The following is a 109,576-nucleotide window of genomic DNA, read 5'->3' as shown; positions in this document are numbered from 1 at the left end:
GCAACTGGTCCGGACCAATTCGCCGCTGGAAACGCTGTCACAGCTGTGCCATATGACTGTCACGCGCAATTCCGGGAGCGATCGATCCGCTGGACGGATCGATCGGCAGACAAACGGAACTTCTCGCTCGCATGGACAGCCGCACGCCCGACCTTCGCGATTTGCTCGGCAAGCGGGTGCGCGTCCTGCACACCAAGCGGCGCCTCAGCATCCAGAAACGCATCGTAGAGTTCGAGCAGCAAACCTATGTGCTGCATTTCTTCCTGCGCAAATCGACGAAGGACCGCTTCGAGGCGGCGGTGCGCAAGCTTCAGCAGTCGGGCATTTCCGCCCAGCATGTCTGTGCCGGCACCGGCTCGCGGCGCGAGGCCCTGCGGGCCGGCGGCCACTGGCTGGCGCTCTCCTTCCTGCCGGGCACGCCGCTGTCGCGGAAAGCCCATCCGAAGGCCCTCGCCGCGCTCGGTGGAACGCTGGCGAAGCTGAACGCGATCGAAGGCGCCGCTTCGGGCGCGCTCTTCGAACGGCGGCAGCCCGTCCTGCCGCACGAGGCCTATCTTTCCTTCGCCGGCGCGGCGCATACACCCGAGGAGCGGCGCTGGATCGAGGAAAGCCTTGCCCGCATGCGCCGCCTGCCCGCAAACCAGCTGACCCACGGCGATCTCTACGGCAGCAACATCATCGAGCAGGACGACCACGCGATCGGCCTCATCGATTACGAGCTGATGACCTATGACGTGTCGGGCATCGAGCTTGCCGCCACGCTAATGCGCCCCTTCTGTCGCCAGGGCGCGCAGCGGCGGAGCCTGCTTGAGGGTTACCTCGCGGCCTGCCCCGCGGCCCTTGCCGATATCTGGCGGCGCCATGGGCCCGATTTCGTCTTTGCCGCAGCGACGCGACTGCTTGCCGCGCGACAGAGGCGCATTCGACACCTCACCATCCGTGATCGCCTGCTGGCGGTAGGCGAACGCGTGCTGCCGTCGTTGATGCGCAAGCGGGTGAAGGATCGGCGGACAGCAATCGCCAAGAACATCGCCTCTGCCCGGGAGAACGAGGCCTATTATCTGCATATCGCCCGGACCATGGTCGGCCTCTGCCTCGCCGAGCCGGCGATCGACCCCGTGCATCTCCTGGAACATTGCGACAAACTCTTCCGCAAACCGGGCTGAGCCGCAGGAAACGGGTGTCGCGATCGCGGCAAAAACGGGAGGCTACCGGCACGTCAACCGGAGCCCTGTGCCATGTCCATCCGCTTCCTGCCCATGCAGACCGAAACCGCCGCCGCCTATTGGACCGGCGGCAAGGATGCCTACGGCCTTGAGCCGGAACGGCATGTTTCCGACGGTACCGGCGTGCCCTGCCGCCATTGCCTGCGGCTGGTCGGCGCCGGGGAGCCCTATCTCATCCTGGCGCACCGCCCCTTCCCGGCCATGCAGCCCTATGCGGAAACCGGACCGATCTTCCTCCACGCCGAGCCCTGTCCGGCCCATCAACCCTCACAAAGCCCGCCGCCAATGCTGACCAGCCGCGACTACATCGTGCGCGGCTATTCGGCGGAAGACCGCATCCTCTATGGCACCGGCGCCGTGGTGCCGACATCCGACATCCCGGCCTATGCCGCAGTGCTGCTCGCCCGGCAGGACGTCGCCTATCTGCATATCCGCTCGGCCCGCAACAACTGCTACCAGTGCCGCGTCGAGCGGGCATGAAAAAGGCCCGGATCGCTCCGGGCCTCCTTTATCCGTGCCGTGACCCCGATCAGGCGACGTTGAGCACCGCTTCGGGCGCATAGGCCTCGTAGCCGAGCGCATCGGCGACCGGGCGGTTCGTCACGCGGCCCTTGTGCACGTTGAGACCGGCGCGGAGGTGCCGATCCTCGGCAATCGCCTTCAGGCCCTTGTCGGCAAGCTGCAGGCCGTAGTGCAGCGTTGCGTTGTTCAGGGCATGGGCGGAGGTGACCGGCACGGCGCCCGGCATGTTGGCGACGCAGTAGTGCACCACGCCGTCGACCTCGTAGGTCGGGTCGGAATGGGTCGTCGCGTGCGAGGTCTCGAAGCAGCCGCCCTGATCGATGGCGACATCGACGATGACCGCTCCCTTCTTCATGCCCGAGAGCATTTCGCGGGTGACGAGTTTCGGGGCCGCGGCACCAGGAATCAAGACCGCGCCGATGACGAGATCGGCGGAGAAGACCTCCTCCTCCAGCGCGTCGATGGTCGAATAGCGGGTGTGAATGCGCCCGCCGAAGAGATCGTCGAGCTGGCGCAGGCGCGGGATCGAGCGGTCAAGGATCGAAACATCCGCGCCGAGGCCCGCGGCCATCTTCGCCGCGTGCAGGCCGACGACGCCGCCGCCGATGATCGTGACCTTGGCCGGCAGCACGCCGGGCACGCCGCCGAGCAGGATACCGCGGCCGCCATTGGCCTTCTGCAGCGCCGTGGCACCCGCCTGGATGGACAGGCGGCCGGCGACCTCGGACATCGGCGCAAGGAGGGGCAGACCACCGCGCTCGTCCGTCACCGTCTCATAGGCGATGGCGGTGACGCCGGAGGCGAGAAGGCCCTTGGTCTGGTCCGGATCGGGCGCAAGATGCAGGTAGGTATAGAGAATCTGTCCGTCGCGGAGCTGCGCCCATTCGGCGGGCTGCGGTTCCTTGACCTTCACCACCATGTCGCACTTCTGGAAGATATCGGCGGCGGTGGCGGCAATCTTCGCGCCGGCGGCGCGATAGGCGTCATCGTCTGCGCCGATGCCGGCGCCGGCCTTGGTCTCGACGAGAACCTCGTGGCCGTGGGCCACATATTCGCGCACAGCACCGGGCGTCAGACCCACCCGATATTCATGATTCTTGATTTCCTTCGGACAACCGACACGCATGCGCGTTCCTTTCCCAGTGTGTTCCCGTTTTCATTGCCGCCGCTCCCGGCGGGGATCACCATGGAAGCAGAGGACGCACGCAATGTCCTTGCAAAGCCGGTTTGCGAAACGGCTACACGTCGAATATTCTCCTGATATTAGCAGAATTTTCGAAGGAAATTCGAATGGCGCACTTGGATGCAATCGATGCTGCGATCCTCAAGGCTCTCCAGCAGAACGGGCGAATCTCCAATGCCGAGCTTGCCGAGCGTGTCGGCCTGTCGCCCTCGGCCTGTTCACGCCGCCTCGACATCCTCGAAAAATCCGGCACCGTCACCGGCTACCACGCCCGCATTTCGCCAAAGGCGCTGGACTACAAGATGATCGCCATCGTGCACATCTCGCTGTCCGGCCAGTTCGCCAAGACGCTCGCGGAATTCGAGGCGGCGGTCAAACTCTGTCCCAACGTGCTGGTCTGCTACCTGATGTCGGGTGAATACGACTATATCCTGCGCGTCGCCGCAAAGGACCTAGAGGACTACGAGCGCATCCACCGCGACTGGCTGTCGGCCTTTCCCCATGTGGTGAAGATCAATTCGAGCTTCGCCCTGCGCGAGATCATCGATCGGCCGAATGTCGGGGTCTAGGTCGTTCCGGTTTCACGCGGTTCCGGATGCAAAACCGCTAGACGCTTTCGCTGGAGATGACGCGGTTGCGCCCGCCGTTCTTGGCGGCATAGAGCCGGGCATCGGCAGCAGAGAGCAGCGCATTCAGCGTCGTGCCGTCGCTGTAGCTGTTGGCGATGCCGATGCTGACCGTCACCGGCACGCCGTCCGGCCGGCGGATTTCGGCCTCGACGGCCTGGCGCAACATCTGCGCCCGCTCGGTGCCGACCGCCGGGGAAATGTCCTCGCAGATGACCACGAATTCCTCGCCGCCGAAACGAAACAGCCGGTCGCTGGTGCGCAGGGCCCGCTGCAGGCTGGCGGCGATATCCTTCAAAACGCCGTCGCCGGCAAGGTGCCCGAAGCGATCGTTGACGTCCTTGAAATGGTCGGCGTCGATGATCATCAGTGCCATCGGCTTTCCCTCGGCCAACATGGCCGACAGCATGCGCGGCGCCTCGAACTCCAGGCGGCTGCGGTCGTAGACGCCGGTCAGCGCGTCGCGGCCGGAACGGTCGAGCAGGTCCTCGTAGCGCTCTCGGAAGGTGAGATCGGCAAAGATGTCCGAGATCGGACGCGGTGAAACGGGAATGGCGGAAATGCGCGAATAGTGCAGGTACACGGTGATCAGCACCGCATAGGCGCTCGCCGCCAGCATCTTGGCAATCCAGCCGCCCCAGAACACCTCGGTTGGCGCGCCGTTGAGGAAATGCAGCGCGGCGAAGAAGCCGATCTGGTCGAAGGTGAGCACCACGATGCCGGAGACGAAGAAGCGCAGGGCCGTGTTCTTCTTGAAGACCCGCCCGAGCCGCTCGTAGAGCAGGATGATCGCCAAAGAATCGAGATAGAGCAGCGTCGTGCCCCACAGCATCAGCCAGCCCATCTCGTCGATGAAGGCAAGGTCGGCGATGCGGCCCGGCACCACGCCGATAGTCTGGTGATGGCGCAGGAAGAAACTGAGGCCGACCGTCAGGAAATTGCCGGCGAGCAGGCCGTAGATCGGCGCGCGCACCACCGCCGCATCCTCCTTCACATAAAGAAGGAGAATCATCATCAGCTTGCCGGAAAACAGCACCGAGGAGCCCGGCGAAATGACGCCGAAGGGCAATTCGATGTAGAAGACCGCGGCCAGATAGGTTTCCAGGAAGTGCATGACGCCGAGCGCGGCGATGAACACGCCGATGCCCAACTGATGGCGCAGGTGCAGAAGGCCCACCATGAAGACGAAATAGAACCCGGCCTCGATGAGAAGCAGAATCAGGTTTTCAATACCCATGGGCTGTCCGCAGCATCTTCGACTGCCCGGCAGCTAACCGCACCGAGAGAGTCGCAACAAGTTGTTTTCCCGCGGATACAGGCAATCGCGCCGGTTCTCCAGCGCCTTCGTGCAATTGTGTACGACTTTTCACAGGGGCGGACGAAAAATCCGCCTGGGTCCTCAGACCTGCCGGCTGTCGATGCCGTCGCCGAAGAGCGAGGCGCCATGCTGGTCGGCGATCTGCTTCGCCTTGCGGAAGGTCGAGGCGACCGTATCGTCCCGCGAGGAGAAGAGATCGGCGCGGATGAAGCTGCGGGTCAGGACCCGGTCGCCGTCCCGCTTCTCGATCCGGCCGGCCAGCCGATACTGCCCGCCTTCCGGAATGGGAGCCGCAATGAGGGTGAGGTCGTTGTAAGCCTCGGTTTCCTCCGCGATTTTCGCGGGAGTTGCCGAGTCGCCGCCGCGACCGAAGAGTTTTGAAAAGAACGATGCCATGGCCGATTGCTAACACAGGCCGCGGCGCGCTCCAAGGGGAGAGCTGTGGATAGCATCACCCGCCGCCGCGACGTCCTCTTGATGGAAGACGGGCGCGGGCAGCAGGCAACGCGACCTAGATAACGAGATTGGCCAGGATCTCGTTTTCCGTGATGTCCTGGTAGCGCAGGCCCGCCCCGTCGAAGGCCTTTTTCAAGGCAGCGAAATTCTCCGGCGCCTTGGTCTCGATGCCGATGAGGATCGAGCCGAAGTTGCGGGCGGATTTCTTGAGATATTCGAAGCGGGCGATGTCGTCGTCCGGGCCGAGCAGGTTGAGGACGTCGCGCAGCGCGCCGGGACGCTGGGCAAGGCGCAGGATGAAATACTTCTTCAGTCCCGCATGCCGCATCGCGCGCTCCTTGACATCGGGCAGGCGCTCGAAATCGAAATTGCCGCCGGAAACCACGGCAACGACCGTCTTGCCTTCCAGCGCCTCGCGGCCGAGCGCATCGAGCGCCGTCAGCGACAGCGCACCGGCCGGCTCCAGCACCACGCCCTCGACATTCAGCATGTCGATCATCGTCACGCAGATCGCATTTTCCGACAGCAGCATCACCTGGTCGGCAGAGAAGCAGCTCAGCGCAGCGAAATTCAGCGCCCCGATCTGGCCGACCGCGGCACCGTCGACAAAGTTGTCGACCTGGTCGAGCGTCACCACCGCGCCGCTTTCAAGGCTGCGCCGGAGGCTCGGCGCACCCGCCGGCTCGCAGAAGATGAAACTCGACGGGCCAATCCGGCCGTCAAGGTAACCCGTTATGCCGGAGGCGAGACCGCCGCCGCCGACCGGCAACACGACGAGGTCCGGAAGCTTGCCGTCCGGCAGCTGGGCGACGAATTCCGCCGCGACCGTCGCCTGTCCCTCGATGATGTCGGCATGGTCGAACGGCGGCACCATCAGCGCGCCGGTCGCCTCGGCATGCGCGCGGGCCGCCGTGTAGCACTGGTCGAAGAAGTCGCCGACGAGCTTGATCGTGACGAAGTCGCCGCCAAACATGCGCGTCTTGTCGATCTTCTGCTGCGGCGTCGTCACCGGCATGAAAACCACGCCCGGCACGCCGAAATGGCGGCAGACGAAGGCAAAGCCCTGCGCGTGGTTGCCGGCCGAGGCGCAGACGAAGCTGCGCGCACCGGAAGCATCGGCGAGCACCTTGCGGAAGAAGTTGAAGGCCCCGCGGATCTTGTAGGAGCGCACCGGCGAAAGGTCTTCGCGCTTGAGATAGATGTCCGCACCGTAGCGGGCGGAGAGATGTTCGTTCAGTTGAAGCGGCGTTTCGGGAAAGAGGCCGCGCAGGGCCTCCATGGCCGTGTCGACGTCGGGTGTCATGCTCTGGTCCGTGTTCGATAGATTGGGTTCAAAAAACTGCGTTTCTTGCCTTCGGAAAAGGACAGAGGCAGGCAAAGCCGATCATTCTTCAAACCTTTCCGATGCCCCGCGGCCGCGAGAGCCGCGCGACAGAACCTGTCCGAACCGGAATGGCGCCGCGCCGGGGCGCCATCCTTGAGTTTGGACGATGCAAAGGCTATGGCATATCGACGCGACGGTTACCACCCGCCCTGGCCAGCATGGCCTCTTCGAGACCAGAACTTGAACGCCACCATCTTCCGATCAGCCATCAATATCGCAGCAATCAGCGGGATCTATCTTTCCGTCGCGATGCTGATCCCGGCCTTCATCGACGTCTATTACGGCCATCCCGATTCGGAGGTGTTCTTCCTCTCCGCCTTCATGACCGGCGGCCTGTCGCTGGCAACGGCCGCGGCCACCCGGTCCGGCCCGCCGCCCTTCAACAAGCGCATGGGCTTTCTCGTCGTCAACATGCTCTGGCTGTCCGGCAGCATCATCGGCGCCATTCCGCTCTGGCTCTCCTCGCTGAACCTCACCTTCGCGCAGGCCTTCTTCGAATCGGTCTCGGCGATCAGCACGACCGGCTCCACCGTCATTACCGGCCTCGACAACGCGCCGCCGGGCGTTCTGATGTGGCGCTCGCTGCTGCACTGGCTCGGCGGCGTCGGCATCCTGGCGCTCGGCCTCTTCATCATGCCCTATCTGCGCGTCGGCGGCATGTCCTTCTTCAAGCTGGAATCCTCGGATACGGCGGACAAGCCCTTCGCCCGAATCGCAAGCTACACCCGCGCCTTCCTCGCCCTCTATGTCGGCATCACCCTGCTCTGTGCCGTCGTCTATGCCGCACTCGGCATGAACCGGTTCGATGCACTGAACCATGCCATGTCGACGGTGGCGACCGGCGGGCTTTCGACGCATGACGCCTCCTTCGGTTACTACAAGAGCCTGCCACTGCTGTGGGCCGCCACCTTCTTCATGACGCTGTCCAGCCTGCCCTTCTCCGTTTTGATCCTCTTCGTCGTGCGCGGGCGGCTCGATGCATGGCGCGACCCGCAGATCCGCGTCTTCCTTGGCTATCTCGTGCTCTTCTCCATTGCGGCGAGCGTGTTCCAGCGGCTCGAAAACGGTGTCAGTTTCCACGAGGCGCTCGCCCATTCCTTCTTCACCGTTGCCTCCATCCTGTCGACGACAGGCTTTTCGAGCGACGACTATACGCAATGGGGCCATTTCATCGTGGCGCTCGCCTTCGTCGCCACCTTCATGGGCGGCTGTTCGGGCTCGACCTCCGGGGGGCTGAAGGCCTACCGTCTGATCATCCTCTTCAACTTCATCCGCACCGGCCTCTACCGCCTGATCTATCCGAATGGCATCCACGCCGTGCGCTACGGATCGATGACCGTCGATGCCGATTTCCAGCGCAGCGTCTTCCTGTTCTTCATCACCTATGTCGCGATCTCGGCCGTCGGCGCGATCCTGCTCGCCCTGATGGGCTACGACGTGCTGACGGCGATCTCGGCGGCCGCGACCTCGCTGTCGAATGTCGGTCCGGGGGTGACGCAGGCGATCGGGCCGGCCGGCACCTTCGCCGGGTTCCATGATGCGGCGCTCTACGTGCTCTCCCTGCTGATGCTGCTCGGCCGCCTCGAAATCCTGACCGTGCTGGTCATCCTCACCCCGCTCTTCTGGAAGAGCTGATTGCGGACGAGCCGCGCGGCGTTCTTGACTGTTGCCATGCTTCTTCGCATCCTGCCGCCAACCGCCCGGAGGAAGACGGAATGTTCGTGTCGAAGTCCCTGTTGCGCATGACCTTTGTCGCCGCGCTCGCGCCCACGCTCGCCCTTGCCGGCCCCCTTGCGGATGCGGCCAGGAAGGCCGAGGAGCAGGCGGCTGCCGGCGACACGGTCGGTGCGCACAATACGATCCGCGATGCCTTCGGCGCCTTTGCCGCCACGCTGCCCTTCTCGATCGGCAAAGCCGTCTTCGTTTCGGCCGCCCCGGAAGGCTACGGCATGTATGCTGTTCGGCCGGAGACGAGCTTCAAGGTCGGCGAGGCGCTGATCTCCTATGTCGAGCCGGTCGGCCTCACCTGGCGGCCGGCCGACGGGGGCCTGCTCGAATCGCACTTCACCGTCGACCTGGAGCTGCTCGACCCGAAGGGTACGGTGCTTGCCGAGCAGAAGGCCTTCGGCTCCTTCGACTTCAAGGGCAGCGTGCGCAACCAGGAGGTCTTCGCCAAGCTGACGCTCAATCTCAGCGGCCCGCCGGTGGGCGACTATGTGCTGCGCTATCGCTTCCGCGATGCTGCAAGCGGTGCCGTGGCGATCAGCGAGCAGCCGTTCAAGATCGTTCCCTGACCGACTTTTCCACAGGCACGCAGAGAATTGTGACAAGCCGGAATCCGCGCTTTCCAGCGGGTTGGCGGTCAATTATGACAGCGGCATGACAACCCCAGCCACGTAAGGGGCACCCATGCTTTCGCTGTTTCGCAAACTCATGCCGCGCGAGGACCGTTTCTTCGACCTCTTCGAGCAGCATTCCCGCACCGTCGTCGGCGCTGCCGAAGCCCTCCAGTTGCTCCTTGCCGGCGGGCCGGACATGGAAAAACACTGCAACCGCATCGTCGAACTGGAAGACAAGGCCGACGACATCACGCGCGAAGTGCTTCTTGCCGTGCGCCGCAGCTTCATCACGCCGTTCGACCGCGGCGACATCAAGGACCTGATCCAGTCGATGGACGATGCCATCGACATGATGCACAAGACGGTCAAGACCATCCGCCTCTACGAGCAGACGAGCTTCCAGCCCGGCATGCAGGAAATGGGCGAAGCCGTCGTCAAGGCTGCCCATCTCGTCGCCGAGGCCATTCCGCTGCTCGACAAGGTGGGCGTGCATGCCGGCCGCCTCAGCGCGATCGCCGAGGAAGTCACCCGCGTCGAGGGCCGCTCGGACGAGTTGCACGACCAGGGGCTGAAAGACCTCTTCAAGCAATACGGCAAGACCGATCCGATGGCCTATATCATCGGCAGCGAGATCTACGGCGAGCTCGAAAAGGTCGTCGACCGCTTCGAGGACGTCGCCAATGAAATCAGCGGTATCGTGATCGAGAACGTCTGATGGACGCCACCCTCGCCTTCCCGCTGCTCGTCGGCCTCGTCGGCATCGCGCTGCTGTTCGACTTCCTGAACGGCCTGCACGATGCGGCGAATTCCATCGCCACGATCGTCTCGACGCGCGTGCTGCGTCCGCAATATGCCGTCATGTGGGCGGCCTTCTTCAACTTCATCGCCTTCCTGTTCTTCGGCTTGCATGTCGCCGAAACGCTGGGCAAGGGCATCATCGATCCCGGCATCGTCAGCCCGCTCGTCATCTTCGCGGCGCTGATGGGCGCGATCATCTGGAACGTCGTCACCTGGATCTTCGGCATCCCCTCCTCCTCCTCGCACGCCCTCATCGGGGGCCTGGTGGGCGCGGGTCTTGCCAAGACCGGCTTCGACGCCGTCGTGTGGAGCGGCCTCATCAAGACGGCGAGCGCCATCTTCCTGTCGCCCGCCATCGGCTTCCTCCTCGCCCTCATCCTCGTGCTCGCGGTCTCCTGGCTCTTCGTGCGCCAGACGCCGTTCGCCGTCGACCGTACCTTCCGCGTCATGCAGTTCATCTCGGCCTCGCTCTATTCGCTCGGCCACGGCGGCAACGACGCGCAGAAGACCATGGGCATCATCGCCGTGCTGCTCTTCTCGCAGGGGTATCTCGGCAGCGAGTTCCATGTGCCTTTCTGGGTGGTCATCACCTGCCAGGCCGCCATGGCGCTCGGCACGCTGATGGGCGGCTGGCGCATCGTGCACACGATGGGCTCCAAGATCACCCGCCTCAACCCGATGCAGGGTTTCTGCGCGGAAACCGGTGGCGCGATCACCCTTTTCGCCGCCACCTGGCTCGGCATCCCGGTCTCGACGACACACACGATCACCGGCGCGATCATCGGTGTCGGCGCCGCCCGCCGCGTCACCGCGGTGCGCTGGGGCATTGCCGGCAACATCGTCATCGCCTGGATCGTCACACTGCCTTCGGCCGCCGCGATCTCCGCCCTCTTCTACCTCACGATCAACGCGATCACCGGCTGAGGCAGCTCCAAACGAAAACGGCGGAAGCGTTGCCGCTTCCGCCGTTCCTGTTCCTGCCTTTTCAAATCCGGATCAGAAGAGATCCGGCGCGTGCTTGAGCGCATGGACCGGCTGCCCGAAGTCGGACGCCGTAAAATCGAAATCGTCGGAACCCGACGTCGCCGAAGCGTCATCGATGGCAAAAGGCCGGGCGGCAAAACCCGCATCGGCGTGATCGTTGCCGGCTGCCGCCGCCTTCTTGAACACGAAGGCATCGCCGCCCCCGTGATCCTCGTCCGCCGGCTCGCCAGCCTTCTTCACGCCGGTGAACTTGAGCTGGAGCTTGGCGAAGAGCTCGGCGGTCTTGGCCGATTCGAAGAAGTACTTGTCGCTCTTGTCGTAGTACTCGCCATAGGACTTGAGGTTCAGCTTGGCCGTGCCGATCACGTCGCCGTCGCCGTCCACCGCCTTGAACGTCACCACGTCACCGGAAATCTTCGTCGAGGTGATGGTCATCTTCTCGGTGCCGAGTGCATAGACCAGCTTGAACTTGCTGAAATCCCCATCCTTCTCGAGGTTGAGGCTGTAGTTCATCTTGGTGTTGAAGCTGTCGGTATAGGTGCCCTTGATGGTGAAGCCGGCCTTCGTCTGCGCAGTGGAATAGGCCAGCGTGCTGCTGTAGCCTTCGCCCTGCACCTTCACCGAAAGGCTCGTCGTCGTCTTGCCGATCTTCATCAGGATATCGGTCGTGCTGTCGCCGAAGCTGCTGTCGATCTCGACGGTCGCCTTCAGCGTCGTGGACGTCAGGCTGTACTTGGTCAGCTTGACGGTGAAATCACCGACACCGTTCAGCGAACCGTAGGTCTTCTGCAGATAGGCCTTCGTCAGATATTTTGGAAATTTCATTTACGCCCCCAATGTGCCCCGCGTTGAAACATTGGACGCTAAAAAAGCGAAAGTTTTTCTACAAGGCAAGAGATCGCCCCTAGATTGCGTCTCGCGGGCGTGACCGGAAACGACGATGTGTTGCAGGGCCGGCACATTCCCGAGAACGCTTGCCGGAAAAGGCGCAGCAGGCGACCGAAACGGGAATCGGCATTGTCTTTCCCTCCCTGGCAAGGTGCGAATCATTTTGGCTAAGACTCTCCACTTCACCCTATTGACGAAGCGGCCCGACTTTCCGAAAAGCGAGCTACGCGGGCGTGGCGAAACTGGTAGACGCAAGGGACTTAAAATCCCTCGGCCTTGGCTGTGCGGGTTCGATCCCCGCCGCCCGCACCAAATGGCTCCGGCTTCTCAATTGGCCTCCATCTCGGATAGATAGTGGCGCAGCCGGACCTTCAGGTGTCCGACGACATGGGGATGGTCGAGAAAACGGGCTATCGACATGATCTCCCAGCGCTGACCCTCGTCACCGAAAGCGACCGTACCGAAACCACCGTCGAGATGGGCGACATGAAAGTAGCTGCCGGGCGCGTCAGGTCGCTCGGCCGGATAATAGCGCTCCCATACGACCGACGAACGATCGACCCTGATGCCGAACTCCTCCCAGGTTTCGCGAAGGGCGCAGTCCATCGGCGTCTCATCCATTTCCCGGCCGCCGCCGGGCAGGTCCCACATGTCGGGAAACGGGATGTCGGCCTTGTCGTCGCGCTGATAGGCGATAAGGTGACCGTCGCAAATAAGGGCGATCTTCGCACCCTTGAAATCAGCCGGCTCCATTCTGACCAAGCCCCCCTCGTCCTGCCGCAAATCGGTACCGCCGATTCGCGTGGTTTCTGAGGCGAGCATATCGCGGCGCGCAAAAAAGGGCGCGGACCTGATGTGGCCGCACCCTTCTTCATCGGCGATGTTTCAGGAGAACATCAGGCCGAGAGTTTTGCCGCGATCTTGGCGACATGGGCGCCCTGGAAGCGGGCGGCGTCCAGTTCGATTTCCGAAGGCTGGCGCGAGCCGTCGCCGTCGGTGATCGTCGAGGAACCGTAAGGCGAGCCGCCCTTGACGGCTTCCACACCCATCTGGCCCTGGAAAGCGTAAGGCAGGCCGGCGACGACAAGGCCGTGATGCAGCAGTGTCGGGATGAAGCCGAGGATGGTCGATTCCTGGCCGCCGTGCTGCGTGGCCGAGGAGGTGAAGACCGAGCCGACCTTGCCGACGAGCTTGCCCTGCGCCCAGAGGCCGCCGGTCTGATCCCAGAAATTGCGCATCTGCGAGGCGACCGTGCCGAAGCGCGTGCCGGCTCCGACGATGATCGCGTCATAGTCGGCAAGTTCCGCCACCGTGGCGATCTCGGCCTTCTGGTCGAGCTTGAAATGCGAAGCCTTCGCCACGTCTTCCGGCACCAGTTCCGGAACGCGCTTGACGGTCACCTCGGCACCGGCCGATTTCGCACCTTCCGCGACCGCATAGGCCATGGCTTCGATATGGCCGTAGGCCGAGTAGTAGAGAACCAGTACTTTTGCCATCGTCGTCTCCTGTTTCGATGATGCCTTTCCGCTTGATCGCGGCGTCGCGTTGGATGTAGCACTTCGGAGTGGCAATGCCCCAGCGGTTGCCCGGTCGACAGACTGTTCACCCACCATTGACAATGCCGCGCCTTCGGTCGGCATTTCTGTCCGAACTACAGAGAGCGCCCATGAGTTCCCGTCCCATCGCCACCGCCGCCATGCTCGCCATCGGCGACGAACTGCTCTCCGGGCGCACCAAGGACAAGAATATCGGCCAGCTCGCCGACATGCTCTTCCTCGCCGGCATCGACCTGAAGGAGGTGCGCATCGTCGGCGACGACGAGGACGCGATCGTCGAGGCGCTGAATGCGCTGCGCGCCCGCTATACCTATGTCTTCACGTCCGGCGGCATCGGCCCGACCCATGACGACATCACGGCGGACGCCATTTCCAAGGCCTTCGGCGTGCCCTGCCTGCACGACCCGCTCGCCATGCAGCTGCTCGGCGCCATGTACGAGCGCCGCGGCGTCGAGTTCAACGCGGCGCGCCGGCGCATGGCGCGCATGCCGGAAGGCGCTGTCCATATCGAGAATGCCGTCTCGACGGCGCCGGGCTTCCACATCGGCAATGTCTATGTCATGGCCGGCGTGCCGCAGGTCTTCACCGCCATGCTCGGCACCGTGGTGCCGACCCTTGAGGGCGGCGTTCCGATGCTCTCGCGCTCGGTCGCCTCGCCCTTCGGCGAAGGCGACATCGGCAGCGCGCTGGCCGGTATCCAGAAGAAGCATCCCGAAACCAGCATCGGCTCCTATCCGCGCTTCAGCGAAAACCGCTTCTCGACCGAAATCGTCATCCGCAGCCGCGAAGAAGCCCCGGCGGAAGCCGCCGAACGTGATATACTTCAGATGATTGCCGAAATCGCCGCGGCCAAGGCCGCGTCTTGATCCCGATCAAGGTTTGACGAAAGCGGCAGGCGCATGCTTCCATCGACCCAGAACAGGAGGCCGAAATGACCTACAAGACCATCGTGGCGGTGCTGAGCGCCGCCGAGGACGCCGGCAAGGTGACGGATAATGCGCTTGCCCTTGCGCGCAAGACCGGCGCTCACGTCATCGGCATCCATGCGGAAACGCCGGTCGTGGTCACGCTGATCGCGCCGATGGAATATCCCGACCCGAACGCCGTTCTCGACCTGCAGGAGCGGGCGCAGCAACAGTCCCGGGAGGTCGAGCAGGCCTTCAAGTCGCGCTGCGAGCGCGACGACATCTCCTATGAGTGGCGTCTCTTCACCGGCACCGCCGGCTATGCCTCCGCCGGGATCATCGACAGCGCGCGCGGCGCCGACATCGTCATTGCCGGCCAGTTCGACCCCGATCTAGACGGCCCGGCGCGCGAGGACATCGAGGACCTGCTCTACGAGAGCGGCCGCCCGGTCTACCTCGTCTCCAATGCCCCGGCCGGCCCGGCGCCCATCGACCGCGTGCTGCTTGCCTGGAACGGCTCGCGCGAATCGGCACGCGCCGCCTTCGACGCCCTGCCCTTCCTGACAGGCGCGAAGGAGGTCGAGATTTTTACCGTCGATCCGCCGGAGAACGTCATGCAGTCGCGCGACTTCTGCGGCGCCGAGCTTGCGGCAACGCTTGCCCGTCACGGCATCAAGACCACGGTCACGTCGGGTGCTTCCGATGGCCACTCGGTGGCCGAGGCGCTGAACCGGCGCGCGACGGAAATCGATGCCGGCCTCATCGTCATGGGGGCTTACAGCCATTCGAGGCTGCGCCAGCGCCTTTTCGGCGGCGTCACCAGCGCCATGATGCGCTATGCCCGCGTGCCGACGCTGATGTCACGCTGAGACGAAGGAGGCGGGCCTGCCTTCCTTGCCGCCTCTCAAACGACCGGTTTGACCATCGTCGTCGCCGCTCCGAATCCGAAGACCGGTTTCAGGAATCCGAGCGAGACGGTCGAGACGGCCTCGAACCCGCGCCGGGCGTAAAGCGCCCGGGCCCGCGGGTTCTCGTCGATGACATCGAGCCGCACCCGTTTCAATCCCGCCTCTGCCGCGCGATGCTCCAGCGCATCCAGCAGGGCCGAGCCGACACCGAGGCTGCGCGCCTCCGGCCGCACGAAGATGCCGTCCATGAGAAGCGTATCCGGCTCGCAGGGCCGCTCCAGCAGGCTGATCAGCAGCGCCCGGGCAGATCCCCCGAGCCAGCCGTAGACCTTCGCCATATCCGACAGGCCGCCGCCGACAAAGGCGCCGTCCGGCGTCTTGAACCCGGCAACGCCCAGAAAACCGCCATCCACCGAAACGGCGCTCAGCGCATGGCTGGGATTGAGCATCCGCTCGATGAAGGCTACCGCTTTTTGCCGTGGGCCGAGGGGATAACGCAGCTTGCGGGAAAAGGCCTCCCAATATCCTGAAGCGGCGATCCCGCGATGCTCCGGCCTGAGCCCCGGCTCGATGCGGAATTGGCGGCCATCCTCACTGTCGCGCTCCATGTCGTTCTCCTGTGTCATGCAGCAAACAGATGGGAGTGGCATAGTGACAGTGCAATTCCAGAGCGCCCCTTTTGGCGGCCACCCTGCCCGACTTCCTTGTGGATGCCCCGGTCCCGTTGCCGCCATGGCGATTTTCTTGGGCAGCGAGTTGCAGTACAGAGGATGAATCTTCTTTTTCTGCCTATCAGGAGCCCGCCATGTCGCTGCCCGACAAAGCCTTCCCCGTATCCTGGGATCAGTTTCATCGTGACGCGCGCGCGCTTGCCTGGCGGCTGGCGGACGGCGGACGGGAATGGCGGGCGATCGTCTGCATCACCCGCGGCGGCCTCGTGCCGGCCGCCGTCATCTCGCGCGAACTCAATATTCGCCTCATCGAGACCGTTTGCGTCGCCTCCTATCACGACTATGTCTCGCAGGGCGACATGCATGTGCTGAAGGGCATCTCGCCGGAACTGACCAAGGAAGGCGGCGAAGGCATTCTCATCGTCGACGACCTGACGGATACCGGCAAGACCGCGGCGCAGGTGCGTGCCATGCTGCCGAAGGCGCATTTTGCCGCCGTCTATGCCAAGCCGAAGGGCCGCCCGCTGGTCGATACCTTCGTCACCGAGGTCAGCCAGGACACCTGGATCTATTTCCCCTGGGACATGGGCTTCACCTACCAGGAGCCGATCGCCAAGGGCACGCGCGGCTGAGCCCTCTATCCGCGGCAGCGTGAAACGTCCTTCAGGTTGCGACACAACATACTGATTTGGCATTTTTTTCGTCGATGGCCGGTGGATGCGCAAGCGTACCCGCCGGCTTAATCTTTCCGCAATTCCTGCCAAAGATAGTGCTTATGTTCACCGCATCGGCGCGGTGACGGGAGGCATGGCACGGATGCGCTACGCAAGGCCGGCATTCGCGGCAGTTCTCACCGGCGCGCTCGTCTTCGGCGCAAAGGCCGTCGCGCAGCAGGACGTGCGGACCACCGCGGTCGCCGAATTCATCGACGAGAGCGTCCGCCCCTGGCTGGACGAGCCGGCGATCCTCAATGCCATCATCGCCCAGAATGCCGCCCATGCCGGGCTCAGCCAGGCGGAGATCGACGATCTCGACGCCCGCTGGCGCCGCGAGCTCTCGCGTGCCGACCGCCCGATGATCGAGGCGCAGCTCTCCAATCCCCTCTCGCTCTATCTCAAGGGCCGCCAGCGCGCGGCGGAAGGCCTCATCACCGAAATCTTCGTGATGGACAACCGCGGCCTGAATGTCGGCCAGAGCGACATCACCTCCGACTACTGGCAGGGCGACGAGGCGAAGTGGCAGAAGAGCTTCCGCGCCGGCCATCTTCACATCGATGAGCCGGACCGGGACGACTCCACCCAGCTCATGCAGTCCCAGGCGAGCCTGCCGATCCGCGATCCGGCGACCGGCGCCGTCATCGGCGCCATCACCGTCGGGGTCAATCTCGACGCGCTTTGACGTTACGGAAGGGAATCACTTTATCCACGGATCACAACTCCGCCCGGATGGCTATTCCCTGAAGTCGTGGGATGGAAAAGACCCTCTAAATTTACCTGTAATTTTTCTCGCTTTTCCACAGTCGCGTGCAGCGCCGCCTGTGCTTTTGCCCCGAACCCGCTGATTTTTCAGGCATCCGGCATCGTCCCCGTTTTCCACAGCCGGCAGGCACAAGATGTAGCGTTCAAACTTCCTTCATAAACCAGCCCTTGACGGGAATCGGCCAGATGAGGTTAATGAAATCCAAGTTGCGGCGGCGACTGGACCGTAGTGTTACGAGGTCGGTTCTCATCATGAAATCGCGTATCATGCGCATGTGGCCGGGTGGATGATCCGCTCGCTGCACGGGTTTTTTCGCGCTCGTTTTCCTGAGACGCCAACGCAGCCGACTGGGCTGGAAAAAAGAACCTGTTGATACTATATTTAGTATTTGCAGCCATACTCAGCACAAGATACAGGAGGCCGAGATCGATCGGCTTTCCCGCACGGACTGGACGATTTGGGCTGGCTGCAAGCAGTTGCGGCCGGACGGGGATAATTTGCGCCCTGTTTTGAGGCAGGATGCGGCAGCGAAGGACAACGGACAATGCGCATAGAACGTCGTTTCACCAAACCTGGCCAGTCGGCCTATGCGGAGATCGAATTCCGCAAGGCCACCAGCGAAATCAAGAACCCGGATGGTTCCATCGTCTTCCGCCTCGCGGATATCGACGTGCCGGCCCAGTTCTCCCAGGTCGCCGCCGACATCCTCGCGCAGAAATACTTCCGCAAGGCGGGCGTGCCTGCGCGCCTGAAGAAGGTCGAGGAAAACGACGTTCCCTCGTTCCTGTGGCGCTCCGTGCCGGATACCGAAGCCTTGAAGGCGCTCCCCGAAGGTGAGCGCTTCGGCTCGGAAACCGACGCGCGCCAGGTTTTTGACCGTCTCGCCGGCACCTGGACCTACTGGGGCTGGAAGGGCAAGTATTTCGCTTCCGAAGAAGACGCTGCCGCCTTCAAGGACGAACTCGCCTATATGCTCGCCACGCAGCGCGTCGCCCCGAACTCGCCGCAGTGGTTCAACACCGGCCTGCACTGGGCCTATGGCATCGACGGACCCGGCCAGGGCCATTTCTATGTCGACCCCTTCACGGGCAAGCTCGTCAAGTCCAAGTCCGCCTACGAGCATCCCCAGCCGCATGCCTGCTTCATCCAGTCGGTCGAGGACGACCTCGTCAACGAAAACGGCATCATGGACCTGTGGGTGCGTGAAGCCCGCCTGTTCAAGTACGGCTCGGGCACCGGCTCCAACTTCTCCCATCTGCGCGGCGAAGGCGAAAAGCTGTCGGGCGGCGGCCGCTCCTCCGGCCTGATGAGCTTCCTGAAGATCGGCGACCGTGCGGCGGGCGCCATCAAGTCCGGCGGCACGACGCGCCGTGCGGCCAAGATGGTCGTGGTCGATATCGATCACCCGGATATCGAGGCCTACATCAACTGGAAGGTCAAGGAAGAGCAGAAGGTTGCGGCCCTCGTCACCGGCTCGAAGATCGTCGCCGGCCACCTCAAGGCCATCATGAAGGCCTGCGTCAACTGCTCGGCCGAGGGCGACCGTTGCTACGACCCGGCGGAAAACCCGGCCCTCAAGCGCGAAATCCGCGCTGCCAAGAAGAGCCAGGTTCCGGAAAACTACATCAAGCGCGTCATCCAGTTCGCCAAGCAGGGCTACAAGGACCTCGAGTTCAAGACCTACGATACGGACTGGGATTCGGAAGCCTACCTCACCGTCTCCGGCCAGAACTCCAACAACTCGGTTTCGCTGAAGGACGACTTCCTGCGCGCCGTGGAGAATGACGGCGACTGGAACCTCACCGCCCGCAAGGACGGCAAGGTCATGAAGACGCTGAAGGCCCGCGACCTCTGGGAGCAGATCTCCTACGCCGCCTGGGCGTCGGCCGATCCGGGCCTGCACTTCAACACGACGATGAACGACTGGCACACATCGCCGGCCGCGGGCCCGATCCGCGCCTCGAACCCGTGCTCGGAATACATGTTCCTCGACGACACCGCCTGCAACCTCGCCTCACTGAACCTGCTTCAGTTCAAGGATGCGGCCACCAAGAACATCAACATCGCCGACTACGAACACGCCGTCCGCCTCTGGACCATCGTGCTCGAAGTCTCGGTCATGATGGCGCAGTTTCCCTCGCGCCAGATCGCCGAGCGCTCCTACGAGTACCGCACGCTCGGCCTCGGCTACGCCAATATCGGCGGCCTCCTGATGTCCTCGGGCATTCCGTACGATTCGACGGAAGGCCGCGCCATTGCCGGTGCGCTGACCGCCATCATGACGGGCGTCTCCTATGCGACCTCCGCCGAAATGGCGAGCGAGCTCGGCCCGTTCCCGAACTTCGAGCCGAACCGCGACAACATGCTGCGCGTCATGCGCAACCACCGTCGTGCCGCCTATGGCGAAACCACCGGCTATGAGGCCCTCTCGGTCAACCCGGTCGCCCTCATTCATGGCGAGTGCCCGGACCAGACCCTGATCGTCCACGCCAAGGCTGCCTGGGACAAGGCCGTCGACCTCGGCGAAAAGCACGGCTACCGCAACGCCCAGACGACCGTCATCGCGCCGACCGGCACGATCGGCCTCGTCATGGACTGCGACACGACCGGCATCGAGCCCGACTTCGCGCTGGTGAAATTCAAGAAGCTCGCCGGCGGCGGTTACTTCAAGATCATCAACCGCGCCGTTCCGGAAGCGCTGCGCACGCTCGGCTATTCGGAAAGCCAGATCGCCGAGATCGAGGCCTATGCGGTCGGCCATGGCAACTTCAATCAGGCGCCCGCCGTCAACCCCGGCTCTCTGAAGGCCAAGGGTTTTCCGGATGACAAGATCGAAGCCGTCAATGCCGGCCTGAAGTCCGCCTTCGACATCAAGTTCGCCTTCAACCAGTGGACGCTCGGCGCCGACTTCCTGAAGGACGTGCTGAAGGTCTCGGACGAGCAGCTTTCCGACATGTCCTTCAACCTCCTGGAGCATATCGGCTTCTCGAAGAAGGACATCGAAGCCGCCAACATCCACGTTTGCGGTGCGATGACCCTCGAAGGCGCGCCCTTCCTCAAGAAGGAGCACCTGCCGGTCTTCGATTGCGCCAATCCCTGCGGTAAGATCGGCAAGCGCTACCTCTCGGTCGAAAGCCACATCCGCATGATGGCGGCCGCCCAGCCGTTCATCTCGGGCGCCATTTCCAAGACGATCAACATGCCGAACGAGGCGACCGTCGAGGATTGCAAGAACGCCTACATGCTCTCCTGGAAGCTCGCGCTGAAGGCCAACGCCCTCTACCGCGACGGTTCCAAGCTGTCCCAGCCGCTCAACGCCTCGCTGATCGAGGACGAGAACGACGAGGACGATGCAGTGGAAGCCCTGGTCGCCGCTCCGGCGGCTGCCCAGGCCGTCACGGTCACCGAAAAGATCGTCGAGCGCATCATCGAGCGCGTCGTGCGCGACCGGGAAAAACTGCCGAACCGCCGCCAGGGTTACACCCAGAAGGCCGTCGTCGGCGGTCACAAGGTCTATCTGCGCACCGGCGAATTCGGCGACGGCCGCCTCGGCGAGATCTTCATCGACATGCACAAGGAAGGCGCCGCCTTCCGTGCGATGATGAACAATTTCGCCATCGCCATCTCGCTGGGTCTCCAGTACGGCGTGCCGCTTGAGGAGTACGTGGAGGCCTTCACCTTCACCAAGTTCGAGCCGGCCGGCATGGTCCAGGGCAACGACGCGATCAAGAACGCGACGTCGATCCTCGACTACGTCTTCCGCGAACTCGCCGTTTCCTATCTCGGCCGTCACGACCTCGCGCATGTCGACCAGTCGGACTTCTCGAACACGGCGCTCGGCAAGGGCATCCAGGAAGGCAAGACCAACCCGTTCTCGACCGGCTGGACGCGCGGCCACAAGCCGACGCTGATCCAGGGCGGCCAGGGCGGCGAGCGCCAGCTCTCCGAGCCGAAGGGCGCGGCCACCGCCGCCCCCGCCAAGGCGTCTTCCGGCAGCAACGTCACCTCGTTCGCCGGCAATGCCGCCCGCAAGATCGAGCCGACGACGGCGATCTCCACCCACGAAATCGTCGCCTTCAAGCGCGATTACGAGGAGCGCGCGACTGAGCTTGCGGAAGAAATCGCCGAAGAGGTCGCGGATGAAGGCGCCCAGAGCGTCACCGCCCTCTTCTCCGACAAGGCCGCCGCCGAAGCCGCCAGCGCCAAGGCCGATGCCAAGAAGCTGGAAAACGAACGCCGCATGCGCTCCATCGCGCAGGGCTACACCGGCAACATGTGCTCGGAGTGCCAGAACTTCACGATGGTGCGCAACGGCACCTGCGAGAAGTGCGACACCTGCGGCGCGACAAGCGGCTGCAGCTAAGGCTGCCGGCACAGGCCAATAACGAAACACGGTACCCCGGCAGTTTGCCGGGGTATTTTTTTGCCCGACCTTCGCAGAAAACCCGCCCCCGCATTTTCCCCGCCTCCTTCATTCGTGCCTACAATCCCCCATCCCGCCACGGATACACCGCGAGGCGTCGTGGCGAGGCGGGGTCGGCGCTTTTGGCGAGGGACGGACGTAGGCCGTCGCCCAAGGGGCCTGCGGAAAATGGTCTCCCTCCGGCGACACGGGGGAAGCGGCGGGCGTCGGACCGAGCCTTCCGCTTCATGCCCCGAACGGCGCGCCGGGCGTGCCTGTGCGGCACACAAGGGGGCCGGTCTGGCGGATGCGTCGGCATCGTCCGCCGGGATGAGACCGTCCGGAAGGCAAAACCTTCCGTCCGTGATTGCCATGGCGAGCGATGGCGGATGACAGAACGGAAACGGCCTCCTTCCGGAAACCGGCGAACACCATCCATCGCCCCGGCCTTTGCAGAGAGACCGGAGTTGCGGGCAAAAACCGCTGAACGGGGCGCTGAAGGCGCCATACACATACTTTCAGATGCGGCACCTTCCAGCGCCCCGTCCGAAACACCAGGCAAAATCCGGCTCCCATGCGCGGGAATGCCGACGTGCGTTTTCGCGCGAGCGCTGGCCGCCGACGCAAACTTTTCCGCGCCTGCACGCGCCGCCTTCCACGATATCATTGCCGTCACGGGATGCGCAGGGTACATGCAATCCTCCCGTTACGGGAATCGACCTGACCCGAATCCCGTGATGCAGAAGGAACAGTCGATGCCGATAGCACCGCGCCGTGGGCCGATTGCCCTGACGTACCGCGTGCTCGTCCTGCCGGGCGTCATTGCCTATCTCTTCGCCGTCAGCATCGTCGTGCTGGCCGCCGACCGGTTCTGGCTCGTCGATCTCCTCACCTTCGCCTGGCCCTATATCATCGCCGCCGGCAGCCTGCTTGTCGTTGCGGCGCTGGTGACGCGCCGCATGAAGGCGATCGTGATCGCGGGGGTCGGCCTTGCGGTGGCGCTGATCCCCGCCGCCGACGTGCCGACCGCCCGCACCTCTGTCGCCACCGGCGGCCTGAAGGTGCTGACCGCCAATCTCTTCGTGGAGAACGAAGAGGATCCGGCCGTCTTCATCGCACTGCTGCGCGCGGAAAAGCCCGATATCGTCGTTCTGGAAGAGACGACCGCGCGCTGGGAGCAGGCCCTGTCCGCGGCCGGCCTCTATCCCTACGAAAGCAGCTCGGATGCGCGCGAGCGCGATGCCATCAAGGTCTTCTCCAGCCTGCCGATCCGCGCGGAGACCGAGCTGAAACGTGCCTTTACCGAGGAGCGCGCCTACAAGCAGCCGCTGCGAATGGAACTGGACATGCGCGGCAAGCCGCTCTTCCTCTATGCCTTCCATCCCGAAACACCGCGCCGGCTCTGGCAGTGGCGCGATCGCAATGCCTATCTTTCGGCCGCTGCCGATGCGGTGCGCGGCGATCTCGAAAGAGCGCCGGTCATCGTCGCGGGCGACTGGAACACGCCGACCTGGTCGCCCTTCTTCCGCACCTTCCTCAAGCAGGCCGGCCTTGCCTCCACCGCGGGCGGCTGGCTGCAGCCCGCCACGCGGTTCAGCCAGAGAATCGAGACGGTCGCCTATATCGGGGCGTCGATCGACCATATCGCCGTCTCCCCGGATATCTCGGTGCGGGCGCGCCGCGTCGGCCCGAACTTCGGGTCCAACCACCTGCCCGTCATCGCCGAACTGGCGCTACCGGAAAACTGACCCCTCGCCCGGGTGGAAAAACACCCTATCTTAGGCGCAGGCCACTTTGAGGGAGACCAACCATGCCGACGGAAAAGGACAGTCCCAGAGCATCGCTCGAGGAAGAGCGCGCCCGGCAGAAGCGGAAGACGGCCGAAGCCGAGCAGGACGACTATCTGGAAGAGGCGCTGGAAGAAACCTTTCCCGCCAGCGATCCCATCGCTCCGGGCGACGCAAGGGACCACGCCAAGTGAACGGCGGGGCGTCCATGCCCCGCCCCGACCAGGAAGAACCCGACCAGCAATGAGCACACCCTTTCTCTTCACGGGCCCGGAAGACGCTGCCGTTACCCTGCTTCTTGCCCATGGCAGCGGCGCGCCGATGGATTCGGCGGCAATGAATGCGGCAGCCGATGCCCTCGCCGCCGAGGGCCTGCGCGTCGCGCGCTTCGAATTTTCCTACATGGCGGCGCGCCGCAGCCAGGGCAGCCGCCGGCCGCCACCGAAGGCAGAAACGCTGAACCCGGAATTTCGCGCCGCCGTCGCCGATCTGGCGGCAAAGGGACGGCTGGTCATCGGCGGCAAATCGATGGGCGGACGCATCGCCAGCATGGTGGCGGATGATCTTTTCGCCGGGGGCCGAATCGCCGGCCTCGTTTGCCTCGGTTATCCGTTCCACCCGCCGGAAAAACCTGCGCAACTGCGCACGGCGCATCTGATGACGCTGGCAACGCCGGCGCTGATCTGCCAGGGCACGCGCGATCCCTTCGGCACCCGGGACGAGGTTGCCGCCTACAATCTTCCGGAGCGCATCCGCCTTCTCTGGCTGGAGGACGGCGACCACGACCTGAAGCCGCGCAAGAGCGTTTCCGGCTTTTCCGCCGCCGACCACCTCGCCACCATGGCGAAGACCGTGAAGGCCTTCACGGAGACGCTGGCATAGGTCCTGTTCCGCATGGAACAGCGCGCAGAACCGTCCCATGCGAAGGTTCGGTCACTGGATGGAACGAACCATCCCAACCGAACCAGAAGGGACACCGATATGCGCAACCTCCTCCTTGCCGCCGCCATCGCCTTTACCGCCGTCGCAAGCTTCGCAGCTCCGTCGCAGGCCGGTTACTACGGCTATGACTACCAGCCGGCCTGCTTCATCAAGAAGATCAAGACCTACGACTACTACGGCAACCTGATCATCAAACGCGTCCGCGTCTGCCACTAGCCGGCGCCCCCGATCTGGGGTCGATCGATGTGCGGCCGCCGCTGGCAGACGGCCTCACGGACGCGAAGAAGCCCGGATGCGTTCCCATGCATCCGGGCTTCTCGTCTTCGATTATTCGCCGTTCACCTGCCCGGCCCAGCTTTGCGTGATACTCTGACCGTCGAGGAAAGGCAGGGCCGTGCTGACGAGTGCGGGTGCTGCAAAGATCTCGTAATGCGTCAGCCCCGGCAGGATGGCGAGACGGTTCTTTGACATGTGCTCCCGCATCCAGCCCGCATCCTTCAGCCCGCCGCCGAGTTTCTGGTAGAATTCGACGATGTGTTCCGGGCGGATCATGTCGCTGTCGCCGAAGACCAGCATGACGGGCATGGCGAGCTTGGCCACCGCATCCGATGCGTCGTAGTCCACCCGCATCGCCGCCCCCATGGCATCGAGCAGTTTCGGGAACGCGGAAACATCGGGCGCAACGGCGGCATAGGACTTGTACATCGGCGTCTCCTTCATCATCTCGGCCATGGCCCCGGACACCGCCGCCTGCTGCGGCAGCATTTCCGGGAAGAAGCCGTTCCTGGCGAAGGGTGCGGAGGCGATGACGAGACGGCGCACTCTGTCCGGCGCGACGGCGGCCATGTGCAGCGCGACGCCGCCGCCGAAGGAATAGCCGAGCACATCGACCTTGTCGTAGCCGAGCTTTTCGACAAGCTCGGCCATGTCGGCGCCGATGGCAGGAAGGTCGATCGGCCGCGTGCCGAGCGGCGTGCGGCCATGGCCCTGCAGATCGACGCCGATCACCTGGCGCTTCTCCTGCAGCGTCTTGAGGTTGGCGCCGAACATCTCGATCTGACCGAGGCCGCCATGCAGCAGGAGCAGCGGCTCGCCCTCGCCGCGGATCTCGTAATAGTAATCGATGCCGTTCACGGTCAGGTGGCCGGCCTTGTCCGGTTTGCCGGCTTCGCCCTGCAGCGGGTTTTCGGATACCGTCTCCGCCTGCGCCGCAAGGGGGGCGAAGGCGGCAAGGGCGGCGGTCAGAAGGGTTATGATGGTCATCTTCGGCATGTCTGTCTCCTCGGGTTCCCGCCGGCGGCCCCGCCGGCGTCATGCACCAAGGACGCGGCGGGATGCTTCACCCCGACAGCACGAAAAAAATTTCAGAAGATGCCTGAGAGGATGATTCAAGTGCCTGCCGGATTGAATCCGCTTTCGGCGTCAACGATTTGAAAAGGCTTCTTTATTTTCGGAAGAGGTACCGGGTCGCCGCGGAAGGGAACGTTAACCCGGGCATGCGAACATTAGCGCCAAACCAGATACACCCGGGCAGACCATGGCACACAGCTTCTCCTACACGCACTACGATCTCGACATGCAGCGTGCCGGGACGGTGATCGAGATCACGCTTTCGGCCATCGCCAATGTGCGACTGATGAGCCACGGCAATTTCGACCTGTTCAAGAATGCCCGCCAGCACAAGTTCCTGGGTGGCGTCGCCAAGCAGTCCCCGGTCCGGCTGAAAATTCCGGACAACGGCCACTGGCATGTGGTGGTCGACATGGAGGGGCATCCCGGCAAGGCCGAATCGTCGATCAAGGTCGTGCCGGCCGCACCGCAAAAGCCCGTGCAGCGCTTCAGCGCCGCCTCCTGACGGGCGCTGCGGTCGTCAGCCCCGCTCCCGGCGCAACTTCGCCCACCATTCCAGCCGCTTCTTCAGCTCGCGTTCGAAGCCGCGCTCGGGCGGGTCGTAGAAGGTTTTCCGGCCCATCTTCTCCGGGAAATAGTCCTGCCCGGAAAAGGCATCCGGCTCATCGTGATCGTAGCGATATCCATCGCCATACCCTTCGCCCTTCATCAGCTTGGTCGGCGCGTTGAGGATGTGTTTGGGCGGTAGCAGCGAGCCGTTCTCCTTTGCCGCACGCATCGCCGATTTGTAGGCGACATAGACCGCATTCGATTTCGGCGCGGTGGCGAGGTAGATACAGGCCTGCGCCAGCGCCAGCTCTCCCTCCGGCGAGCCGAGGAAATCATAGGCATCCTTGGCGGCATTGCAGACGGCGAGTGCCTGCGGATCGGCAAGGCCGATATCCTCCACCGCCATGCGCACCATGCGGCGGCAAAGAAACAGCGGATCCTCGCCGGCATCCAGCATGCGGGTCAGATAATAGAGCGCCGCATCCGGATCGGAACCACGCACCGCCTTATGCAGCGCGGAGATGAGATTGTAGTGGCCGTCCTGCGACTTGTCATAGACCGGGGCGCGGCGCTGGACGATACGGAAGAGATCGTCCTGCCCGAAGGTCTCGCCGGAACGCGCGGCGCGCCATACCTCCTCGGCAAGCGTCAGCACCGCCCGCCCGTCGCCGTCGGCCATGCGCAGCAGCGAAGCACGCGCTTCCTCGTCGAGTGGCAGCGGCTTCTCCTCGACCACCTCGGCGCGCTTCAGCAGCTCTTCGAGGCTCTCCTCGTCATGCGGCTTGAAGGTGAGCACGCGGGCGCGGGAGAGAAGCGCGGCGTTGAGTTCGAAGGACGGATTCTCCGTCGTCGCGCCGACGAGCACGATGGTGCCGTCCTCCATGACCGGCAGGAAGCTGTCCTGCTGGGCACGGTTGAAGCGATGGATCTCGTCGACGAAGAGCAGGGTCTGGCGCCCGCCCATACGGCGTTGCCGGGCGGATTCGAAAACCTTCTTGAGATCGGCGACGCCGGAGAAGATGGCGGAGATCTGCTCGAAGGCGAGACCGGTCTCGCCGGAAAGCAGCCGCGCCACCGTCGTCTTGCCGGTGCCGGGCGGCCCCCAGAAGATCATCGAGCCGAGCGAGCCGGCCTCGATCATGCGCGACAGCACGCCGTCGGGCCCCGTCAGATGGTCCTGCCCGGAGACTTCGCCCAGCGTGCGGGGACGCAGCCGATCGGCCAGGGGCCGTTTTGCCGCCATCTCCTCGGGTTCACGCGGGGCGAAGAGGTCACTCATCGGAAGAACTGGCGAATGCGCTGGCCGTCACGCTCGATCTCGACGCGCCAGATGGACGGGTCCTCGGTGACGAGCGAGGCGAGGATTTCGGTGGAGGCGACTTCGGTGCCGTTGAGCGCAATGATGATGTCGCGCGGCTGGAGACCGATGCGCGCTGCCGGCGAGCCGCGATTGACCTCGGTAACGACGACGCCCGTCGTGGTCCGGTTGGTCGGCATGCGCAGGTCTTCGGCCACGCGCGGCGAAAGGTTGGCGACGATCGCGCCGGAGAAGGGGTTGCGCCCCTCGATCAGCCGCTCGTCGCGCGGCGTCGTCTCGGGCGCACGGTCGAGCGAGAGCGTCAGCTCCTCCTCCTTGCCATTGGCGACGACCGTGATGCGCGCCGTGCCGCCAATGCCGACCGTGGTGAGGCGATAGCCGAGGGCGTCGGGATGTTCGACGGGAACACCATTGACGGCGGTGACGACCTGCCCCGGCTTCATGCCCGCCTTCTCCGCCGGGCTGCCGGCCTGCACCTGCGAAACCAGCGCACCACGGGCACGATCGAGGCCAAGCGCCTCGGCAACCTCGGAGGTCACGGGATCGAAGGTGGCCCCGATGAAGGGGCGATCGAAGGTGGAGCTGCCGTTTTCGGCACTAGCGATGAAGGTCTTCACCAGATTGGCCGGAATGGCGAAACCGACGCCGTTCGAGCCGCCGCCGCGCGAGAAGATCGCGGTGTTGATGCCGATCAGCTCGCCGTTCATGTTGATGAGGCCGCCGCCGGAATTGCCGGGATTGATCGAAGCGTCCGTCTGGATGAAGAAGCCGAAATCGCCGGAACGGACCTGGTTGCGGGCGAGCGCCGAGACGATGCCGCTCGTCACCGTCTGGCCGACGCCGAACGGATTGCCGATGGCAAGCACCAGGTCGCCGACCTGCACCGCGTCGCTGTCGCCGAGCGGCAGCGCGGTGAAATCCACATCCGCCTTGATCTTCAGGACGGCAAGGTCGACGCGCTCGTCCTTCAGCACCACGGTGCTCTCATATTCACGGCCGTCCGCGAGCGCGATCTTGATATCGCTCGCCCCCTCGATGACATGGTTGTTCGTCACGACGATGCCCTTGGCCCCGACGATGACGCCCGACCCGAGCGAGGATTGCTTTTCGCTGCGATTCGGCATGCGCTGGCCGAAGAACTCCTCGAAGAAGGGATCGCCGTCGAAGATCGAGCGGCGCTCGACGACGCGCTCGGCGTAGACATTGACCACCGCGTTTTCGACCTGCTTGACCAGCGGCGCGAAGGAGAGCTGCATTTCCGTGCGCGATTGCGGCACGGTGCGCTCCTCGGCCCTTGCGGGCGCCGCAAGGGCGAGAGCAAAGGCAAGCGGGGCGGCAAGCAGGATGCGGACGTTCGGCATGGACGAGTCTCCTTCGTTTCTGCGTCACGATCAGATAGGATTTCGCGGGAAAAAAGGCAAACCGCGTGGCGGCGCGTCGATCGCGGCGATCTCACGCAGCGCGCACGAAAATGTGGTCACTGCAAATCTTTCGCCGCCGTTGAAACAACACGGACCGCGTTTACGTAGGTACCAGGGAAAACAACGCAACAGATCGAGCCCCGCCATGTCTCTCTACCGCCCGCCCCGCATCCCCGCGTCGCAGATCACGCCGGAACGCTGTTTCCTCGGGCGCCGCTCGTTTCTGGCGGCGGCGGGCGGAGCGCTCCTGGCATCCGGCGCCCCCGCCTTCGCGGAAGCGCTGAAGGCGTCGAAATCGCCCTATGCGGTGGACGAGGCACTGACGCCCGAAAAGGATGTGACCAGCTACAACAACTTCTATGAGTTCGGCTTGGGCAAGGGCGACCCGCTCGCCAACTCGGAAAAGTTCAAACCGACGCCCTGGACGGTGAAGGTCGACGGGCTCGTCGGCAAGCCGAAGGAATTCGGGTTGGAAGAGCTGCTTTCCCTGCCGCTGGAAGATCGGGTCTACCGCATGCGCTGCGTGGAGGCATGGTCGATGGTCATTCCCTGGGTCGGCTTTCCGCTCTCCGCGCTGCTCGACAAGGTGGAGCCGCTTGGCGACGCAAAATACGTCGCCTTCGAAACAATCGTCCGGCCTGAGGAAATGCCCGGCCAATCCGGCTATTTCCAGTCGCTGCCCTGGCCCTATGTCGAGGGGTTGAGACTGGACGAGGCACGCCACCCGCTGGCGATCCTCTCCGTCGGCGTCTACGGCAAGACGTTGCCGAATCAGAACGGCGCGCCGATCCGCCTCGTCGTGCCGTGGAAGTACGGCTTCAAGGGCATCAAGTCGATCGTCAAGATCACGCTCACCGACAAGCAGCCGCCCTCCACCTGGAACCTCGCCGCGCCGAGCGAATATGGCTTCTATGCCAATGTGAACCCGGAGGTCGATCATCCACGCTGGAGCCAGGCAAGCGAAAACCGCATCGGCGAAGGCGGCTTCTTCGGCGCCAACCGGCGGCCGACCCTGCCCTTCAACGGCTATGCCGAGGAGGTTTCCGGTCTTTACAGCGGTATGGATCTCAGGGCGAACTACTGATGGCGAGCCTGCCCACCCTGCCCCGCAAATACCACGCGGCCTCGATCTGGCTGCTGTATGCCGTCGGTCTCCTGCCGGCGGCCTGGGGCTTCTGGCTCGGCGCAACGGGGCGCCTGCCCGGCAATCCGGTCAAGGAATTCGAGCACCTGCTCGGCCTCTGGGCGCTGCGCTTCTTCATCGCCACGCTCGCCATCACGCCTATCCGCGATCTCTTCGCCATCAATTGGGTGCGCTACCGCCGGGCGCTCGGGCTCCTGGCGTTCTGGTACGTGCTGATGCACTTCCTCACCTACATGCTGCTCGACCAGTATCTGAATTTCCCGGCGATTCTCGTCGACATCGCCAAGCGGCCCTTCATCACCATCGGCATGGCCGCCTTCGCGCTGCTCATTCCACTGGCGTTGACGTCCAACAACTGGTCAATCCGTCGGCTCGGCATGCGCTGGGTGAAGCTGCACAGGCTGGTCTATGTCATCGCCGCCGCCGGTGCGCTGCATTTCGCCATGTCGGTGAAGGTCGTGGGGCTGGAGCCCTGGACCTATATCGGACTTGTGGCGCTGCTTCTCCTCTATCGGCTGGTGCGGCCGATGATCCGCGGCGGCAGAGGCGGAAAGGCACGCGCCTCCGCATTTCGCGGGCAGGAGCGCTCGGCTTGAGGCTTGCCGTGTGACATTGCCTTAGGACGCGCGCCCCGGGCCGCTCGCCTCGTCCCTGATCACGAAGAGCTTGGGTCCAGCCTGCTGCGGGACATCCGCCGGACTGCTGACGACGCGGTTCCGGCCATTGCTCTTGGCAAGATAGAGCAAGCGGTCGGCGCGGCTGATCGCATCATGGATCGTATGATCGCCGGCAGCCGTGACCGCAACGCCAAAACTCGCGGTGATCGAGCGGTCGATACCGATACGGCCGAGATCGCGTTCCGACAAGGCCAGACGCACCGTGTTTGCGAGCATATGGGCGTCTTGCAGGCGGCAGTTCGGCAGATAGGCGATGAACTCCTCTCCGCCGAAGCGGGCGACCGCCACGCCCGGCCAGGCGAGCGCGCGCAGGAGGTCGGCCACCTCGCGGATCGCCTCGTCCCCGGCTGCGTGTCCGAACCGGTCGTTGATCGACTTGAACCAGTCGATATCGGCGACGACGATGGCGGCCTCGTTTTTGCCCGCGTGCCCGTTTGCGCCAAGAAGCTGCTCGAAGCCGCGACGGTTGAGGAGACCGGTCAACGGATCCTCCTCCGACGCCTTGCGGTACCGCTCGACGATCCGCAACGCCACCGAGGCAAGCGCCGTCAGAGCCAAAAGCAATGCGCCGATCGTCGCCGTGACCTGCATGACGAAGGCGTAGGGCGAGCCGATAAAGGCATCCATGGCAAGACTGCCCGCCATGACGAAGAAAACGATCGTGCGCACCGTCGTCTCAATCATGACGAAGACAACGGCGCCGAGCAGCGCGCGGTCCACCCATGTGGCCGCCCGGCGCCAGGAGGACAGCAAGGCTGTTGCAAGCAGAAGGCTGCAGGCGATGTCGCTGACGAAGAGTTCGACGCGCAGGCTTTGCGCGACGAACACGGCGTAGGCGATGGCGCCGTAGGCGGTGGCTGCGATGCCGAGGCGGAGAACGAGATGACGGGGCGCGTCGAAATGGGTGGCCAGGCCATGACTGTAGAAGAGGAAGGCGCTGAGGAACGCAGCATCTGCCGTCATCGCGACCATGGGCACGGGCGCGACAGCCTGCAGAAGCGGCGCAAGGAAACCGAGGGCTGCACAGAGATAACCGCCGGCCCAGAACAGGGCGGCGCGGTTGCCGAAACGCGCGACGATGAAAAACGCCACGCCGAACAAGGTAAGAACCACCGGCAGCAGGAATGCGAAATTCTCGGCCATCACTCGAACTCGATTAAACTTCGCGAAAAGTTTAGAGCCGAGGGCTGAAGACAATGCCTAGGGACATGGTTTCCGGAACCTTGCAGGCGGCATTTGCGCAAAGAAAAAGCCGGGCGCTTTCGCGTCCGGCTTCAAGACGTCCAGTGAGGACGCTTTTTCGATCAGGCGGCTTCGGCAGCGTCTGCTTCAGCAGCAACGCGAGCCTTGTCGGCTGCGCCCTTGGCGTCGACGTCGCGGTCAACGAACTCGATGACGGCGAGCGGGGCGTTGTCGCCATGGCGGTAGCCGGCCTTCATGATGCGCAGGTAGCCACCGTTACGGCTGGCGTAGCGCGTTGCGATCGCGTCGAACAGCTTCGAAACGACGGCGACGTCGCGGATCTGCGAGATCGCCTGACGGCGAGCGTGCAGGTCGCCGCGCTTGCCGAGGGTGACGAGCTTCTCGACGATCGGGCGAATTTCCTTCGCCTTCGGCAGGGTAGTGACGATCTGCTCATGCTGGATGAGCGAAGCAGCCATGTTGGCGAACATCGCCTTGCGGTGGCTGGCGGTACGGTTGAGTTTGCGACCGGAATTCTGGTGGCGCATCTCTATTCTCCTTCACATGCAGGCAGTTGCCTGCCGTTTGATGGTGTTAATACTGGTCTTCGTAGCGCTTGGCGAGATCTTCGATGTTCTCGGGCGGCCATGCCGGCACTTCCATGCCGAGGTGCAGGCCCATGGAAGCGAGAACTTCCTTGATTTCGTTCAGCGACTTGCGACCAAAATTCGGAGTGCGAAGCATTTCGGCTTCGGTCTTCTGAATGAGATCGCCGATATAGACGATGTTGTCGTTCTTCAGGCAGTTCGCCGAACGGACGGAAAGTTCCAGTTCGTCGACCTTCTTGAGGAGTGCCGGGTTGAACGCCAGTTCGGTGACCGATTCCTCTTCGGCTTCCTTCTGCGGCTCGTCGAAATTGACGAAGACCGAGAGCTGATCCTGGAGGATGCGGGCCGCAAACGCGATCGCATCTTCGCCCGTGACGGAACCATCGGTCTCGATGGTCATCGTCAGCTTGTCGTAGTCGAGAACCTGGCCTTCACGGGTGTTTTCCACCTTGTAGGACACTTTCTTGACCGGCGAATAAAGGCTGTCGACCGGGATGAGGCCGATCGGCGCGTCTTCGGAACGGTTGCGGTCGGCCGGGACATAACCCTTGCCGTTGTTGACCGTGAACTCCATGCGGATTTCCGCGCCCTCGTCGAGGGTGCAGATGACATGGTTCGGGTTCAGGATCTCGATGTCGCCGACCGTCTGGATGTCACCAGCCGTCACGACGCCCGGACCCTGCTTGCGCACGACCATACGCTTGGAATCGTCGCCATCCATCTTGATGGCGATTTCCTTGATGTTCAGCACGATATCGGTCACGTCTTCCCGGACGCCCGGGATCGACGAGAACTCGTGCAGCACGCCGTCGATCTGCACGGCGGTAACAGCCGCACCGCGCAGCGACGACAGGAGAACGCGACGCAGCGCGTTGCCGAGCGTCAGGCCGAAGCCACGCTCCAGCGGCTCGGCAACAAGGCTTGCCTTGGTGCGGCCGGAGGAGGAGAACTCCACCTTGTTCGGCTTGATCAGTTCCTGCCAGTTTTTCTGGATCATATGTTTTGCCTTCCGTTCGCCGCCACCATCCAATCGTGGCGGCCGAGCCCTGAAGATCCACGGAAGCCGTCACCCGGCTTCCGCGGCAATTCGAATGCGGTGATCAGACGCGACGCTTCTTGCGCGGGCGGCAACCGTTGTGCGGGATCGGGGTCACGTCGCGGATGGACGTGATCATGAAGCCGGCAGCCTGGAGGGCGCGCAGAGCCGACTCGCGGCCGGAACCCGGACCGCAGACTTCGACTTCCAGCGACTTCATGCCGTGTTCCTGGGCCTTCTTGGCGCAGTCTTCAGCAGCGATCTGGGCGGCAAACGGGGTCGACTTGCGCGAACCCTTGAAGCCCTTTGCACCGGCCGACGACCAGGCAATGGCGTTGCCCTGTGCGTCGGTGATGGTGATCATCGTGTTGTTGAACGAAGAATTGACGTGAGCAACACCCGAGGTGATGTTCTTGCGTTCGCGACGGCGGACGCGTGCGGCTTCCTTGGCCATGGGTAGTCCTTTCGTTGATCTCGACACCGCCGTAGTTCCAGCGGCTCCACCGGGCCGGGTCGAAACCCTTGGCCCTGAATAAAATTTGCACCCGGCCCAAAGGCATCGCGTGCGGCGATATCGTCACTGCCGTAATACCAGCAGCTCCACCGACCGGGGCCTCGACCTCAATGAAAAGCAAGGTCCCGCTCGAAACTCAAAAGAGGCCGGCGCGAAGCGCCAGCCTCCCACTCCCCGTTTCCGGGAAATTACTTCTTCTTGCCTGCGATGGCCTTTGCCGGGCCCTTGCGGGTGCGGGCATTGGTGTGCGTGCGCTGACCGCGGACCGGAAGGCCACGACGGTGACGCAGACCGCGGTAGCAACCGAGGTCCATGAGGCGCTTGATGTTCATCGAGGTTTCGCGACGCAGGTCACCTTCGACCTGGTAGTCACGGTCGATGGCTTCGCGGATCTGCAGGATTTCTGCGTCCGTCAGCTGGTGTACGCGACGATCGGACGGAATACCGACCTTCTCGATGATTTCCTGTGCAAACTTCGGGCCGATCCCGTGGATATAGGTCAGCGCGATGACTACGCGCTTCGCGGTCGGGATGTTGACGCCAGCGATACGTGCCACGCCTGTTCTCCTTGCTTCCAGTTGCCATCCGGCAAGTGGTTTTCTTCATTCGATACGACCGAGAAGGCCGCTGTTCAATTGAGGTTCGGGACATGTCGAAAACGACCGTACCCGGACTTCGTTCTTGTGAAATCCGCGCCGATCGCAATGGTATGTCGCGAGTTGGCGCTGTCATAAGGGGAATCGGCCGAAAAAGTCAACTCCCGGCCGGTCCTTTTTCGCCTGATCTCAGGCGTTCTCCAGGATTCCGGCGATCTCCGCCGTCACCTTGTCGACATTGGCCATGCCGTCGACCGTCTGGAGCTTGCCGGTCGACGCGTAGTAGGTCGACAGCGGCGCAGTCTTTTCGCGGTATTCCGTCAAGCGGCGCTTGAAGGCTTCCGGATTGTCGTCGGAACGGACCGTGCCGCCCGCGGCGATCGTCTCGGCCACGCGGGTCTCCATGCGCTTGACCAGCGCATCCTCGTCGACCTTCAGCTCGATCACGGCGTCGAGGGCGATGCCCTTGCCGGCGAGAATCTGGTCGAGAGCCTCAGCCTGCGGAACCGTGCGCGGATAGCCATCAAGGATGAAGCCCTTGGCACAGTCGGCCGAATCGATTCGGTCAGACACGATCTCGTTGACGATGGCGTCGGAAACGAGCTGGCCGGCATCCATGACGGCCTTGGCGCGCTTGCCGACATCCGTGCCGGCGGCGACAGCCGCCCGCAACATGTCACCCGTGGAGAGCTGCGGAATACCGTGCTTCTCCGTCAGAAGCTTGGCCTGTGTCCCCTTGCCAGCGCCCGGCGGTCCCAGAAAAATCAGTCTCATCGTCCCCTCTTACCTCCACGCAGCTTCGACTTCTTGATCAGCCCCTCATACTGCTGAGCAATCAGGTGGCCCTGTATCTGTGCTACAGTATCCAAGGTCACGCTGACAACAATCAAAAGCGACGTACCACCAAGGTAGAATGGGACCCCGGTCTGCGCGATGAGAATTTCGGGAAGGATACAAACGAAGACAAGATAGAGCGCGCCGATGACCGTGATGCGGGTCAGCACGTAATCGATATATTCGGCGGTGCGTTCGCCCGGGCGGATACCCGGAATGAAGCCGCCATGCTTCTTCAGATTGTCGGCCGTGTCCTTCGGATTGAAGACGATGGCCGTGTAGAAGAAGGCGAAGAACGCAATCATGCCCGCATAGAGCAGCATGTAGAGCGGCTGGCCGTGGCCGAGGGCGGCGATGACCGTCGTTGCCCAGGACGGCAGCTCAGACGTGTTCGAGAACCCGGCCAGCGTTGCCGGCAGCAGCAGCAGCGAGGAGGCGAAGATCGCCGGAATGACGCCCGCGGTGTTGAGCTTCAGCGGCAGGTGCGAGGTATCGCCCTGGAACATGCGGTTGCCGACCTGTCGCTTCGGATACTGGATCAGAAGCCGGCGCTGGGCACGTTCGACGAAGACGATGAGCGCGATGACGCCGACGGCCATGACCACGACGGCGATAACGACGCCGATCGAGAGCGCACCGGTGCGGCTGAGCTCAAGCGTGCCAGCCAGCGCGCCCGGAAGGGCCGCAACGATACCGGCGAAGATGATCAGCGAAATACCGTTGCCGATGCCGCGCGAGGTGATCTGTTCACCCAGCCACATCAGGAACATGGTGCCACCGAGCAGCGAGATGACGGTGGAGATACGGAAGAACCAGCCCGGATCGTTGACGAGTCCTGCCCCGCTCTCAAGGCCGACGGCGATGCCGTAAGCCTGCAGCGTGCCGAGCAGCACCGTGCCGTAGCGCGTGTACTGATTGATGATCTTGCGGCCCTGCTCGCCTTCCTTCTTCAGCTGCTCCAGCGACGGAACGACCGAGGTCATCAGCTGCACGATGATCGAGGCGGAAATATACGGCATGATGCCGAGCGCGAAGATCGCCATGCGCTCGACGGCGCCGCCGGAGAACATGTTGAAGAGGCCGAGAATGCCGCTCGCCTGGCCGCGGAAGGCCTGCGCGAAGGCTTCGGGGTTGAGACCCGGCAACGGGATATAGGTGCCGAGGCGATAGACGAGCAGCGCGCCCAGCGTGAACCAGAGACGCTTCTTCAGATCTTCTGCTTTCGAGAAGGTCGAGAAGTTGAGATTAGAGGCAAGTTGTTCCGCTGCCGAAGCCATGCATTTCTCCGCGAAGCCGATCCGGCGGCGGTAAGCCCGGCCAGGTCCGGATTGGCTGATCCGTTGGCACGTCCCCTCGCCCCTCCTCGGACCGATGGCACATGCTGAAATTCGTCTTGCCCCTCTGCCGGTGCAGCAAAGCGGGCGGATGGAGCCTAAACCGGTTGAAACGCGGATTGTCAAGCAATCCCGGCCTCACCGCACCACATAATTCCTGAGATCGAAAGTGAACTCAGGAATTATGTGGCAGATTCAAAAGACTATCGCGACCTTTGCGCACCTTGAGACGATACGCGGCGCTCCAGCTTCTTTTCGGGCAACGGCGGGAAGAGAATCCCGGCCATCGTCGTGAGGCTCACATATGGGAGCAAAATCGCCCGGTGTGAAGCACACCGGGCGATAATTTTGTCGAATTATTCGGCAGCTTCCGCAGCGGCCGAGAGCAGCTTGATCGAGCCGCCAGCCTTTTCGATCTTCTCGATCGCCGGCTTGGAGGCACCGGCCACTTCGAAGGCCACCTTGGCCTTGAATTCGCCGTCGGCGAGGATGCGCACGCCGTCCTTTTCGCGGCGGATGACGCCGGCAGCCTTGAGGGCCGCTGCATCAACGGTCGCCTTGGCATCGAGCTTGCCGGCATCGATTGCCTTCTGGATGCGCTCCAGGGAAACGATGACGAAGTCGGATGCGAAGATGTTGTTGAAGCCGCGCTTCGGCAGGCGACGGTAGATGGGCATCTGACCGCCTTCGAAGCCGTTGATGGCGACGCCCGAACGAGCCTTCTGACCCTTGACACCGCGACCACCGGTCTTGCCCTTGCCGGAACCGATACCGCGACCGACGCGCTTGCGGTTCTTCGAAGAGCCTTCGTTGTCCTTGATTTCGTTGAGTTTCATGATCTATCCCCTCACTGCTCTTCGACGACGCGAACGAGGTGCTGGACGGCACGGATCATGCCGCGGACAGACGGAGTGTCTTCCAGCGTGCGAACCCGGTGCATCTTGTTGAGGCCCAGACCGACCAGCGTTGCGCGCTGAACGGCCGGACGGCGGATGGGGCTGCCGATCTGCTCGACAGTCACCGTCTTCTTTGCGGTTTCTTTCTTAGCCATGGCTCAGAGCTCCTTATTCTTCGGAAGCGACGCCGGCGGACGCACGACGGGCCTGCAGCGTGGCATACTTCATGCCGCGCTGTGCCGCGATGTCCTTCGGGTGCATCTGGCTCTTGAGAGCGTCGAACGTCGCACGGATCATGTTGTACGGGTTCGAGGAGCCGGTCGACTTCGCTACGACGTCATGGACGCCAAGCGTTTCGAAAACGGCGCGCATCGGACCACCGGCGATGATACCGGTACCGGCCTTGGCCGAACGAAGCAGAACCTTGCCGGCGCCGTGGCGGCCGTGCACATCGTGGTGCAGCGTACGGCCGGAGCGCAGCGGAACGAAGATAAGGTCGCGCTTGGCGGCTTCGGTGGCCTTCCGGATTGCTTCCGGAACTTCACGTGCCTTGCCGTGGCCGAAGCCGACGCGGCCCTTCTGGTCGCCGACGACGACGAGAGCTGCGAAACCGAAACGACGGCCGCCCTTGACGACCTTCGCGACGCGGTTGATCGCGACGAGCTTGTCGACAAACTCGCTGTCGCGCTCTTCGCGGTTCTGGCGGTCATCGCGACCGCGCTTTTCCTGTGCCATTGTCCTTTTCCTTTTTCTTTTCCGGGTGCAATCGGCAGATTGACGAAAGTCGCCCCCATTTCAGCAATGGAAGCGACCGATACCCTGCTGAGGATCGGCGGGGCGCTTGGACGCGCCCGGCCGAATAATCAGAAGTTCAGACCACCTTCACGGGCAGCTTCGGCGAGAGCCTTGATGCGGCCGTGATAGATGAAGGCGCCACGGTCGAAAACGACTTCCTTGACGCCTGCCTTGACGGCGCGCTCAGCAATGAGCTTGCCGACGGCAGCGGCAGCTGCCGTGTCGGCGCCCGTCTTCAAGGACGAGCGCAGATCGGTGTCGAGCGTGGAGGCGGACGCAAGCGTCGTGCCGGCCACGTCGTCGATGACCTGTACGTAGATGTTCTTCGACGAGCGATGAACAGACAGGCGCGGACGGCCATTGGCGACCGCCTTGATGGAACGGCGCACGCGGTTGGCGCGGCGCTGGAGAGCTTCTTTCCTGCTAGCCATTTCGCGTGATCCTTACTTCTTCTTGCCTTCTTTGCGGACAATCCGCTCTTCGGCATACTTGACGCCCTTGCCCTTGTAGGGCTCGGGGCCACGGTATTCGCGGATTTCCGCGGCGACCTGACCGACCTGCTGCTTGTTGATGCCGGAAATGATGATTTCCGTCGGCTTCGGAACAGCGATCGAGATGCCTTCCGGCGTCTGGTAGACGACGTCATGGCTGAAGCCGAGTGCCAGCTGCAGGTTCTTGCCCTGCAGCGACGCGCGGTAACCGACGCCGTTGATTTCGAGCTTGCGCTCGTAGCCGTCCTTGACGCCCTTGAAGATGTTCTCGACCATCGTGCGGGACATGCCCCACTTGGAGCGAGCATCCTTGCTATCGTTGACCGGCTGAACGACAACGGCGTTGTCTTCGAGCTTTACCGAAACTTCGTCGTTTGCGACGAAGAACAGTTCGCCCTTCGGGCCCTTTGCGGTGACCTTCTGACCATCGACGGTCGCGGTGACACCAGCGGGAACCTGAACGGGCTTCTTACCGATACGAGACATTGTTTTATCCTGTCTGTTCGTTATGGAGTTCCTTGCCCAGTCTTAGAAGACCGAGCAAAGGATCTCGCCACCAACGTTCTGTTCGCGTGCCTGGTGATCGGCCATCACGCCCTTCGGGGTCGAAAGGATGGTGATGCCGAGGCCGTTCGCGACCTGCGGAATGGACTTTACCGAGACATAGACCCGGCGGCCCGGCTTGGAGACGCGGTCGATCTTGCGGATCACGGACGCGCCTTCGTAGTACTTGAGTTCGATGTTCAACTCGGACTTGCCGTTGCCGAATTCGACTTCCGAATATCCGCGGATGTAACCTTCGGACTGAAGGACGTCCAGAACGCGGGCGCGCAGCTTGGAAGCCGGCGTCGAAACGCTGGACTTGCGGCGTGCGGCGCCGTTGCGGATACGGGTGAGCATATCGCCCAAGGGATCAGTCATTGCCATGTGCCCGTCTCCTTACCAGCTCGACTTGACGATGCCCGGCACCTTGCCGAGATTGCCCAGTTCGCGAAGCGCAATACGCGACATCTTGAGTTTGCGATAGAAAGCGCGCGGACGGCCCGTGACTTCGCACCGGTTGCGGATGCGGGTCTTGGAGCCATTGCGCGGCAGTTCGGCAAGCTTCAGGGTCGCCTTGAAGCGCTCTTCGATGGGAAGAGACTGGTTCTGGATGATCGCCTTGAGAGCGGCACGCTTGGACGCCTGGGCGGCGACCAGCTTGCGGCGGCGGTTGTTCTTCTCGACTGCGCTGGTTTTAGCCATAACAGTTGTTATCCTTCTTTACGCTTGTCGTTACGGTCAGGCGCGGAACGGGAAGTTGAACTCTTTCAGAAGAGCCCGTGCTTCGTCGTCCGTCTTTGCCGTCGTGCAAACGATGATGTCCATGCCCCACATCTGATCAACCTTGTCGTAGTTGATCTCCGGGAACACAATGTGCTCCTTGATACCCATGGCGAAGTTGCCACGGCCATCGAAGGACTTCGGGTTCAGACCACGGAAGTCGCGTACGCGGGGCAGCGCGATGTTCACGAGGCGATCCAGAAATTCATACATGCGGGCGCCGCGCAGGGTGACCTTCGCGCCGATCGGCATGCCTTCGCGCAGCTTGAAGCCGGCGATGGAGTTGCGGGCGCGCGTGATGACCGGCTTCTGGCCGGCAATCGCTGCGAGGTCGCCGGCCGCTACGGTCGGCTTCTTCGAGTCGCCCGTCGATTCGCCAACACCCATGTTGATGACGACCTTGTCGAGGCGCGGGATCTGCATCTCGTTGGCGAAGGAGAACTGCTCCTGAAGCGCCTTGCGGATACGCTCGACGTATTCCTTCTTGAGGCGCGGCTCATACTTGGTGTCAGCCATCGATCGACACTCCCGAACGCTTTGCTACACGAACCTTCTTGTCGCCTTCGACCTTGAAACCGACGCGGGTCGGCTTGCCGTCCTTGGGATCGGCGATCGCGATGTTCGACAGATGGATCGAAGCTTCCTTGGTGATGATGCCGGCTTCCTGGGTCTGGGTCTGGCGCTGGTGACGCTTCACCAGGTTGATACCCTTGACGACCGCACGGTCTTCCTTCGGCATGACCTGTACAACTTCACCGGTACGGCCCTTGTCCTTGCCGGTGAGCACGACGACCTTGTCGCCCTTACGAATCTTTTGCATAGCCATCGCTCCTTACAGTACTTCCGGAGCCAGCGAGATGATCTTCATGTGGTTCTTGGCGCGAAGTTCGCGCGGAACCGGTCCGAAGATACGGGTGCCGATCGGCTCTTTCTTGTTGTCGATCAGGACGGCTGCGTTGTTGTCAAAACGAATGACGCTGCCATCGGGGCGGCGGATGTCCTTGGCGGTGCGCACGACGACCGCCTTCATCACGTCACCCTTCTTCACGCGGCCGCGCGGGATCGCTTCCTTGATCGAGACGACGATAATGTCGCCGACCGAAGCGTACTTGCGCTTGGAGCCGCCCAGCACCTTGATGCACATGACACGACGTGCGCCGGAATTATCCGCGACGTCGAGGTTAGTCTGCATCTGAATCATGTCAGGTCGCCTTCTTGTTTTACCGGACCGGTTGGGTGTTAGCCCCCTGTTCCAGCTTATGGAAATTCATGTTTTCGCGCGGGATGGTCGTTTGCCAGGGTGGTTTCCACGTCGGCGAACCGATGGACCTTCCGTGCGCTCAAAGCAAAAGAACGCTCGTGATTCCGAGCGTCCTTGCGCTGCTTCATACAGAGTTCTGCGCCAAACACAAGGGCTCGGCGCAAAATCCGGTATTATTAAGCGTGGGCCGATACGACGGTCCAGCGCTTGTCCTTGGAAATCGGGGCGCATTCCTGGATGGAAACGACGTCGCCGACCTTGTACTGGTTGGTTTCGTCATGCGCCTTGTACTTCTTGGACCGGCGAACGGTCTTCTGAAGCAGGGGATGGGCAAAGCGGCGTTCGACGCGCACGACAACGGTCTTGTCGTTCTTGTCGCTGACAACAGTGCCCTGCAGAATGCGTTTCGGCATATTTTTTGGTCCTTAGGCCTTGGCTTCTGCCGCCTTCTGGCGGGCAATGGTCTTGACGCGCGCGATATCCTTGCGGACTTCGTTGATGCGCGAGGTCTTCTCGAGCTGGCCGGTGGCCTTCTGGAAGCGCAGGTTGAACTGCTCTTTCTTCAGCTTGGCAAGCTCTTCGTTGAGCTGATCGGCGCTCAGCGCCTTGACGTCTGCGGCTTTCATGGCGCTCGCTCCTTACTCTGCAATGCGCTGTACGAAGCGCGTCTTGACCGAGAGCTTGGCCGAGCCGAGGCGAAGCGCTTCACGCGCGATTTCCTCGGAAACACCGTCGATCTCGAACATCATACGGCCAGGCTTGACCTTGGCTGCCCAGTATTCGACCGAACCCTTACCCTTACCCATGCGGACTTCCGTGGGCTTCGCGGTGACCGGAACGTCGGGGAACACGCGGATCCACACGCGGCCGGCACGCTTCATGTAGCGGGTGATCGCGCGGCGGGCCGCTTCGATCTCGCGTGCGTTCACGCGGTTCGGTTCCTGAGCCTTCAAGCCGAACTCGCCGAAGGCGAGCTCGGAGCCGCCCTTGGCGACGCCCTTGATGCGTCCCTTGAACTGCTTGCGGTACTTGGTACGCTTTGGCTGCAACATTTTTTTACTTCTCCGATATTGGCTGCCAAACGCGACTGTTACGCGTTTTCACGACGGCGGTCGCCACGATCGCGATCGCGGCTTGCGGGGCCCTGGCTGTCACTTTCGCTGGCGCGACGCTCAGAGGCCATCGGGTCGTGCTCAAGGATTTCGCCCTTGAAGATCCAGACCTTGATGCCGCAGATGCCGAATGCGGTTTCGGCTTCAGCCGTACCGTAGTCGATGTCTGCACGCAGCGTGTGAAGCGGAACGCGACCTTCACGGTACCATTCCGTACGGGCGATTTCCGCACCGCCGAGACGGCCAGCGCAGGTGATCTTGATGCCTTCGGCGCCAAGACGCATGGCCGACTGAACAGCGCGCTTCATCGCACGGCGGAAAGCCACGCGGCGCTCGAGCTGCTGGGCGATCGACTGGGCAACGAGGGTTGCGTCGACTTCCGGCTTGCGCACTTCAACGATGTTGAGGTGCGTTTCGGAGTTCGTCATCGAAGCGAGCTTCTTGCGAAGCTTCTCGATGTCCGCACCCTTCTTGCCGATGATCAGACCCGGGCGAGCCGAGTGGATCGTGACGCGGCACTTCTTGTGCGGGCGCTCGATGACCACCTTGGCGATACCGGCCTGCTTCAGCTCTTCCATGACGAAAGCGCGGATCTTCAGGTCTTCGTGGAGCAGCTGGCCGTATTCGGCGTTGTCGGCGAACCAACGGCTGTCCCAGGTACGGTTAATGCCGAGGCGGAAACCGATCGGATTAATCTTCTGGCCCATTATGCGGCCTCCCCTTTGGCTTCGACTTCACGGACGACGATCGTCAGATGCGAGAAAGGCTTCTCGATCCGCGATGCGCGGCCGCGGCCACGAGCGGCAAAGCGCTTCATGACAATCGACTTGCCGACATACGCCTCAGCGACGATGAGCGAATCAACGTCGAGGTCGTGGTTGTTTTCTGCGTTGGCGATCGCAGACTCGAGCGTCTTCTTGACGGTCTCGGCGCTACGCTTGCGCGAGAACTCAAGCTCGGCGAGAGCCCGGTCGACCTTCTTGCCGCGGATGAGCGCAGCAAGCAGGTTGAGCTTCTGGGGGCTGACGCGGATCGTGCGCGCGATAGCCTGCGCCTCGTTATCCTTCAGCCGACGTTCGGCTTTAGCCTTACCCATCGTTACTTCCTCTTCGCCTTCTTGTCCGCGCCGTGACCGTAGTAGGTCCGGGTCGGAGCGAATTCACCAAACTTGTGGCCAACCATGTCTTCGTTGACGGCCACCGGGATGTGCTTGCTGCCGTTGTAGACGCCGAAAGTCAGACCAACGAACTGCGGCAGGATCGTGGAGCGACGGCTCCAGATCTTGATAACTTCGCTGCGACCGCCTTCACGAACCTTCTCAGCCTTCTTGAGAAGATAGCCGTCAACAAACGGGCCTTTCCATACTGAACGAGCCATTTCTGACTAACCTCTCTTACTTCTTCTTCAAGTGGCGCGAGCGCATGATGAACTTGTCAGTCGACTTGTTCGAGCGGGTGCGCTTGCCCTTGGTGGGCTTGCCCCACGGGGAAACCGGGTGACGACCACCAGAGGTGCGGCCTTCACCACCACCGTGCGGGTGGTCGACGGGGTTCATGACGACACCGCGGTTATGCGGGGTCTTGCCACGCCAGCGCGTACGACCAGCCTTACCGTCGTTGATGTTGCCGTGATCCGGGTTGGAAACGGCGCCGACCGTTGCGAGGCAGGACGAGTGAACCAGGCGCTGCTCGCCCGAGTTCAGGCGAAGGATCGCCATGCCCTGATCGCGGCCGACCAGCTGAACGAAGGTGCCGGCGGAGCGGGCGATCTGGCCGCCCTTGCCCGGCTTCATTTCGACGTTGTGAACGATCGAACCAACCGGAACGTACTGCAGCGGCATGGTGTTGCCGGGCTTTACGTCAACAGCCTTGTTGGAAGCGATGACCTTGTCGCCGGCTCCCAGGCGCTGCGGGGCCAGGATATAGGCCTGCTCGCCGTCGGCATAGCTCACCAGAGCGATGAACGCCGTACGGTTCGGGTCGTATTCCAGACGCTCGACCGTGCCTTCGACGTCGAACTTGCGACGCTTGAAGTCGATGAGACGGTAGGTGCGCTTGTGACCACCGCCGATGAAGCGGGCCGTGATGCGACCAAGGTTGTTACGACCGCCGCTCTTGGAGAGACCTTCGGTCAGAGCCTTGACGGGCTTGCCCTTGTAAAGGCCCGACCGGTCGACGATGACCAGCTGGCGCTGGCTCGGAGTGGTCGGATTGAAGTGTTTCAATGCCATTTTCTTGTTTCCTCTTTAGCCGACTGCCCGATTAGAGCCCGGTGGAGACGTCGATGGACTGACCGTCAGCGAGCGTGACGATAGCCTTCTTGACATCTCCCTGCCGGCCGGCGAAGCCGCGGAAACGCTTGATCTTGCCCTTGCGGACGAGCGTGTTCACAGCCGTGACCTTGACGCCGAAGAGAGCTTCCACGGCAGCCTTGATTTCAGGCTTGGAAGCGCGCTTGGCAACGTTGAAGACGATCTGGTTGTTTTCGGAGACCAGCGTCGACTTTTCGGTGATCGAGGGGGATACGATCACATCGTAGTGGCGAAGATCCGTCATTTGAACCGCTCCTCGAGGGCTTCTACAGCAGCCTTGGAGAGCACGAGCTTGCCGCGGCGCAGGATGTCGTAAACATTGATACCCTGGATCGGAAGCACATCCACGTTCGGGATGTTGCGGGCTGCGAGCTTGAAGTTGCCGTCAAGTTCTGCGCCGCCGATGAAGAGGGCATTGGTGAGGCCGAGCGAAGCGAACGCGCCGGCCAGAGCCTTCGTCTTTGCTTCTGCGGCAACGAGGTCGTCAACGATGATGACGTCGTCAGCCTTGATCTTGGCCGAGAGGGCGTGACGCAGGCCGAGCGCGCGAACCTGCTTGGGCAGGTCGTGAGCGTGGCTGCGGGATACCGGGCCGTGAGCCTTGGCACCACCGCGGAACTGCGGAGCGCGCGCCGAATGGTGACGAGCGCGGCCCGTACCCTTCTGCTTGTACATCTTGGAGCCGGTGCGGGACACTTCGCCGCGCGTCAGCGACTGGTGCGTGCCCTGCTGCTTCTTGGCGAGCTGCCAGCGGATGACGCGGGCAATGATGTCTTCGCGCGGCTCGAGGCCGAAGATCGCGTCGGAAAGAGAGACCTTGCCGGCGTCCTTCCCGTCGAGGGTCGTGACTTTGAGATCCATGATCAGGCTCCCTTACTTGGCTGCGGCGCGCACGGCGGCCGGACGCGGTGCGTCGGACGGGGTGCCGGACTTGACGGCGTCACGAACGACGATCCAGGCGCCCTTGGAGCCCGGGACTGCGCCCTTGACGAGGATGAGACCGCGTTCTTCGTCGGTGGAGACGACTTCGAGGTTCTGGGTGGTGACGCGCGTCTGGCCCATGTGACCAGCCATGCGCTTGCCCTTCCAGACCTTGCCCGGGTCCTGGTTGTTACCAGTCGAACCGTGCGAACGGTGCGAAACGGAAACGCCGTGCGTTGCACGAAGACCGCCGAAGTTATGGCGCTTCATGGCACCGGCAAAACCCTTACCGATCGTGGTACCGGTAACGTCGACGAGCTGGCCGGCGACGAAATGGCTCGCGGTCAGTTCCGCGCCGATTTCGATGAGGTTGTCTTCCGAAACGCGGAATTCGACGAGCTTGGCCTTCGGCTCAACGCTTGCAGCGGCGAACTGGCCGCGGAGCGCCTTTGCCGTGTTCTTCACCTTGGAAGAGCCGGCGCCGAGCTGGACGGCCGTGTAGCCGTTCTTGTCCTGCGTACGCTGGGCAACGACCTGGACGTTGTCCAGTCGCAATACTGTTACAGGGATGTGCTCACCTGCGTCATTATAGACGCGAGTCATCCCTACTTTCTGTGCAATCACACCTGAACGCATGGTTCAATCCTCTTAGAAGTCCTGGCGGGATCGTGACGTCCCGTCATGCCTCTTGGTTTAAGGATTCCACTCGAGCCTTGCGGCCGTCGGGTTTCCCGTTTTTAGAAGACGTCGGCTTAATGCCACGTACCTTCCTTGTTATTTCGGCTTGCGCCGGACTTAGAGCTTGATCTCTACGTCTACACCGGCCGCGAGGTCGAGCTTCATGAGAGCATCAACGGTCTGCGGCGTCGGATCTACGATGTCGAGCAGGCGCTTGTGCGTGCGCATCTCGAACTGTTCACGGCTCTTCTTGTCCACGTGGGGCGAACGGTTGACAGTGAACTTTTCAATACGGGTCGGGAGCGGAACGGGGCCGCGGACGCTTGCGCCGGTGCGCTTTGCCGTCGACACGATTTCACGCGTGGAGGCATCAAGGATCCGGTGGTCAAACGCCTTGAGGCGGATGCGGATGTTCTGGCCGTTCATACGACTTTTCCTTAGTTCGTTACTCGCGCGATTCTCTTGGGAAATGCGCGTTTTTGATTCTGGCGGTTCCCATAACGGAACGCACGCGAAAATACAATTGCCGAAAGGCCAGTCCGCTAAATTTTCAAAGACCGGAGGGGCAGGATGACATCCTGCCCTTCCTATTTCAGCGGCCTGAAGCCTTAAGTCTTACTCGACGATCGAGGCAACGATGCCGGCGCCGACGGTACGGCCGCCTTCGCGGATTGCGAAGCGCAGCTTTTCTTCCATCGCGATCGGAACGATCAGCTCGACTTCAACCGTGACGTTGTCGCCCGGCATGACCATTTCCGTGCCTTCCGGCAGCGAAACGATACCGGTCACGTCCGTCGTGCGGAAGTAGAACTGCGGACGGTAGTTCGTGAAGAACGGCGTATGACGGCCGCCTTCTTCCTTCGTCAGGATGTAGGCTTCTGCCATGAACTTCTTGTGCGGCTTGACCGAACCCGGCTTGCACAGGATCTGGCCACGCTCGACGCCGTCACGCGTGACGCCGCGCAGAAGCGCGCCGATGTTGTCGCCGGCCTGGCCCTGGTCGAGCAGCTTGCGGAACATTTCAACGCCCGTGCAGGTCGTCTTCGTCGTCGGGCGGATGCCGACGATTTCGATTTCTTCACCGACCTTGACGATACCGCGCTCGACGCGACCCGTCACAACCGTACCACGGCCCGAGATCGAGAACACGTCTTCGATCGGCATCAGGAACGGCTGGTCGATCGGACGCTCCGGCGTCGGGATATAGGCGTCGACCTGAGCCATCAGCTCGCGGATCGCGTCTTCACCGATCTTCTTGTCCGAATCTTCGAGAGCGGCCAGAGCCGAACCCTTGACGATCGGAATGTCGTCGCCCGGGAAGTCGTAGGACGACAGAAGTTCGCGAACTTCCAGTTCGACGAGCTCGAGAAGCTCGGCGTCGTCGACCTGGTCGACCTTGTTCAGGAACACCACGATCGCGGGAACGCCGACCTGGCGGGCGAGCAGGATGTGCTCGCGGGTCTGCGGCATCGGGCCGTCAGCGGCAGAGCAGACCAGGATCGCGCCGTCCATCTGGGCAGCACCGGTGATCATGTTCTTGACGTAGTCGGCGTGGCCGGGGCAGTCGACGTGCGCGTAGTGACGGTTCGGCGTCTCGTACTCGACGTGCGCCGTCGAGATGGTGATGCCACGGGCCTTTTCTTCCGGGGCAGCGTCGATCTGGTCATACGCCTTGAACTCGCCGAAATACTTCGTGATCGCTGCCGTCAGCGACGTCTTGCCATGGTCAACGTGGCCGATCGTGCCGATGTTTACGTGAGGCTTGTTGCGCTCAAACTTACCTTTTGCCATTTCCGGCTCTCCGTTCCTGATCCCGTAAGGGGAAATTCATACAAATTGCTTTTGGGGGCGTACCCCGGTCACTTCTGACCGGAGTACTTTGCCTGGATTTCCTGCGCGACGTTCGACGGAACCGGCGCATAGTGGTCGAAGACCATCGAGTACTGGGCGCGACCCTGCGACATCGAGCGCAGGTTGTCCACGTACTTGAACATGTTCGCCAGCGGCACGTTGGCGGAGATCACGACGGCGACGCCGCGCGATTCCTGGCCCTGGATCTGGCCACGGCGGGAGTTCAGGTCACCGATGACGTCGCCGACATAGTCTTCCGGCGTCACGACTTCGACCTTCATCATCGGCTCCAGCAGCTGGGCGCCGGCTTCACGCGAGGCTTCACGGAAGCAGGCACGCGATGCGATTTCGAAGGCGAGGACCGAGGAGTCGACGTCGTGGAAGGCGCCGTCGATGAGCGTCGCCTTGACGCCGAGCATCGGGAAGCCTGCGAGCGGACCCGAGGACAGAACGCTTTCGATACCCTTCTGAACGCCCGGGATGTATTCCTTCGGAACAGCACCGCCGACGATCTTGGATTCGAAGAGGAAATCTTCGCCATCCGGGTTCGGTTCGAACACGAGCTTCACGCGGGCGAACTGACCGGTACCACCGGTCTGCTTCTTGTGCGTGTAGTCCTTTTCGGTCTTGCGCGTGATCGTCTCACGGTAAGCAACCTGCGGCGCGCCGACATTGGCTTCGACCTTGAACTCGCGACGCATGCGGTCGACGATGATGTCGAGGTGAAGTTCGCCCATGCCTGCGATGATCGTCTGGCCGGACTCTTCGTCGGTCTTGACGCGGAAGGACGGGTCTTCGGCAGCCAGACGGTTGAGCGCGAGGCCCATCTTTTCCTGGTCGTTCTTGGTCTTCGGCTCGATCGCGATCTGGATGACCGGCTCGGGGAATTCCATGCGCTCCAGGATAACCGGCTTCAGCGGATCGCAGAGCGTATCGCCCGTCGTCGTATCCTTGAGGCCAGCGAGAGCAACGATGTCGCCGGCAAAGGCTTCTTCGATGTCTTCACGCGAGTTGGAGTGCATCTGCAGCATACGGCCGACGCGCTCGCGCTTTTCCTTGACCGTGTTCATGACCGACGTGCCCTTTTCGAGCTTGCCGGAATAGATGCGGGCGAAGGTGAGCGAACCGACGAAGGGGTCGTTCATGATCTTGAACGCGAGCATGGAAAGCGGCTCGGCGTCATCGGCATGACGCTCGATTTCGGCTTCCGTCTTGACGTCGATGCCCTTGATCGCCGGGATGTCTGCCGGGGACGGCAGGTAGTCGACGACGGCGTCGAGCAGCGGCTGAACGCCCTTGTTCTTGAACGCCGTACCGCAGAACATCGGGTGGAACTTCACGTCGATGGTGCCGCGGCGAACGAGCGCACGGATCTGATCGTTGTCCGGGTAGTTGCCTTCGAGATAGGCTTCCATCGCGGCTTCGTCGATCTCGACGACGGTCTCGATGAGCTTCTCGCGGTATTCCTCGGCCTTGGCCTTCATGTCTTCCGGGATCTCGACGACGTCCCACTGGGCGCCGAGCGATTCGTCGCGCCAGACGAGAGCGTTCATCTCGACGAGGTCGATGACGCCCTTGAAGTCGCTTTCAGCTCCGATCGGCAGCTGCATGACGACTGCGGTCGCACCGAGACGCGACTTGATCATGGACACCGAGCGGTAGAAGTCCGCGCCGGTCTTGTCCATCTTGTTGCAGAAGATCATGCGCGGAACGTTGTACTTCTCAGCCTGACGCCAGACGGTTTCCGTCTGCGGCTCTACGCCGGCGTTGGCATCGAGAAGGGCGATCGCACCGTCGAGTACGCGCAGCGAACGCTCGACTTCGATGGTGAAGTCGACGTGGCCGGGGGTGTCGATGATGTTGAAGCGGCGGGTCTTGCCGTCACGGCCCTTCCAGAAGGTCGTGGTGGCAGCCGACGTGATCGTGATGCCGCGTTCCTGTTCCTGCTCCATCCAGTCCATCGTGGCGGCGCCGTCATGGACTTCGCCGATCTTGTGGGACTTGCCGGTGTAGTAGAGGATGCGTTCGGTCGTCGTCGTCTTGCCGGCGTCGATATGCGCCATGATACCGAAATTACGGTAGTCTTCGATTTTGTATTCGCGAGCCATTTCGGACTCCTTTCGAGACGTTAGTTTCGGTTACCAGCGGTAGTGCGAGAATGCACGGTTGGCGTCAGCCATCTTGTGCGTGTCTTCGCGCTTCTTCACTGCACTGCCGCGATTGTTCGCTGCGTCCATGAGTTCGCCGGAAAGGCGCTCGACCATGGTCGTTTCGTTACGCTTGCGGGCAGCTGCGATCAGCCAACGGATTGCGAGAGCCTGACGGCGCTCCGGGCGAACGTCGACCGGAACCTGGTAGGTCGCACCACCGACGCGACGCGAACGCACTTCGACGTGCGGAGCGACGTTGTCGAGAGCCGAATGGAAAACACCGAGCGGATCGGCCTTTGCCTTGCCCTGAACGACATCGAAGGCGCCGTAAACGATCGTTTCGGCGACGGACTTCTTGCCGTCCAGCATGATGGCGTTCATGAACTTGGTGACAACGAGGTCGCCGAACTTCGGGTCCGGGTTGATCTCGCGCTTTTCTGCTCTATGGCGACGGGACATACTTTTTGTCTCTCAATCTTGAATGATCTGGCCAGCGAAATGGCGCTGGTTACTGTATTACTTCGGACGCTTCGCGCCGTACTTGGAACGACGCTGCTTGCGGTTCTTGACGCCCTGGGTGTCGAGAACGCCGCGGATGATGTGGTAACGCACGCCCGGCAAGTCCTTCACGCGGCCGCCACGGATCATGACGACAGAGTGTTCCTGCAGGTTGTGACCTTCGCCCGGGATGTAACCGATGACTTCGAAGCCATTGGTCAGGCGGATCTTGGCGACCTTACGCAGAGCCGAGTTCGGCTTCTTCGGGGTCGTCGTGTAGACGCGGGTGCAAACGCCGCGCTTCTGGGGGTTTTCCTGCAGGGCAGGAACCTTGTTGCGCTTAACCGACGCCTGGCGCGGCTTGCGGATCAACTGGTTTACGGTAGGCATAGACCCATCCCTTATCGTGTCTCATTACCCTTGCGGGCGATAGGTGGCCACACGCGTGTTCATGCGCAATAAAAGGCCGATCCGCCTGAGCGGATGACCTTTGATAGGCAGAGGACGCGATACAACCGCGTCATGCGTGCAGCATTCATGTTCTCAACGTGCGTCGAGCCCTGTTTGAGGCGAACTTCAGAACGAGTCATTCCGAACCAGCCAGCCTCACATAGGCTCTGATGGCGTGCGGTCTACTGACTTAAGGGCAAAAGGTCAAGGGGCGAGGCGAAAGAATCCCGGTGCGGAATGGCTGGCCTGCCTGAAAAGCGGGGCTTTCGGCGGCCTCCCCTGCCCCTTTCGGGATGCATCCGGGCTCACCAGCCATCGCTGGAGAACATTAAGGAAGCGTAAAGATGGAATCAACCCTGAGAGTCGGTGCGTGAGCGGGTACATCCAACAGAATCGGGAATCACCTTTTGCTGCACCCGCCCATTTTGCATTTGGGCCTTGCCGCCCTACCCTTTATAGAACCGGCATCACAGACCCGAAAGGAGCCCGCCATGGCGGCCAATGCCGATAACGACAACAACACGCTCGACGATCCGATGGTCTTCATCATCATCGGCAAGGCCTATGAGCGCGAGGGCGACGAGGGCATCGACATCCATGTCATGCTGCGTGCGCCAGACGACGACACCGCCGTGCGCGAGGCGCTGAACGCGCTTTCCGAAGAGGGTTTCCTCGAAGCCGACCTCGACCAGATCGGTACGCTGACCGGCGTGCCGGAGGACGAGCCGCATGCCTCCGCCTACAAGGGTGCCCTGGAGGGCGAGGTGGCGATCATCCGGTTCGCCTGATGACCGCCCTCTCCGTTACTTGATTTCGCCGCTCGGCAGAGGCGTATCATCCGTCTCTGCCGGCAGCACCGGATAGACCACGTCGGGCATCCGGCCTTCCAGTGTGCCGAGGAAGGCGACAATCCGGTCCACGTCGGTATCCGCAAGATCCTCGCCGAGCTGCGAGGTGCCCATGATCGCAACCGCCTGCTTCAGGTTCCACACCTTGCCCGAATGGAAGTACGGCGCCGTCAGCGTGACGTTGCGCAGCGGCGCAGCGCGGAAGACGTAGGAATCGTCCGCCGTCGCCGTCACGGCAAAGCGGCCCTTGTCGTTCTCCGGCAGAACCTCGGCCCCCGGCTTCTCGATAAGGCCGAACGGATAGTAGCCGTTGCCGCCAAGATTGACGCCGCTGTGGCACGAAGCGCAGCCCTTGTCGATGAAGAGCGCCAGCCCCGCCTGCTCTTCCGCCGTCAGCGCCCCCTCGTCGCCGTTGAGATAGGCGTCGAAGGGCGCCGGCGTGATCAGGGTCGCCTCGAAGGCCTCGATCGCCTTCGCCATGTTGTCGAACGTCACCGGATCAGCCTCGTCTGGAAATGCCGCCGTGAACCATTCGACATAGTTCGGCATCGATTTCAGCGTCGCGACGACCTGGTTCGGCGTGTTCGCCATTTCGACGCCCGCCTGGATCGGCCCCTTGGCCTGCGCCTTGAGGTCTTCCGCGCGACCATCCCAGAACTGCGCATCGTTGAAGACGGCATTCAGGGCCGTCGGCGAGTTGCGCGGCCCCTTTTGCCAACCATGGCCGATCGAGGTTTCAAGATTGTCATCGCCCCCGGTCGCCAGATTGTGACAAGAATTGCAGGAGAAGACGCCCGAGGCCGACAGGCGCGGATCGAAGAACAGCGCCTTGCCGAGATCAATCTTCTCCGGCGTGATGGGGTTGTCGCTGACCGCAGGATAGGTGGACGGCAAGGGCTTGAAGATATCGAGCGCCGTCGCGCGCAGATCGGCAGGAACGGGATCGGCGGCTAGAGCCGCAGTCGCAAGGAGCGATAGGGCGACCGTCGCCAGCAGAATTTTCATGGCTACCTCCATTCGTTGGGACACGAATGGACTTTAGAACCGCTCCAATCTGGCCAGTTGCGCCAGATCAAGCCGCCCCGCCCTGTCCTTGCGCATAAACAAAAAGCCGCCCGAAATAATCCGGGCGGCTTTTTCATTCGTCAAAATGTAGGCGATTACTCGGCCGCCGCATTCTCGCCGCCGGCGAGGTCCGCCAGCATCGGGGTTGCAACGCCGGCGCCGGTCGACTTGCGGCGCTCGTCGAGGATCATCTCGTCGCGGGCCGTCGCGATGCGGCGGATCTGGGTCATGGTGCCGCCCGTGCCGGCCGGGATGAGGCGGCCGACGATGACGTTTTCCTTGAGACCCTGCAGGCCGTCAGTCTTGCCGGCGATCGCAGCCTCCGTGAGAACCTTGGTGGTCTCCTGGAAGGACGCGGCCGAGATGAACGACGGGGTCTGCAGCGATGCCTTGGTGATGCCGAGGAGGACCGGATCGCCGTATGCCGGCTTCTTGCCTTCCTCGATCAGGCTGTCGTTGACGTCTTCCAGCTCGATACGGTCGACATTGTCGCCGACGATGTAGGTCGAGTCGCCGGCATCCGTGATCTCGACCTTCTGCAGCATCTGGCGAACGATCACCTCGATGTGCTTGTCGTTGATCACAACGCCCTGCAGTCGGTAGACTTCCTGGATTTCGTTCACGAGGTAGGAAGCGAGTGCTTCCACGCCCTTGATCGCCAGGATGTCGTGCGGCGCCGGGTTGCCGTCGAGGATGTAGTCACCCTTTTCGATGTAGTCGCCGTCCTGAAGGTGGAAGGGCTTGCCCTTCGGGATCAGGTACTCGACCGGCTCGACACCGTCTTCCGCCGGCTCGATCATCACGCGACGCTTGTTCTTGTAGTCGCGGCCAAAGCGAACCGTGCCATCGATCTCTGCGATGACGGCGTGGTCCTTCGGACGGCGGGCTTCGAACAGTTCGGCAACGCGCGGCAGACCACCGGTGATGTCCTTGGTCTTGGCGCTTTCCAGCGGCGAGCGGGCAAGAACGTCACCCTGGGAGACCTTCTGACCGGGTTCGACCGAGAGGATCGCGTCGACCGAGAGCATGAAGCGAGCTTCACCACCGCGGGACAGCTTGGCGACAGCACCGTTCTTGTCCTTGATGACGATGGCCGGCTTCAGATCCGTACCGCGCGGCGTCGAACGCCAGTCGATGACCGAACGCTTGGTGATGCCGGTGGATTCGTCGGTCGTTTCCAGAACCGAGATACCGTCGACCACGTCTTCGAAGTGAACCGTACCTTCCACTTCCGTCATCATCGGACGGGTGTAGGGGTCCCACTCGGCGAGACGCTGGCCGCGCTTCACCTTGTCGCCATCATCGACGAAGATCTTCGAACCGTAGGCGACGCGCTGCGAGGACCGTTCCACGCCGCGCTCGTCGAGAATGGTGACCGCCATGTTGCGGCCCATCGCGACGAGGTTACCGTCGGAGTTGCGCAGCATGTTGCGGTTCTTCATCTGCACCGTGCCTTCATACGATGCTTCCAGGAACGACTGGTCGACCACGGTCGCCGTGCCGCCAAGGTGGAAGGTACGCATGGTGAGCTGGGTGCCCGGCTCGCCGATCGACTGTGCCGCGATGACGCCCACGGCTTCGCCCATGTTGACGGGCGTGCCGCGTGCAAGGTCGCGACCGTAGCAGACGCCGCAGACCCCGGTCTGGATTTCGCAGGTCAGTGCCGAGCGGATGCGGATCGACTGGATACCGGCCTTCTCGATCTCGACGACGTCGGGCTCGAGGATCATCTTGCCGGCATCGACAATGCGCGCGCCGGTGACCGGATGGTCGATATCGTCGAGCGCGGTACGGCCGAGCACGCGGGTGCCGATCGACGCCACGACCTGACCGGCATCGACGATGGCGGTCATGGTGAGGCCGGTTTCGGTGCCGCAATCGACATGCGTGACGATGCAGTCCTGCGCGACGTCGACGAGACGACGGGTCAGGTAACCGGAGTTCGCGGTCTTCAGTGCGGTGTCTGCCAGACCCTTGCGGGCGCCGTGCGTCGAGTTGAAGTACTCGTTCACGGTCAGGCCTTCCTTGAAGTTCGAGATGATCGGCGTTTCGATGATCTCGCCCGACGGCTTGGCCATGAGGCCGCGCATGCCGCCCAGCTGGCGCATCTGGTTCGGAGAACCACGGGCGCCCGAGTGGGACATCATGTAGATCGCGTTCATCGGCTTCTGGCGACCGGTTTCCGGGTCGAACTCGACGGCCTTGATTCGGGCCATCATGTCCTCGGCAACCTTTTCGGTGGCCTTGCCCCAGGCATCGACGACCTTGTTGTACTTTTCGCCCTGGGTGATCAGGCCGTCATTGTACTGCTGCTCGTATTCCTTGACGAGGTTTTCGGTATCACCGACGATCTTCGCCTTGGTTTCCGGAATGATCATGTCGTCCTTGCCGAACGAAATGCCGGCGCGGCAGGCATGGGCAAAGCCGAGCTGCATGATGCGGTCGCAGAAGATGACCGTGTCCTTCTGACCGCAGTGACGGTAGACCGTGTCGATCATCTTGGAGATGTTCTTCTTGGTCATTTCCTGGTTGCAGGTCTCGAACGGCACGTTGACGTTCTTCGGAAGAAGTTCGCCGATGATCATGCGGCCGGGCGTCGTCTCATAGATCTTCGAGACCAGCTTGCCGTCGGCATCCATGGTCTTGAAGCGGCCACGGATCTTGGCGTGCAGGGTGACGACCTTGTTCTCGAGCGCATGGTGCAGTTCGCCCATGTCGGAGAAGGCCATGCCTTCGCCCGGCTCGTTCTGGTTCATGATCGCCAGATAGTAGAGGCCGAGAACCATGTCCTGCGACGGAACGATGATCGGTGCGCCGTTCGCCGGATGCAGGATGTTGTTCGTCGACATCATCAGCACGCGTGCTTCCAGCTGGGCTTCCAGCGAAAGCGGAACGTGAACGGCCATCTGGTCGCCGTCGAAGTCGGCGTTGAAGGCCGTGCAGACGAGCGGGTGCAGCTGGATGGCCTTGCCTTCGACCAGGATCGGTTCGAAGGCCTGGATGCCCAGGCGGTGCAGCGTCGGTGCGCGGTTCAGGAGAACCGGATGTTCGCGGATGACCTCGTCGAGGATATCCCAGACCTCGGGCTTTTCCTTTTCAACCAGCTTCTTGGCCTGCTTGACGGTCGAGGAGAAACCCTTGGCGTCGAGGCGGGCGTAGATAAACGGCTTGAACAGTTCGAGCGCCATCTTCTTCGGCAGGCCGCACTGGTGCAGCTTGAGTTCCGGGCCCGTCACGATGACCGAACGGCCGGAATAGTCGACGCGCTTGCCGAGCAGGTTCTGGCGGAAGCGGCCCTGCTTGCCCTTGAGCATGTCGGACAGCGACTTCAGCGGACGCTTGTTGGCGCCGGTGATGACGCGGCCGCGGCGGCCGTTGTCGAACAGGGCGTCAACCGATTCCTGAAGCATGCGCTTCTCGTTACGGATGATGATGCCCGGTGCACGCAGCTCGATGAGGCGCTTCAGACGGTTGTTGCGGTTGATGACGCGGCGGTAGAGATCGTTGAGGTCCGACGTCGCGAAACGACCGCCGTCCAGCGGGACGAGCGGGCGCAGGTCCGGCGGGATCACCGGAACGACCTTCATGATCATCCATTCCGGGCGGTTGCCGGATTCCATGAAGTTCTCGACGATCTTCAGGCGCTTCATCAGCTTCTTCTGCTTCAGGTCCGACGTGGTGTCGGCCAGATCCTGACGCAGATCGCCGGCGATCTTTTCGAGGTTCATCGAGGCGAGCATCTCGTAGATGGCCTCGGCGCCGATCATCGCCGTGAACTGGTCTTCACCATATTCATCGACGGCGATCATGTATTCTTCTTCGGAAAGAAGCTGGTTTTCCTTGAGCGCGGTGAGGCCCGGCTCCGTCACGATGTAGTTCTCGAAATAGAGAACGCGCTCGACATCCTTCAGCGTCATGTCGAGGAGCGTCGCGATGCGCGACGGCAGCGACTTCAGGAACCAGATGTGGGCAACGGGCGCAGCGAGCTCAATATGGCCCATGCGCTCGCGGCGAACGCGCGACAGCGTGACTTCGACGCCGCACTTTTCGCAGATGATGCCCTTGTACTTCATGCGCTTGTACTTGCCGCACAGGCACTCGTAATCCTTGATCGGCCCGAAGATGCGCGCGCAGAAGAGACCGTCGCGTTCCGGCTTGAACGTGCGGTAGTTGATGGTTTCCGGCTTCTTGATCTCGCCGTACGACCACGACAGGATCTTTTCCGGCGACGCGATCGAGATACGGATGGAGTCGAACGTCTGCGCAGGCACCTGCGGGTTGAAAAGGTTCATGACCTCTTGGTTCATGCCTATCTCCTTCGTGGGCCAGTGGCCCTCTGCTTAGCAGTCAAATGCGGCGATACCCGGGTGCCGCACGACTGCCTGAAACGGATGAGCCGCCCCTCGCCTTCCGGCGGGAGCGGGAGCGGTGCGCGCCTTTCCGGCGCGCACCTTGTCAGGCTTATTCCGCCGCGTCGGGAAGCTGGCCAGCTTCCGCGTTCGGATCGACCTTGGAGTTCTCGAGTTCGACCGACAGGCCGAGCGAGCGCATTTCCTTGACGAGAACGTTGAAGCTCTCCGGGATGCCCGCCTCGAACGTGTCGTCGCCACGCACGATCGCCTCGTACACCTTGGTGCGGCCTGCCACGTCGTCCGACTTCACGGTCAGCATTTCCTGCAGCGTGTAGGCGGCGCCGTAGGCTTCGAGCGCCCAGACTTCCATTTCCCCGAAGCGCTGGCCGCCGAACTGCGCCTTGCCGCCCAGCGGCTGCTGGGTAACGAGCGAGTACGGACCGATCGAGCGCGCGTGGATCTTGTCGTCGACAAGGTGGTTCAGCTTGATCATGTACATGTAGCCGACCGTGACCTTGCGGTCGAAAGCCTCACCCGTACGGCCGTCGTAGAGAACCGACTGGCCCGAGGAATTGAGGCCTGCGCGTTCCAGCATGCTGGCAACGTCGGGCTCATGCGCACCGTCGAAGACCGGCGTTGCGATCGAGACGCCCTTGCGGGACTGCTCGGCCAGCTTGACCAGGGCTTCGTCGTTGAAGTGCGCGACTTCATCCTTGGCTTCGCTCTCATAGACTTCCGTCAGCTCGCGCTTCAGGTCGGAGATGTCCATGGTCTTGCGGTACTCGTCGAGCAGGTCGCCGATCTTCTTGCCCATGCCGGCGCAAGCCCAAGCAAGGTGGGTTTCGAGGATCTGGCCGACGTTCATGCGCGAGGGCACGCCCAGCGGGTTCAAGCAGATGTCGACATGCGTACCGTCTTCCAGGAACGGCATGTCCTCGATCGGCAGGATGCGCGAGACGACACCCTTGTTGCCGTGACGGCCGGCCATCTTGTCGCCCGGCTGGATCTTGCGCTTCACAGCGACGAAGACCTTGACCATCTTCATGACGCCCGGGGGCATTTCGTCGCCGCGCTGGACCTTTTCGACCTTGTCCATGAAGCGCTGTTCAAGGCGCGACTTGGATTCGTCGTACTGGCCACGGAGCGCTTCGATCTCGCCCTGGACCTTCTCGTCCTCGACGGCGAACATCCACCACTGCGAGCGGGGATATTCGGAGACGACGGCGTTCGACAGCTCGGTGCCCTTCTTGAAGGACTTCGGGCCGGCAACGGCGACGTGGCCGCGCAGCATGTCGACCAGACGGCCGTAGACGTTGCGGTCGAGGATCGCCTGCTCGTCGTCACGGTCCTTGGCGAGACGCTCGATCTCTTCGCGCTCGATCGCCATCGCACGTTCGTCCTTCTCCACGCCATGGCGGTTGAAGACGCGAACTTCGACGACCGTACCGAAGGTGCCGGGCGGCATGCGCATGGAGGTGTCGCGAACGTCGGAGGCCTTTTCACCGAAGATGGCGCGCAGGAGCTTTTCTTCCGGCGTCATCGGGCTTTCGCCCTTCGGGGTGATCTTGCCGACCAGGATGTCGCCCGGCTGAACCTCAGCACCGATATAGACGATACCGGCTTCGTCGAGGTTCTTCAGCGCTTCTTCCGAAACGTTCGGAATGTCGCGCGTGATTTCTTCCGGGCCGAGCTTCGTGTCGCGAGCCATGACTTCGAATTCCTCGATATGAATCGAGGTGAACACATCTTCAGAGACGATGCGTTCGGACATCAGGATCGAGTCTTCGTAGTTGTAGCCGTTCCACGGCATGAACGCGACGAGCGCGTTGCGGCCGAGCGCGAGGTCGCCGAGGTCGGTCGACGGACCGTCCGCGATGATGTCGCCCTTGTTCAGAACGTCGCCGACGGTGACCAGCGGGCGCTGGTTGACGCAGGTGTTCTGGTTGGAACGCTGGAACTTCTGCAGCCGGTAGATATCGACGCCCGACTTCGACGGATCGAGGTCTTCGGTGGCGCGGATAACGATACGGGTCGCGTCGACCTGGTCGACGACGCCGCCGCGGCGGGCCGCGATGGCAGCGCCCGAGTCACGGGCGACGACCGGCTCCATGCCGGTGCCGACGAACGGGGCTTCGGCACGCAGAAGCGGCACGGCCTGACGCTGCATGTTCGAACCCATGAGCGCGCGGTTCGCGTCGTCGTTCTCGAGGAACGGAATGAGCGCGGCCGCGACCGAAACGAGCTGCTTCGGCGAAACGTCCATCAGGTTGATCTGGTCGCGCGGGGCGAGCATGACTTCGCCGGCGTGGCGGCAGACGACGAACTCTTCAGCAAACGAGTTGTCGGCTTCGAGCACCGAGTTGGCCTGGGCAACGTGGTACTTCGCCTCTTCCATGGCGGAAAGGTAGACCACGTCGCTCGTGACCTTGCCGTCGACGATCTTGCGGTACGGGCTCTCGATGAAGCCGTACTTGTTGACGCGGGCGAAGGTGGCGAGCGAGTTGATCAGACCGATGTTCGGTCCCTCAGGCGTCTCGATCGGGCAGATACGGCCGTAGTGCGTCGGGTGAACGTCGCGGACTTCGAAGCCGGCGCGCTCGCGGGTCAGACCACCCGGGCCGAGAGCCGAAAGGCGGCGCTTGTGGGTGATTTCCGACAGCGGGTTCACCTGGTCCATGAACTGCGAGAGCTGCGAGGAACCGAAGAATTCACGAACCGCGGCAGCCGCCGGCTTCGCGTTGATCAGGTCCTGCGGCATGACCGTGTCGATCTCGATCGAGGACATGCGTTCCTTGATCGCGCGCTCCATGCGCAAGAGGCCGAGGCGGTACTGGTTTTCCATCAGCTCGCCGACCGAACGCACACGACGGTTGCCGAGGTTGTCGATGTCGTCGATCTCGCCCTTGCCGTCGCGCAGTTCGACCAGCATCTTCACGACGGCAAGGATATCGTCCTTGCGCAGCGTGCGCACCGTGTCGGCGACGTCGAGATCGAGGCGCATGTTCATCTTCACGCGGCCGACGGCGGAGAGGTCGTAACGCTCCGCATCGAAGAACAGCGTGTTGAACATGGCTTCGGCCGAATCCATGGTCGGCGGCTCGCCCGGACGCATGACGCGGTAGATGTCGAACAGCGCGTCCTGGCGGTTCTCGTTCTTGTCTGCGGCAAGCGTCGAGCGGATGTAGGCACCGACATTGATGTGGTCGATGTCGAGGACCGGGATCTCGTCGAAGCCGGCTGCCAGGATGATCGGCAGGGTCTTCTCGTCGATTTCGTCGCCGGCTTCGAGATAGATCTCACCCGTCGAATAGTTGACGACGTCTTCGGCGAGGTAGTTGCCGTAGAGCTCATCGTCGGTCGCCTTGAGGGCCTTCAGGCCCTTTTCGGACAGCTGCTTGAGGAGGCGCGGCGTCAGCTTCTTGCCGATCTCCACCACGACCTCGCCGGTGTCGGCGTCCACCATGTCCGAGACGGCCTTCTGGCCTTTCAGCGCGTCCGGATTGAAGGGTACGCGCCAGCCTTCGCCGTCGCGCTGGTAGAGCGACTTCGTGTAGAAGGTCGACAGGATCTCTTCGCCGTCCATGCCGAGCGCCATGAGGAGCGAGGTGACGGGGATCTTGCGGCGGCGGTCGATACGCGCATGCACGATATCCTTGGCGTCGAACTCGATGTCGAGCCAGGAACCGCGATAAGGAATGACGCGTGCTGCGAAGAGCAGCTTGCCCGACGAGTGGCTCTTGCCCTTGTCGTGGTCGAAGAACACGCCCGGCGAACGGTGCATCTGGGAGACGATGACGCGCTCGGTGCCGTTGACGATGAACGTGCCGTTGTCGGTCATGAGCGGCATGTCGCCCATGTAGACGTTCTGTTCCTTGATGTCCTTGATGGACTTCGCGCCCGTATCCTCGTCGATATCGAACACGATGAGGCGCAGCGTCACCTTGAGGGGCGCTGCATAGGTCAGGTCACGCTGGCGGCATTCCTCGACGTCGAACTTCGGCTGTTCGAATTCGTAGGAAACGAATTCCAGCATGGAAGCGCCGGAGAAGTCGGTGATCGGGAAGACCGACTTGAAAACGGTCTGAAGGCCCTCATCCGGGCGACCGCCGGCGGGCTCTTCAACCATCAGAAATTGGTCGTAGGATGCCTTCTGAACCTCGATGAGGTTCGGCATGACTGCGACTTCGGGGATTTTTCCAAAAAACTTGCGTACGCGCCTACGACCGTTAAACGAAAGGGTCTGAGCCATCGTCGCTCCTTCAAATTTGCATCCGGGCCTGCAACGGACGGGGTTCGCTGGCCAGTCGATCCCGTCGACCAATGGGTTGGTTCAATCTCGTCTCACTGCCGGTTGACGGGCCGGATTGCCAGTCGCTCGGTGGAAGACCATCCTCTTGAAGAACCCATTACCCAAAAGCCGGTTTTCGCGGCTTTTGGGTAATCAGTTCAGGGGAATCATCAATGGGAGAGGGTCGAAACCCTCTCCCATCGCATTCCGGTATTACTTGACGTCGACCTTGGCGCCGGCTTCCTCAAGCTTCTTCTTGAGGTCGGCAGCTTCGCCCTTGGAGACGGCTTCCTTGACCGGCTTCGGAGCGCCTTCGACGAGGTCCTTGGCTTCCTTGAGGCCCAGGCCGGTGATGGCGCGGACTTCCTTGATGACGTTGATCTTGTTGGCGCCAGCGTCAACCAGGATAACGTCGAATTCGGTCTTTTCTTCTTCGACCGGGCCAGCAGCAGCAGCGCCGCCAGCAGCAGCAACTGCTACGGGAGCAGCAGCCGAAACGCCCCACTTCTCTTCGAGCAGCTTGGAAAGCTCAGCAGCTTCCAGAACGGTCAGAGCAGAGAGGTCTTCAACGATCTTTGCGAGATCAGCCATTGTGATAGTTCCTTATATTCGGTTCGAACTGGTATTGTTTGATTACAGCGAAAAACCGCCTCAAGCGGCTTCGTCCTTCTTGGCGTAGGCTGCGAACACGCGGGCAAGCTGGCTTGCCGGTGCTGCAACGACCGTAGCGACGCGCGTGGCCGGGGCTGCAATGAGGCCCAGCAGCTTTGCACGAAGCTCGTCGAGCGAAGGCAGGGTCGCAAGCGACTTGACTGCTTCAGCGTCGAGCGTGGTCGCACCCATGGCGCCACCGAGAACAACGAGCTTGTCGTTGGTCTTGGCGAAATCCATGGCTACCTTGGGAGCAATCATCGGATCATTTGCATAAGCAATGAGCGTCTGACCCTGGAAGAGATCAGACATCCCTTCCGACTCCGTACCCTGAAGGGCAATTTTGGCCAGGCGGTTCTTCGCGACCTTGACGGTGCCACCGGCCGCACGCATCTTCGTACGAAGATCGTTCATCTGTGCGACGGTGATGCCGGCGTAGCGGGCCACGACAACCGAACCGGAAGCCTTGAAGACTTCGTTCAGCTCCGTGACGAATTCGCGTTTTTCCGCTCTTTCCACTGTGCCTATCTCCAGTTGACAGGACCGTGACTTCTCACGGGACCTGCCGGGTTTACCTTTGCCGCCAGGGATCCGCTTCAAAAGGGATCCCGAGCGACGCTCGAGGATCCTGTCCCCCCGCGCTCGACCGGATGGCCGCGACACAAGGTAAGGTAGGTTCGAACCGAATTTCGGCGTCATCCGACGCGGAAGAAATCCAGGTCTCACCCCGTCTCATGCAGGCTAAAGTGATTAAGGGATAACCACCTGCAATCTCGGACAGGAGTTCCGGGTTACCCCGGAAATCCCCGGCCAGACAAGGCCGGGAATTCTGTTGCGGTTCGGCCGGAGCCGAGCCGTGAATTAAACGCCTAGATCAGGCAACCGTCGACGGGTCGATCTTGACGCCCGGGCCCATCGTCGAAGAGATGGCGACGCGCTTGACGTAGTTGCCCTTGGCGCCCGTCGGCTTGGCCTTGATGACCGCGTCGGCGAAAGCCTTGATGTTTTCTTCAAGAGCCTTGGCGTCGAAGGAGGCCTTGCCGATACCGGCATGGATGATACCAGCCTTCTCGACGCGGAACTCGACTGCACCGCCCTTGGATGCCTTGACGGCGCCTGCAACGTCCATGGTGACGGTGCCGACCTTCGGGTTCGGCATCATGCCGCGCGGGCCGAGAACCTTACCGAGGCGGCCGACGAGCGGCATCATGTCCGGGGTCGCGATGCAGCGATCGAATTCGATCTTGCCGCCCTGAACGATTTCGACGAGGTCTTCGGCGCCGACGATGTCTGCACCGGCAGCCTTGGCTTCGTCAGCCTTGGCGCCACGTGCGAAGACGGCGACGCGAACGTCACGGCCCGTGCCGTTCGGCAGGTTGACCACGCCGCGGACCATCTGGTCTGCGTGACGCGGGTCGACGCCGAGGTTCATGGCGACTTCGATGGTTTCGTCGAACTTGGCGACGGCACGCTCCTTGACGAGAGCGATGGCGTCGGAGAGGGCGACGAGCTTGGTCGGGTCGATGCCTTCACGGATCTTCTGGAGACGCTTTGCAATCTTGGCCATGGTCTTAACCTACCACTTCCAGGCCCATGGCGCGGGCAGAACCCTCGACCATTGCCATCGCGCCTTCGATATCGGCGGCGTTGAGATCCTTCATCTTGGCTTCGGCGATCGACTTGATCTGAGCCTTGGTGAGCTTGCCGACCGTCGCGCCCTTGCCCGGGGTCTTCGAGCCCGAGGTGATCTTGGCTTCCTTCTTGAGGAAGTAGGTCACCGGCGGCTGCTTCATCACGAACGTGAAGGACTTGTCCTGGTAATAGGTGATGACGACCGGGATCGGCATACCCTTTTCCATTTCCTGCGTCGCTGCGTTGAACGACTTGCAGAATTCCATGATGTTAATGCCACGCTGACCAAGCGCCGGGCCGATCGGCGGGGACGGGTTTGCCGATCCTGCCTTGACCTGAAGCTTGAGCTGGCCTGCAACTTTCTTAGCCATTTTCTCTGCCTTTCAGAATGCGGCCGGTTGCCCGGCCCGTGATGCCAATCGCAAGATCGGCGGCTGCGGTTGCGTGGTGCGGTCCGGGCGCCCGGCTAAAGGCCACCTTCCCTTCCACGCGGTTGGCGGAAACTTCCGCCACCAATCCTCGTGAGAGGATTGGATTTCAAACGGGCGGCGCCCGGAAGCGCCCGCCAAAATCAGATTTTCTCGACCTGGGCGTATTCCAGCTCGACCGGGGTGGCGCGGCCGAAGATCGACACTTCCACCTTGAGGCGCGACCGCTCCTCGTCGACATCCTGCACGGTGCCGTTGAACGAGGCGAACGGGCCGTCGGAAACGCGGACCTGCTCGCCGATCTCGAACGAGACAGAAGGCTTGGGACGATCCACACCGTCCTGGACCTGCGACAGGATGCGCTCGGCCTCACTGTCCGGGATCGGAACCGGCTTGTTGTCGGAACCGAGGAAACCCGTGACCTTCGGCGTATTCTTGATGAGGTGATACGCTTCGTCCGTCAGGTTCGCCCGCACCAGTACATAGCCAGGGAAGAACTTGCGTTCGGCATCGACCTTGCGGCCGCGGCGCACCTCAACGACCTTTTCGGTCGGAACGAGAATCTTTTCGAACAGATGATCAAGGCCCTTCTGACGCGCCTTGTTCTCGATGTCCTCAGCGACCTTCTTCTCGAAATTCGAATAGGCGTGGACGATGTACCAACGGGAAGCCATGTTCATCTCCAACCAATCAGGCGCTGGCGCTGAGGACGAGGCCAATCAGCCAGCCCATCAGCTGGTCCGCAGCGAAGAAGAACACTGCAGCCAGGAAGACCATGACAAAAACCATGACGGTCGAGATCATCGTCTCGCGCCGCGAGGGCCAAGTCACTTTCGCCGTCTCGGAGCGTACCTGCTGCAGAAACGCAATCGGATTCGTTTTCGATGCCATTGAATGTCCACGCCATTACGGCACGTAAAGCTGAACTATCAGCCCCACGCACCGCGTGTCTGTTTTGCCCTACATAAAGCCCGATTCTCTTTTTAACAAGAGGCAACCGGACTTTTAACGAATTATGACGGAAAACACCGTCACGCCATCCGTCCCCGTCGCTGCAAGTCGTCCGCGCTGTCCGGCGAGAATGGCAGGGGCAGAGGGGCTCGAACCCCCGACCTGCGGTTTTGGAGACCGCCGCTCTACCAACTGAGCTATACCCCTATACGCCTGCCGCATCCGAAGCGAACCGCCCGTTACCGGCAAGGCATGGCGTCTTTACGGCGCGGGGGCCGACTTGGCAAGCCCGAAAAATGCATTTTTTACAACAAATCAGTGCTTATCCCGGTGAGAGGAGTACAGGCCCCTCATCCGGCCTGCCGGCCACCTTCTCCCCGCAAACGGGGCGAAGGACACAGGTCGCGCCGGCTTCCCCAACCAGGGAGCGTTCGCGGGCCACGTCCCCTCTCCCCGCCTGCGGGGAGAGGGTTAGGGTGAGGGGCAAATCCGCCCACTCATACGACACAAACAAAAAGCCCCGCGGTTTCCCGCGGGGCTCTCATCAGGTCTCAGACCCGAAGCTTACTCGACGATCGAGGCAACGATGCCGGCGCCGACGGTACGGCCGCCTTCGCGGATTGCGAAGCGCAGCTTTTCTTCCATCGCGATCGGAACGATCAGCTCGACTTCAACCGTGACGTTGTCGCCCGGCATGACCATTTCCGTGCCTTCCGGCAGCGAAACGATACCGGTCACGTCCGTCGTGCGGAAGTAGAACTGCGGACGGTAGTTCGTGAAGAACGGCGTATGACGGCCGCCTTCTTCCTTCGTCAGGATGTAGGCTTCTGCCATGAACTTCTTGTGCGGCTTGACCGAACCCGGCTTGCACAGGATCTGGCCACGCTCGACGCCGTCACGCGTGACGCCGCGCAGAAGCGCGCCGATGTTGTCGCCGGCCTGGCCCTGGTCGAGCAGCTTGCGGAACATTTCAACGCCCGTGCAGGTCGTCTTCGTCGTCGGGCGGATGCCGACGATTTCGATTTCTTCACCGACCTTGACGATACCGCGCTCGACGCGACCCGTCACAACCGTACCACGGCCCGAGATCGAGAACACGTCTTCGATCGGCATCAGGAACGGCTGGTCGATCGGACGCTCCGGCGTCGGGATATAGGCGTCGACCTGAGCCATCAGCTCGCGGATCGCGTCTTCACCGATCTTCTTGTCCGAATCTTCGAGAGCGGCCAGAGCCGAACCCTTGACGATCGGAATGTCGTCGCCCGGGAAGTCGTAGGACGACAGAAGTTCGCGAACTTCCAGTTCGACGAGCTCGAGAAGCTCGGCGTCGTCGACCTGGTCGACCTTGTTCAGGAACACCACGATCGCGGGAACGCCGACCTGGCGGGCGAGCAGGATGTGCTCGCGGGTCTGCGGCATCGGGCCGTCAGCGGCGGAGCAGACCAGGATCGCGCCGTCCATCTGGGCAGCACCGGTGATCATGTTCTTGACGTAGTCGGCGTGGCCGGGGCAGTCGACGTGCGCGTAGTGACGGTTCGGCGTCTCATACTCGACGTGCGCCGTCGAGATGGTGATGCCACGGGCCTTTTCTTCCGGTGCGGCGTCGATCTGGTCATACGCCTTGAACTCGCCGAAATACTTCGTGATCGCTGCCGTCAGCGACGTCTTGCCATGGTCAACGTGGCCGATCGTGCCGATGTTTACGTGAGGCTTGTTGCGCTCAAACTTACCTTTTGCCATGTTTTTATTCCTACTGAACGAAAGTTGGGCTAACCGGCCCGTCCGGTTTGGCAGGCGTTTAAGGCTTTCGCAACGAATGCGCAAGCGCTAAATGCACGGGAAAATCCGCCGGAAACGGGCTGGGGGAAGCCGGATAGCCCTTAGATCATGACGCGGAATCGCTTTTTCAAGGCAGGGCCTTAGGGGAGCTGCATGCGTTGACCACTCGAAGGGAAGCACGTTCGCTTCGCTCCCGCATTGCTCCTCAGCCCCAACCTGGGCGATGCCTTGCCTCTTACAGCGGGATTTCACCCAAACAATCCCGTTTCCCAAGCATCTCCGCGCCGCTCCTACGCCGAACGGATGCCGCCGCCACTCCCTTTGCTTGACTGCGTTCCCCCAGGACGCGTGCTCTAGATTCAGCGGCTCATTCTCAACCACCGGGAGGAGACGATGGCGATGATGTGGAGCGAGGCCATGGACCTTGCCTGGGCGAAGGGCAGGAATATTCAAGGCACGGACCGTGCGGACAAGCTGAACGGCGGCGACAATGACGACATTATCCGCGCCCTTGGCGGTGACGACGTCGTGAAAGGCCGAAAAGGAAACGACAGTATCGATGGCGGCAGCGGCGCGGATACCTTGCGTGGGGAGGCCGGCAACGACAGCATCAAGGGCGGCAAGGGCGAAGACAAGATCAAGGGCGACGCCGGAAACGACAAACTGGCCGGCGGTGCAGACGCGGACAAGGTCGAGGGCGGCGCAGGCAACGACACCGTCTCCGGCGACGCCGGGGACGACAAGCTCTTCGGCGACAGAGGAGCGGATACATTGTCGGGTGGAAGCGGAAAGGACGCCCTCAGAGGCGGCCAGGGCGACGATGCCCTTGCCGGTGGTACGGGTATCGACACCTTCGTGTTCGGCAAGGCGGAGGGCGACGACACGATCCGCGACTTCAAGGATGGGACCGACCTCATCGATCTGCGCGGGCAAACCTTCACCGCCACCGAAGACAAGAGCGGCTTCGCTGTGCTGAACCTTTCCGGCGGCGGCACTATCACGCTCCGCGGCACCGACATGACCGACGTGAGCGCCGACTGGTTTCTCTAGAAGCAGGGCACCTGAGAAAAAAGAAAAGCCACGACTTTAATTTGGAGGATCTCCGTGCGAATCCGCGTGTGTTCCACCTTGAAACGAGCATCCTCCCCGCCTCTCTGCCTCATCGCGCTTCTGCTTGTCGGGATAGCACCGATGCCGGCTTCCACGCAGGATTTCGATGCAAGCGGTCCAAGCGGTCCACGGACGGGTCACGACGATGACCAGCAGGAAATCGACCGGTTGCGCGCCATCATTCGCGAGCTCGAGACCGAAATTTCGAACCTGCGCGACGCGGCAGCGCAAGAGGGGGCAGCGGCCGGCAAAACCGATCTCATCGGCATGTGGCTGGGCAACGTCGCCTGCGGGCGGCGGCAGTTCACAATCACCTTCTCCGTCGACGAACAGTTCGGCCGGGTCGGCAAGGGGAAATGGGCCTATAGCGGTGCAGCGAGAGGAACCGACGAGGCTCAGATCAGCCCGATGGCGGCGGAGGATACTCCAAACACCTATGCCATCGTTACCGCGCGACCGGATACCTACGACTACGTGGTCAAAATCGACGGCAATACGATCACCGGGAAAGCCAACCGGCAGAACTGCCAGATCTATCTGGAACGCGGCTAGAGCGAATCGGCCTTGTCGGCCAACCAAAAGAGATGGCCTGCGCAAACCCGTAAAGTAATGGATTTTTTGGAGCGGGTAGCGGGAATCGAACCCGCGTATTCAGCTTGGAAGGCTGCTGCTCTACCATTGAGCTATACCCGCGGGGTCTTGATCCGTGCAACGGAATGGTGGAGGGAGTTGGATTTGAACCAACGTAGGCTGAGCCAACGGATTTACAGTCCGTCCCCTTTAACCACTCGGGCATCCCTCCATATTCCGTCGGGATCAAGCGACCAGTGTCGACCGGCGGGCAGTGCCTTGTGGGCGGCGCCTTCGATCTGGCGGCGTATATGACGGGCACAAATCGTCCTGTCAACACGAGGCCACGGAAAAAATTGCGAAAAACGTCATCGTCCCCAATCGGCGGTCGGCCGGCACGGTTCGCAAGCCGCCGGCACTCCGCCGGAAGCGGAGCATCCCGCCCATCGGCCGATGTTTTTCTGTTTTTCGCCCGTCCCTTGTGCAAAACCGCTGCACACTTCGCTGCGACTTGGTCTATAAGGCCGCATGAGCAAAGACGATACCGGCGGCAAATCCGCAAAAGACACCCACTATGCCAAATTGCGCCGGGCGCATCGCGACCAGCGGCGCGAGCGCGGCGAGATTCCGACACCCCGGGACGACCGTCGTCGCAAACCGGCGGAGGGCTGGAAGGCCCCGACGGCTTCACCCGACCAGGTCTACCTCTACGGCCTGCACACGGTGCGCGCCGCGCTGGACAATCCGGAACGGAAGATCATCAAGCTTTCGGTGAGCCAGAACGCCGCCCAGCGGCTGGAGCTGCCCGATATCTCCACCCTGCCCTATCCGGTCGAAACCGTGCTGCCGTCCGACCTCGACAAGGTGCTCGGCCCCGATGCGATCCATCAGGGCGTCATGCTGGAGACGCGCCCCCTGCCCGTCCGGCGGCTGGAAGCGCTGAAGGACAGTCCGCTGCTGCTAGTGCTCGACCAGGTGACGGACCCGCACAATGTCGGCGCCATCATGCGGTCGGCCGTCGCCTTCAATGCCGGCGCAGTGATCACGACGCAGCGCCACTCACCGACCGAATCGGGCGTGCTCGCCAAGACGGCCTCGGGCGCGCTGGAACTCATTCCCTATATCCAGATCACCAACCTCGCCGACGCGCTGGACGAGCTGCACAAGCTCGGTTTCCTGACGATCGGCCTCGATTCGGAAGGCCCGGAACCGCTGGAGGGCACGCTTTCGGGCGATCGCATCGCCCTCGTCATGGGCGCGGAGGGCAAGGGCCTGCGGCAGAAGACGCGCGCCACCTGCAAGGCGCTCGCCCGGCTCGATATGCCCGGCGCGATCAAGTCGCTCAACGTCTCGAACGCCGCGGCGATCGCGCTTTACGCCACGCAGCGGCACCTTCTGGGCTGAACCGGCCGCTGACAAACGAAAAGGCCCACCGGCTTTCACCGGCGGGCCTTTTGCGTTTCGGAGGGCAGCGCCTAGCTGGCAAGCTTCAGCACGCCGCGACCGTTGATGGTGCGCTCGGCTTCGGAAATCGCCTCGATCTTCGAATCGGGGCTGAGGTTCAGGCCTTCGGCACGCACCACCTCGACATCCGTGATGCCGAAGAAGCCGAGCACGACCTTCAGGTAGCTTTCCTGGTGGTCCATGGCGGCGGCCGGACCGGCGGAGTAGTGGCCGCCGCGGGTGGAGACGATGATGACCTTCTTGCCCTTGGCGAGGCCTTCCGGCCCCTCGGCCGTGTAGCGGAAGGTCTTACCGGCGACGGCAACGCGGTCGATCCAGGCCTTCAGCTGGCTGGGCAGGGAGAAGTTGTACATGGGCACGCCGAGAATGACCGTGTCGGCCGCGAGGAACTCGTCGAGCACGATCTTGCTTTCGGCAACGTCGGCGGCGATCTGTGCGTCGAGCTCTTCCGGCTTGGCATTGGCGGCCATCAGATGCGCACCGGACAGGTGCGGCAGCGGATTGGCGACGAGATCGCGGTAGGTGATGGTGGCGGCAGGCTGTTCGGCCTTGATCTGGGCGGCAACGGCGGCCGTCAGGCGGCGGGAGACGGAATGATCGCCGAGAATGCCGGAATCGATATGGAGGATATTCATGGATCAGCACCTTGGTTGCGGTTTGGGTGCGATACATATGTTCCGAAAACAATCACGCGATTAGACAGCAAAAATCCAATTGACTGTTTCACTGAGGAAACAATAATTCGCAAAACCGCCCGGAGACGCCCATGCAGGACCTGAACGATCTCGCGCTCTACGCCGCCGTGGTGCGCCACAAGGGCTTTACCGCCGCGGCAAACGCCCTGTCCGTACCCAAGTCCAAGATCAGCAAGCGCATCGCGGCGCTGGAGGAACAGCTCGGCGTGCGCCTCATCGAGCGCTCCACCCGCAAGCTCGCCATCACCGATATCGGCCAGTCCTTCTATGAGCGCTGCGAGGCCGTGCTCTCCGGCGTGGAGGCGGCCGAGGCCGTGATCGCAGTCGCCAAGGCGGAACCGGCGGGCACCGTGCGCCTGTCGATGCCGCCGGGTTTTGCCCCCATGGTGGCCGACGTGCTGCCGGGTTTCATGAAGCGCTATCCCGGCGTCCGCCTCTCCATCCTCACCACCGGCCGCGCGGTCGATCTCATCGAGGAGCGCATCGATATCGCCCTGCGCGTGCGCGACGGCTACGACACGGACCAGTCGCTGATCGTGCGCCGCTTTGCCGGCACGCGGCGCTATCTTGCTGCAAGCCCGCGCTTTCTGGAGCAGCACGGCCCGGTCGATCTCGAGACGATCGGCCGCGTACCCACGCTCTCCATGCAGGAAAACAGCCCGCGGGCGATCTGGACACTCTTTCACGAGAACGGCGAGGTACACGACGTCTCCCATTCCCCCGTGCTGCTCTGCTCGGATTTCAGCGTGCTGGAGCGGGCGACGATCGAAGGCATCGGCCTTGCCCTCTTGCCCGACATGATCGTCGAACGCGGCTTCCGCAGCGGCTTCCTGACACCGGTCCTGCCGGAATGGACCAGCGCGGAATCGACCGTGCACGCCGTTTTCACCTCGCGCCACGGCATGCTGCCGGCCGTGCGCGCCCTCATCGATCACCTCGCCGAAAACCTGCCCCGCTCGATGGTGCGCTGCCAGGAAATCATCCCCAGAACCGCCCTCGACAGCAACTGGTCGATCTGAAGCCGCCTTTTCCCTTTACAGCGGCGGAGAATATGCTAACTCCCTCGCTGAGTGCCCTTATAGCTCAGTTGGTAGAGCACCTGATTTGTAATCAGGGGGTCCCGGGTTCGAGTCCTGGTGGGGGCACCATTTTTCCAAAAGCGCAGACATGGCGAAAGAATAGCGTTTTCTTGCGCTAACCGGACCGGTTGGTTGCTCGTCGTTCAACGCAGCCCTCAAATTCTCCGCGCCCTTTTGCGACTTTCCGCATGTCGTTCTCGCAGCCTGCCCTCCGCTTTTGTGATTCCAGCGGCGCACGCCTCGCTCCGCCACCTTCCACATTGCCGTCCAGCATGGACTGGCCTATAGGCGATTGATCGACGGGCGCCTCGGGGGCCCGCATTCCCGTTTTGCGGCGGCGGCCGGCATCGGCTGCCCTGCGAGACCGATGGTGGAGGAACGAAGGTGGTGGAAGACAAGGGACCGATTTCGAAGGTGGTGGTCGAAAAGCGGATCGACGGGAAGTACTTCTACGCCCTCACCTTTCGCGGCGTCACCTATCCGGTGAAGGGGCCGTTCGGCAATCCGATGGAAGCGGCGGCCAACGGGCAGGCCGTGCTGAAAAAGCTGGAAGAGCGGGCGGGAGCGGCGAAGGCCTGAGCGCTTCCGCCCTCACGACGTTCTGTCATATTTTTCAGATGCGCGTGCCGTAAAGGCATGCGACAAAGACCGGCCCTGTGTGCAGCACACAGCAGGGCTTGCTTCGAGGATGCGGATCGGTGGCATGGCGCGTAATTTCAATTCCCTCTCCTTCGTCGCCTCGCAGGCAGCCGAAGCGCAGGACGCGCGCAACGAACTGATTTCGATCTACGGCAATGCCGATCCGGAAGAGGCCGACGTCATCGTCGCGCTCGGCGGTGACGGTTTCATGCTGCAGACGCTGCACACCACGATGAATTCGGGCAAGCGCGTCTACGGCATGAACCGCGGCTCCATCGGCTTCCTGATGAACCGCTACGATCCGGCGGACCTGCCCGATCGTGTCGAGGGCGCGGTAGAGAACGCTTTCCGGCCGCTGGAAATGGTCACCAGCGACGCGAGCGGCCAGGAGCGCCGGGCGCTTGCCATCAACGAGGTCTATCTCTTTCGCCAATCCTACCAGGCGGCGAAGCTGAGGGTCAGCATCGACGGGCGCGTGCGGCTGGAGGAACTGATTTGCGACGGGCTCCTGCTTGCCACGCCTGCCGGCTCGACGGCCTACAACCTCTCCGCCCATGGGCCGATCCTGCCGCTGGAGGCACCGCTGCTGGCGCTGACACCGGTCAGCGCCTTCCGGCCACGGCGCTGGCGCGGTGCGCTACTGCCGAACAAGGTGAAAGTGGAGATCGAGGTCCTGGAAGCGGAGAAGCGTCCGGTCAACGCGGTCGCCGACAATACCGAGGTCAAATCCGTCACGTCGGTGCGCATCGCCGAATCGGTCGGGCTTTCGGCCCGCATCCTCTCCGATCCCGATCATTCCTGGTCCGACCGGATTCTTGCCGAACAGTTCGACTACTGACAAGGTTCACCAGACCAGGGACAGGAGTTTCGCCATGACGCGGCACGCACTTGCCACCGCCCTCGCCTTGCTTCTCCTCGCCGGATCCCCTGCCCTTGCCCAGGAACCACCGGTGGCGGAAACCATCACCTTTGTCGTCAGCACCGGTTTCTGGGAAGAGCAGGCGGAGGATGGCGCGGAGGATGCGGCCGCGGCAAAGCCTGAGACGGCCGAAGCGAAGGCGCCTGCCGCCCTGCGCCGCGGCTATTACAAGCTGATCGCAGTGCGCCAGCCGGATGGCACGGCACAGGTCCATCTCCAGCAGATCGAGGCGACCGCCAACGGCCCGAAGATCGCCTCCTCCACCGTGCTGGAGGAGTTCTCGGCGATGAAACCCTATGTGACCGACATCCGGCCGGAAAACTCGTCGGGCATCACCACGCAGCCGGGGCTGTTCGCAACCGTCTATCTGAAGACCGATCCGAAGGCGGCGGAACCCGAGAGCTGGACGGTCCTGATCGACGATCTCGGCGAGATCAAGATCGAGCGTGCGACCAATTGAGAACGGGTGCCCTGTCCCCTCTCCTCGACATCCTCGAGCTTGCGCCGAGTGCGACGAGGAGAGGTTGTGGGTAGATGAACGAAAAACGGGCGCCGCGGCGCCCGTTTCCATTTCGTCTTTGAATGAGAATTAGTTCAAGTCATCCACCACCGAATCGGCGCCACCGTTCACGCGGTGGGCGAGTGCGGCTTCCATGAATTCGTTGAGCTCGCCGTCGAGCACGTCCGAGGGAGCGGTGCTTTCAACGCCGGTGCGCAGGTCCTTGACCAGCTGGTAAGGCTGGAGGACGTAGGAGCGGATCTGATGGCCCCAGCCGATATCCGACTTGGATGCGGCTTCGGCGTTGGCTGCTTCCTCACGCTTCTTCAGCTCCGCCTCGTAGAGACGGGCGCGCAGCATGTCCCATGCCTTGGCACGGTTCTTGTGCTGCGAGCGTTCCTGCTGGCAGGCAACCACGATGCCGGTCGGGATGTGCGTGATGCGCACCGCCGAATCCGTCGTGTTAACGTGCTGGCCGCCAGCGCCCGACGAGCGGTAGGTATCGATGCGGCAATCACTCTCGTTGATGTCGATGGTGATCGAATCGTCGATCACCGGATAGACCCAGATGGACGAGAACGAGGTGTGGCGGCGCGCGTTGCTGTCATAGGGCGAGATACGGACCAGGCGGTGCACGCCCGATTCGGTCTTCAGCCAGCCATAGGCATTGTGGCCCTTGACGAGCATCGTCGCGGACTTGATGCCCGCTTCTTCGCCGTCATGGACTTCCAGGAGTTCCACCTTGTAGCCCGAGCGCTCGGCCCAGCGGGTGTACATGCGCAGAAGCATGTTGGCCCAGTCCTGGCTTTCCGTACCGCCGGCGCCGGAGTGTACTTCGAGATAGGTATCGTTGCCGTCGGCTTCGCCTGACAGCATCGCCTCGACCTGCTTGCGCGTGGCCTCGGTGCGGACAGCCTTCAGGGCGTCCTCAGCTTCCTTGACGATCGCAGCATCGCCCTCTTCCTCACCAAGCTCGATGAGTTCGATATTGTCCTTGAGCTGCTGCTCGATGGCCTTGACGCCATTGATACCCTCGTCCAGCTGCTGGCGCTCGCGCATCAGCTTCTGGGCTTCCTGGGCATCGTTCCAGAGGTTCGGGTCCTCTGCCTTGTTGTTCAACCAGTCCAGTCGTCTTACCGCCTGATCCCAGTCAAAGATGCCTCCTCAGCAGGCTTATGGCCTGCTTGATTTCGTCGACGACGTTCTCGATTTCCGCGCGCATAACCGCCTTCTTCTTCAATGCTATTTCGGTGGCCGTGAAATAGAGAGGGCGGGCGCGGATGTAAAGCCCCGCGCCCGCCCTCGCTCGCTCTCATCCCGTGATCAGAACAGGCCGCCGCTGCCGCCCGTCACCGCCTGATTGGCCTGCGGCGAACTTTTGAGGATTTCCTCGGGGCTGGCAAATTCCTCGCCGCCGATGACCGAGAAGACATCTGCAGGGCCGGTGCCGGGCTTGAAGGCTTCCATAATGGTGTCGGGCTCGCCCTCGGAGGCCTGCATGCCTGTCTTGCGGTTGACGGCGATGAACTGCATGCCCTCCGGCACGATGAACTTGGTCGGGCGCGTACCTTCGAGCGCCGCCTGCATGAATTCGTTGAAGATCGGCGCAGAAAGCGAGCCACCGGTCGCACCGCGGCCAAGCGGGGCCGGGTTGTCGAAGCCGATATAGAGGCCGGCGACGAGATCCGGCGTGTAGCCGACGAACCAGGCGTCCTTCTCGTCGTTGGTCGTGCCGGTCTTGCCGGCGGTCGGGCGGTCAAGCTTGATCTTGCCGGCCGCGGTGCCGCGCGTCACGACGCCTTCCATCATCGAGGTGATCTGGTAGGCCGTCATCGGATCCAGCACCTGCTCGCGGTTGTCGACGAGAACAGGCTCCTCCTGGTTTTCCCAGTCGGTCGCATTGCAGTTCTCGCAGGTACGCTCCTCGTGGCGGAAGATCGTCTTGCCGTAACGGTCCTGAATGCGGTCGATCAGCGACGGCTTGATCTGCTTGCCGCCGTTGGCAAGCACCGAATAGGCCGAGACCATGCGCAGCACGGTCGTCTCGCCCGAGCCGAGCGACATGGAGAGCACCGGATACATCTTGTCGTAGATGCCGAAGCGCTCGGCATATTCGGCGACGAGGTTCATGCCCATGTCGTTGGCAAGGCGCACGGTCATCAGGTTGCGCGAGCGCTCGATGCCGAGGCGCAGCGTCGACGGGCCGGCCGCTCCGCCACCGTAGTTCTGCGGACGCCAGACCTGGCCACCGGCAACGATCTCGATCGGCGCGTCCATGATGACGGAGGCCGGCGTATAGCCGTTGTCGAGCGCGGCGGCGTAGACGAAGGGCTTGAAGGACGAGCCCGGCTGGCGCATGGCCTGCGAGGCGCGGTTGAATTCCGACTGGCCGTAGGAGAAGCCGCCGACCATGGCGAGCACGCGCCCGGTATGCGGGTCCATGGCGACGAGGCCGCCCTGCACCTTCGGCGGCTGGCGAAGACGGTAGGTGCCGCCCTCAAGCGGTTCGACATAGACGACATCGCCGACGGTGAAGACACCGGCCGGCGACTTTGCCGTCTTACGGTCGCCCTTGGCCGAACGATAGGCCCAGGTCATGGCCTTCGCCTCGATACGGCCGGTCACGCGCTCCTCGACGACCTTGCCGGAGGCCTCCTTGCTCGGCTGCAGGCCGATATCGGCGCCGCCGTCATCGACGGCGAGCACGACGGCGAGCTTCCATTCCGGCACGTCCGAGAGCGCTTCGACCTTGGCCAGCTCCACGCCCCAGTCGCCGCCGATCTCGATGGTCTTGATGGGCCCGTGGAACCCTCGACGCTCGTCATAGCTCAGCAGGCCCTTCTGCAAGGACTTGCGGGCGGCGACCTGGATGCGCGGATCGAGCGAGGTGCGCACGGAAAGGCCGCCTTCGTAAAGCGCATTGTCGCCGTAACGTTCGATGATCTGCCGGCGAACCTCTTCGGAGAAGAATTCCGAGGCAAAGAGATAGGAGCCGCGATGGCGCGGCGTCACGCCGAGCGGCTGGGCCTTTGCCTCTGCGCCGTCGCTCTGGGTGACGTAGCCGTTCTCGACCATGCGGTCGATGACCCAGTTGCGGCGCTCGATGGCGGCCTCGGCACGGCGGAAGGGATGGTAGTTCGACGGTCCCTTCGGCAGGGCGGCGAGATAGGCGGTCTCGGCAATCGTCAGCTCGGTGACGGATTTGTCGAAATAGGTCAGCGCCGCACCGGCGATGCCGTAGGAATTCAGGCCGAAGAAGATTTCGTTGAGGTACAGTTCGAGAATGCGGTCCTTGGAATAGGCCTGCTCGATGCGGAAGGAGAGGATCGCTTCCTTGACCTTGCGGTCGATGGTCTGGTCCGAGGAGAGCAGGAAGTTCTTCGCCACCTGCTGGGTGATGGTCGACGCGCCGACCGGGCGGCGGCCGGAGCCCATGTTCTGGACGTTGACCACGATGGCGCGGAAAAGGCCGGTCACGTCGACACCGGGATGCTGGTAGAAGTTCTTGTCTTCGGCCGAAAGGAACGCGGCCTTCACGCGGTCGGGAATCGCCTGGATCGGCAGGTAGAGGCGGCGCTCGCGGGCATATTCGGCCATCAGCGCGCCGTTGCCGGCATGCACGCGCGTCGTCACCGGCGGCGCATAGCTGTTCAAGACCTCATAATCGGGAAGATCCTTGGTGACACTTCCGAGATAGAGCGCAACCGCGCCCGCCACGCCGAGGAAAAAGACGGCGCCAATCCCGAAGAAATATCCAATCAGTCTGATCATGAGCCAGTTACCGATGCCTTATGCTTGTCATGTCATCAGGCAGACCTGCTGCCCGGCCTTGCACGCCCCGGCTCATCCGGCCGCTGCGCTCTCCCGTCGAGGACGAGTCATCCATTTTCTCGATCCCGTCTAGCGAGCGGAATGTGAGGAAAATAGGGCTTACAGCATGCATCCCGGCTTCGCCACCGCACAATGGCGACTGCTGTCACTTTTCCGGCACAGGCGAGCCTAGCACGTTCCGCGTCCGCGCGCCGAGAAACCTCAGCCGCCGTTGGCGACGACCGTCGAGCGATACTGCTCCACCGCCTTGGCGACGAGGCCCGCGACCTTCTTCTGCCATGCGGGATCGACCAGCAGCTTCTCGTCGTCCTTGTTCGACATGAAGCCGAGTTCGAGCAGGATCGAGGGCACGTCCGGCGCGGTCAGCACGCGGAAGCCGGCATGGCGGTGCGGATTGTTGATCAGCAGCACCTGATCCTTGAAATTGCTGACGATGCTCTGGGCGAGATTGATCGAGAAGGCCTGCGTCTCGCGGCGCGTCAGGTCCAAAAGGATATCGGCAACTTCCGCCGGCTCGTCGACGAAGGAGATGCCGGCGATCTGGTCGGACAGGTTTTCACGCTCGGCAAGGCTCGCGGCCAGACTGTCGGAGGCCTTGTCGGAGATGGTGTAGACCGTCGCGCCGCGAATATCCTTCTGCTTCAGCGTGTCGGCATGGATCGAGATCAGCAGGTTCGCTCCCTCGTTGCGGGCAAGCTGCACGCGCTGCGACAGGGAGAGGAACTCGTCCTTGTCGCGCGTCAGGATGGCGCGCGTGCCGGGCAGCGCGTTCAGCGCCTCGGTCAACTGGCGGGCGAAGGCGAGCGTGACGTGCTTTTCCTCGGTCTTGGTGACGCCGCCGCGTGCGCCGTTGTCGATGCCGCCATGCCCGGCATCGACCGCGATGACAAAGGGGCCGTCCGCCCGGCTGCCGGGCAGCATGACGGGCGTCTGCTCGGCGCTGGCCGGAGCGGCAGCTTCCTGCCAGCTCTGCTTTTCCATGAGCGCCTGGAAGGCCTGGTCGGTGACGATCGCCGTGTCGATGACCAGCCGGTAGCTCGCCGCCCCCTGCTCTTCCTGCACCTCGGCCAGCACGACGCCGACGGGACGCGATGCCGTCAGGACGATGCGCGAACGGCCGGCGGCCATCGTGCCGTAGCGGATGTCGGAAAAGATGCCGCGCGCTTCCAGCTCCTCCGCCTTGAGGCCGAAAGCGGTCTCCGGCAGGTCGATCAGCACGCGATAGGGATTGGCGACGTAATGGACCTTGAAATCCGGCTTGCGGTCGAAATCGATGATGAGACGGGTGCGCGCGTCGTCACCGGCGATCCGCGCGGAAAAGGCGAGCAGCGGTGCAGCCGTGGCGGAAACGGCAAGGGCGGGCGTGACGAGCGACAGGCTGAGCACGGCGACGATCGCACCGGCGGCAACGCGGAAAAAGGTTTCGGTCAGAAGGCGTAGCATCACCACTGGCAGTCCGTTCAAACGCGTGGAAACCGCGCGATGCGGCACAGGACGAGGTCCATAGATGCCCCCATATGGTTAACCAAAGCTTGCCAAGGGGCGTTGCCGCAGCACTTGCGCAGCCATAGGGGCAAATCGATCAAGATTATGACGCTTTTGGCTTTTCCCTTGCCATTGTGACATATCCGCCATAAAAGCAAAATCAGGGAAAAAGAATAGACGGGATAGAATCGCTTAGAGCAGGCAGCCACTCCTTCGGGGCTTGGCGCCGAACCGGGCCTTCATCCGCCGTCGCACCGCTTTTTCCCGGCCGATAAGATCGCGTAAACCGGCGGTGGCCGGAACAGTCAAGGTGGATTTCCACCAAACGCCCTTACCCAAGGGCAATTTCATCGGACCGCTCAGGTCTATGGCACAGGCATTCTCGTTGGACGTTGATGTTGTCACAGCGGATACTACCAGAGGGTAACAGGCACCGGGGCGCTCGCGCACCGGCCATCCTCCGTCCGCTAACCCCGCACCGGGGCCCGACGAGAACTTACATATCCGGCGCATCCCCCTCCTCCCCCGGCACCTCCCTAGATGGGAACGGTTCGCCGCCAGGATCGCGGCTGCGCCGAGGAGCTCAATCTACATGGCAGAGAAAATGCTTATCGATGCGTCTCACTCTGAAGAGACGCGCGTCGTTGTCGTGCGCGGAAACCGCATAGAAGAATTCGACTTCGAATCCGAACACAAGAAACAGATCCGCGGCAATATCTACCTTGCCAAGGTCACACGCGTCGAACCGTCGCTCCAGGCGGCCTTCGTCGATTACGGCGGCAACCGCCACGGCTTCCTGGCCTTCGCCGAAATCCACCCGGATTACTACCAGATCCCGCTTGCCGACCGACAGGCCCTGCTGAGGGCCGAGGCCGAGGAGCACCGCCGCGACGACGACATCGAGCATGTCGAGACCGCGGGCGATCGCTCCGAAGACGCGGCAACGCCGGAAACAGCCGCCGTTGAAGAAGAAGTGCAGGCCGTTGCGCCCGTCGAGGCAGAAACCGCCGAGACTGTTGTCGAGGCCGAAGTCGTCGAAGCCGCGGCCGCCCTTGCGGAAGAGGCACCGGCCGAAAAGCCGAAGAAGCCGCGCCGCCCGCGCAAGCCCAAGGCGAAAGCCGAGGATGCACCGGCCGCCGAAGAGGCCGCCGCCCCCGCCGAGAGCAGCGACGACGAGACCCCCGGCGGCGCGATGGCCATGGCCGTCGACACCGACGAGGTTTCCGAGCCCGCCGAACGCTCGCGCGGCCGCCGTCGCCGCGATGACGATGATGACGAGGACGATCATCACGGCGAGGAAAAGGAAGTCATCGAATCCGTCGGCGCCGAAGACGCGATGGAAGAGGTTCCGGATCGCGTCGTGCGCAAGCCGCGCAAGCAGTACCGCATCCAGGAAGTCATCAAGCGCCGCCAGATCCTGCTCGTGCAGGTTGCCAAGGAAGAGCGCGGCAACAAGGGCGCGGCGCTGACCACCTACCTGTCGCTCGCCGGCCGCTACTCCGTGCTGATGCCGAACACGGCGCGCGGCGGCGGCATTTCGCGCAAGATCACCAACCTGCAGGACCGCAAGCGCCTGAAGGAAATCGCCCGCGACCTCGAGGTTCCGCAGGGCATGGGCGTCATTCTGCGCACCGCCGGCGCAAACCGCACCCGCGTCGAGGTCAAGCGCGACTTCGAATACCTGATGCGCCTGTGGGAGAACGTCCGCACGCTGACGCTCGCCTCCACCGCGCCCTGCCTCGTCTATGAGGAAGGCTCGCTGATCAAGCGCTCGATCCGCGACCTCTACAACAAGGACATCAGCGAGATCATCGTCGCCGGCGAGGAAGGCTACCGTGAAGCCAAGGGCTTCATGAAGATGCTGATGCCGAGCCATGCCAAGGTCGTGCAGCCCTATCGCGACGTGCATCCGATCTTCTCGCGCTCGGGCATCGAAGCCCAGCTCGACCGCATGCTGCAGCCGCAGGTGACGCTGAAGTCCGGCGGCTACATCATCATCAACCAGACCGAGGCGCTCGTCTCGATCGACGTCAACTCCGGCCGCTCGACGCGCGAACACTCGATCGAGGAGACCGCGCTCCAGACGAACCTGGAAGCCGCCGAGGAAGTGGCGCGCCAGCTTCGCCTGCGCGACCTTGCCGGCCTCGTCGTCATCGACTTCATCGACATGGAGGAGAAGCGCAACAACCGGTCGGTCGAAAAGCGCCTCAAGGACCACCTCAAGAACGACCGCGCGCGCATCCAGGTCGGCCGCATCTCGCATTTCGGCCTTTTGGAAATGTCGCGCCAACGCATCCGCGCTTCGGTTCTCGAATCGACCATGCAGACCTGCCCGCATTGCAACGGCACGGGCCATATCCGCTCGCAGTCGTCGGTGGCGCTGCACGTCCTGCGCGGCATCGAGGAATACCTGCTCAAGAACACGACGCACAACATCGTTGTCCGCACGACGCCCGATATCGCGCTCTATCTGCTCAACCACAAGCGCGGCACGATCATCGATTATGAGACCCGCTTCGGCGTCCAGATCATCATCGAGGCGGATGCCCATGTCGGCGCGCAGCATTTTGCGATCGACCGCGGCGAGCCCGTCGAGAACCCGGTCAAGATCGAGCAGATACTGCATTTCGAACCCGAACCGGAAGATGACGACATCGTAGTCGAAGACGAGATCGACGAAGACGAGGAAGAAGCGCGCCCGGCCGCGGCCGCGCAGGCTTCGTCCTCGTCGGCGACATCCGATGAGAACGGCCGCAACAAGCGCAAGCGCCGCCGCCGTCGTCGTGGCCGCCGCGAAAACGGTGACGGCACGGACACCGCATCCTTCGGTGGCGAACAGGCCGGTGATGACGACGCGCTCGATGACGACGAGGCCGATGGCGACGAGGGTGCGGAAGACACCCCCCAGGCGCAGGCTGACGACACGTCCGATCGCCGCAAGCGCCGCCGCCGCGGCAAGCGCGGCGGCCGCCGCAACCGTCCCGAGGACGGCTCGCTCGAGGCTGGCGCCGAAGGCTCCGAGGACGGCGATAGCGATGCGGACGACGCCGAAGAGGCCGTCGCCGTCGAGGTAGAGGTCGCCGAAGTGATCGTCGCGGCCGAGGAAGCGCCGGTCGAAGTGGTGGCTGAAGAGCCGGCGGCCAAGCCGAAGCGCGCTCGCCGCAGCCGTGCCAAGGCCGTAGAAGAGGTCGCCACCGATGAAGCTGCCCGCAGCGAGATCGAGGCCCAGCCGGCTTCTGCCGCCGAAGAGGCAACCCCGGTCGAGCCGGAAGTCGAAGCAGCCTCTGCCGCTCTCGACGAACCGGCCAAGCCCGGGCGCGCCAACCGCGACATCTCCAAGATTGCCTCCGAGCCGGTGGTGAAGTCTTCGACGACGAAAGAAGCAGCGCCGGACGACGAACCGGAAAAGCCCAAGAAGGGCGGCTGGTGGCAGCGCCGCGGCTTCTTCTAAGAAGCCGCTAATATCCAGGAATTGAGAAAGGCCCGGCATTGTCCGGGCCTTTTTCGTGCGCGGGTTTCGGGTGGCTCCCGTCGCTCCCTTCTGCGACATCCGGGCCGCAGGAAACCAGCAAGGGAGAAATTCATGCCCCGTCTCGACAACAAGATCGCCATCGTCACCGGCGCCAGCTCCGGCATCGGCCGCGCCGCCGCGCTTCTCTTCGCCCGCCAGGGCGCACGGCTCGTGCTCTCCGCCCGCAGGCGCGAGCAGCTCGAAGAGCTTGCCGACGAGATCCGTGGAACAGGCGGCGTCGCCGTCGCGGTGCCAGGCGACGTCAGCGAGGAGGCCCACCACCAGGCGCTGGTCGAGGCGGCGCGGGCCGAATTCGGCGGCCTCGACATCGCCTTCAACAATGCCGGAACGACAGGTCCGGTCGGCCCCCTCACCGCCCTTTCCCTGGCCGAATGGCAGGACGTCGTCGCCATCAACCTGACCAGCGGCTTTCTCGCGGCCAAACACCAGCTGCCGGCCATGGAAGCACGCGGCGGCGGCAGCCTCGTCTTCACCTCGACCTTCGTCGGCTACACGGCCGGCTTTCCGGGGCTCGCAGCCTATGCCGCCTCGAAATCCGGCCTCGTCGGCCTCGTGCAGGTGCTCGCCTCGGAATACGGGCCGAAAGGTATTCGCGTGAACGCGCTACTGCCGGGCGCGACGGACACGCCGATGGGGCGGGCGGTGGCAAACACGCCGGAGGCGCGCGACTTCATCGCCGGCCTCAATGCCTTCAAGCGCATCGCCGCGCCGGAGGAGATTGCCGAGGCCGCACTCTTCCTGTGCTCGGATGCCGCAAGTTTCACGACCGGGACGGCGATGCTCGTCGACGGCGGCGTGTCGATCAACCGGGTCTGATGTTCACAAGGCGATTCACGGGCTTGCGGGATTGAATCCGGTTCTCGCCACAAGCGCCTGAAACGGTACCGCTTTCCCCGTTTCAGGCGAGCCAGCGCGCGAGGCGGTCGACCGCCTCGCTCATCTCCTCGTAGGCGCCCGCATAGGAGAAGCGCATCGTATGGTGTCCGTCCTGCGGATCGAAGTCGGCACCCGGCGTCGCCGCGACGTCGGTTTCCGTGAGCATGCGGCGAGCGAAGGCCATGCTGTCATTGGTGAATCGGCTGACATCGACATAGGCGTAGAAGGCGCCGTCCATCGGCGAGGCGATGGCAAAGCCAAGTTCCGGCAGCCGCTTCACCAGGAGGTCGCGATTCGCTTTGTAGGCGTCGCGATAGACATTGAGTTCCGCCTCCGCCCCGAGCGCAGCTTCCGCCGCGATCTGCGAAAGCTCCGGCGCGGAAATGTAGAGGCTCTGGGCGATGCGCTCGACGGGGCGCACCAGCGTCTCCGGCAGTACCATCCAGCCGATGCGCCAGCCGGTCATGCAATAGTATTTCGAGAAGGAGTTGATGATCACCGCGTCATCGCCGAACTCCAGCGCCGTCGCCTCTTCGCCGACGAAGGTGAGGCCGTGGTAGATCTCGTCGGAGATGAAGGCGATGCCGTTGTCCCGGCAATAGGCGGAGAGCGCCGCGAGATTGGCGCGACCGGTCACGGTGCCCGTCGGATTGGCCGGGCTGGCGAGCAGCACACCGTCGATGCGGCCATGGGCAGCGGCGGCGGCCTCCAGCGCTGCCGGGGTCAGCGTGAAGCCGTTTTCCGCATTCACCTCGATTTCCACCGTCTCGATGCCGAGCGCCGCAAGGATATTGCGGTAGGCCGGATAGCCGGGACGCGCGATAGCAACGCGGTCGCCGACATCGAACAGCGCGAGAAAAGCGAGGTTGAAGCCGGCCGAAGAGCCTGTCGTGATGGCGATCCGGCCCGGATCGACGGAGACGCCGTGATGGCGCTTGTAGAAATCGGATATGGCGCGGCGCAGCGAAAGGAGGCCGAGCGCATCCGTATAGCCGATGCGGCCGATCTCGAGCGCCCGGCGGGCGGCGTCTCGCGCCGCTTGCGGTGCGGGATGCACGGGCTGGCCGACGGCCATGGAAATCACCGGCCGGCCGGCCGCACGACGCTTCGTCGCCTCGGCCAGCACATCCATGGCGTGAAAGGGTTCGACGGCGCCGCGGCGGGAGAGTTTCATGGGACTGCCTTCCGGTTCTTCGGGTCGCGTCTTCCTGCCGCAAGATGCCCGTCTTCACAATCCCGCGAGGGCCGAAAATCCGCCGCTTTTACCCTATCGTTTGCGCCTGCCCGACCATAAGGTCGTTGAAAGCGCCACGACCCGCATTGACGTTGAGGGGCCGCCAATGGCACTTCTCCGGCGCATCACGACGAGGACAGCAAAGACATGACATTCAAGACGAAGCTCGCGGCCACGGTAGCACTTGCCCTTTCGGTCGCAGCCCCCCTGCCCGCCCTTGCCCTCGATGATGCGCAGAAGAAGGAAATCGGCGAATTCATCAAGGAATACCTCGTCGAGAACCCGGAAATCCTTATCGAGGTGCAGGAGGCCCTGCAGAAGAAGCAGGAAGAGCAGCAGCAGGCGAAAGCCCAGTCCGCCATCACCGACAACGAAAAGGCGATCTTCTCCTCGCCCTACGACATCGCACTCGGCAATCCGAAGGGCGACGTCACGATCGTCGAATTCTTCGACTACAACTGTGGCTACTGCAAGCGCGCGCTCTCCGACATGGATGCGCTGCTGAAGGAAGACAAGAACATCCGCTTCGTTTTGAAGGAACTGCCGATCCTCGGCCCCGATTCGCTCGCCGCCCACAAGGTGAGCGCAGCCGTGCGGGATCTCGCCCCTGAAAAATACGGCGAGTTCCACCGCGCGCTGCTCGGCAACGAGGGCCGCGCGACGGAAGAAAGCGCGATCGCCCTTGCCGCGACGATGGGCCTTGCCGAGGCTGACCTCCGCAAGACGATGGCCGACAAGCCGCATGACGAGGCGGTGCGCGAAGCCTATTCGCTGGCCAACGAGCTCGGCATCACCGGCACGCCGTCCTACGTGCTCGGCCAGGAGATGATCTTCGGCGCGGTGGGCGCGGACGACCTTCGCGAAAAGATCGCCAATGTCAGGGCGTGCGGCAAGGCGACCTGCTAAAACCGCCATCTTCCTGCCACGCTGGCCGTGTTCAGCCGTTGCTGCTTGTGGACATCGCCCCATTCGACCGGCAAAGCCCCTGCCCTTGGGGCTTTCCCTGTGGAAACCGCCGGTCTATAGGTAATTGTCTTTCCAGCATGCGGAATTGTGAATGGCTTCCACCCTTTTCGTGCTCAACGGTCCCAACCTGAACGCCCTCGGCAAACGTGAACCCGGCATCTATGGCGGGCACACGCTTGCGGATATCGAGGCGCTCTGCAAGGCGGAGGGTGAGAAGCTGGGCTTTGCGGTCGATTTCCGCCAGTCCAACCATGAAGGCGATCTGGTCGACTGGATCCACGAGGGCGGCGATGCCGCCGCCGGCATCGCCATCAATGCCGGTGCCTATACCCACACCTCGATCGCCCTGCACGACGCCATTCGCGCCATCAAGGTGCCGGTGGTCGAACTGCACCTTTCCAATGTGCATGCCCGCGAAGAATTCCGCCATACGTCGATGATCGCGCCCGCCGTCAAGGGCGTCATCTGCGGTTTCGGCGCGCACAGCTACATCCTCGCGCTTCACGCGCTTTCGTCCATCACGAAATAAGAAAAACAAGAGGCTCATTTCCATGGCTGACAAGAAACACGGCATCGATCAGACGCTCATCCGCGATCTCGCCAACATCCTCAACGAGACGGACCTCACCGAGATCGAAGTGGAGCAGGACGACCTGCGCATCCGCGTCTCGCGCGCCGGCACGCCGCAATATGTCCAGGCACCGATCGCTGCACCGGCTGCCGCCTATACCGCACCGGCCGTCGCAGCCACGGCTGGCGCAGCCCCCGTTGCCGACGCCCGTAACAACAAGAACGCCGTCACGGCGCCGATGGTCGGTACGGCCTATCTGTCGCCTGCTCCGGGCGCGCGTGCCTTTATCGAGGTCGGCGCCACGGTCAAGGAAGGCCAGACCATCCTCATCATCGAAGCCATGAAGACGATGAACCAGATCCCGGCGCCGCGCTCCGGCAAGGTCACCGAAATCCTCGTCTCGGATGCAAGCCCGGTCGAATACGGCGAACCGCTTGTCATCATCGAATAAGGCGGCCCCCATGATCTCCAAAGTCCTCATTGCCAACCGCGGCGAAATCGCCCTTCGCGTCCTTCGGGCGTGCAAGGAGCTCGGCATCGCCACGGTCGCCGTGCATTCGACGGCGGATGCCGATGCCATGCATGTGCGCCTCGCCGACGAGAGCGTGTGCATCGGCCCGCCCCCGTCGCGCGAGAGCTATCTGAACATCCACCAGATCGTCGCCGCCTGCGAGATCACCGGCGCCGACGCCGTGCATCCCGGCTACGGCTTCCTGTCTGAAAACGCCAAGTTCGCGGAAATCCTCGACGCGCACGGCATCACCTTCATCGGCCCAACGGCGGAGCACATCCGCATCATGGGCGACAAGATCACCGCCAAGCAGACGGCGCAGGAACTCGGCATCCCCGTCGTTCCTGGCTCCGACGGTGAGGTGAAGCCGGAAAACGCGCTCGAAGTCGCCCGCCAGATCGGCTTTCCCGTGCTCATCAAGGCGACCGCCGGTGGCGGTGGCCGCGGCATGAAGGTGGCCAAGACCGAGGCCGATCTTGACGAAGCCGTCTCGACGGCCCGTTCCGAGGCGCTCGCCGCCTTCGGTAACGACGCCGTCTACATGGAAAAATACCTCGGCAAGCCGCGCCATATCGAAATCCAGGTCGTCGGCGACGGCATGGGCAATGCCGTGCATCTCGGCGAGCGCGACTGCTCGTTGCAGCGTCGCCACCAGAAGGTCTGGGAAGAGGCCAACTCTCCGGCCCTCAACGTCGAGCAGCGCATGAAGATCGGCCAGGTCTGCGCCGACGCCATGAAGAAGCTGAAATACCGCGGCGCCGGCACGGTCGAGTTCCTCTACGAGAACGGCGAGTTCTATTTCATCGAGATGAACACCCGCCTTCAGGTGGAGCACCCGATCACCGAAGCGATCACCGGCATCGACCTCGTGCACGAGCAGATCCGCGTCGCCTCCGGCGCCGGCCTTTCGGTGAGCCAGGAAGACATCGTTTTCTCCGGCCATGCCATCGAGTGCCGCATCAATGCGGAGGATCCGCGCACCTTCGTTCCCTCGCCGGGTACGATCACGCATTTCCACGCGCCTGGCGGCCTTGGCGTGCGCGTCGATTCGGGCGCCTATCAGGGCTACCGCATCCCGCCCTACTACGACAGCCTGATTGGCAAGCTCATCGTGCACGGCCGCACTCGCGTCGAATGCATGATGCGCCTGCGGCGCGTTCTGGACGAGTTCGTCATCGACGGCATCAAGACGACGCTGCCGCTCTTCCAGGACCTGATCGCCAATCAGGACATCGCCAACGGCGATTACGACATCCACTGGCTGGAGAATTATCTGGCCGGCAAAACCGACGCCTGAGGGGCGTCGGTCATGGCAGGGCGACGCAGCCGGCACCCGGAAATCACCCCGGACCTGCTTCTGCGCGCCTATTCCATCGGGCTTTTCCCGATGGCTGATTCGGCCGACGACCCGGAACTCTTCTGGGTCGAGCCGGACATTCGGGGCGTCATCCCGTTCGATACGTTCCACGTCTCGCGCAGCCTCGCCAAGACGATCCGCAAAAAGCCCTTCGACATCCGTTTCGACACCGCCTTCGACGCGGTGCTGGCCGCCTGCGCCGAGGCCGCGCCCGATCGGCCCTCCACCTGGATCAACACGAAGATCAAGTCGCTCTACGGCACGCTACACCGCATGGGCCATGCCCATTCCGTGGAAGCATGGGAGAGGGGAAAACTCGTCGGCGGCCTCTACGGCGTCTCGCTCGGCGCGGCCTTCTTCGGCGAGAGCATGTTTTCGCGGCGCACGGACGCCTCGAAGATCTGCCTGGTGCATCTGGTGGAGCGGTTGAAGAAAAACGGTTTCCGCCTGCTCGACACGCAGTTCACCACCGAGCACCTGAAGACATTCGGCGCAATCGATGTGCCGAAGATCGAATACGAGGACATGCTGGCCAACGCGCTGGCTTCGCCGCATTTGCCGTTTTGACGGAGAAGATGTGGCGCGGGGCTTTGCCCGGGGATCCACAAGGGCAGGCAAAACGTCCCTGGAGAGCGATTTACTGGGTCTTCGCCTTCGCGTCTTCCGGCGGCGGCACGTCAGACTTCGCCTTGCACTCGGTCAGCCACACGTCGTAGACGGCGTGTTCGACGGCGTTGAGACCGGGGCTGTCGGCAAACATCCAGCCGGTGAAGATGCGACGGATCTTGCGGTCGAGAGTGATCTCGTCGACCTCGACGAAGGACGTCACCTTCTGTGCCTCGGTGTCGTCGCGGCTGTAGCAGACCTTCGGTGTCACCTGGAGCGCGCCGAACTGCACGGTCTCGCCGATATAGACGTCGAAATTGGTGATGCGGCCAGTGATCTTGTCGATGCCGGAGAAGACGGCGACCGGGTTCTCGACGCGGGCGGCTTCCGCAGCCACAGGCAACAGCGCCGCGCCTGCGGCGGCCACGACAAGCGCGGCGACAAGAAGCCGCCGTCCGGCGTTTGCCGAGAAAAACCCTGATGTCATGAATGCCGTCTCCTGCGAACCGCTCCGGCGTTCGCCGGTCGCTTGGAGCTAGCGGCGAAATGTGGCCAAATCGGTATCAGTTGCCCGGCGTCCAGGCGTCGTAGTCGCCCGTCACGCGCGGACGTTCGCCGGCGGCGGCAAGCGAGCCCGGCGGACGATAGGCCTGGGCGGTGCCGGTCGGGTTCTGGCGGTGCGGCTTTTCCCAGTCGCGGGCCTGATACTTTTCATCGGCCGGGGAAACATCGGTGCGATGGTGCATCCAGCCGTGCCAGCCCGGCGGGATGGCGGAGGCTTCGGCATAACCGTTGTAGATCACCCAGCGGCGCGTGCGCCCTTCGGAATCCTTCGCGCCGCCCTGGTAGTAGACATTGCCGAGTTCGTCCTGGCCGACCCGGGTGCCGAAGCGCCAGGTGTGAAAACGGGTGCCGATCGTCTGACCGTTCCACCAGGTAAAAATCTGCTTGAGAAGGTTCATGGGCTGGCGTCCTTGGCAGGGCCGTGCCGGAAGCGCGGCCCGAGACTGTTGGGCCGCCCGCAGAAAGCGGGCGATCTTTCTTCCGCTTATGGCGCGGCAGCGCTGGAATGTCCAGCGATTCCCGCCCCTTCGCCCACGGCTTTTCGCCGCGGATCAGCCGCCGAGCGGCTTCTCATAGACATCCAGCGGCACACCGGAGATGTTGTCGGCGGTGTGCTGCGCCTCGCCGACCTTGGCAAAGCCGTGCGCGTAGTAGAAGGCGACCGCCGCATCGTTGCGCGGGTCGACCTCCAGCAGCATCGTCGTGGCATCCGGGAAGCAGGTTTCGAGTTCCGCGAACATGTCGCGGCCGATGCCCTGGCGCTGATAGCGCGGCAGCACGTAGAGCTGGTGCAGGAACGCTACCTTCGGCCGATCCTTCGCCATGGCGACATAGCCCATGCCGGCAAGCTCCTTGCCGTTGTCGGCGACGACGAACTCGCTGTCCTTGCGCTCCAGCCGGGCCTTCAGCGCCGGCACGGAATGCCAGCGCGCGGTAATCTCGCGCACCTTGTCCGCGCCGTAGAGCGCGTCATAGGTGGCGTGCCACGTCTCGGCCAGAAGCGCGCTGACCTTCGCCAGGTCGCGTTCGGAGGCCGTGCGGACGAAGAACATGGGAAATTCCTTTGTTTTGAAGCAGTTCCAGACGGAAAACCGCTTCACACTTTTCCTGGAATTGCTTCCTAGTCCTCAATGCCCAGCTTGGCCTTGACGAGGGCCTGCACGGCCTGCGGGTTGGCCTTGCCGCCCGTCGCCTTCATCACCTGGCCGACGAACCAGCCGGCAAGCGTCGGCTTGGCGAGAACCTTGGCGACCTGATCGGGATTGGCGGCGATGATTTCATCGACGGCCTTCTCGATGGCGCCGGTGTCCGTTACCTGCTTCATGCCGCGGGATTCGACGATATCGGCCGGGTTGCCGCCTTCGGTCCAGACGATTTCAAAGAGGTCCTTGGCGATCTTGCCGGAGATGGTGCCGTCCTTGATGAGATCGATGATGCCGCCGAGCTGGGCGGGCGAAACCGGAGTCTCTTCAATGGCTTTGCCGTCCTTGTTCAAGGCACCGAGCAAGTCGTTGATGACCCAGTTGGCGGCCGTCTTGCCGTCGCGGCCGGCAGCCACGGCCTCGTAATAGTCGGCGATCGCCTTCTCCGAGACGAGCACCGAGGCGTCGTAGACCGAAAGGCCGAGATCCTTGACGAAGCGGATCTTCTTGTCGTCGGGCAGTTCCGGCAGGTCGGCGAGCAGCTTGCCGACGAATTCGTTGTCGAACTCCAGCGGCAGCAGGTCCGGATCGGGGAAGTAGCGGTAGTCGTGCGCGTCTTCCTTCGAGCGCATGGAGCGCGTCTCGCCCTTGCCCGGATCGAAGAGGCGGGTTTCCTGGTCGATCGAACCGCCATCCTCCAGAATGCCGATCTGGCGGCGGGCTTCGTATTCGATCGCCTGGCCGATGAAGCGGATGGAGTTGACGTTCTTGATCTCGCAGCGCGTGCCGAAACCTTCGCCCGGGCGGCGCACGGAGACGTTGACGTCGGCGCGCATGGAGCCCTCGTCCATGTTGCCGTCGCAGGTGCCGAGATAGCGCACGATGGAGCGCAGCTTCGTCATATAGGCCTTGGCCTCATCAGACGAGCGCATGTCCGGCTTGGAGACGATCTCCATCAGCGCGACGCCCGAACGGTTGAGGTCGACATAGGACATGGTCGGATGCTGGTCGTGCATCGACTTGCCGGCGTCCTGCTCCAGGTGCAGGCGCTCGATGCCGATCTCGATGTCTTCAAAATTGCCCTGGCGGTCGGGGCCGAGCGAGATGACGATCTTGCCCTCGCCGACGATCGGGTCCTTGAACTGCGAGATCTGGTAGCCCTGCGGCAGGTCCGGATAGAAGTAGTTCTTGCGGTCGAAGATCGAGCGGTGGTTGATCTGCGCCTTGAGGCCGAGGCCGGTGCGCACGGCCTGCCGGACGCATTCCTCGTTGATCACAGGCAGCATGCCGGGCATGGCCGCATCGACGAGCGAGACGTTGGCATTCGGCGCCTTGCCGAATTCGGTGGAGGCGCCGGAGAACAGTTTCGAATTCGAAAGGACCTGCGCGTGCACCTCCATGCCGATGATGACTTCCCAATCGCCGGTGGCGCCGGGGATGAAGCGTTTCGGATCGGGGGTACGGACGTCGACGAGGGTCATTTTCGGCTCTTGCTGTGGTGTCTTCGGTGCTGTCTCGGTAGAACATATGGGCAGGCGGTGCAAGGTTTTCAGCGCATGAGGCCGACCCTCGTTAGCCAAGCCGCAAGGATGATCGACTAAACTGATGCCATGGGTACGACGACAACACTTCTTATCATCTTCCTTCTCCTCAACGTCGTGACGTTCTGCCTCTACTGGCGGGACAAGGAAGCCGCGCGTGACGGCCATTGGCGCGTTTCCGAAGCGCGGCTGCTTCAGTTCGCGCTCTTCGGCGGCAGCCTCGGCGCCGTCGCCGCGCAACGGCTGCTGCGGCACAAGACGCGCAAGGAGCCCTTTCGCACGCAGCTGATGGCGATCCTGATTCTGCACGCGGCGCTCGTGCCGGCGACGCTGATTTTCGGCCCTGCCCTCGTCCGTACACTGCGCGCCGGCTGACACCTGCATCGCCGGCATGTTGACAGACAGCAAGATTTGTAACTATTATTGTTACATGAAAAGAAACAGCCGTCTTTCCGCCGTGCTCCACGCACTCATGCACATGGCCGAACGCGAGGCGCCGATGACCTCGGACGACCTTGCACTCTGCCTCGACACCAATGCCGTCGTCGTCCGGCGCACCATGGCAGGCCTTCGCGACGCCGGCATCGTGCAATCCGGCCGCGGCCATGGCGGCGGCTGGCAATTTGCCCGGCCGCTTGCGGACATCTCGCTGCTCGACATCTACAACGCGCTCGGCGAGCCGATCGTCTTCCAGATCGGCCCGGCGACGGAAATGCCGGGCTGCGTGATCGAGCAATCCGTCAACCGGGTGATCGGCGACGCGCTCAAGGACGCCGAGGCGATCCTGATGGCGCGCTTCGCCGGCACGACGCTTGCCGACCTCGCCGCCGATTACCGGGTGGCGGCGAAACGCCGTCGGACCGATACCGGCTAAACGGGAACGCCTTCCCGATACTCCGCATCGAACGACCGATACCCATCGGGCGAACGATGCCGCGCGCTCCACAGAAAGGATGAACCATGACCGAAGATGCCATCATCATCGGCGGGGGCTTTGCCGGCCTTTCCGCCGCCCTGCAGCTTGCCCGCGCCCGGCGCCGCATCACCATTCTCGACACCGGCGAGCCGCGCAACCGCTTCGCCGCCCATTCGCACGGCTTCCTTGCCCAGGACGGCCGGCCGGGCCGCGACATCCTTGCCGATGCCCGCCGACAGCTGGCCGCCTACGCGACGGTCACCTTCCGTGACGTGCCGGCCGAACGGCTGGACGGGGAGAAGGACGCCTTCTCCATCGTCACCGGCGACGGCGGGCGGATTGCGGCGCGCCGCGTGCTGCTTGCCACCGGCTTCGAGGACCAGTTGCTCGATATCCCGGGCCTTGCCGAGCGCTGGGGCAAGACGGTGCTGCATTGCCCCTATTGCCATGGCTACGAGGTGGGCGGTGGACCGGTTGGCGTACTGGCGCGCACGGCCGAGGCGGCGCGCTTTGCGGCGGTGGTTGCCGACTGGGGCAATGTCACGCTCTTTACCAACATGGCGCCGGAGCCGGACGACGCGGCCCTTGCCGTGCTCGCCGAGCGCAATGTGAAGCTCCGGCCGGGCCGCGTCACCGCCATCGCCGACGGGCCGGATGGCCTCTTGTCCGTCGAGACCGGTCCGGGCATCCCGACCCTCGTGAAGGCGCTCTTCGTGATGCCGGAGGCGCGGGTGCGCAGCACCATCCCGGCCGGGCGCGGCTTGACGCTGAAGGAAACGCCGATCGGCAGCATCCTCCACACAGACGACACGGGCCAGACGTCCCTGCCCGGCCTCTATGCAGCCGGCGACATCGCGCTCGGGGCGGCCAATATCTCGCTCGCCTCCGCCAACGGCGTAAAGACCGCCGTCTTCCTGCACCATTCCCTGATCTGGCCGATGCATTGACCTTTGCGGATGCCCCGGCTATTCCGGGGCATCCGCAAATGGAGTTTTGATGTCTAACTCGTCTGAGACCTGCTGAAGACCCTGCCCGCGACAGCTTGCGCGCAGGGTCTGGAAAAACGATGAGCCCTGCCACCTCGTAGGTGGCGGAACGTTTTTTCGCGTTCATTCGAACGCCGGACGGATTCTCAAGACAATGGACATTTCGCGCGCCGAACAGCGCATTCTCCATCTGCTCGCCCAGGGCGGCAGGATCGACATCGAAAAAGACGACAACCGGAAGATCATGACGGTCGCCTGCATCACGCGGGACGGCTGGCGAGCGAGCGGCCTCGACATCGACCTCTTCCGGAAACTGAAACGCCGGCGGTGCATCGCCTCCTCCGGCGGCAGGCCCTACCGCATCACGCACCGCGGCCTGGAGCTGGTGCGGGCCCAGCTGGACAACCAGTGAACCCGCGGGAGGCGCGGCGAAAGCCCGCCTCCCCTCAGAACCCGCCCGGCCCGTAGCCGGGCGGCTCGTCCGCAACGAGCTGCCGGCGCAGGCCGACCGACTCGACATCGCGGTCGAGGCGTTCGGAATAGTCGATAGACAGCCAGTTCACGCTATAGCCGTGCTTCTGGAAGAAGCCGACGGCGGCCGTGTTGCGGGCATGTGTCTGCAACCGCGCCGCCTCGAAACCCGCTGCGACGATCTCCGCCTCCATGGCGGCGAGCAAGGCGGAGCCGAGCCCCTTCTTCTGCTGTGGCGGGTCGATCCAGAGGTCGCTGATCTCGTCGTCCAGCGCCTCGCGCGCCGCCCATCCGGCCGTCCGGCCCTCGGTTTCAGCGACGCTCACCCGCAACCAGTGGCGGGCAAGGAACTGCTGGAAGGCGTTGCGGGCATAGTCGCGCCGCACCTGCAGGTCGGCGACGCCGACGACGGCCTGTTCCCAGGCCCGAACGCCGATGTCGACGAGAGCGGGAACATCGTCCTCACGGGCATTGCGAACGGCGATCATGCGGGCGGCCCTTTCCGACACCATGAAAGCATTGCCGGAAAGGCTTGGCGAGGGAGGCGAAGGACTATCCACGGAGATGATGGAGAGAGGGAAGCGAATACCCGCCGAAACGGAACCGCCCGGCCTTCCGGCCGGGCGATCCCCTACTTGTCGCGAAGCTGGACGAGGTCGTTCATCAGGCCCGCCGTTCCGTTGTGGATCGTCAGGCGCTCGACCTTGCCGGCGATGGCCTCCAGCGCTTCCAGCTCCTTCAGCCGCAGCATGACCGGGTTCTCCGCCATCACCTTCGCCGTGTTGAGGAGCGAACGGGTGGCGTTCGTCTCCTCGCGGCGGCGAATGACATTGGCCTCGGCCTGCTTTTCAGCGGCGACAACCTGGTTGAGGATGTCGCGCATCTCGCCCGGCAGGATCACGTCCTTGAGCTCGATGGCCGAGACCTCGACCCCGATCGCCGCCATGTCGGTGCGAACCTTCTCGGCCGCTTCCGCATGGACCGTCACCTTGCGTTCGAGGATCTGGTCGAGCGTCAGCGTGCCGAGCGTCTGGCGGAAGGCGAACTGCAGCGCCCGGTAGAGGGCATCCGCAAAATCCTTGACCTCCGAGACGGCCTTCAGCGGTTCGACGACGCGGTATTCGGCAGCGATGTTCACCCGGATCGTGACCTTGTCGCGGGTGAGCAGCTCCTGACCGGTGACGTCGAGCGACTGGCGCTTGAGATCGACCACGCGCACCTGGATCGTCCGGCCGACGTTCCAGAAGGCGTGGACGCCCGGCTCCAGCATGCGCTGATGCGTCCCGTCGATGACAAGCAGGCCGACCTGCCCGTCATTGACCAGGAAGGCCGTGACGAGTTCCAGGCGACGCGCCCGCGTCAACCGGCGCATCAGCTCAGGATCGACATCGAGCCCGCCGGCCAGGTCGACACGCGTCTCCGTCCACGGACCTGCCGCGTTCCAGACCACAAGCTTCTGGTTCGGTGCAAGAACGGCGTGAAGCTCACCGTCACGTTCGACGACAGCCACCTCGCGGGCATTCGTACGAAAGACCGTCAGCTCGCGCTGCGCGACCGCCGGGAGCCCATCGAACAACGGCTTCTCGTAGGCCGAGACGAAGGTCGGCCGGTTCACGTCGTGACGTTCCAGCTCCAGCATGCCACGGCGGTTCGGCAGGCTGTGTTCACCGGCGCCGAATATGCCGAGGACTTCTCCCCTGTAGAGGGCGAGCACCCGTTCGTTTGCCTTCACGAGGACGCGTGTGCGCCCCAGGATCGTATCGAGAAATATCGTCATCGTTCTGCTCCTTCGGTCATACGCTACGTCATGAACCGATCGTCCTTTCGTCGTTGGTTTCTGTTGGCATCGGCGGCGGGATGGTGCGGACCACAAACACGGTTCCGTTTCCCTTGCCAGTTCCCGGTGAGCCCCTTTTCGCCCGGGGAACCTGCGGGCGGGGTATGTTTTAACAGGCATGATCCGGGAACCGGCTGACGGCCATCGGCGGCGGGTTTTCGGGAGAGGGCCGCGCGGCCTTCAAGCGGGCAAGGATGCCGCGGCATCCTTGCCGGCCGGAAGGCGGCTTGACCGTCACCGCGAACCGGACCGCGAATGTCCGGCGTCGGGTTTACCACAAACGCGCCTTTCGGCCCACTTGCGGTCTACCGTCCGCAGTCCGGTCCCCGGACCGGAGGTAAGACAGCTTGGAAGGCTGTCGCTGATTTTGAGTCAGCGCTTTGGAGAAGGATTCGAACCTTCCACAGTCAGAGTAACAATCTGATGCTCTACCACTGAGCTATCCAATGGAGCAGACAACGGGAATCGAACCCGCGACCTCCGGAGGAACATCCGGTGCTCTACCGCTGAGCTAGGTCCGCAATACCAGTCTTCTCGGTGCGGCATCCGTACACGGCGACGGCAGGGCCGCCTCGCGCGGGAGGAGCGGAAAACTCCATCCGTTGACATCCGCACCGGCTGAACGACCGGGACGGCGCGTTTATTCTCGACTTCGGAAGGGATCAAGCAAAAAAGACGCGGACACGCCTGTCGTAACGGCAGATGTTGCCGTTACGACACGATCTGGCGATTGAAACCGTACGCCCGCAGTGCAGGCAGAAGGGGCTGAAGGCCCCTTACCACCACCTGGCCGGCGTGAAGCGGCCGGCGGCCTTTTCGATGACATGCGCCGTCTTGAAGAGGACATCCTCCTCGAAGGGCTTGCCAATGAGCTGGAGGCTGAGGGGCAGGCCCTTGTGGTCGAGACCGGCGGGCACGGAAAGGCCCGGCAGGCCGGCCATGTTCACCGTGACGGTAAAAATGTCCTGCAGGTACATCTTGACCGGGTCGGATGCGAGATCCTCGTCGGCGATGCCAAAGGCGGAGGACGGCGTCGCCGGGGTCAGGATCGCGTCAACACCGGCGTTGAAGGCGAGCTCAAAGTCGCGCTTGATCAGCGTGCGAACCTTCTGCGCCTGGAGGTAGTAGGCGTCGTAGTACCCGGCCGACAGCACGTAGGTGCCGATCATGATGCGGCGCTTGACCTCCTGGCCGAAACCGGCAGCGCGCGTCTTCTCGTACATGTCGACGATGTCCTTGCCGTCGACGCGCAGGCCGTAGCGCACACCGTCGTAGCGGGCGAGGTTCGACGAGGCTTCGGCGGGCGCGACGATGTAATAGGCCGGCAGCGCGTACTTGGTGTGCGGCAGGGAAATGTCGACGATCTCGGCACCGGCCTCCTTCAGCCAGGCGATGCCCTGCTGCCAGAGCGCCTCGATCTCCTCCGGCATGCCCTCGACACGGTATTCGCGCGGGATGCCGATACGCATGCCCTTCAGCGACTGGCCGAGCGCGGCTTCGTAGTCCGGCACCGGCAGATCGACGGAGGTGGTATCCTTGGCGTCGACGCTTGCCATGGACTTCAAGAGGATCGCCGCATCGCGCACGTCGCGGGTGATCGGGCCGGCCTGGTCGAGCGAGGAGGCGAAGGCGACGATGCCCCAGCGCGAGCAGCGGCCATAGGTCGGCTTGATGCCGACGGTGCCGGTGAAGGCGGCGGGCTGACGGATCGAGCCGCCGGTGTCCGTCGCCGTCGCACCGGCGCACAGGAACGCGGCGACGGCCGCGGCCGAACCACCGGACGAACCGCCCGGGACGAGATCGGCGTTGGATCCGTTCGCGCGCCACGGGTTCTTGACCACGCCGTAATAGGAACTCTCGTTGGAGGAGCCCATCGCGAACTCGTCCATGTTCAGCTTGCCGAGCATGACGGCGCCATCGGCCCACAGGTTCCCGGTGACCGTCGATTCGTATTCCGGCCTGAAGCCGTCGAGGATGTGGCTGCAGGCCTGGGTATGCACGCCCTCGGTCGCAAACAGGTCCTTGATGCCGAGCGGGATGCCCTCAAGCGCACCTGCCTTGCCGGCGGCGATGCGGCCATCGGAGGCCTTCGCCATATCGCGCGCCTTTTCCGGCGTCACGGCGACATAGGCGTTGATGACAGGGTTCGCCGCCTCGATCGCGCCGAGATAGGCGTCCGTCAGCTCGACGGCGGTGATCTCCTTGGCGCCGAGCTTTTCGCGGGCTTCGGCAATGGTCAGGCGGGTCAGATCGGTCATGGGTGCGGTCACTTCGGGTCAGGCAGCACGAAGCTGCTTTTGATAGAATATGGAATAGGGTGAATCCGGATAGTCGAGCACGGGGCCGCAGCGGGTGAACCCGGCCTTCTCGTAGATCGCCCAGGCAGCCGGGTGCTGGTCGCCTGTTTCGAGCACGAGCGTTTCCAGCTTCTCCCGTTCGGCGGCAGCCTGGATCTCGCCAAGGATGCGCCGGCCGATGCCCTGCCCCTGCCAGTCCGGCCGGGTGAACATGCGCTTCACCTCGCCCACCGCCGCGGAATGGCGCTTCAGCGCACCGCAGCCGACGACGGTTCCCTCGTCACGGGCGATCCAGACCGTCACGGCCGGCTCGGCCATCTGCTCGACGGTCAGGTGGTAGCAGGCCTCCGGCGGCGAGAGCGCGAGCAGCACGATGTTCAGTTCGGCGACCAGCGCGCGAACCTCATCGCTAAGCGGGCTCTCGATGGCGAGGGTGACGGCCAAGGATTACTCCACCACCTTCGGAACCTGGAAGAAATTACGGTCGGTGGCCGGCGCATTGGCAACGATGGCATCCGCCTTGTTGCCGTCATTGACGACATCCTCGCGCTTCTTCATCTCCATCGGCGTGACGGAGGTCATCGGCTCGACGCCGTCGACATTGACTTCGGACAATTGCTCGACAAAGCCGAGGATGCCGTTCAGCTCGCCGGTCATGCGGTTTGCCTCTTCCTCGCTGACGGCGATGCGGGCAAGACGCGCGACGCGCTTCACGGTGGCTAGATCTACGGACATGGGTGGTCTCCGCTCAGAAATTTCTACCCGCTATACTGACCAAGCCCAAGGGGCGCAACGGGGGAATGGTCCCTTCCACGCCCCCTCGCCCGTTTTCCGGCCGCTCAGCGCGAGACGACACCGCCGGCGCCCGGCACCTCGATCTTGGCCGAAGCACCGTCCATCGCCTGCACGAAAAGATCGGCCGTCGGCGCGATGATGCCGAAGGAACCGTAGTGGCAGGGGATGACCGTATCGAAATTGAAGAAGCGCTGGCAGGCGAGCGCAGCGACGGCGCCGCCCATGGTGAAGCGGTCGCCGATCGGCACAAGGCCGATTTCCGGCTGGTGCAACTCGTGGATCAGCGCCATGTCGGAGAAGATGTCGGTATCGCCCATGTGATAGAGCGCCGGCTCGTCTTCGAAATGCAGCACAAGGCCATTGGCGTTGCCGAGCGAATGGGAGACACCGTCCTCGGTGATCTGCGCGGAGGAATGCAGCGCATTGACAAAGGTGGTGGAGAAACCGTCGAAATGCACGGTGCCGCCGGTGTTGCCCATATCGACCTTCTCCACGCCCTTGGCGCCGAGCCAGGCGGCAAGGTCCGCGTTGGCGAGCACGGTCGCGCCGGTCTCCTTCGCGATCTGGATCGTATCGCCGACATGGTCGCCGTGGCCGTGGGTCAGCAGGATATGGGTGAGGCCCGCCACCGCGTCCTTGCGGGTGGCCTCGTCGAACGCGGGATTGCCGGTGAAGAACGGGTCGATCAGGATTCTGGCTTTCGCCGTTTCGATCCGGAAGGCGGAGTGGCCGAGCCAGGTGATTTTCATGCTTGTTCTCCCGTTGGGGTCCTTGGCGCAATATAGAACCGGCGAAGGCCGTTTCCATCCATCGCCGGATCGTTATAAGCGTGGCTTTCGAGATGGAGCAACATGCAAGGAGCCGTCATGAGCGACGACGACTATATCTATGACGAAGCAACCGGCGAATGGCGGCCGGCATCGGAAATCGCCGCGGAAAAGGCCGCCCAGAGCCAGGTGCGGGACGCCAGCGGCACCGTGCTTGCGGATGGCGATTCGGTCGTGCTCATCAAGGACCTGAAGGTGAAGGGTGCCGGCCAGACCCTGAAGCAGGGTACGGTAATCCGGTCCATCCGCCTCACCGACAATCCGGACGAGATCGACTGCCGGCACGAGACGATCAAGGGTCTGGTCCTGCGCACGGAATTCGTGCGCAAGCGCTGAGAGGTTACCCCATGGCAACGCTGACACTGGAAGACCTGGCCGAAACCCTCGCCCCCGGCCAGCCGATCGCCGGCCTCGACCTCGGCACCAAGACCATCGGACTTTCGGTGTCCGATCTCGGCCGTCGGCTGGCGACGCCGCGGCCGGTGCTGAAGCGTGTGAAGTTCACCCAGGATGCCGAGCTGCTGCTCGCCTTCGCGGCGAAGGAGAAGGTCGTCGCCTTCGTCATCGGCCTGCCCATGAACATGGACGGCAGTGCCGGGCCGCGCGTCCAGGCGACGCGCGCCTTCGTGCGCTCCATGGCCGACAAGACGGACATCCCCTTCGTCTTCTGGGACGAACGGCTATCGACGGTGGCGGCGGAGCGCACGCTGATCGAGATGGACGTGTCGCGCAAGAAGCGCGCCGAACGCATCGATTCGGCGGCCGCCTCCTTCATTCTTCAGGGGGCGCTCGACAGGCTTTCGTCCCTGGCAAGGGCGGCGGACGCCGACTGACGGCGCGCCTGCCACCAGGCAAAAATCCTCTTGCGGCGCCGGAAGGCGATGAGGCCCAGCACCAGGAAGCTGTCCACGACGATGGCGCGCAGCACCAGTGGCGGCAGGTCTTCCGGCGGAATGCCGAGGATATGGCCGTAGATCTGGAACACCAGGTCATGCGCATCGCGCGTCAGCATGAAGATGCCGAAGCTCATGTCGTAGTAGGAAAGCCCGTACCAGCTGCCGAGCAGCGCGATCGGGCCGGCCCAGAGGATCAGGAACCACTTCATGCCACCCTCCTCTTCGGCGCGAAAAGATCGCCGGTTGCAAAGACGATCTCGCTGACCGCCACGCCCGTGGCGATGACGAGGAGCGGGACGACGATATCCACCGCCGCAAAACAAAACAGGGTCGTCATGACCGAAATCCGGGCCGTTCTGGCCATAGGCTGCACTCGCTCGCATGGTTAACACCAGGTAAACGGAACCTTCGCCCGTTAACCCTGTGCGCGCAACGTAAACCCTCCATTAAGGTTAATTTCCACACGGGCCGCACGGCAGCGCAGGCTTGCAAGCCTGCGCAAGGCGTGGAATGAGCAGCCACCATTCCTCGCCCGCCTGGTTCCCATGCTCGCCATCTTCGAAAGCATTCTCCCCGTCTTCCTGCTCGTTGTGCTCGGGGTTTTCCTCAAGCGTTGGCGGCTGATCGACCGCGACATGTGGAACGGGCTCGAGCAGCTCGGCTTCTTCGTGCTGTTTCCCTGCCTGCTCTTCACGACGCTCGCCAAGGCGGAATTCTCGGGCATCGCCGCCGGCAGCGTGGCGCTCGGCTCCATCGGCTCGGTGACGCTCATCGCAGCGATTCTGGCGCTCTCCTGGCCGCTTTTTCGCGCCGCGCAGGTTTCAGGCGCGTCGTTTACTTCGGTTTTCCAGACCTCGACACGCTGGAACGCCTTCATCGCACTCGCCATCGGTGAAAAACTTTACGGCCCGGGCAGCCTTGCCCTCGTCGCCCTCGTGGCGACGCTGATCATCATTCCCCTGAATTTCTACAATATCGCCGTTCTCGTCTGGTTCGGCGGCGGCACGCGCAGCCTGAAGACCTTCGCCCAGAAAATCGTCACCAACCCGATGATCATCGGCTCGGTGCTCGGTGTCGCCGTCAACCTTCTGGAAATCCCGATCTACGCGCCGCTGATGCAGGCGACGGAACTCGTCGCGGACACCTCGCTCAGCCTTGGCCTCATCATGGTCGGCGCCGGGCTGAAGCTGGCCGATGCGCTGAAGCCCCGGCCGCTGGCGCTGCTGCCGGTCGCCCTGAAGCTCCTGTTCATGCCGCTGGTCATGACGGCGGCGGCCTATGCGCTCGGCATGCGCGGCGAGCCGCTCCTGACGATCGCCATGGGGGCGAGCGTGCCGACAGCGATGAACGGTTACGTGCTGGCCAAGCAGATGGGCGGCGACGCGCCGCTCTATGCCGCCGTCGCCACGCTGCAGACGATCGCCTCGTTCTTCACGATCCCGGTCGTATTGGCGGCAACCGCCTATCTTGCCGGCGGATAGAGCAGGTCGACGATGTAGGCCGAATCGAAGCGCGAATCGAGCATGCCGTAGGTCGAGCGCCAGCCCGAGGCGAGGCGCGTTTCGAGGAAGGCATCGGCGATGCGCCCGGCACCGGCGCGGTAGAGTTCGGCCGCGGCAGCGGCGAGCGCCAGCTGCTCCACGAGCATGCGGGCCGCTCCCTCGTCGCGCTCGCATAGCGAGAGCGCCGCACGCAGCACGTCGACCGTCTTCTTGCCAGCCGGACCGAGATCGCGGGCAAGCCCGGCAAACAGCATCTCGAACAGGTCCCTGCCCCGGCTGGTGACGCGCATCAGATCGAGCGCCATGACGTTGCCCGAGCCTTCCCAGATCGCATTGACGGGCGCCTCGCGATAATGCCGCGCGATCGGCCGCTCCTCGACATAGCCGCTGCCGCCGATGCACTCCATCGCCTCGTAGATCAGGGCGGGCGCGATCTTGCAGCACCAGTATTTCGTCACGGGCGTCATGATACGGGCGTAGGCAGCGTCCTCGGCGCTGTCGCGCGCCTTGTCGAAGGCCTCCGCCAGGCGCAGGGAGAGCGCGGTCGCGCCCGCAACGTCGAGCGCCATGTCGGCGAGCACGCGCGTCATGATCGGCTGGGCGACCAGCGGCTTGCCGAAGACGCTGCGGCCGCGCGTATGGTGCACCGCTTCGGCGAGCGAGGCGCGCATGATGCCGGACGAGGCCAGCGCACAGTCAAGCCGCGTCAGGGTCACCATGTCGAGGATGGTGCGGATGCCGGCATCGGGCGTGCCAAGCAGGAAGCCGAACGTTTCGGAGAACTCGACCTCCGAGGAGGCGTTGGAGCGGTTGCCGATCTTGTCCTTCAGGCGCTGGAAGCGCAGGCCGTTGCTGGAGCCGTCCTCCAGCAGGCGCGGCACGAGGAAACAGCCGACGCCCTCGCGGGTCTGGGCGAGCATGACGAACCCGTCGCTCATTGGTGCCGACATGAACCATTTGTGGCCGGAGAGCCGGTAGATGCCCTCGCCGACACGCTCGGCGGTGGAGGTGTTGGCGCGCACATCCGTGCCGCCCTGCTTTTCCGTCATGCCCATGCCGATGGTGACGGCACTCTTCTGCATGGCGGGCTTGTTCGTGCTGTCATATTTGCGCGACAGGATCTTCCGGCCCCATTCGCGCTGCACCTGCGGCGAGACGGACAGGGCCGCGACCGAGGCGCTCGTCATGGTCAGCGGGCAGAGATGGCCACATTCGAGCTGAGCGGTCAGGTAGAAGCGCACGGCACGCGCCTTGTGCGCCCTGCCCTTCTCCTCCGGCACATTCTCCCAGAGCGAGGAATGCAGGCCGCTCGCCATGGAGCGGCGCATCAACGCGTGCCAAGCGGGATGATAATCGACGACGTCGAGGCGCTCGCCACGCGGGCCGTGGGTGCGCAGCTGCGGCACGCCCTCGTTCGCCATGCGGGCGAGCTCCTGCGCTTCCGGCGAGGTCACGTAGCGGCCGATCGCGTCGAACTCGTCGCGCAGCCCCTTGGGCATGGCGTCGGTTGCATCGACCAGCAGCGGGTCGGAGCGATAGGCATTGATGCCCGACCAGAGCGGCGGCTGGTTGAGATCGGCGAGTTTCTGTTCGGTCGTCTTGTCGCGAGTCATGAGCGGGTTCTAGCCCAAGTCGCGGCGGGGCGAAACGGGGCCGTGCGGTTGCCGGCGCGCTCGGCTTCACAAAAGCGTGGGAATGCGCGGCCTTGCCGCCGCTTCGCCTTGCCGCGGGGGAACCGACACTCTATAGACCCCGCGTATCCACGACAGTTGAGGCGGAGTTTCATGGACTTCTTTCCGCATCGCCACCTTCTCGGCATCAAGGGTTTGACCGAGCAGGAGATCACACACCTGCTCGACCGCGCCGACGAGGCGGTGAAAATCTCCCGGCAAAGGGAGAAGAAAACGTCGACCCTCCGGGGCCTGACACAGATCAACCTGTTCTTCGAAGCCTCCACCCGCACGCAATCCTCCTTCGAGCTTGCCGGCAAACGCCTTGGCGCCGACGTGATGAACATGTCAGTCGGCAATTCCTCGGTGAAGAAGGGCGAAACGCTGATCGACACGGCGATGACGCTGAACGCCATGCACCCGGACGTGCTGGTCGTGCGCCATTCCTCCGCCGGCGCCGCCGCGCTTCTCGCACAAAAAGTCTCCTGTTCGGTGGTCAATGCCGGCGACGGTCAGCACGAGCATCCGACGCAGGCCCTGCTCGACGCGCTGACCATCCGCCGCGCCAAGGGCAAGCTCTCGCGCATCATCGTCGCCATCTGCGGAGACGTACTGCATTCGCGCGTCGCCCGCTCGAACATCCTGCTGCTCAACGCCATGGGTGCCCGCGTGCGCGTCGTGGCGCCCGCAACGCTGCTGCCGTCGGGCATCGCCGACATGGGCGCTGAGGTCTACCATTCGATGGCCGAAGGCCTGAAGGATGCCGATGTCGTGATGATGCTGCGCCTGCAGCGCGAACGCATGTCCGGCGCCTTCGTGCCGTCGGTGCGCGAATATTTCCACTATTACGGGCTCGATGCAGAAAAGCTGAAGGCAGCGAAGGAGGATGCGCTCGTCATGCATCCCGGACCGATGAACCGCGGCGTGGAGATCGCCTCCGAGATCGCCGACGGGCCGCAGAGCGTCATCGAGCAGCAGGTCGAGATGGGCGTTGCCGTCCGCATGGCCGTGATGGAAACGCTTCTTGTTTCGCAGAACCAGGGTGTTCGCGCATGACCCGCACCACCGTCCTGAAGAACCTCCGCATCCTCGACCCCTCCCGCAACCTCGATGAAATGGGCTCCATCGTCATCGAGAACGGCAAGATCGCCGCCATCGGCAGCGGCGCGCAGAACCAGGGCGCGCCCGAGGGCGCCGAAATCGTCGATGGCCGCGGCCTCATCGCCGCTCCCGGCCTTGTCGATGCCCGCGTCTTCGTCGGTGAGCCCGGCGCCGAGCACCGCGAGACGATCGAATCGGCCTCGCGCGCCGCGGCGGCCGGTGGCGTCACCACCTTCATCACCATGCCGGACACCGATCCCGTCATCGACGACATCGCGCTTGTCGAATTCGTGCTGAAGAACGCCCGCGACAAGGCGATCGTCAATATCCATCCGGCCGCAGCCCTCACCAAGGGCCTTGCAGGCGAAGAGATGACCGAGTTCGGCCTCCTGAAGGATGCCGGCGCCGTCGCCTTCACCAATGGCCGCAACCCGCTGCACAATGCGCAGGTGCTGCGCCGGGCGATGACCTATGCCCGCGAATTCGGCAGCGTCATCGCGCTCGAAACCCGCGACAAACATCTCGGTGCCGGCGGCGTGATGAACGAGGGGCTGCTCGCCAGCTGGCTCGGCCTTTCCGGTAGCCCGCGCGAGGCCGAACTGATCCCGCTCGAACGGGACCTGCGCATCGCCGGCCTGACGCGTGGCAAGTACCATGCCGCACAGATCTCCGTGCCGGAATCGGCCGAGGCCGTGAAGACCGCCAGGGAACGCGGTGCAAACGTCACCTGTGGCGCCTCGATCAACCACCTGACGCTGAACGAGAACGACATCGGCGAATACCGCACCTTCTTCAAGCTCTCCCCGCCGCTGCGCGGGGAGGACGACCGCAAGGCCATGGTCGATGCGCTCGCCCGCGGCGAGATCGACATCATCGTCTCCTCGCACGATCCGCAGGACGTCGACACCAAGCGCCTGCCCTTCGCGGATGCCGCCGACGGCGCGATCGGCCTCGAGACCATGCTGGCGGCAGCGCTCCGGTTGCACCACAGCGGCGAGGTTCCGCTGATGCGGCTCCTCGATGCGCTCTCGACGCGCCCGGCGCAGATCTTCGGCCTCGACGCCGGCACGCTTGCGCCCGGTGCACGCGCCGACATCGTGCTGATCGACCCCGACGAGCCGTGGCTTGCCACCAAGGACCGCTTCGTCTCGCGCTCGAAGAATACGCCCTTCGAAGATGCCCGCTTTACGGGACGCGCGATTAGCACCTATGTTGCCGGAAAACGGGTCTATTCGCTGGACTGAAAGGGACGTCGGTCCAGCGAGCCCATGGGTGGACGCTCAGGCCAAGCCAGAGGATCCACCACCATGGATGCAGAATAACGGAACGGGGGAACTGACGTGTCCGACATCTTCACCTGGCAGCTCGGCGCCTTGCCGACGCTCGCCGCCCTCGCCTTCGGCTACCTTCTCGGTTCCATTCCCTTCGGCCTGATCCTCACCCGCATGGCCGGTCTCGGCGACGTGCGCCAGATCGGCTCCGGCAATATCGGCGCGACGAACGTCCTGCGCACAGGCAACAAGAAGCTTGCCGCGGCCACCCTGCTGCTCGATGCCCTCAAAGGCACCGCTGCCACCGCCATCGCGTCGCGCTGGGGGCTCGATGCCGGCCTTGCGGCAGGCTTTGCCGCCTTTCTCGGCCATCTCTTTCCCGTCTGGCTCGGCTTCAAGGGCGGCAAGGGGGTCGCGACCTATGTCGGGCTGCTGCTCGGCCTCGTGCCCGTCATGCTCGCGGTCTTTGCCGTCGTCTGGATCGGCCTTGCCTATCTGACGCGCTATTCGTCACTCTCGGCCCTGGTTGCAACTGCCGTATCTCCGGTTGTATTGTGGTTCCTCGGTCACGAGAAGGTGGCGGTCCTCTTCCTGCTGCTGACGCTCATCACCTGGTGGAAACACAGTGCCAACATCAGTCGTCTCCTGAACGGCACGGAAAGCAAAATCGGCAGCAAGGGATAGCGATGGACGACCACAGCGCAACGACACGAGGAATTGCGCTGACGGAACGACAGAGGATCGCCTGGCTGCGCCTCATCCGCAGCGACAATGTCGGGCCGGTCACCTTTCGCGAGCTCATCAATCACTTCGGCAGCGCGGAAACGGCGCTGGAGATGGTGCCGGAACTCTCGCGCCGTGGCGGCGCTTCGCGCGCCATCCGCGTCGCCAGCCAGGCGGAGGCCGAGCGCGAACTCGCCATTGCCGACCGGCACGGCGCCGCCTTTGTCGGCATCGGCGAACCCGACTATCCCTTTCTCCTGCGCCAGATCGACGGCGCGCCGCCGCTGCTCGCCGTCAAGGGCAACCGGGCTGTCGCGGCGGCACCGGCCGTCGGCATCGTCGGCGCGCGGAACGCGTCTCTCTCGGGTACCAAGTTCGCCGGCCTGCTGGCACGCGAGATCGGGAGGGCGGGTTACACGATCGTTTCGGGCCTTGCCCGCGGCATCGATACGGCCGCCCATCGCGCCAGCCTCGACACCGGCACCGTCGCGGCCATGGCAGGCGGTCTCGACAAGCCCTATCCGCCGGAAAATATCGGCCTTCTTGCCGAACTCACCGAGGGGCACGGCCTTGCCATCAGCGAAATGCCCTTCGGCTGGGAGCCGCGGGCGCGGGATTTTCCGCGCCGCAACCGGCTGATCGCCGGCATGTCACTCGGCTTGGTGGTGGTGGAGGCGGCAGTGCGCTCCGGCTCGCTGATCACCGCGCGCAACGCGGCGGATTTCGGCCGGCTGGTCTTCGCCGTGCCGGGCTCCCCGCTCGATCCGCGCTGCGAGGGCACGAACGGCCTCCTGAAGGATGGGGCGACGATCACCACGACGCCGGAGGATGTGCTGGAAAGCCTGCGCCCGCTGTCCGAGCCCGACCTTTTCACTCCCCGCCCCGGCGCCGGCGAACCCGCAGAGGACACGCTGCCCGCGCTGCGTCTACCGCCGGGCGACGGCGAGCGGGAACGCATCATCGATGCATTGAGCCAGATACCGGCCGAAATCGACGAGCTCATCCGCCATACCGGCATCACCGCGGCAACCGTCTATCTCGTTCTTCTAGAGCTTGATCTTGCCGGCCGGCTTCAACGACATGCCGATGGCCGGGTCTCGATGACCCCGGACTGAAAGTGGCCGCAGACCGGCCAGAATGTCCCCCGCTTCCACATAGGCCATCTCGATCAGATAGCCCAGCATGTCCGCCCCCTCGGTGTTCACGACCGTGCGCAGCTCGCCCAGCATCTGCCGGGTGTAGGCAAGGTTCTCCTCTGCGGTATGGGGCGGGAGGGCGGACTTGGCTGGATTCGGGTTCATAGCGCTTCCGTTGCATCTACATTTCGGAATCACCGTCAGGTTGCAATTCCTAGACCTAGGAAAAGATACAACGATTATTCATAATTGCAATCTCTGATTAATCTCGCAATAGTTGTATCGCGTT

At 63.1% G+C, this 109,576-nt stretch carries 117 protein-coding genes and 7 tRNA genes; 47 read left to right on the top strand and 77 right to left on the bottom strand.

The window, feature by feature from the left end; genetic code table 11:
- Positions 1-131 precede the first annotated feature (131 nt).
- The gene (locus tag K0P03_RS07180) at positions 132-1,166 is read left to right on the top strand and encodes a phosphotransferase enzyme family protein (RefSeq protein ID WP_272789222.1); all 1,035 of its coding nucleotides are present in this window, start codon (positions 132-134) and stop codon (positions 1,164-1,166) included.
- Positions 1,167-1,238: 72 nt separating this feature from the next.
- A complete protein-coding gene (locus tag K0P03_RS07175) occupies positions 1,239-1,706 on the top strand; it encodes a DUF1203 domain-containing protein (RefSeq protein ID WP_272789221.1) in 468 nt (155 codons plus the stop codon).
- Between the two features lie 49 nt (positions 1,707-1,755).
- Here the strand turns inward: K0P03_RS07175 and ald are convergent, their stop codons facing one another.
- Positions 1,756-2,874 carry an alanine dehydrogenase gene (gene ald, locus K0P03_RS07170; protein ID WP_272789220.1) on the bottom strand — a complete coding sequence of 373 codons (1,119 nt, stop codon included), beginning with the start codon at positions 2,872-2,874 and terminating at the stop codon, positions 1,756-1,758.
- A gap of 164 nt (positions 2,875-3,038) precedes the next feature.
- On the opposite strand from ald, the gene K0P03_RS07165 reads away from it, so the two are divergent.
- Positions 3,039-3,500: an Lrp/AsnC family transcriptional regulator gene (locus K0P03_RS07165; RefSeq protein WP_023516139.1), complete on the top strand. Its 462-nt coding sequence runs from the start codon at positions 3,039-3,041 to the stop codon at positions 3,498-3,500.
- Between the two features lie 37 nt (positions 3,501-3,537).
- Here the strand turns inward: K0P03_RS07165 and K0P03_RS07160 are convergent, their stop codons facing one another.
- The 3 genes from K0P03_RS07160 to ilvA form a co-directional block, all read right to left on the bottom strand.
- Complete coding sequence (locus tag K0P03_RS07160) at positions 3,538-4,794, bottom strand: GGDEF domain-containing protein (protein WP_023516138.1); 1,257 nt, start codon at positions 4,792-4,794, stop codon at positions 3,538-3,540.
- 162 nt (positions 4,795-4,956) lie between these two features.
- Positions 4,957-5,271: an HlyU family transcriptional regulator gene (locus tag K0P03_RS07155; protein ID WP_272789219.1), complete on the bottom strand. Its 315-nt coding sequence runs from the start codon at positions 5,269-5,271 to the stop codon at positions 4,957-4,959.
- A 115-nt stretch (positions 5,272-5,386) separates the two neighbouring features.
- A complete protein-coding gene (ilvA, locus tag K0P03_RS07150) occupies positions 5,387-6,634 on the bottom strand; it encodes a threonine ammonia-lyase (RefSeq protein ID WP_272789218.1) in 1,248 nt (415 codons plus the stop codon).
- A gap of 261 nt (positions 6,635-6,895) precedes the next feature.
- Between ilvA and K0P03_RS07145 the strand changes: the two genes are divergently transcribed.
- The 4 genes from K0P03_RS07145 (at position 6,896) to K0P03_RS07130 (ending at position 10,776) form a co-directional block, all read left to right on the top strand.
- A complete protein-coding gene (locus K0P03_RS07145) occupies positions 6,896-8,350 on the top strand; it encodes a TrkH family potassium uptake protein (protein ID WP_023516135.1) in 1,455 nt (484 codons plus the stop codon).
- Between the two features lie 80 nt (positions 8,351-8,430).
- Complete coding sequence (locus K0P03_RS07140) at positions 8,431-9,009, top strand: hypothetical protein (RefSeq protein WP_272789217.1); 579 nt, start codon at positions 8,431-8,433, stop codon at positions 9,007-9,009.
- A gap of 115 nt (positions 9,010-9,124) precedes the next feature.
- Positions 9,125-9,769, top strand: a complete 645-nt coding sequence (locus K0P03_RS07135; RefSeq protein ID WP_023516133.1) for a DUF47 domain-containing protein — start codon at positions 9,125-9,127, stop codon at positions 9,767-9,769.
- Positions 9,769-10,776 carry an inorganic phosphate transporter gene (locus K0P03_RS07130; RefSeq protein WP_130519972.1) on the top strand — a complete coding sequence of 336 codons (1,008 nt, stop codon included), beginning with the start codon at positions 9,769-9,771 and terminating at the stop codon, positions 10,774-10,776. The genes K0P03_RS07135 and K0P03_RS07130 overlap by 1 nt, the downstream gene beginning before the upstream one ends.
- A gap of 72 nt (positions 10,777-10,848) precedes the next feature.
- On the opposite strand, the gene K0P03_RS07125 is transcribed toward K0P03_RS07130, so the two are convergent.
- Positions 10,849-11,661, bottom strand: a complete 813-nt coding sequence (locus tag K0P03_RS07125; RefSeq protein ID WP_272789216.1) for a hypothetical protein — start codon at positions 11,659-11,661, stop codon at positions 10,849-10,851.
- 290 nt (positions 11,662-11,951) lie between these two features.
- Here K0P03_RS07125 and K0P03_RS07120 point away from each other — a divergent pair.
- Positions 11,952-12,036 (top strand) — tRNA-Leu (locus K0P03_RS07120).
- Positions 12,037-12,051: 15 nt separating this feature from the next.
- On the opposite strand, the gene K0P03_RS07115 is transcribed toward K0P03_RS07120, so the two are convergent.
- Together K0P03_RS07115 and wrbA are read right to left on the bottom strand one after the other, a co-directional pair.
- Positions 12,052-12,477 carry an NUDIX hydrolase gene (locus K0P03_RS07115; RefSeq protein ID WP_050743167.1) on the bottom strand — a complete coding sequence of 142 codons (426 nt, stop codon included), beginning with the start codon at positions 12,475-12,477 and terminating at the stop codon, positions 12,052-12,054.
- A 143-nt stretch (positions 12,478-12,620) separates the two neighbouring features.
- Entirely contained in the window at positions 12,621-13,220 is a 600-nt protein-coding gene (wrbA, locus tag K0P03_RS07110; RefSeq protein ID WP_023516885.1) for an NAD(P)H:quinone oxidoreductase type IV, read from the bottom strand.
- A gap of 170 nt (positions 13,221-13,390) precedes the next feature.
- Here wrbA and K0P03_RS07105 point away from each other — a divergent pair, with 170 nt between their 5' ends.
- Together K0P03_RS07105 and K0P03_RS07100 are read left to right on the top strand one after the other, a co-directional pair.
- Entirely contained in the window at positions 13,391-14,146 is a 756-nt protein-coding gene (locus K0P03_RS07105) for a competence/damage-inducible protein A (RefSeq protein ID WP_272789215.1), read from the top strand.
- 65 nt (positions 14,147-14,211) lie between these two features.
- Positions 14,212-15,054, top strand: a complete 843-nt coding sequence (locus K0P03_RS07100) for a universal stress protein (protein ID WP_272789214.1) — start codon at positions 14,212-14,214, stop codon at positions 15,052-15,054.
- A 35-nt stretch (positions 15,055-15,089) separates the two neighbouring features.
- Here the strand turns inward: K0P03_RS07100 and K0P03_RS07095 are convergent, their stop codons facing one another.
- Positions 15,090-15,701, bottom strand: a complete 612-nt coding sequence (locus K0P03_RS07095) for a GNAT family N-acetyltransferase (RefSeq protein WP_272789213.1) — start codon at positions 15,699-15,701, stop codon at positions 15,090-15,092.
- A 197-nt stretch (positions 15,702-15,898) separates the two neighbouring features.
- On the opposite strand from K0P03_RS07095, the gene gpt reads away from it, so the two are divergent.
- From gpt to K0P03_RS07060, 7 genes are all read left to right on the top strand, one after another.
- Entirely contained in the window at positions 15,899-16,396 is a 498-nt protein-coding gene (gene gpt, locus K0P03_RS07090) for a xanthine phosphoribosyltransferase (RefSeq protein ID WP_023516881.1), read from the top strand.
- A 184-nt stretch (positions 16,397-16,580) separates the two neighbouring features.
- A complete protein-coding gene (locus K0P03_RS07085; RefSeq protein WP_272789212.1) occupies positions 16,581-17,162 on the top strand; it encodes a hypothetical protein in 582 nt (193 codons plus the stop codon).
- Positions 17,163-17,787: 625 nt separating this feature from the next.
- Positions 17,788-21,606 (top strand): vitamin B12-dependent ribonucleotide reductase, encoded by a 3,819-nt coding sequence (locus tag K0P03_RS07080; RefSeq protein ID WP_272789211.1) that lies wholly within the window; start codon positions 17,788-17,790, stop codon positions 21,604-21,606.
- A 794-nt stretch (positions 21,607-22,400) separates the two neighbouring features.
- On the top strand, positions 22,401-23,393 hold the full coding sequence (locus tag K0P03_RS07075; RefSeq protein WP_272789210.1) for an endonuclease/exonuclease/phosphatase family protein: 993 nt from the start codon (positions 22,401-22,403) through the stop codon (positions 23,391-23,393).
- Between the two features lie 62 nt (positions 23,394-23,455).
- Positions 23,456-23,626 carry a hypothetical protein gene (locus tag K0P03_RS07070; RefSeq protein ID WP_023513763.1) on the top strand — a complete coding sequence of 57 codons (171 nt, stop codon included), beginning with the start codon at positions 23,456-23,458 and terminating at the stop codon, positions 23,624-23,626.
- A gap of 49 nt (positions 23,627-23,675) precedes the next feature.
- Positions 23,676-24,314: an alpha/beta hydrolase family protein gene (locus K0P03_RS07065; protein WP_272789209.1), complete on the top strand. Its 639-nt coding sequence runs from the start codon at positions 23,676-23,678 to the stop codon at positions 24,312-24,314.
- A gap of 99 nt (positions 24,315-24,413) precedes the next feature.
- A complete protein-coding gene (locus K0P03_RS07060) occupies positions 24,414-24,590 on the top strand; it encodes a hypothetical protein (RefSeq protein WP_272789208.1) in 177 nt (58 codons plus the stop codon).
- Between the two features lie 111 nt (positions 24,591-24,701).
- Here K0P03_RS07060 and K0P03_RS07055 read toward each other — a convergent pair whose 3' ends face one another.
- Positions 24,702-25,646, bottom strand: coding sequence for an alpha/beta fold hydrolase (locus tag K0P03_RS07055; RefSeq protein ID WP_272789207.1), 945 nt, complete (start codon positions 25,644-25,646; stop codon positions 24,702-24,704).
- 265 nt (positions 25,647-25,911) lie between these two features.
- On the opposite strand from K0P03_RS07055, the gene K0P03_RS07050 reads away from it, so the two are divergent.
- The gene (locus K0P03_RS07050; RefSeq protein WP_050743084.1) at positions 25,912-26,229 is read left to right on the top strand and encodes a DUF1883 domain-containing protein; all 318 of its coding nucleotides are present in this window, start codon (positions 25,912-25,914) and stop codon (positions 26,227-26,229) included.
- 15 nt (positions 26,230-26,244) lie between these two features.
- Here K0P03_RS07050 and K0P03_RS07045 read toward each other — a convergent pair whose 3' ends face one another.
- Positions 26,245-27,552, bottom strand: coding sequence for a replication-associated recombination protein A (locus K0P03_RS07045; RefSeq protein WP_130520924.1), 1,308 nt, complete (start codon positions 27,550-27,552; stop codon positions 26,245-26,247).
- On the bottom strand, positions 27,549-28,952 hold the full coding sequence (locus K0P03_RS07040) for a DegQ family serine endoprotease (protein ID WP_272789206.1): 1,404 nt from the start codon (positions 28,950-28,952) through the stop codon (positions 27,549-27,551). Before K0P03_RS07040 ends, K0P03_RS07045 begins: the two co-directional genes overlap by 4 nt.
- 205 nt (positions 28,953-29,157) lie before the next feature.
- Here K0P03_RS07040 and msrP point away from each other — a divergent pair, with 205 nt between their 5' ends.
- Together msrP and msrQ are read left to right on the top strand one after the other, a co-directional pair.
- Positions 29,158-30,096, top strand: coding sequence for a protein-methionine-sulfoxide reductase catalytic subunit MsrP (gene msrP / locus K0P03_RS07035; protein ID WP_272789205.1), 939 nt, complete (start codon positions 29,158-29,160; stop codon positions 30,094-30,096).
- Entirely contained in the window at positions 30,096-30,752 is a 657-nt protein-coding gene (gene msrQ, locus K0P03_RS07030; protein ID WP_272789204.1) for a protein-methionine-sulfoxide reductase heme-binding subunit MsrQ, read from the top strand. Before msrP ends, msrQ begins: the two co-directional genes overlap by 1 nt.
- Before the next feature lie 21 nt (positions 30,753-30,773).
- Here the strand turns inward: msrQ and K0P03_RS07025 are convergent, their stop codons facing one another.
- From K0P03_RS07025 to rpsL, 32 genes are all read right to left on the bottom strand, one after another.
- Positions 30,774-31,976, bottom strand: coding sequence for a GGDEF domain-containing protein (locus K0P03_RS07025; RefSeq protein ID WP_272789203.1), 1,203 nt, complete (start codon positions 31,974-31,976; stop codon positions 30,774-30,776).
- Positions 31,977-32,137: 161 nt separating this feature from the next.
- Entirely contained in the window at positions 32,138-32,563 is a 426-nt protein-coding gene (gene rplQ / locus K0P03_RS07020) for a 50S ribosomal protein L17 (RefSeq protein ID WP_023517174.1), read from the bottom strand.
- A 46-nt stretch (positions 32,564-32,609) separates the two neighbouring features.
- Positions 32,610-33,620: a DNA-directed RNA polymerase subunit alpha gene (locus tag K0P03_RS07015; protein WP_024270448.1), complete on the bottom strand. Its 1,011-nt coding sequence runs from the start codon at positions 33,618-33,620 to the stop codon at positions 32,610-32,612.
- 103 nt (positions 33,621-33,723) lie between these two features.
- Positions 33,724-34,113 carry a 30S ribosomal protein S11 gene (gene rpsK, locus K0P03_RS07010; protein ID WP_023513823.1) on the bottom strand — a complete coding sequence of 130 codons (390 nt, stop codon included), beginning with the start codon at positions 34,111-34,113 and terminating at the stop codon, positions 33,724-33,726.
- 248 nt (positions 34,114-34,361) lie between these two features.
- The gene (rpsM, locus tag K0P03_RS07005) at positions 34,362-34,730 is read right to left on the bottom strand and encodes a 30S ribosomal protein S13 (RefSeq protein ID WP_024270447.1); all 369 of its coding nucleotides are present in this window, start codon (positions 34,728-34,730) and stop codon (positions 34,362-34,364) included.
- A 228-nt stretch (positions 34,731-34,958) separates the two neighbouring features.
- Positions 34,959-35,543: an adenylate kinase gene (locus K0P03_RS07000; protein WP_272789202.1), complete on the bottom strand. Its 585-nt coding sequence runs from the start codon at positions 35,541-35,543 to the stop codon at positions 34,959-34,961.
- Positions 35,540-36,880 (bottom strand): preprotein translocase subunit SecY, encoded by a 1,341-nt coding sequence (gene secY / locus K0P03_RS06995; protein ID WP_024270445.1) that lies wholly within the window; start codon positions 36,878-36,880, stop codon positions 35,540-35,542. Before secY ends, K0P03_RS07000 begins: the two co-directional genes overlap by 4 nt.
- Positions 36,881-37,293: 413 nt before the next feature.
- Positions 37,294-37,773 carry a 50S ribosomal protein L15 gene (gene rplO / locus K0P03_RS06990; protein ID WP_023515496.1) on the bottom strand — a complete coding sequence of 160 codons (480 nt, stop codon included), beginning with the start codon at positions 37,771-37,773 and terminating at the stop codon, positions 37,294-37,296.
- A gap of 11 nt (positions 37,774-37,784) precedes the next feature.
- Entirely contained in the window at positions 37,785-37,988 is a 204-nt protein-coding gene (rpmD, locus tag K0P03_RS06985; protein WP_272789201.1) for a 50S ribosomal protein L30, read from the bottom strand.
- A 13-nt stretch (positions 37,989-38,001) separates the two neighbouring features.
- Positions 38,002-38,568: a 30S ribosomal protein S5 gene (gene rpsE / locus K0P03_RS06980; protein ID WP_023515494.1), complete on the bottom strand. Its 567-nt coding sequence runs from the start codon at positions 38,566-38,568 to the stop codon at positions 38,002-38,004.
- A gap of 128 nt (positions 38,569-38,696) precedes the next feature.
- Positions 38,697-39,059 carry a 50S ribosomal protein L18 gene (gene rplR, locus K0P03_RS06975; protein WP_023515493.1) on the bottom strand — a complete coding sequence of 121 codons (363 nt, stop codon included), beginning with the start codon at positions 39,057-39,059 and terminating at the stop codon, positions 38,697-38,699.
- A gap of 12 nt (positions 39,060-39,071) precedes the next feature.
- Entirely contained in the window at positions 39,072-39,605 is a 534-nt protein-coding gene (gene rplF, locus K0P03_RS06970) for a 50S ribosomal protein L6 (RefSeq protein WP_024270444.1), read from the bottom strand.
- Positions 39,606-39,647: 42 nt separating this feature from the next.
- Entirely contained in the window at positions 39,648-40,046 is a 399-nt protein-coding gene (gene rpsH / locus K0P03_RS06965) for a 30S ribosomal protein S8 (RefSeq protein ID WP_023517482.1), read from the bottom strand.
- A 12-nt stretch (positions 40,047-40,058) separates the two neighbouring features.
- Positions 40,059-40,364: a 30S ribosomal protein S14 gene (gene rpsN, locus K0P03_RS06960; RefSeq protein ID WP_023517483.1), complete on the bottom strand. Its 306-nt coding sequence runs from the start codon at positions 40,362-40,364 to the stop codon at positions 40,059-40,061.
- A 36-nt stretch (positions 40,365-40,400) separates the two neighbouring features.
- Positions 40,401-40,958: a 50S ribosomal protein L5 gene (gene rplE, locus K0P03_RS06955; protein ID WP_023517484.1), complete on the bottom strand. Its 558-nt coding sequence runs from the start codon at positions 40,956-40,958 to the stop codon at positions 40,401-40,403.
- On the bottom strand, positions 40,951-41,262 hold the full coding sequence (rplX, locus tag K0P03_RS06950) for a 50S ribosomal protein L24 (RefSeq protein ID WP_024270443.1): 312 nt from the start codon (positions 41,260-41,262) through the stop codon (positions 40,951-40,953). The genes rplE and rplX overlap by 8 nt, the downstream gene beginning before the upstream one ends.
- 12 nt (positions 41,263-41,274) lie before the next feature.
- Positions 41,275-41,643 (bottom strand): 50S ribosomal protein L14, encoded by a 369-nt coding sequence (rplN, locus tag K0P03_RS06945; RefSeq protein WP_018328276.1) that lies wholly within the window; start codon positions 41,641-41,643, stop codon positions 41,275-41,277.
- Positions 41,644-41,879: 236 nt separating this feature from the next.
- The gene (rpsQ, locus tag K0P03_RS06940; RefSeq protein ID WP_024270442.1) at positions 41,880-42,116 is read right to left on the bottom strand and encodes a 30S ribosomal protein S17; all 237 of its coding nucleotides are present in this window, start codon (positions 42,114-42,116) and stop codon (positions 41,880-41,882) included.
- Between the two features lie 12 nt (positions 42,117-42,128).
- Positions 42,129-42,329 (bottom strand): 50S ribosomal protein L29, encoded by a 201-nt coding sequence (gene rpmC, locus K0P03_RS06935; RefSeq protein ID WP_024270441.1) that lies wholly within the window; start codon positions 42,327-42,329, stop codon positions 42,129-42,131.
- Positions 42,330-42,341: 12 nt separating this feature from the next.
- On the bottom strand, positions 42,342-42,755 hold the full coding sequence (gene rplP, locus K0P03_RS06930; protein WP_024270440.1) for a 50S ribosomal protein L16: 414 nt from the start codon (positions 42,753-42,755) through the stop codon (positions 42,342-42,344).
- Positions 42,756-42,793: 38 nt separating this feature from the next.
- Positions 42,794-43,522, bottom strand: coding sequence for a 30S ribosomal protein S3 (gene rpsC, locus K0P03_RS06925; RefSeq protein WP_023514178.1), 729 nt, complete (start codon positions 43,520-43,522; stop codon positions 42,794-42,796).
- Entirely contained in the window at positions 43,522-43,911 is a 390-nt protein-coding gene (gene rplV, locus K0P03_RS06920; RefSeq protein WP_023514179.1) for a 50S ribosomal protein L22, read from the bottom strand. The genes rpsC and rplV overlap by 1 nt, the downstream gene beginning before the upstream one ends.
- 2 nt (positions 43,912-43,913) lie before the next feature.
- A complete protein-coding gene (gene rpsS, locus K0P03_RS06915) occupies positions 43,914-44,192 on the bottom strand; it encodes a 30S ribosomal protein S19 (protein ID WP_023517272.1) in 279 nt (92 codons plus the stop codon).
- 16 nt (positions 44,193-44,208) lie between these two features.
- A complete protein-coding gene (gene rplB, locus K0P03_RS06910) occupies positions 44,209-45,045 on the bottom strand; it encodes a 50S ribosomal protein L2 (RefSeq protein ID WP_272789200.1) in 837 nt (278 codons plus the stop codon).
- 31 nt (positions 45,046-45,076) lie between these two features.
- Complete coding sequence (locus K0P03_RS06905; protein WP_023517274.1) at positions 45,077-45,370, bottom strand: 50S ribosomal protein L23; 294 nt, start codon at positions 45,368-45,370, stop codon at positions 45,077-45,079.
- Complete coding sequence (rplD, locus tag K0P03_RS06900) at positions 45,367-45,987, bottom strand: 50S ribosomal protein L4 (protein WP_024270439.1); 621 nt, start codon at positions 45,985-45,987, stop codon at positions 45,367-45,369. The genes K0P03_RS06905 and rplD overlap by 4 nt, the downstream gene beginning before the upstream one ends.
- 12 nt (positions 45,988-45,999) lie before the next feature.
- Positions 46,000-46,683: a 50S ribosomal protein L3 gene (rplC, locus tag K0P03_RS06895; protein WP_024270438.1), complete on the bottom strand. Its 684-nt coding sequence runs from the start codon at positions 46,681-46,683 to the stop codon at positions 46,000-46,002.
- A gap of 159 nt (positions 46,684-46,842) precedes the next feature.
- Complete coding sequence (gene rpsJ / locus K0P03_RS06890) at positions 46,843-47,151, bottom strand: 30S ribosomal protein S10 (protein ID WP_003507767.1); 309 nt, start codon at positions 47,149-47,151, stop codon at positions 46,843-46,845.
- Positions 47,152-47,340: 189 nt separating this feature from the next.
- Positions 47,341-48,516 (bottom strand): elongation factor Tu, encoded by a 1,176-nt coding sequence (tuf, locus tag K0P03_RS06885; RefSeq protein WP_024270433.1) that lies wholly within the window; start codon positions 48,514-48,516, stop codon positions 47,341-47,343.
- A gap of 68 nt (positions 48,517-48,584) precedes the next feature.
- A complete protein-coding gene (gene fusA / locus K0P03_RS06880) occupies positions 48,585-50,684 on the bottom strand; it encodes an elongation factor G (RefSeq protein ID WP_050743079.1) in 2,100 nt (699 codons plus the stop codon).
- A 30-nt stretch (positions 50,685-50,714) separates the two neighbouring features.
- The gene (gene rpsG, locus K0P03_RS06875) at positions 50,715-51,185 is read right to left on the bottom strand and encodes a 30S ribosomal protein S7 (RefSeq protein WP_023516514.1); all 471 of its coding nucleotides are present in this window, start codon (positions 51,183-51,185) and stop codon (positions 50,715-50,717) included.
- A gap of 57 nt (positions 51,186-51,242) precedes the next feature.
- On the bottom strand, positions 51,243-51,614 hold the full coding sequence (gene rpsL, locus K0P03_RS06870; RefSeq protein ID WP_022719193.1) for a 30S ribosomal protein S12: 372 nt from the start codon (positions 51,612-51,614) through the stop codon (positions 51,243-51,245).
- A 551-nt stretch (positions 51,615-52,165) separates the two neighbouring features.
- Between rpsL and K0P03_RS06865 the strand changes: the two genes are divergently transcribed.
- Positions 52,166-52,462 carry a hypothetical protein gene (locus K0P03_RS06865; protein WP_023514254.1) on the top strand — a complete coding sequence of 99 codons (297 nt, stop codon included), beginning with the start codon at positions 52,166-52,168 and terminating at the stop codon, positions 52,460-52,462.
- Positions 52,463-52,477: 15 nt separating this feature from the next.
- Here K0P03_RS06865 and K0P03_RS06860 read toward each other — a convergent pair whose 3' ends face one another.
- The 11 genes from K0P03_RS06860 to tuf (K0P03_RS06810) form a co-directional block, all read right to left on the bottom strand.
- Positions 52,478-53,527, bottom strand: coding sequence for a cytochrome-c peroxidase (locus K0P03_RS06860; RefSeq protein ID WP_272789199.1), 1,050 nt, complete (start codon positions 53,525-53,527; stop codon positions 52,478-52,480).
- Positions 53,528-53,682: 155 nt separating this feature from the next.
- Positions 53,683-57,894, bottom strand: a complete 4,212-nt coding sequence (gene rpoC, locus K0P03_RS06855) for a DNA-directed RNA polymerase subunit beta' (protein WP_050743077.1) — start codon at positions 57,892-57,894, stop codon at positions 53,683-53,685.
- A 154-nt stretch (positions 57,895-58,048) separates the two neighbouring features.
- Complete coding sequence (rpoB, locus tag K0P03_RS06850) at positions 58,049-62,188, bottom strand: DNA-directed RNA polymerase subunit beta (protein ID WP_024270436.1); 4,140 nt, start codon at positions 62,186-62,188, stop codon at positions 58,049-58,051.
- Positions 62,189-62,440: 252 nt separating this feature from the next.
- Entirely contained in the window at positions 62,441-62,818 is a 378-nt protein-coding gene (gene rplL / locus K0P03_RS06845) for a 50S ribosomal protein L7/L12 (protein WP_023515199.1), read from the bottom strand.
- Between the two features lie 60 nt (positions 62,819-62,878).
- A complete protein-coding gene (rplJ, locus tag K0P03_RS06840) occupies positions 62,879-63,397 on the bottom strand; it encodes a 50S ribosomal protein L10 (protein ID WP_024270435.1) in 519 nt (172 codons plus the stop codon).
- A gap of 355 nt (positions 63,398-63,752) precedes the next feature.
- Positions 63,753-64,445: a 50S ribosomal protein L1 gene (gene rplA / locus K0P03_RS06835; protein ID WP_023517312.1), complete on the bottom strand. Its 693-nt coding sequence runs from the start codon at positions 64,443-64,445 to the stop codon at positions 63,753-63,755.
- Between the two features lie 4 nt (positions 64,446-64,449).
- The gene (rplK, locus tag K0P03_RS06830; RefSeq protein WP_023517311.1) at positions 64,450-64,881 is read right to left on the bottom strand and encodes a 50S ribosomal protein L11; all 432 of its coding nucleotides are present in this window, start codon (positions 64,879-64,881) and stop codon (positions 64,450-64,452) included.
- 200 nt (positions 64,882-65,081) lie between these two features.
- Positions 65,082-65,612: a transcription termination/antitermination protein NusG gene (gene nusG, locus K0P03_RS06825; RefSeq protein ID WP_023517310.1), complete on the bottom strand. Its 531-nt coding sequence runs from the start codon at positions 65,610-65,612 to the stop codon at positions 65,082-65,084.
- Positions 65,613-65,628: 16 nt separating this feature from the next.
- Positions 65,629-65,829 carry a preprotein translocase subunit SecE gene (gene secE, locus K0P03_RS06820; protein ID WP_024270434.1) on the bottom strand — a complete coding sequence of 67 codons (201 nt, stop codon included), beginning with the start codon at positions 65,827-65,829 and terminating at the stop codon, positions 65,629-65,631.
- Positions 65,830-66,020: 191 nt separating this feature from the next.
- Positions 66,021-66,096 (bottom strand) — tRNA-Trp (locus K0P03_RS06815).
- A gap of 357 nt (positions 66,097-66,453) precedes the next feature.
- Positions 66,454-67,629, bottom strand: coding sequence for an elongation factor Tu (gene tuf / locus K0P03_RS06810; protein WP_024270433.1), 1,176 nt, complete (start codon positions 67,627-67,629; stop codon positions 66,454-66,456).
- Between the two features lie 432 nt (positions 67,630-68,061).
- Here tuf (K0P03_RS06810) and K0P03_RS06805 point away from each other — a divergent pair, with 432 nt between their 5' ends.
- On the top strand, positions 68,062-68,718 hold the full coding sequence (locus tag K0P03_RS06805; protein WP_050743076.1) for a calcium-binding protein: 657 nt from the start codon (positions 68,062-68,064) through the stop codon (positions 68,716-68,718).
- A 141-nt stretch (positions 68,719-68,859) separates the two neighbouring features.
- Positions 68,860-69,330 carry a hypothetical protein gene (locus tag K0P03_RS06800; RefSeq protein ID WP_272789198.1) on the top strand — a complete coding sequence of 157 codons (471 nt, stop codon included), beginning with the start codon at positions 68,860-68,862 and terminating at the stop codon, positions 69,328-69,330.
- A 67-nt stretch (positions 69,331-69,397) separates the two neighbouring features.
- On the opposite strand, the gene K0P03_RS06795 is transcribed toward K0P03_RS06800, so the two are convergent.
- Together K0P03_RS06795 and K0P03_RS06790 are read right to left on the bottom strand one after the other, a co-directional pair.
- Positions 69,398-69,471 (bottom strand) — tRNA-Gly (locus tag K0P03_RS06795).
- 24 nt (positions 69,472-69,495) lie between these two features.
- Positions 69,496-69,580, bottom strand: a tRNA-Tyr gene (locus tag K0P03_RS06790).
- Between the two features lie 296 nt (positions 69,581-69,876).
- Here K0P03_RS06790 and rlmB point away from each other — a divergent pair.
- A complete protein-coding gene (rlmB, locus tag K0P03_RS06785) occupies positions 69,877-70,752 on the top strand; it encodes a 23S rRNA (guanosine(2251)-2'-O)-methyltransferase RlmB (protein WP_272789197.1) in 876 nt (291 codons plus the stop codon).
- A gap of 71 nt (positions 70,753-70,823) precedes the next feature.
- Here rlmB and K0P03_RS06780 read toward each other — a convergent pair whose 3' ends face one another.
- A complete protein-coding gene (locus K0P03_RS06780; protein ID WP_023514324.1) occupies positions 70,824-71,447 on the bottom strand; it encodes an FMN-dependent NADH-azoreductase in 624 nt (207 codons plus the stop codon).
- Between the two features lie 131 nt (positions 71,448-71,578).
- Between K0P03_RS06780 and K0P03_RS06775 the strand changes: the two genes are divergently transcribed.
- The 5 genes from K0P03_RS06775 to K0P03_RS06755 all read left to right on the top strand — a co-directional run bounded on the left by K0P03_RS06775 (position 71,579) and on the right by K0P03_RS06755 (position 74,604).
- The gene (locus tag K0P03_RS06775) at positions 71,579-72,526 is read left to right on the top strand and encodes a LysR family transcriptional regulator (RefSeq protein ID WP_023514325.1); all 948 of its coding nucleotides are present in this window, start codon (positions 71,579-71,581) and stop codon (positions 72,524-72,526) included.
- Positions 72,527-72,579: 53 nt separating this feature from the next.
- Positions 72,580-72,655, top strand: a tRNA-Thr gene (locus K0P03_RS06770).
- A gap of 315 nt (positions 72,656-72,970) precedes the next feature.
- Positions 72,971-73,165, top strand: coding sequence for a hypothetical protein (locus K0P03_RS06765; protein ID WP_272789196.1), 195 nt, complete (start codon positions 72,971-72,973; stop codon positions 73,163-73,165).
- A 124-nt stretch (positions 73,166-73,289) separates the two neighbouring features.
- Positions 73,290-74,063: an NAD kinase gene (locus K0P03_RS06760; protein WP_272789195.1), complete on the top strand. Its 774-nt coding sequence runs from the start codon at positions 73,290-73,292 to the stop codon at positions 74,061-74,063.
- Between the two features lie 34 nt (positions 74,064-74,097).
- On the top strand, positions 74,098-74,604 hold the full coding sequence (locus K0P03_RS06755; protein ID WP_272789194.1) for a hypothetical protein: 507 nt from the start codon (positions 74,098-74,100) through the stop codon (positions 74,602-74,604).
- Positions 74,605-74,733: 129 nt separating this feature from the next.
- On the opposite strand, the gene prfB is transcribed toward K0P03_RS06755, so the two are convergent.
- From prfB to K0P03_RS06740, 3 genes are all read right to left on the bottom strand, one after another.
- A protein-coding gene (gene prfB / locus K0P03_RS06750; protein ID WP_165909300.1) for a peptide chain release factor 2 occupies positions 74,734-75,865 on the bottom strand; the annotation gives its coding sequence in 2 pieces (ribosomal slippage) (positions 74,734-75,795 and positions 75,797-75,865; 1,131 coding nt in all).
- 101 nt (positions 75,866-75,966) lie between these two features.
- Positions 75,967-78,414, bottom strand: a complete 2,448-nt coding sequence (locus K0P03_RS06745; protein WP_050743073.1) for a penicillin-binding protein 1A — start codon at positions 78,412-78,414, stop codon at positions 75,967-75,969.
- 261 nt (positions 78,415-78,675) lie between these two features.
- Positions 78,676-79,917 (bottom strand): N-acetylmuramoyl-L-alanine amidase, encoded by a 1,242-nt coding sequence (locus K0P03_RS06740; RefSeq protein ID WP_023514331.1) that lies wholly within the window; start codon positions 79,915-79,917, stop codon positions 78,676-78,678.
- A gap of 634 nt (positions 79,918-80,551) precedes the next feature.
- Here K0P03_RS06740 and K0P03_RS06735 point away from each other — a divergent pair.
- Together K0P03_RS06735 and K0P03_RS06730 are read left to right on the top strand one after the other, a co-directional pair.
- The gene (locus K0P03_RS06735) at positions 80,552-83,410 is read left to right on the top strand and encodes an Rne/Rng family ribonuclease (protein ID WP_050743072.1); all 2,859 of its coding nucleotides are present in this window, start codon (positions 80,552-80,554) and stop codon (positions 83,408-83,410) included.
- A 132-nt stretch (positions 83,411-83,542) separates the two neighbouring features.
- Positions 83,543-84,307, top strand: coding sequence for an SDR family oxidoreductase (locus tag K0P03_RS06730; protein ID WP_050743071.1), 765 nt, complete (start codon positions 83,543-83,545; stop codon positions 84,305-84,307).
- An 82-nt stretch (positions 84,308-84,389) separates the two neighbouring features.
- Here K0P03_RS06730 and K0P03_RS06725 read toward each other — a convergent pair whose 3' ends face one another.
- Positions 84,390-85,541, bottom strand: a complete 1,152-nt coding sequence (locus tag K0P03_RS06725) for a pyridoxal phosphate-dependent aminotransferase (protein WP_272789193.1) — start codon at positions 85,539-85,541, stop codon at positions 84,390-84,392.
- A 207-nt stretch (positions 85,542-85,748) separates the two neighbouring features.
- Between K0P03_RS06725 and K0P03_RS06720 the strand changes: the two genes are divergently transcribed.
- From K0P03_RS06720 to aat, 5 genes are all read left to right on the top strand, one after another.
- Complete coding sequence (locus tag K0P03_RS06720) at positions 85,749-86,507, top strand: DsbA family protein (protein WP_130515116.1); 759 nt, start codon at positions 85,749-85,751, stop codon at positions 86,505-86,507.
- A 151-nt stretch (positions 86,508-86,658) separates the two neighbouring features.
- Positions 86,659-87,096, top strand: coding sequence for a type II 3-dehydroquinate dehydratase (aroQ, locus tag K0P03_RS06715; protein ID WP_023514052.1), 438 nt, complete (start codon positions 86,659-86,661; stop codon positions 87,094-87,096).
- A gap of 22 nt (positions 87,097-87,118) precedes the next feature.
- Positions 87,119-87,589, top strand: a complete 471-nt coding sequence (gene accB / locus K0P03_RS06710) for an acetyl-CoA carboxylase biotin carboxyl carrier protein (RefSeq protein ID WP_272789192.1) — start codon at positions 87,119-87,121, stop codon at positions 87,587-87,589.
- A gap of 10 nt (positions 87,590-87,599) precedes the next feature.
- On the top strand, positions 87,600-88,946 hold the full coding sequence (accC, locus tag K0P03_RS06705) for an acetyl-CoA carboxylase biotin carboxylase subunit (RefSeq protein ID WP_272789191.1): 1,347 nt from the start codon (positions 87,600-87,602) through the stop codon (positions 88,944-88,946).
- A gap of 12 nt (positions 88,947-88,958) precedes the next feature.
- Positions 88,959-89,573 carry a leucyl/phenylalanyl-tRNA--protein transferase gene (aat, locus tag K0P03_RS06700; protein WP_272789190.1) on the top strand — a complete coding sequence of 205 codons (615 nt, stop codon included), beginning with the start codon at positions 88,959-88,961 and terminating at the stop codon, positions 89,571-89,573.
- Between the two features lie 70 nt (positions 89,574-89,643).
- Here aat and K0P03_RS06695 read toward each other — a convergent pair whose 3' ends face one another.
- The 4 genes from K0P03_RS06695 to gatB all read right to left on the bottom strand — a co-directional run bounded on the left by K0P03_RS06695 (position 89,644) and on the right by gatB (position 92,799).
- On the bottom strand, positions 89,644-90,099 hold the full coding sequence (locus K0P03_RS06695; RefSeq protein WP_272789189.1) for a DUF2155 domain-containing protein: 456 nt from the start codon (positions 90,097-90,099) through the stop codon (positions 89,644-89,646).
- A gap of 76 nt (positions 90,100-90,175) precedes the next feature.
- Complete coding sequence (locus K0P03_RS06690) at positions 90,176-90,574, bottom strand: NADH:ubiquinone oxidoreductase subunit NDUFA12 (RefSeq protein WP_023514047.1); 399 nt, start codon at positions 90,572-90,574, stop codon at positions 90,176-90,178.
- Between the two features lie 153 nt (positions 90,575-90,727).
- The gene (locus K0P03_RS06685; protein WP_050743165.1) at positions 90,728-91,228 is read right to left on the bottom strand and encodes a GNAT family N-acetyltransferase; all 501 of its coding nucleotides are present in this window, start codon (positions 91,226-91,228) and stop codon (positions 90,728-90,730) included.
- Positions 91,229-91,296: 68 nt separating this feature from the next.
- On the bottom strand, positions 91,297-92,799 hold the full coding sequence (gene gatB, locus K0P03_RS06680) for an Asp-tRNA(Asn)/Glu-tRNA(Gln) amidotransferase subunit GatB (protein ID WP_023514045.1): 1,503 nt from the start codon (positions 92,797-92,799) through the stop codon (positions 91,297-91,299).
- A 129-nt stretch (positions 92,800-92,928) separates the two neighbouring features.
- On the opposite strand from gatB, the gene K0P03_RS06675 reads away from it, so the two are divergent.
- The 4 genes from K0P03_RS06675 (at position 92,929) to K0P03_RS06660 (ending at position 95,173) form a co-directional block, all read left to right on the top strand.
- Positions 92,929-93,234: a DUF1294 domain-containing protein gene (locus tag K0P03_RS06675; RefSeq protein ID WP_272789188.1), complete on the top strand. Its 306-nt coding sequence runs from the start codon at positions 92,929-92,931 to the stop codon at positions 93,232-93,234.
- A gap of 55 nt (positions 93,235-93,289) precedes the next feature.
- Positions 93,290-93,733: an RrF2 family transcriptional regulator gene (locus K0P03_RS06670; protein ID WP_050743067.1), complete on the top strand. Its 444-nt coding sequence runs from the start codon at positions 93,290-93,292 to the stop codon at positions 93,731-93,733.
- 86 nt (positions 93,734-93,819) lie between these two features.
- Positions 93,820-94,722 (top strand): NAD(P)/FAD-dependent oxidoreductase, encoded by a 903-nt coding sequence (locus K0P03_RS06665; RefSeq protein WP_272789187.1) that lies wholly within the window; start codon positions 93,820-93,822, stop codon positions 94,720-94,722.
- Between the two features lie 193 nt (positions 94,723-94,915).
- Positions 94,916-95,173, top strand: a complete 258-nt coding sequence (locus K0P03_RS06660) for a YjhX family toxin (RefSeq protein ID WP_023514041.1) — start codon at positions 94,916-94,918, stop codon at positions 95,171-95,173.
- 34 nt (positions 95,174-95,207) lie between these two features.
- On the opposite strand, the gene K0P03_RS06655 is transcribed toward K0P03_RS06660, so the two are convergent.
- The 8 genes from K0P03_RS06655 to K0P03_RS06620 all read right to left on the bottom strand — a co-directional run bounded on the left by K0P03_RS06655 (position 95,208) and on the right by K0P03_RS06620 (position 100,910).
- Complete coding sequence (locus K0P03_RS06655; protein WP_272790455.1) at positions 95,208-95,720, bottom strand: GNAT family N-acetyltransferase; 513 nt, start codon at positions 95,718-95,720, stop codon at positions 95,208-95,210.
- 143 nt (positions 95,721-95,863) lie between these two features.
- Positions 95,864-97,009, bottom strand: coding sequence for a slipin family protein (locus K0P03_RS06650; RefSeq protein WP_050743063.1), 1,146 nt, complete (start codon positions 97,007-97,009; stop codon positions 95,864-95,866).
- Between the two features lie 436 nt (positions 97,010-97,445).
- A tRNA-Asn gene (locus K0P03_RS06645) sits at positions 97,446-97,522 on the bottom strand.
- A tRNA-OTHER gene (locus K0P03_RS06640) sits at positions 97,517-97,590 on the bottom strand. The genes K0P03_RS06645 and K0P03_RS06640 overlap by 6 nt, the downstream gene beginning before the upstream one ends.
- A gap of 255 nt (positions 97,591-97,845) precedes the next feature.
- The gene (gatA, locus tag K0P03_RS06635; protein ID WP_272789186.1) at positions 97,846-99,327 is read right to left on the bottom strand and encodes an Asp-tRNA(Asn)/Glu-tRNA(Gln) amidotransferase subunit GatA; all 1,482 of its coding nucleotides are present in this window, start codon (positions 99,325-99,327) and stop codon (positions 97,846-97,848) included.
- Positions 99,328-99,345: 18 nt separating this feature from the next.
- Positions 99,346-99,810, bottom strand: coding sequence for a GNAT family N-acetyltransferase (locus K0P03_RS06630; RefSeq protein ID WP_272789185.1), 465 nt, complete (start codon positions 99,808-99,810; stop codon positions 99,346-99,348).
- 3 nt (positions 99,811-99,813) lie between these two features.
- Positions 99,814-100,101 (bottom strand): Asp-tRNA(Asn)/Glu-tRNA(Gln) amidotransferase subunit GatC, encoded by a 288-nt coding sequence (gene gatC / locus K0P03_RS06625; RefSeq protein ID WP_272789184.1) that lies wholly within the window; start codon positions 100,099-100,101, stop codon positions 99,814-99,816.
- A 104-nt stretch (positions 100,102-100,205) separates the two neighbouring features.
- Positions 100,206-100,910, bottom strand: coding sequence for a metal-dependent hydrolase (locus K0P03_RS06620; RefSeq protein ID WP_272789183.1), 705 nt, complete (start codon positions 100,908-100,910; stop codon positions 100,206-100,208).
- A 117-nt stretch (positions 100,911-101,027) separates the two neighbouring features.
- On the opposite strand from K0P03_RS06620, the gene K0P03_RS06615 reads away from it, so the two are divergent.
- A complete protein-coding gene (locus tag K0P03_RS06615; RefSeq protein ID WP_272789182.1) occupies positions 101,028-101,324 on the top strand; it encodes an alkylphosphonate utilization protein in 297 nt (98 codons plus the stop codon).
- Positions 101,325-101,335: 11 nt separating this feature from the next.
- Positions 101,336-101,821, top strand: a complete 486-nt coding sequence (gene ruvX, locus K0P03_RS06610) for a Holliday junction resolvase RuvX (protein ID WP_050743059.1) — start codon at positions 101,336-101,338, stop codon at positions 101,819-101,821.
- Here the strand turns inward: ruvX and K0P03_RS06605 are convergent.
- A complete protein-coding gene (locus K0P03_RS06605; RefSeq protein WP_272789181.1) occupies positions 101,767-102,093 on the bottom strand; it encodes a DUF6105 family protein in 327 nt (108 codons plus the stop codon). The genes ruvX and K0P03_RS06605 overlap by 55 nt on opposite strands.
- Positions 102,090-102,221 carry a hypothetical protein gene (locus K0P03_RS06600; protein WP_272789180.1) on the bottom strand — a complete coding sequence of 44 codons (132 nt, stop codon included), beginning with the start codon at positions 102,219-102,221 and terminating at the stop codon, positions 102,090-102,092. The genes K0P03_RS06605 and K0P03_RS06600 overlap by 4 nt, the downstream gene beginning before the upstream one ends.
- Positions 102,222-102,429: 208 nt before the next feature.
- Between K0P03_RS06600 and K0P03_RS06595 the strand changes: the two genes are divergently transcribed.
- The gene (locus K0P03_RS06595; RefSeq protein ID WP_023512780.1) at positions 102,430-103,365 is read left to right on the top strand and encodes an AEC family transporter; all 936 of its coding nucleotides are present in this window, start codon (positions 102,430-102,432) and stop codon (positions 103,363-103,365) included.
- Here the strand turns inward: K0P03_RS06595 and K0P03_RS06590 are convergent.
- Positions 103,347-104,999 carry an acyl-CoA dehydrogenase family protein gene (locus K0P03_RS06590; RefSeq protein WP_023512781.1) on the bottom strand — a complete coding sequence of 551 codons (1,653 nt, stop codon included), beginning with the start codon at positions 104,997-104,999 and terminating at the stop codon, positions 103,347-103,349. The genes K0P03_RS06595 and K0P03_RS06590 overlap by 19 nt on opposite strands.
- A gap of 171 nt (positions 105,000-105,170) precedes the next feature.
- Between K0P03_RS06590 and K0P03_RS06585 the strand changes: the two genes are divergently transcribed.
- The 4 genes from K0P03_RS06585 to dprA all read left to right on the top strand — a co-directional run bounded on the left by K0P03_RS06585 (position 105,171) and on the right by dprA (position 109,266).
- Positions 105,171-106,112, top strand: a complete 942-nt coding sequence (locus K0P03_RS06585; protein ID WP_023512782.1) for an aspartate carbamoyltransferase catalytic subunit — start codon at positions 105,171-105,173, stop codon at positions 106,110-106,112.
- Positions 106,109-107,401 carry a dihydroorotase gene (locus tag K0P03_RS06580; RefSeq protein WP_023512783.1) on the top strand — a complete coding sequence of 431 codons (1,293 nt, stop codon included), beginning with the start codon at positions 106,109-106,111 and terminating at the stop codon, positions 107,399-107,401. The genes K0P03_RS06585 and K0P03_RS06580 overlap by 4 nt, the downstream gene beginning before the upstream one ends.
- 105 nt (positions 107,402-107,506) lie before the next feature.
- Positions 107,507-108,112 (top strand): glycerol-3-phosphate 1-O-acyltransferase PlsY, encoded by a 606-nt coding sequence (plsY, locus tag K0P03_RS06575; RefSeq protein ID WP_088016403.1) that lies wholly within the window; start codon positions 107,507-107,509, stop codon positions 108,110-108,112.
- Positions 108,113-108,114: 2 nt separating this feature from the next.
- Entirely contained in the window at positions 108,115-109,266 is a 1,152-nt protein-coding gene (gene dprA, locus K0P03_RS06570) for a DNA-processing protein DprA (protein ID WP_272789179.1), read from the top strand.
- Here dprA and K0P03_RS06565 read toward each other — a convergent pair.
- On the bottom strand, positions 109,198-109,452 hold the full coding sequence (locus K0P03_RS06565) for a hypothetical protein (protein WP_272789178.1): 255 nt from the start codon (positions 109,450-109,452) through the stop codon (positions 109,198-109,200). The two genes, dprA and K0P03_RS06565, sit on opposite strands and share 69 nt — an antisense overlap.
- Positions 109,453-109,576 lie beyond the last annotated feature (124 nt).

Source organism: Shinella sp. HY16, assembly GCF_028534175.1.
Lineage (GTDB): Bacteria > Pseudomonadota > Alphaproteobacteria > Rhizobiales > Rhizobiaceae > Shinella.
This window is presented reverse-complemented; position numbering and strand designations above follow the sequence as displayed.

Coding starts and splice junctions, on each gene's coding strand:
- K0P03_RS07180 (WP_272789222.1), top strand. CDS start 132: ATGGACAGCCGCACGCCCGACCTTCGCGATTTGCTCGGCAAGCGGGTG.
- K0P03_RS07175 (WP_272789221.1), top strand. CDS start 1,239: ATGTCCATCCGCTTCCTGCCCATGCAGACCGAAACCGCCGCCGCCTAT.
- ald (WP_272789220.1), bottom strand. CDS start 2,874: ATGCGTGTCGGTTGTCCGAAGGAAATCAAGAATCATGAATATCGGGTG.
- K0P03_RS07165 (WP_023516139.1), top strand. CDS start 3,039: ATGGCGCACTTGGATGCAATCGATGCTGCGATCCTCAAGGCTCTCCAG.
- K0P03_RS07160 (WP_023516138.1), bottom strand. CDS start 4,794: ATGGGTATTGAAAACCTGATTCTGCTTCTCATCGAGGCCGGGTTCTAT.
- K0P03_RS07155 (WP_272789219.1), bottom strand. CDS start 5,271: ATGGCATCGTTCTTTTCAAAACTCTTCGGTCGCGGCGGCGACTCGGCA.
- ilvA (WP_272789218.1), bottom strand. CDS start 6,634: ATGACACCCGACGTCGACACGGCCATGGAGGCCCTGCGCGGCCTCTTT.
- K0P03_RS07140 (WP_272789217.1), top strand. CDS start 8,431: ATGTTCGTGTCGAAGTCCCTGTTGCGCATGACCTTTGTCGCCGCGCTC.
- K0P03_RS07135 (WP_023516133.1), top strand. CDS start 9,125: ATGCTTTCGCTGTTTCGCAAACTCATGCCGCGCGAGGACCGTTTCTTC.
- K0P03_RS07130 (WP_130519972.1), top strand. CDS start 9,769: ATGGACGCCACCCTCGCCTTCCCGCTGCTCGTCGGCCTCGTCGGCATC.
- K0P03_RS07125 (WP_272789216.1), bottom strand. CDS start 11,661: ATGAAATTTCCAAAATATCTGACGAAGGCCTATCTGCAGAAGACCTAC.
- K0P03_RS07115 (WP_050743167.1), bottom strand. CDS start 12,477: ATGGAGCCGGCTGATTTCAAGGGTGCGAAGATCGCCCTTATTTGCGAC.
- wrbA (WP_023516885.1), bottom strand. CDS start 13,220: ATGGCAAAAGTACTGGTTCTCTACTACTCGGCCTACGGCCATATCGAA.
- K0P03_RS07105 (WP_272789215.1), top strand. CDS start 13,391: ATGAGTTCCCGTCCCATCGCCACCGCCGCCATGCTCGCCATCGGCGAC.
- K0P03_RS07100 (WP_272789214.1), top strand. CDS start 14,212: ATGACCTACAAGACCATCGTGGCGGTGCTGAGCGCCGCCGAGGACGCC.
- K0P03_RS07095 (WP_272789213.1), bottom strand. CDS start 15,701: ATGGAGCGCGACAGTGAGGATGGCCGCCAATTCCGCATCGAGCCGGGG.
- gpt (WP_023516881.1), top strand. CDS start 15,899: ATGTCGCTGCCCGACAAAGCCTTCCCCGTATCCTGGGATCAGTTTCAT.
- K0P03_RS07085 (WP_272789212.1), top strand. CDS start 16,581: ATGCGCTACGCAAGGCCGGCATTCGCGGCAGTTCTCACCGGCGCGCTC.
- K0P03_RS07080 (WP_272789211.1), top strand. CDS start 17,788: ATGCGCATAGAACGTCGTTTCACCAAACCTGGCCAGTCGGCCTATGCG.
- K0P03_RS07075 (WP_272789210.1), top strand. CDS start 22,401: ATGCCGATAGCACCGCGCCGTGGGCCGATTGCCCTGACGTACCGCGTG.
- K0P03_RS07070 (WP_023513763.1), top strand. CDS start 23,456: ATGCCGACGGAAAAGGACAGTCCCAGAGCATCGCTCGAGGAAGAGCGC.
- K0P03_RS07065 (WP_272789209.1), top strand. CDS start 23,676: ATGAGCACACCCTTTCTCTTCACGGGCCCGGAAGACGCTGCCGTTACC.
- K0P03_RS07060 (WP_272789208.1), top strand. CDS start 24,414: ATGCGCAACCTCCTCCTTGCCGCCGCCATCGCCTTTACCGCCGTCGCA.
- K0P03_RS07055 (WP_272789207.1), bottom strand. CDS start 25,646: ATGCCGAAGATGACCATCATAACCCTTCTGACCGCCGCCCTTGCCGCC.
- K0P03_RS07050 (WP_050743084.1), top strand. CDS start 25,912: ATGGCACACAGCTTCTCCTACACGCACTACGATCTCGACATGCAGCGT.
- K0P03_RS07045 (WP_130520924.1), bottom strand. CDS start 27,552: ATGAGTGACCTCTTCGCCCCGCGTGAACCCGAGGAGATGGCGGCAAAA.
- K0P03_RS07040 (WP_272789206.1), bottom strand. CDS start 28,952: ATGCCGAACGTCCGCATCCTGCTTGCCGCCCCGCTTGCCTTTGCTCTC.
- msrP (WP_272789205.1), top strand. CDS start 29,158: ATGTCTCTCTACCGCCCGCCCCGCATCCCCGCGTCGCAGATCACGCCG.
- msrQ (WP_272789204.1), top strand. CDS start 30,096: ATGGCGAGCCTGCCCACCCTGCCCCGCAAATACCACGCGGCCTCGATC.
- K0P03_RS07025 (WP_272789203.1), bottom strand. CDS start 31,976: ATGGCCGAGAATTTCGCATTCCTGCTGCCGGTGGTTCTTACCTTGTTC.
- rplQ (WP_023517174.1), bottom strand. CDS start 32,563: ATGCGCCACCAGAATTCCGGTCGCAAACTCAACCGTACCGCCAGCCAC.
- K0P03_RS07015 (WP_024270448.1), bottom strand. CDS start 33,620: ATGATCCAGAAAAACTGGCAGGAACTGATCAAGCCGAACAAGGTGGAG.
- rpsK (WP_023513823.1), bottom strand. CDS start 34,113: ATGGCCAAGGAAGCCGCACGCGTCCGCCGTCGCGAACGCAAGAACATC.
- K0P03_RS07000 (WP_272789202.1), bottom strand. CDS start 35,543: ATGAGACTGATTTTTCTGGGACCGCCGGGCGCTGGCAAGGGGACACAG.
- secY (WP_024270445.1), bottom strand. CDS start 36,880: ATGGCTTCGGCAGCGGAACAACTTGCCTCTAATCTCAACTTCTCGACC.
- rplO (WP_023515496.1), bottom strand. CDS start 37,773: ATGAAACTCAACGAAATCAAGGACAACGAAGGCTCTTCGAAGAACCGC.
- rpmD (WP_272789201.1), bottom strand. CDS start 37,988: ATGGCTAAGAAAGAAACCGCAAAGAAGACGGTGACTGTCGAGCAGATC.
- rpsE (WP_023515494.1), bottom strand. CDS start 38,568: ATGGCACAGGAAAAGCGCGGTCGCGATGACCGCCAGAACCGCGAAGAG.
- rplR (WP_023515493.1), bottom strand. CDS start 39,059: ATGGCTAGCAGGAAAGAAGCTCTCCAGCGCCGCGCCAACCGCGTGCGC.
- rplF (WP_024270444.1), bottom strand. CDS start 39,605: ATGTCTCGTATCGGTAAGAAGCCCGTTCAGGTTCCCGCTGGTGTCACC.
- rpsH (WP_023517482.1), bottom strand. CDS start 40,046: ATGGCAATGACTGATCCCTTGGGCGATATGCTCACCCGTATCCGCAAC.
- rpsN (WP_023517483.1), bottom strand. CDS start 40,364: ATGGCTAAAACCAGCGCAGTCGAGAAGAACAACCGCCGCCGCAAGCTG.
- rplE (WP_023517484.1), bottom strand. CDS start 40,958: ATGGCTGACACCAAGTATGAGCCGCGCCTCAAGAAGGAATACGTCGAG.
- rplX (WP_024270443.1), bottom strand. CDS start 41,262: ATGCAAAAGATTCGTAAGGGCGACAAGGTCGTCGTGCTCACCGGCAAG.
- rplN (WP_018328276.1), bottom strand. CDS start 41,643: ATGATTCAGATGCAGACTAACCTCGACGTCGCGGATAATTCCGGCGCA.
- rpsQ (WP_024270442.1), bottom strand. CDS start 42,116: ATGCCGAAACGCATTCTGCAGGGCACTGTTGTCAGCGACAAGAACGAC.
- rpmC (WP_024270441.1), bottom strand. CDS start 42,329: ATGAAAGCCGCAGACGTCAAGGCGCTGAGCGCCGATCAGCTCAACGAA.
- rplP (WP_024270440.1), bottom strand. CDS start 42,755: ATGTTGCAGCCAAAGCGTACCAAGTACCGCAAGCAGTTCAAGGGACGC.
- rpsC (WP_023514178.1), bottom strand. CDS start 43,522: ATGGGCCAGAAGATTAATCCGATCGGTTTCCGCCTCGGCATTAACCGT.
- rplV (WP_023514179.1), bottom strand. CDS start 43,911: ATGGGTAAGGCTAAAGCCGAACGTCGGCTGAAGGATAACGAGGCGCAG.
- rpsS (WP_023517272.1), bottom strand. CDS start 44,192: ATGGCTCGTTCAGTATGGAAAGGCCCGTTTGTTGACGGCTATCTTCTC.
- rplB (WP_272789200.1), bottom strand. CDS start 45,045: ATGGCATTGAAACACTTCAATCCGACCACTCCGAGCCAGCGCCAGCTG.
- K0P03_RS06905 (WP_023517274.1), bottom strand. CDS start 45,370: ATGACGGATCTTCGCCACTACGATGTGATCGTATCCCCCTCGATCACC.
- rplD (WP_024270439.1), bottom strand. CDS start 45,987: ATGGATCTCAAAGTCACGACCCTCGACGGGAAGGACGCCGGCAAGGTC.
- rplC (WP_024270438.1), bottom strand. CDS start 46,683: ATGCGTTCAGGTGTGATTGCACAGAAAGTAGGGATGACTCGCGTCTAT.
- rpsJ (WP_003507767.1), bottom strand. CDS start 47,151: ATGAACGGCCAGAACATCCGCATCCGCCTCAAGGCGTTTGACCACCGG.
- tuf (WP_024270433.1), bottom strand. CDS start 48,516: ATGGCAAAAGGTAAGTTTGAGCGCAACAAGCCTCACGTAAACATCGGC.
- fusA (WP_050743079.1), bottom strand. CDS start 50,684: ATGGCTCGCGAATACAAAATCGAAGACTACCGTAATTTCGGTATCATG.
- rpsG (WP_023516514.1), bottom strand. CDS start 51,185: ATGTCCCGTCGCCATAGAGCAGAAAAGCGCGAGATCAACCCGGACCCG.
- rpsL (WP_022719193.1), bottom strand. CDS start 51,614: ATGCCTACCGTAAACCAGTTGATCCGCAAGCCGCGCCAGGCGTCGGTT.
- K0P03_RS06865 (WP_023514254.1), top strand. CDS start 52,166: ATGGCGGCCAATGCCGATAACGACAACAACACGCTCGACGATCCGATG.
- K0P03_RS06860 (WP_272789199.1), bottom strand. CDS start 53,527: ATGAAAATTCTGCTGGCGACGGTCGCCCTATCGCTCCTTGCGACTGCG.
- rpoC (WP_050743077.1), bottom strand. CDS start 57,894: ATGAACCAAGAGGTCATGAACCTTTTCAACCCGCAGGTGCCTGCGCAG.
- rpoB (WP_024270436.1), bottom strand. CDS start 62,188: ATGGCTCAGACCCTTTCGTTTAACGGTCGTAGGCGCGTACGCAAGTTT.
- rplL (WP_023515199.1), bottom strand. CDS start 62,818: ATGGCTGATCTCGCAAAGATCGTTGAAGACCTCTCTGCTCTGACCGTT.
- rplA (WP_023517312.1), bottom strand. CDS start 64,445: ATGGCCAAGATTGCAAAGCGTCTCCAGAAGATCCGTGAAGGCATCGAC.
- rplK (WP_023517311.1), bottom strand. CDS start 64,881: ATGGCTAAGAAAGTTGCAGGCCAGCTCAAGCTTCAGGTCAAGGCAGGA.
- nusG (WP_023517310.1), bottom strand. CDS start 65,612: ATGGCTTCCCGTTGGTACATCGTCCACGCCTATTCGAATTTCGAGAAG.
- secE (WP_024270434.1), bottom strand. CDS start 65,829: ATGGCATCGAAAACGAATCCGATTGCGTTTCTGCAGCAGGTACGCTCC.
- tuf (WP_024270433.1), bottom strand. CDS start 67,629: ATGGCAAAAGGTAAGTTTGAGCGCAACAAGCCTCACGTAAACATCGGC.
- K0P03_RS06805 (WP_050743076.1), top strand. CDS start 68,062: ATGGCGATGATGTGGAGCGAGGCCATGGACCTTGCCTGGGCGAAGGGC.
- K0P03_RS06800 (WP_272789198.1), top strand. CDS start 68,860: ATGCCGGCTTCCACGCAGGATTTCGATGCAAGCGGTCCAAGCGGTCCA.
- rlmB (WP_272789197.1), top strand. CDS start 69,877: ATGAGCAAAGACGATACCGGCGGCAAATCCGCAAAAGACACCCACTAT.
- K0P03_RS06780 (WP_023514324.1), bottom strand. CDS start 71,447: ATGAATATCCTCCATATCGATTCCGGCATTCTCGGCGATCATTCCGTC.
- K0P03_RS06775 (WP_023514325.1), top strand. CDS start 71,579: ATGCAGGACCTGAACGATCTCGCGCTCTACGCCGCCGTGGTGCGCCAC.
- K0P03_RS06760 (WP_272789195.1), top strand. CDS start 73,290: ATGGCGCGTAATTTCAATTCCCTCTCCTTCGTCGCCTCGCAGGCAGCC.
- K0P03_RS06755 (WP_272789194.1), top strand. CDS start 74,098: ATGACGCGGCACGCACTTGCCACCGCCCTCGCCTTGCTTCTCCTCGCC.
- K0P03_RS06745 (WP_050743073.1), bottom strand. CDS start 78,414: ATGATCAGACTGATTGGATATTTCTTCGGGATTGGCGCCGTCTTTTTC.
- K0P03_RS06740 (WP_023514331.1), bottom strand. CDS start 79,917: ATGCTACGCCTTCTGACCGAAACCTTTTTCCGCGTTGCCGCCGGTGCG.
- K0P03_RS06735 (WP_050743072.1), top strand. CDS start 80,552: ATGGCAGAGAAAATGCTTATCGATGCGTCTCACTCTGAAGAGACGCGC.
- K0P03_RS06730 (WP_050743071.1), top strand. CDS start 83,543: ATGCCCCGTCTCGACAACAAGATCGCCATCGTCACCGGCGCCAGCTCC.
- K0P03_RS06725 (WP_272789193.1), bottom strand. CDS start 85,541: ATGAAACTCTCCCGCCGCGGCGCCGTCGAACCCTTTCACGCCATGGAT.
- K0P03_RS06720 (WP_130515116.1), top strand. CDS start 85,749: ATGACATTCAAGACGAAGCTCGCGGCCACGGTAGCACTTGCCCTTTCG.
- aroQ (WP_023514052.1), top strand. CDS start 86,659: ATGGCTTCCACCCTTTTCGTGCTCAACGGTCCCAACCTGAACGCCCTC.
- accB (WP_272789192.1), top strand. CDS start 87,119: ATGGCTGACAAGAAACACGGCATCGATCAGACGCTCATCCGCGATCTC.
- accC (WP_272789191.1), top strand. CDS start 87,600: ATGATCTCCAAAGTCCTCATTGCCAACCGCGGCGAAATCGCCCTTCGC.
- aat (WP_272789190.1), top strand. CDS start 88,959: ATGGCAGGGCGACGCAGCCGGCACCCGGAAATCACCCCGGACCTGCTT.
- K0P03_RS06695 (WP_272789189.1), bottom strand. CDS start 90,099: ATGACATCAGGGTTTTTCTCGGCAAACGCCGGACGGCGGCTTCTTGTC.
- K0P03_RS06690 (WP_023514047.1), bottom strand. CDS start 90,574: ATGAACCTTCTCAAGCAGATTTTTACCTGGTGGAACGGTCAGACGATC.
- K0P03_RS06685 (WP_050743165.1), bottom strand. CDS start 91,228: ATGTTCTTCGTCCGCACGGCCTCCGAACGCGACCTGGCGAAGGTCAGC.
- gatB (WP_023514045.1), bottom strand. CDS start 92,799: ATGACCCTCGTCGACGTCCGTACCCCCGATCCGAAACGCTTCATCCCC.
- K0P03_RS06675 (WP_272789188.1), top strand. CDS start 92,929: ATGGGTACGACGACAACACTTCTTATCATCTTCCTTCTCCTCAACGTC.
- K0P03_RS06670 (WP_050743067.1), top strand. CDS start 93,290: ATGAAAAGAAACAGCCGTCTTTCCGCCGTGCTCCACGCACTCATGCAC.
- K0P03_RS06665 (WP_272789187.1), top strand. CDS start 93,820: ATGACCGAAGATGCCATCATCATCGGCGGGGGCTTTGCCGGCCTTTCC.
- K0P03_RS06660 (WP_023514041.1), top strand. CDS start 94,916: ATGGACATTTCGCGCGCCGAACAGCGCATTCTCCATCTGCTCGCCCAG.
- K0P03_RS06655 (WP_272790455.1), bottom strand. CDS start 95,720: ATGATCGCCGTTCGCAATGCCCGTGAGGACGATGTTCCCGCTCTCGTC.
- K0P03_RS06650 (WP_050743063.1), bottom strand. CDS start 97,009: ATGACGATATTTCTCGATACGATCCTGGGGCGCACACGCGTCCTCGTG.
- gatA (WP_272789186.1), bottom strand. CDS start 99,327: ATGACCGATCTGACCCGCCTGACCATTGCCGAAGCCCGCGAAAAGCTC.
- gatC (WP_272789184.1), bottom strand. CDS start 100,101: ATGTCCGTAGATCTAGCCACCGTGAAGCGCGTCGCGCGTCTTGCCCGC.
- K0P03_RS06620 (WP_272789183.1), bottom strand. CDS start 100,910: ATGAAAATCACCTGGCTCGGCCACTCCGCCTTCCGGATCGAAACGGCG.
- K0P03_RS06615 (WP_272789182.1), top strand. CDS start 101,028: ATGAGCGACGACGACTATATCTATGACGAAGCAACCGGCGAATGGCGG.
- ruvX (WP_050743059.1), top strand. CDS start 101,336: ATGGCAACGCTGACACTGGAAGACCTGGCCGAAACCCTCGCCCCCGGC.
- K0P03_RS06605 (WP_272789181.1), bottom strand. CDS start 102,093: ATGAAGTGGTTCCTGATCCTCTGGGCCGGCCCGATCGCGCTGCTCGGC.
- K0P03_RS06600 (WP_272789180.1), bottom strand. CDS start 102,221: ATGACGACCCTGTTTTGTTTTGCGGCGGTGGATATCGTCGTCCCGCTC.
- K0P03_RS06595 (WP_023512780.1), top strand. CDS start 102,430: ATGCTCGCCATCTTCGAAAGCATTCTCCCCGTCTTCCTGCTCGTTGTG.
- K0P03_RS06590 (WP_023512781.1), bottom strand. CDS start 104,999: ATGACTCGCGACAAGACGACCGAACAGAAACTCGCCGATCTCAACCAG.
- K0P03_RS06585 (WP_023512782.1), top strand. CDS start 105,171: ATGGACTTCTTTCCGCATCGCCACCTTCTCGGCATCAAGGGTTTGACC.
- K0P03_RS06580 (WP_023512783.1), top strand. CDS start 106,109: ATGACCCGCACCACCGTCCTGAAGAACCTCCGCATCCTCGACCCCTCC.
- dprA (WP_272789179.1), top strand. CDS start 108,115: ATGGACGACCACAGCGCAACGACACGAGGAATTGCGCTGACGGAACGA.
- K0P03_RS06565 (WP_272789178.1), bottom strand. CDS start 109,452: ATGAACCCGAATCCAGCCAAGTCCGCCCTCCCGCCCCATACCGCAGAG.